Source organism: Amycolatopsis sp. WGS_07 (assembly GCF_045278895.1).
Taxonomy (GTDB): Bacteria; Actinomycetota; Actinomycetes; order Mycobacteriales; family Pseudonocardiaceae; genus Amycolatopsis.
On the sequence record NZ_CP136053.1, the window covers coordinates 230687 to 344311 of the forward strand.

Genomic DNA, 113625 nt, shown 5'->3' on the forward strand with positions numbered 1-113625 from the left:
TCGCCGAACTGGGCGCGCTGGACGACGTCGTCCAGATGCGCATGCGGCAGGCCCGGCTGCACTGGCTCGCGGGCGACAAGGACGCCAGCGCCGCCGCGGTGGCCGAGGCGGAAAGCCTCGCGGAAGGCGTCACCTGGCCCGGGACGCTGGCCTCGCTCGCTCTGGTCCGGGCGGAGCTGGCCCGGTGGAACGGCAACGCGCAGGAAGCCTTCGACCAGTTCGGCCACGCGATGAGCCTGCTGGGCGACGAAGCACAGCAACCGCATCTGCGGGCCGCGACCCACGACCTGCACGCCTGGTTCGCCGCCGATCTCGGCGAGGCGCGCGAACACCGTGCCGCCGCTTGCCGTGCGGCGGCGGAAACCGGACGCGCGCCGGAGATCGCGCAGGCGCTGGTCGGGGTCGCTGACCTGGCGTTACGACGGGAGCAGTACGACCACGCCGCGCGGCTGCTGGCGGCGAGCGCGCGGGTGCTCGGCCGGAAAGACCTGGCGAACCCGGACGTGCCGCGGATCGAGCAGCAGGCGCGCGACCACCTCGGCGACGAAGCGTTCGAGCAGGCCGCGCGGGAGGGCGCGGCGGGCGAATGGAACGAGCTGGTGACGCTCGCTCTCTGACACGGCTTCCGGCCCGTGTCAGGGCCGTGACAGTCCGGTGTCTGGCCTCCCGGCGATCGTGGTGACAACAAGCCACCACGAGAGGATTTCCGATGAGCCAGCAGGTTTCCCCGGTCCACGGCCTGCCGATGGACCGCGACGCCGGCCCGTTCGACCCGCCCGCCGCGATCACCGCGCTGCGCGAGACCCGCCCGGTCAGCCCGATGCTCTTCCCGGACGGCCACGAGGGCTGGCTGGTCACCGGGTACGACGCGGTCCGTCAGGTGATGTCCGACGCCCGGTTCAGCAGCCGCCAGGACCTCGGGGTCATCCACGTGCCGTACGAGACGCCGGGAATGCCGGTCGCCACCGAGCCCTCGCCGCAGATCCCCGGCCTGTTCATCAGCATGGACGCGCCCGACCACACCCGGCTGCGGCGCAAGCTGACCGGCGCGTTCACCGTCAAGCGGATGAAGCAGCTCGAGGACGGCATCATCGCGATCACCGAACAGCAGCTGGACGCGGTCGCGCAGCTCGCGCAGCCGGTGGACCTGGTGCGGGAGTTCGCGCTTCCGGTGCCGTCGCTGGTGATCTGCGAGCTGCTCGGCGTTCCGTACGCCGACCGCGAGACCTTCCAGGCGAACTCGTCGAAGTTCATGGAACGGGACGTGAACCTCGAGGACAAAATGGCCGCGTTCGGCGCGATGATGGGCTACCTCGGCCAGCTGTGCACGGACAAGCGCGCCGAGCCCGGCGACGACATCCTCTCCGACCTGGCCCGCGACGAGGACCTCAGCATCGAAGAACTGACCGGCATGGCGTTCCTGCTGTTGCTGGCCGGCCACGAGACCACTGCGAACATGTTGTCGCTCGGCGCTTTCGCGCTGCTGGAGAACCCCGCGCAGCTGGCCGAACTGCGCGCCGACCCGACGCTGTTCCCCAACGCGGTGGAAGAGCTGATGCGCTACCTGTCGGTGGCCGACATCTTCTACCGCTACGCGACGGAGGACATCGAACTCGGCGGCGAAACGATTCCGGCCGGTTCGACGGTCGTGGTTTCGCTGCTGGCAGCCAACCGCGATCCGGGGCGGTTCGAGAATCCGGACGTGCTGGACGTGCGTCGGAAGGTGCGCGGGCAGGTGGCGTTCGGGCATGGGATCCACCAGTGCCTTGGCCAGCAGCTGGCCCGGATCGAGATGCGGGCCGGGTTTGAGGGGCTGCTGCGCCGGTTCCCGAATCTGCGGCTGGCGGTGCCGGCTGGGGAGGTGCCGTTGCGGACCAATATGAACATTTACGGGGTGCATGAATTGCCGGTCGCTTGGGGCTGATTGCCGGCTGCGGTTTTCGCCGAACCATAACCGGACGAGCCAGCGTTCGACCTCGGATCGAAGCCGCGCTGAACCCCGAGCGCGGTCACGACGCGGGCGGGTCGGTGATCTCGGCCCGCATCGCGTCGGTGAGCGCGATGTGCAGGGGCGGGTCGTCGACGTACTCGCCCCGCCACACGTCCTTCCATCGCCGGTCGATGGATCTGCGGTGCATGACGTGCAGCTCGATGACCATCGGGCCAGCCAGCAAGAAAACGGCGTTGTGCGCCTCGCGCCATTCGCTGGTCGCGTCCGCTACGGCCGCCGTGAGGTTGGGGTCGCGTCGTTGCTGACGAAGCTGTTTGACGTGCTGCCAACGAAGTTCCCGAGTCGCGGACCTGGTTTGCCGCCGGTGGTTCATGCCGGCCGTCGCGAGCCCGACCGCGCTGGTAAGCACGGCGGCCTCCCGCATGCGCTGAGAGCAGGGTTTCCCTTGATGGCACGGCTTCATTGATCCGTCAACGTGTCCCCGGCCGATCGTCGTTACCAGGCGTCGCACGACGGGGTTCCGGCAGTCGGTGGGTCACTCGGACAGCCCAGTAACAGTGACCTTAAGTACGCTCGCCGAAATTCCTTCACCACGTTGCCGTACTGACGGTAATCGCCCACTATCGATAGACTTTCCGCGTCTGCGTTCGGGGGAAATATGGGAAGTGACAGACGTGATCAATCGTTTTCGGAAAGTCCTGGCGAGCGCCGCGATGGGCACAGCGGTGATCGGGACGCTCGCCGTCCCCGCCCAAGCCGCCTCGACGGTTGAAGGCGGCGGGTTCTGGGATTACGTGTGCCACGCCGGGCGGGCTTGCATCAGGCTGGCGCATCATGGTCCGTCGCAGCCGGAATGGTGGAACCTGGACGGCTGCGGCGGGCATCGCATCCGCGACTACTACGACGCCGCGATCGCGCACGGCAATGCGGTCCGGGTCATCTATTGGGACGACACCTGGGACGAGACCGCCGCGTGGTCCTCGCGGCTGCTGGATCCGAACAAAACGGTTCTCGCCGCATGGGTGTGGTGCTGAGCTTGCGCAAGCGAACGCGAGACGGCCGCTCGTGGTCATCGCCTATCAGACCGGATTAGCCTGACCCGCTTTCCGTGACATGCGGCCGGATTCGCTCACTCTCCCGACTCGACCGAGCAACCAGCCGAGCGATCAGCTCCGGACCGAGCCGAGACGTCTCCAGCTCGGAAAGATCCTCAAGCTGCAACCGCACCTCCGCCGCACCAAACCCGAACCCACCCCCGGAAACGACATCAGCAAACCCAGCAGAGTCATAACAACGGCTCGCGCAATGGAAGACCCACTCTCGATCGCCCGTCGCCCGGAATTTCAGCGCGTACCACAACGCCTGGATCGCGTCGGCCGTGAAAGCGAGTGCTCCCGAAGGCTCCTCTTCGGCGTTCAATTCCGCGAAACCGTCCAGCTGGTCACCCTCGGAGGGCGCGCCGGACAGGGCAGCCGCCCAGGTTTCCGCCAAAGCCGCTTGGAACACCGCCTGATCCTCGGCGCGACCGTGCCGGGCAAGAGTGTCCACAGCGGACTCACGGCGCTGGACGCACGAGGCCGCGAAGGCGACCAGCCGCGCGGGGTCCAGGCCGGCCAGCCGGTCTCGGGTTGCCTGCCGGTCGAAGGTCACCATATGAACGCCGTCTGTCCAGTGCCTCCGGTGGCTCCCCTGCGTTCCGGGCCCACCAGCGTGGCCTGGCCGTCGTTCCACAGCCTGGTGCCGCACGGAGTGCACACGGGCCTGCTCGCGCCGCCCGCCACCGGCTGCCAGTGCTGTGCTCTGATGTAGTCCAGCGCGTTCATTTCCGCGTGGCTCCCCGGAGCCCCCGCTGGCACCGGGATGTCGCCGATCCGGTTCGCCTCGCTGATCTGCTGCGGGGTCAGGCCGCGGTCGCCGCTGCTCGCCACGACGCTGTGGGTGTTTCCCTGTGCGTCGCGCGCCGCGATGACCGACGTCGTCCGGTATCCGCGGCCGCCGGGGTCGATCAGGTTGTGGTACAGCTCCGCCCGGTCGCTGAGTTCGTTCGCCATCTGTTCCTGGCACGGCGTCAGCCCGAGCGGGTCGCGCCAGGTGTGCGGGTTGGGGACGTACTGGTGCGGATTCGTCCCGCCGCGCATGCCGATCGGGTCGGAGCTGCCGTACCGGGCGGACACCGGGTCGTAGTGCCGGAGGAAGTTGTAGTGGAAGCCGGTCTCCGGGTCGTGGTACTGCCCGGGGAACCGCAGCGGGGTGCTGGCCCTGCCCTGGCCGGTCGTCGTGGCTCCCCAGAGGGTCGTCCGGTGGAACCAGGCCACGTCCCCCCGTTCGTCGACCAGTTCCGTCGGGGTGCCGACCAGGTCCGTGACGATCGCGTAGAACTGCTCGTCGATCCACCGCTGGGGCGCGCGGTTCAGCGGCGACCGTTCGGTTTGGGTCAGCGGCCTGCCGGTCGCCGGTTCGTGGTTCCAGACCGTGACCCGGGCGTCGCCGAGGCCGGGGCCGTTCGGGATTCCGTCGGTGTGCGCCTGTTCCGCCAGTACGAGACCGTCCCAGGCGAAGTCGATCTGTTCCACTGCCCGCGAGCGATCCGGGGCGAGCCGCTGTTTCGAGATCCGGCGGCCGAGCGCGTCGTAGCGGTATCGCCAGCAGGTGCCGTCCGGGGTGACGACCTCGGTGAGGCAGTCTTCGGCGTTCCACGAGTAGCGCCAGGTGTCGGGGCGCTGGGACAACCGTTTCCGTTGCCGCAGCACGAGACGTCCCTGTGCGTCGTGCTCGTAGCGGACCTTGCCCGCCCGGCGGATCAGCGTGCCGCGGTATTCCCGGTCGCCGAGTTCCTCGGCGTCCGCCCCGGGTGGGGTGGGCCAGGACGCGCTGGCGAGGTTTCCCGCGGCGTCGTAGGCGTAGCGTTCGGTCCAGCCTGCTCCGGTGACCGCGACGACCCGGCCGGCGCGGTCGAGGTCGAACGAGCGCGGACCGGCAAGCCGATCGTCGAGCGCGGCCAGGAAACCGTCCGCGCGATACCGGTACGAACGGTGCTGCACCTCGAGCCCGGCGGCACCGGTGAGCGACTGCGACAGCAGCCGGTTATTGGCGTCCCAGGACTGGGCCAGCACCGCGTGCTGACCGAGGTGCCGCCGGATCTCGTTGCCCGCGCTGTCGTAGTCGAACCGCAGCGTGCGCCCGGCGGTGTGGAGCGCGACGGGCCTGCTGTTCGCGTCGTAGTCCCACCGGCTTTCCGCGCCCGAAGGCGTGCGACGGCGGACCAGCCTGCCGAGCGGGTCGTAAGAGGAGGCGACGGTACGGCCGTTGATGGTCTCGGCGAGCACCCGCCCGTCCAAGTCCCGACGGAACGTCACCTGTGCGTCCGGGTTCGTCGCTTCGACCATGCGGCCCATCAGGTCGTAGGCGAACGTCGTGACGATCTCGCCGTGGCGGCGTTCCACGACCTTGCCGAGGACGTCGTAGCTGAACCGCGCGGTTTCGCCCGCGCCGTTGGTGCGTTCGACGAGCTGGCCCGCCGCGTCGTGCCGGTAGGTCAGCACGCGGCCGTTGAAGTCGGTTTCCCGCACCAGGTTGCCCGCGGCGTCGTACTCGTAGCGCCACACCAGGCCCTGCTCGTTGGTGACGCTGGTCAGCCGCAGTTCGGTGTCGTACCCGTATTCGAACCGGGTGCCGTCGGGGCGGGTTTCGGCCGAGGGCAGGTCGAAGTGGGTGATCTCGGTGAGGCTGGTCTGGCCGAGCGCGTCGACGTGCGTGCGCTGGTTTCCCTCGCCGTCGTAGACCCACCGCTGAGTGGTCCCGTCCGCCAAGGTCTGCCAGGCCGGCGAGCCGCTCACGGTCCACCCATACCGCGTGACGCGCCCGGCCGCGTCCGTCAGTGCCGAAATGCGGCCGAAGCCGTCCCGCTCGTACCGCGTGCTCGCCCCGGCCGGATCGGTGACCGACACCGGCAGGCCCGCGGCATTGTTCTCGATGGTGCGCACCGAGCCGAGCGCGTCCGTGATCGTCGTCAGGTGCCCGTGCTCGTCGTAGCCGTAGCTGGTCACCTGCCCCGTCGTGCCGATCATGCGCGTGAGGTTGCCGCGCTCGTCGTACTCCTGCCGCTCAACCGTCCCGTCCGGCGCGACCGCCGCGACCAGCAGGCCGAGATCGTTGTACTCGAACCGGGCCTGATGACCGTCCGGCCGGGTCACCGCCAGGACGTTCCCCGCGTCGTCGTACTCGTACCGCACCACCCGGCCCAGCGGATCGGTGCGCGTCAGCAGCCGATCGAACTCGTCCCACTCCGAGCGGATCTCGTGCCCGGCCGGATTGACCTCGCGCACCGTCTGGCCGCGGTCGTTGAGGTAGTAGGCGGTCTGCTGCCCGAGCGAGTTCGTCCACCGCGTCACCCCGTCCTCGTAGGACATGGTGCCGCTGAGGAATCCGCCGGAGCCTTCCGCGCGCACCACCCGGCCTTCCGGGTCGTAGGCGTAGCGGTACCAGGCTCCGTTGCGGTCGGTCCAGCTGGTCATCCGGCCCGCGCCGTCGTAGGCGAACCGCAGCGGAGCCCCGGAGGAGTCGGCGACCTCGGCGAGCCGTCCGTTCTGGTAGCCGTACCGCATCAGCGGCAGATCAGCGCCGCCGTCGGCCCCGCGCAGGTACAGCGCGCTGATCAACCCGCCCGCGGACTCGACCCGGACGCGGTAGCCGCCGTGGTGCCGGATCTCCGTCAGCTCCCCGGCGTCGTCCCGGGCGAACTCGATGCGGTGCCCGTTGCGGTCGGTGATCGCCCGCAGCGGCAGCACCCCGGAACCGCGGCCGAAATGCAGCGTCCGGCCGTCCTCCGGCACGGTGACCGTGTAGCCCTCGCCGGTGAGCGCGAGCGGCCGCCGCGGCCCGGCCTGCGGCAAGGACTCCGGCGCCGGGTGCGGATAGAACAGCAGCGTGCCGTCGTCGCCCGCGAACGCGACCCCTTCGCCGTCGACCTCCAGCCGTTGGTCCACAGTGGACGCCCAGTTCGGGCCGAAGGACCGCCCCACCCGGTACGACGACAGGTGCACCCTGCGCAGCACCAGCGGCAGTGCGCCGGCCAGCTCGACGTCGACCTGCGGCAGCACCACGTCGCCGCTGGCCACGTCGATCGGATCGCCGCAGGTGTTCTTGTCCTTGTCCGGCACCCGCTCCTGCTGCGGGCCGCGGTTGTTGCCCCGGATGTCCCGCGACCCGGAACCGCCCGGCGAGTTGTTCCCGCCGCGCGATCCGCCCCCGGACTGCCCGCCGCCTGGGGAGTTCACCGAGCCCGGACCGTCGTGGCCGCCTCCGCGCGTGCCCTCCGGCTCCGGTCCCCGTCCGCCCGAGCCGCCGCCTGAGCCGCCGCCGGAGTTCCCCGGCGAGTCCGCGCTGGAGGTCGTCGTGCTCTCGTCCTTGCCGCCACCCTTGCCCGGCGACCCCTTCGGCGTCTCGATGTCGTTCGGCTTGGGACTCGGCTTGGGCTTGCCGCCCTTGAGCCCCTTCAACGACTTCGCGGCGTCCTCGAACAGCGTCCCGGCCTTCTTCAGCAGCGGCATCAACGCCTTGAGCGCTTTGACCAGCTTCGTCGTGACCTGGGTGATCTTCGACGCGGTCTTGGCGACCGCGGAGATCACCTGCGGCACGACCCAGGTCATCCCGATCCCGAGCGTGAACACCACCTGCAGCGCCCAGGAGATCAGGTGCCCGACCAGGTCGGCGATGGTGTCCCGGACCAGGGACCGGACCGCCGCGACGATCTCCCCGGCGGTTTTCACCCCGCTGGCCGCGCCCTCGCTGCCCTTCTGGGCGCTGGCGATCAGGGCGGAGGTGTCCTCGGCTTTCTTGCGGTAAGTGTCGGCCGCTTCGCCCTGCCAGTCCTGCAGGTCCTTTTTGACCAGTTCGGTCAGCTCCGCCGCGACGCTCTCGAGTTCCTTGGCGACGTTCGTCCAGGTCGCGGCCTGGGACTTGACCTCGTCCGCGTTGCCGGTCAGCGCGTCGAGCGCCTCCTTGAGCGGGCCGACGTGCTCCATCAGCCAGCCGACCCCGGCCGCGAAGATCGCGCCGAACGGGTCCATGACCGCGGTGAGCACGTCCAGCGCGGTCCCCACCGCACCGATCGCGACTGCGGCCCAGTTCTTGCTCTCGATCGCCTCTTTCAGCCCCGTCGCGTCTTCCAGCAACGGGACCCCGGCCATCGCCGACGTCTCCTTGACCGGCGCGACCAGCGGATTGCTCACCTGCGTCCCCCTCCCCGACCGCCGCTTTCGCGGGCATCTTTCGATCATGCATCGGGGACCGGCCATAGTCGCGTCCGTGCGCGCGGATTAACCTCTTCAGGAAGGTTTTTACCCCGCTTTACCGCCGATCCGGCATCAACGGGCACCGCGGGTCGGCCAGATGGCCGATGTACCGCCGGGGTTGCCCGCCGACCGGCCTGAATGGACCGACTTTTCGGATGATCCGGCATTCCCTTTCGCCGCAATACCTTCGGCTCGCTCCCGCTTCGCCGAGGAAGCGGGTCGTCGCCGAAGGAGTTCGCGCCAATGAAGCTGCTCGTGGGGATCGCCGCACTTGTCGCCGCCGGAGGGCTGGTCGCCGCGATCGTCCTGGCCAGCGACTCCGGCGGCACCGACTGGCACGCCTCGTGCGAAACGAAACCAGCGCAGACTGCGGACAAACACCCGAACGCGGTCGCCGAGGCCAGGAAAGCCTTGCTGAGCAACGGAAACGATCCGCGGCTGGAAATCGAGGTCGTGGATCTCGACGCGTGCGCGGTGGAGGTGAGCTGGAAGGCCGATCAGCCGCAGCCCTCCGCGTCCGTGGTGAAACTGCTCATCGCACTCGATCTGATCGACCGTTCCGGAGTCCCCGACGACAGCGAAGCCAGCGCCGTCCAGACCATGCTTTCGGCCAGCGACGACCGCGTCGCCAGCCGGCTGTGGCAGCAGCTCGGCGGACCGGCGATAGTCCAGCGGCAGGCCGGGAAACTCGGGCTGAAGCACACCACTCCGCCGGACAAGCCCGGTCAATGGGGTTCCACCGCGATGTCGGCGGAAGACGTCACCGCCATCTATCGGCACATCGCCGCGGAACTGCCCGACGACGAACGCGAATTCATTACCGAGGCACTGGAAAGCGCGCCGCGCAATGCCGCTGACGGGTTCGACCAGCATTTCGGGATCCCGCGCGCGTTTCCCGGCACGGAATGGGCGATCAAACAGGGCTGGGGTACTTCGGACGGGCGGCGGGTGCTCAACACGACCGGGCTGGTCCGGGCCGGGTCCCGGACGTTCGCGGTCGCGGTGATGAGCACCTGGGACGACAGCGTCGGCCTGCCCGCCGCGACCAAGGCGCTCACCGACGCCACCGGAGCGCTGAAGAACTCCCTTGCTGGCACCGGCAGTTTGACCTGACCCACGAAAGTCGCGGCCGCGCCGGTTGTCCGGAAGGCAACGAATCCCGCTGGTGCGGGGAACCGCTTTCTGCTCGCCTCACCCTCGCCGGATTCCGTCGCTTTCCGGGCAGCTGACCAGGTTTTCGTTCTCTCCCTGCCTCCTTCGGGGTGATTCTCGCCGTTCCAGCGACCGTGCTCCGACCTTCGTAGGTAGTGCCCGCCGTTTCGCCGACCGAAGGTATCCGGCGTCCCGTTTCCGTTGATCCGGAGGACTATTCGATGAAAACTCTCCTCGCCGGTTTCACCGCGTTTTCGGCGGCGGCGCTGGCCGCTGGCGCATGCGTGAACGCCGCCTCGGCCAGTCCGCTCGCCTTCTCCCAGATGCAGGCCCAGTCGATTTCGCGGGCGGGCAGCGTCGCCGACAGTCTCGGCGCTGGCAATGGCGGCGTTTATCTGGCTCGCGGCAAAGCCGTGGTCACGGTGACCGACGTCGCCGCGCAAGAAAAGGCCAAGGCCGCTGGATTCGCCACGAAGCTCGTCAAGCACAGCTTCGCGGAGTTGACGAGCGTCAAGGAGGGCCTCGACTCCGTCAAGAACGTTCCGCAGACCTCGTGGGGCATCGACACCAGAAGCAACCAGGTCGTCGTGAAGGTCTACGACGCCGCCTCGCCGGCTACTGCGGCCAAGGTGCGCGCCGCCGCAGCGAAGTACGGCGATTCCGTTCGGGTGGAACGGCAATCGGGCAAGCTTTCTACCCACATCGCCGACGGCGACTCCATCACCAACGGCCAGTACACCTGCTCGCTCGGCTTCAACGTGACCCGCGGCGGCCAGCCGTTCATGCTCACCGCCGGACACTGCACCAACCTCGGCGGCACCTGGCGCGGCGGCAACGTCACCGGCGCGCAGATCGTCGAAAGCGACTGCCCCGGCGCGGATTCCGGCCTGCTGACCCGCCCGAACGGCACCGGCCCCGGCGCGATCAACACCGGGCAGCGGATCACCAGCGTCGGCACCCCGACCGTCGGCGAGCAGATCCGGAAAATGGGCCAGACGACCGGCGGCGGCAGCGGCGAGGTCACCTCGGTCGACGAGTCGGTGAACTTCGACGTCGGCGTGCTGAACCACGAATTCGGCACCACCGCGCACACCGACCACGGCGACTCCGGCGGCCCCGCGTACGACGGGTCGGCTGGGCTCGGCACGCTGTCCGGCGGCAACACGCAGACCAGCTACTTCTACCCGCTGTCCCGCGAAATGTCGTCCTACGGGCTGCGGCTCGCCTGAGCCCAACCACGCAGGCCCGCCGCTCTCGGGGAGGAGCGGCGGGCCCTCGCGGGTCAGGTGGTGATCGGCAGGAGCGTGCTGGCCGGGGCGACCGTCGAACCGTCTGAATAGGACAGACGCGCCAGGTAGCGGTGACCAGGGTCGAGACCGGTCCAGCGGGCGGTCAGATCGACCGGTTTCCCATTGGTCACCGAAACTTTCGCCGGGTCGACACTCAGGGTTCCGGTAGACGCGCCGAGCATCCAGGTCTCCACCCGAACGGTCTGATCACCCCCAGCGGACAGGTCGACGTACACGTCATAAGCCCCGGAAGGCGCGTCCTGCCCGACCCACTCGTTCGAGCCAGCCAGGGAGCTTTGCGCGACCAGATCGTCCGTTCCAGCACGGTAGACGTACAGGTCGACGTCGGTTTCGGGCAGCACGTCGGCGGCGAAGGTCGCGAAGCGCGCGTACCGCGTGCCCGGCGGCGTGGTGACGGTGAACTTTGCGACGTGCTCGTTGGCCGCGGGTGCGGTCAGCGGGAAAGTCGCGCCGGTGGCGTGCTTCAGCGGAGCGCTGTTCTCCGTCGCGGGAGCCGGGCCGTCGACGGTCGTGGTGAGGGTGCCGGAGTAGCCGGGACGCACGGAAACCGTTGCGGTGCTTGCGGTTCCGGTGCCCCGTACCTCGGCGGGTGCCGAGACTTGCGCTGGACGAACCGCGATCGGGCTCCGCACGTCCGGCCCCGGCGTCCACGGTCGCCAGGCGAGGCTGCCGAACACGAACTTGCCGTAGGAGGCGGTGGTCCGCGTGAACGTCACGGTGAATTTCTGCTTGGCACCCGGCGGCACCACCAGGATCGACGGCTGCACTCGCACGGTCACGCCCGGCGGCTCCTGCACGGACACGCGCCCGGCCCACGCCTGGCGGCCCAGGTTCGTCAGCGTGCGCGTCACGGTCTGGCTTCCGGCGAGCGAGCCGACGCCGAACGACGGCACGTTCAGGTCCGTGGCGGGCATCGACGCGGCGCACTTTCCCGAGGGCGGCACCGAACCCTGGCCGCACAGGAACGCGTCCCAGTCCTCGGCGGTGCTGTCGTACACCAGCCCGGACGCCAGCGCCGCGCCCGGCGTGACCTGACCGGCTCCCCGGTCGAACGGCGTCGCCTCGGCTCCGGAGTCCGTGCGGATCGGCTTGCCGTCCGTGCCCTGGGGGTTCGCGGTGGTCATCAGGGCGGACTTGATCGCCATCGGCGACCAGTCCGGATGCGCGCCGGCCAGCAGCGCGGCCAGACCGGCGACGTGCGGGGTGGCCATCGACGTGCCGGATTCGAAGTCGAACTGCCGGCCCTTGTGGTTCACCGGCGCGACCGCGGCGAGCAGGTCCACGCCGGGGGCGAGCAGGTCGGGTTTGAGCAGGTCCCCGCCGGTGGCCTGGGCCGGGCCGCGGCTGGAGAACGACGCCACGAGGGGCGCGGTGACCTGGTCGTCGCGGCTGGCTGACAGGGCCGCGGTCGGGTTCGCGGTGGCGGAGACGTAAGCCTTCACCGGGGTGCCGGCGGCCGGATCGAGGTGCACGGTCGGGATGGCGTGCAGATCGGCGTTGAGCGTGTTCGGCCCTGGGTTCACCAGCACCATGCCGACCCCTCCCGCTTCGGCGACCGCGCGGCTCTTGTCGACGCGGTCGTTGGCTCCGCGGTCGCAGACCACGATCTTGCCCTTGACCTTCGCCGGGTCCAGCACGCCGCCAGGCAGCGACGGGTCCCATTCCTTCGAGTAGCACTGCGCGAGTTTGACCGGGTCCGCGCCGGACAGGCCGACCTGCGCGGGCAGCGCGACCGGAGACGACGGGACCGCCGAGCCGAGGCCGACGCCGACGTAGGTCGCGCCGTTGCCGAGGGTCAGCGTGGTGTGGTGAGCGACGTTGTCCGTGCCCGCGGCGACGGTGGTCACCCAGGGGTAGTTGCTCTGGACGGTGCTCGGGCCGGCCCCGTTGTTGGAGGCAGCGGCCGAGACGAAGACGCCCGCTTTGGCCGCGTTGTAGAAGGCGTACGCGACCGGGTCGTCGACAGCGCCGGTCGAGGTAGTGATGGAGTAATTGATGACGTCCACGCCGTCGGCGACGGCTTCGTCGATGGCCTTGACGAGGTCGCTGGTGTTGCCGGACGTCGTGTTGTCGGCCTTGTGCCACAACGCCTTGTACATCGCGACCCGGGCGGCCGGGGCCATTCCGCTGAACTTGCCGAAGTCCTTGCCGTCCACGGTCATCCGCACGCCGTAGTCGCCCGCGGCGGTGCTGGCGGTGTGCGTGCCGTGGCCGTCGTAGTCGCGCGGCGAGCCGAAGTACTCGTCCGGCACCGCGTCGACCGTGCCGGGGCCGAAAACCTTCGCGCCGATGAGCTTGTTGTTGCAGACGATCGCCGGTCCGGTCTTGCCGGGGTCGCACGAACCGTGCCAGCGGCGGGCGACCGCGCGGTCGCTCGGCGACGGCGGCAGCGCGGCGAACGCCGGGTTCTCCGGGGTGATGCCGCTGTCGATGTCGCCGATGATCACGCCGTCGCCGGCACGGGCGGTGCCGCCGAGCCGGTTCCACACACCGTCGCGGCCGGTGAGGCCGAGGTACGACGGGGTTTCGTAGTCAGCACCTTGGCGTTCGGTGTCCGGGGCGACGAAGAGGACGTCCGGCCGCGCGGCGAGCGTCGAAGCCTGCGTCTGCGTCATCTTCGCCGCGAACCCGGCACCCGCGTAGCTGTAGTCCGCGATCCGCTGGGCACCGGGGACCTTCGCCAGCAGCGCTGCCTTGCGCGCGCTGAGCTGTCCGACGTAGTCGCGGACGGACGGCGCGGTCCGGTCGAGCCGGGTGCTGTGCGGCACCGCGGCGGCTGGCTGGTCCTTGAGCATGACGACGTAGACGCCGTCGCGCGCGGGCGGGACAGCGGTGGCGGGAGCGGCTCCGGCGACCACACCTCCGGCGACGACGAGGGCGGCCAGCGCGAGGGAAACCCGTCTCATGAACACCTTCCGGGGAACAAGTGCGGCACGACGGCCGGTCCGGTTAGGACGGACCACGGGAAAATACGGCATGAGCCGCCGCGGCGGCACCCGGCGGACGACGGGATCCGATCAACGGAAAAAGACCATACTGAGGTCGGCTTGACAATACCCGCGATATGCCGTCGCGCCTCGAATTCGGCCGGCATAAATTGGTCTCGACCATTCGACCGTCTCACATCGCGGACGCTAAAGGGCACTTCCGGATTTCCGCGCGCAGTATTTCGCCGCCCGGCCGGGGCGCGGAGCCGGAATCCGCCGCCAGGGGCGTGCCGGTATCCGGTGCGCGGCGCCGATCCCTCCGTTCGTCGGTAGTCGGCGCGAACTCGGCGCGCGGATCATTCCGGTCTGCCCACCTTTCCCCGCTGGCCCCGGGTCCCTTGTCCCGGGCCGGCCGCCCCGCTGGAGGACTCCGTGAAAGTTCCCGTTCAGGTTCGGCGCGCAGTCGCGGTGCTCGCCGCCGCCGCGTGCGCCGCGCTCGCCGTCCCGGCCGCGGCGGTCGCCGGCGAGACGAACATCTCGATGCAGGCACAGGAGAAGGACAACTGGTGCTGGGACGCCAGCGGCAACACCATCGCCGCGTTCTGGGGCCATTCCCTGACCCAGACCCGGTTCTGCCAGATCGCGCACAACGAGTCCGGCGACGACTGCGCCAACAACCAGGGCTATCTCAGCGACGAGCAAACCGTTTTCCGCTACCTCGGGTTCCGCAGTGTGGGAACCTACAATTCCAACGGCTACCGGCTCGCCTTCTCCGGCATCAAGAACCAGATCGACGCCGGGCAGCCCATCGGCACCCGGATCGGCTGGACCTCCGGCGGCGGGCACATGCACGTCCTCTACGGCTACGACGACGCCAGCGGCACCGTCGAATACGGCGATCCCTGGCCGTCGAACAACCGCTACAACTCGATGAACTACGACTCCTACCTCTCCAACAACCAATTCACCTGGACCCACACGGTCTACGGAATGGTGGGCTGACCCATGAAGCGAACTCTCGTCCTCGCCGGAGCGATCGCCGCCGCGGTGTTCGCCGCCTCGCCCGCCTCCGCCGCCACGCCGAACGGCCCGTCGCCGTCGGACACCGCCGCGATCTCCGGACTGCTCGCCAGCCCCGGCACCGCCGCCCGGCTCGCACACACGAAATTTCCCGGTGCCGGACCCGCGCACGCTACCCGCGCGGCCGCGGACGCCAACACACAAATCCCGGTCTACGAACCAACAGCCGCATTCATCAGCGGCAACTCCGATGTCCCTGCTGCCCTGGCCTATGTCGCGTCCCCAGCGCATCTGGCCGACGGACGGGCGGCGACGGTCTGGACACAGCCCAGCGCGTCGGGCTGGCAGGTCATCAACGTCGCGTCGGGCAACGACGAACAGGTCCACGCCGCAGCCGCGCACGGCGGGTATCTGCTGCACGAACCACAGGTCAATGCCTGGTACTCGGTGTCCGGCAACACGGTCACCGTTCTCGACGGCGCAGTCTCCGGCGTTCCCGCAGGCACCCGCGTCACCCTGGCCGCGTACCAGGCTGAACTGCAGAAACGCTACGGCGACAAGCTTCCCGGCTCGACCTACGACAAGACCGGCTCGGGCGGTGGCTACGCCGCGCCCGCACCCAACACCAGCCCCGACAGCCTCCCCGTGCTCGCGCTCGCCCTCGGCGGCGCGGCCGTGGTCGTCGGCGGCGGGGTGCTGTTCCTGCGCCGCCGGCTCAAACACGACAAGTGACCACTCCGGCAGGGGCGCGGCGCCGCGTCCCTGCCGTGGACCGGGACAACTCACTTGAGCACAGAATCGACGCTGACGACCGCCGATCTCACGCTGGTGCGCGCGCTGCAACGGGAACCGCGCGCAACCTGGACGCGCGTCGGAGCCGTAGTCGGCACCGACGCGACGACCGCGGCCCGTCGCTGGGACCGGCTGCACAAAGCCGGGCTCGCCTGGCTCACCGCCTACGTGACGCCGCCGACCTGGACCGTCGGCTACGTCGATCTCGCCTGCACTCCCGACCGGCTGCTGGCCGTCGGCGAGGAGGTGTGCCGGTGGCCGCCGGTGTTCAGCGTCGAACGGACCACGAGCGACCATCAGCTCTTTCTCGGCATCGCGGCCCGCTGCTACCACTCGATGGACACCCTGGTGACCAAACGGCTCGGCGTCATCCCCGGAGTCCGCTCGGTGCGGATGGCGGTGGCCACGCGCATCCACCGCGAGGGCGGCGGCTGGACGGTCGGGCCCGATCAGCACTCGGAACCTTCACGGGCCAGCCTCCCGCTACCCCAGTTCTGGCAGGACGGCAGCGTACGCACGATCGTCGACGCACTCGGCACCGACGGCAGGCTCAGCAGCGCCGAACTGGCCCGCCGCTGCGGGGTCGGCGAATCCGTGGTGCGGCGCGTGCTTGCCCGACTGCTGCGCAACGGCGACCTGGCGTTTCGCTGCGACCTGGCACACGTGGCCGCAGGCTGGCCGGTGATCGCTGGCTACCGGCTGGACGTCCCCGCCGACGTATTGGACCGCGTGGCCGCCGCCGTCGCGGCGTTGCCGGAAACGCGCCTTTCCGCTGCGGTGGTCGGCCGCGGGAACCTGGTGGTGTCGACGTGGCTGCGCAACCCCGCCGACACCACCGGGTACGAAGCCCGATTGCTGCGCACTGCTGCGGGGGTGCGGGTGCTTGATCGCGCGGTCACGCTCACGATGCCGAAGCGGATGGGTCGCCTGCTGGACCAGGCTGGGCGGGCGGTGGGGTATCAGCAGATCCTTCCTGCTGGGGGACATCCGGTTCCTGGCGGGTAGAGCGGCTGCTGAGTTCGGTCGATCCGATTGCCGTATCCCTCGGTCTCGGTGGCGCAAGCGCGGCAGTCAGCCGTTCCTCGTTTGACCAGCGCGCGGTAGCGCGGGCGAGCTGGTGCCGAACCAGCATCCCGGAAAAAGCACCCCCTTGACATACCGTTTCATCTGACAATACGTTCTTGTCACCAGATGAAACACCCCGCGTCAAGGGAGGCCGCTCGGATGGTTCTCGACACCGCCTACCTGCTCCGCCGGGCGGCGGCCGCGCATCGGGGCGTCACGGCGGTCGACGACGGGAGTACCGCGCGGACGTTCGGCGAACTCCTGGACCGTGCCGAGCGGCTGGCCAACGCCTTGGACGCGCTCGGCGTGCCAGAAGGGGCCAGCGTCGGGATTCTGTCCGACAACCGCACCGAGTTCGTCGAGGTCGACTGTGCGATCGCGCTCGGCCGGCGGGTCCGGGTGGCGCTCAACGCGCGGCTGCATCTCGAGGATTTCCGTTACGTAGCCGAGGATGCGGAGCTTCGGGTGCTCTTCTTCGAGCCCCGGTTCACCGCTGCCGCGCACTCGCTGGCCGAGGAGTTCGGGCTCATCGCGATTCCGTTCGAGAAGGACCCAAGCTTCAAGCATTCGTACGAAGCACTGGTCGCGGGAGCACGAGCGGAGCCGGTGTTGCGCGACAGTGATCCCGAAGGCGCGGCATGGATTTCCTACACCTCCGGGACGACCGGGCGGCCCAAGGGAGTCGTGCTGTCGCATCGGGCGTTGCGGGAAGTCGCGTTGAATCTGCTGCTGGAGCTTGCGCCAGTGCGCGAGGGTGAGCGGATTTTGCTTACCCAGGCCGTTTCGCACGCGTCGGGGTACTTCGTGTTGCCGTATCTGATCAGTGGCGCCGGCGTGCATGTCATGCCGAAGTTCGATCCCGACGAGGTGTGGCACCGGTCCCGCGAGCAGCATTTCCGTACGCTCAAGGCAGTTCCGGCGATGCTCGAACCGTTGCTGGACGCGGCGCGCGGCGAGTGGGGTTTCGAGACGATCGTTTACGGAGCCTCCAGCGTCGCGTTACCAGTGCTGGAGCGCGCGCTGGAGAGGTTCGGGCCGACGCTTGTGCAGGACTATGGGCAGTCCGAAGCGCCGATGACGATCACCTGTCTCAGCAAGAAAGATCACCTGGACGCACAGGCCCGCCAGTCTGCGGGGCGGCCTTGGCGGTCGGTGGCGGTCGAGGTCCGTAGAGAGGACGGAAGGGTCGCGCGGGCCGGTGAGATCGGGGAGGTCTTCGTGCGCGGCTCGCATTTGATGACCGGTTATCACCGAAAGCCGGAGGCTACCGCGAAAGTGCTGGTAGACGGATGGTTGCGTACCAAGGATCTTGCCCGGACCGACGAGCGCGGGTTCGTCCATCTCCAAGGGCGCAACGACGAGATGATCAACTCGGGCGGGTACAACATCGCGCCGCGCGAGGTGGAGAACGAACTGTCGGCGCACGCCGCGGTGAGTGAGGCGGTCGTGCTGGGGCTGCCGGATCCGCGGTGGGGCGACGCGGTCACGGCGGTCGTGCGGTTGCGGGATCCGCAGGCGTTGTCGAGTCAGGAGCTGATCGAGTTCGTCCGGCCCCGCTTGGGCATCCGGACGCCGCGAAGGCTGGAGATCTGGGACGCCATCCCGCGCACGCCGTACGGGAAGGTCGACCGGGCCCAACTGCGCGACAAGCTGATCGGAGGCCTCGAATGACCGACGACATCGAGATCATCGGCGTCGGCATGCATCCCTTCGGCCGCTACACCAACGCTTCGTTGAAGGACCTCAACCGCGTCGCGTGTGTTTCGGCGCTGGTCGACGCGGGGCTGGGGGTGCGCGACATCGACGCGGTCTACGCCGCCAACGCGATGGCCGGATTGCTGCAGGGCCAGGAGATGATCCGCGGCCAGTCAGTAATGCGGGAGATCGGCATCGAACGCGTCCCGGTCACGAACGTCGAGAACGCGTGCGCAAGCGGGTCGACCGCGTTGCGCCAGGCGGTGCTCGCGATCCGCGCTGGTTCGGCGGACGTCGTTCTGGTCGCGGGCGTGGAGAAGATGTTCGTGGAGGACCGGGCAAAGACGCTCGCAGCGTTGGAGTCAGCGGGCGACCTCGACGTGGTTTCCGGGATCGGGCTGCAGTTCACCGCGGTGTACGGGATGCGGCTGCGCAAGCTCATCGCGGCGGGCAGGCTGACCGTGGACGATCTGGTCGCCGTTTCCGTCAAGAGCCACGCCAACGGCGAGCGCAATCCGTATGCGCAGCACCGGAAAGTCGTCAGCCCGGAGGAAGTGCTCGGCTCGCGGCCGATCGCTGACCCGTTGACGCTGTTGATGTGCAGCTCGATCTGTGACGGTGCGGCTGCGGTCGTGCTGGCTCGTCGTGGGGCTGTCGCAACGGAGAAGCCGACCATCCGCATCCGGGCCTCGCAGGCAGCGACCGGGTACACGACCACAGGGAACGAGCCGTCGTTGACGGAATTGTGCGCGGCGGCCGCGTATGCGGAGGCGGGTTTCGGGCCCGAGGACGTCGACGTCGCCGAGGTGCACGACGCGATGGCTCCGGCCGAACTCATCGCGTACGAACAGCTCGGCTTCTGCAGTCCTGGCGACGCGGGCGCGTTGCTCGACAGCGGCACCACCCAGATCGACGGCTCCCGTCCGGTCAATCCGAGCGGCGGGCTGTCGTCGCGCGGGCACGCGGTGGGAGCGACGGGGCTGGCGCAGATCGCAGAGCTGACCTGGCAGTTGCGCGGCGAAGCCACTGGACGGCAGACGCGGCGGCCGCGCATCGGCCTCGCCCACAACAACGGCGGCTGGCTGGAGGGCGAGTCCGCCGTGTCCTGCGTCCATCTGCTGGAGAGGACCGACCCATGGGGCTGAACGCCGCGTTGAAAGTGCCGGGAACCGCCGAACGGCCGCGCGACGACGGGCAAGCGCTCGTCGGAAGCCGCTGCGGCGAGTGCGGCGCGGCCTCGTTCCCGGCCCGCGCCGTCTGCCATCGCTGCGGAACAGCCGCGCCCGCCGAACACACTTTCGCGGCGACCGGCGTGCTGCTCACCTACACGACCGTGCACGTACCCCGCCCCGGGCTGCCCGCGCCGTACACCCTCGGCCAGGTCGCGCTGGACGACGGGCCGATGGTGTTCGGCCAGGTCCGGACCGATGGAACCGAGCCCGTAGCGGGGATGACCGTGCGCGTGCGGATCGGCGGGGCGGACGAGACGCCGCGCTATTGGTTCGAGCCTGAGCGTTTCGCTGGTTGATACGGTGACCTCACCTGAGGAAAAGCAGAGGTGGCCAGTGACAGAATCCGCTGATGGCTCCACAGTCCGCGCGGTCAGCCGGGCGATCGACATCCTGTTCGCCCTCGGGCACAGCCCGCTGACGCTCGGCGACGTGGCCGAGGTCGTCTCGCTCTCGAAGCCGACGACCTACCGGCTGCTGAGCACGTTGCGCGCCAAGGGAATGGTCGTCCAGGACCAGGCGAGCGGGCACTACGGGCTCGGCCCCGGCTGCTTCCACCTGATGTCCTCGATCTCCAACGGCAACGCGGGCTTCATCTTCGAAGCAACCGACGCGCTGGAGGAACTGCGCGACGTCACCGCGGAGACGGTCGCGGTGCACGTACGGGCCGGCCGGTCCCGGATCTGCGTCAAGGAACTCCCGAGCCCGCACCTCATCCGCTACATCGCGGGCGTCGGCGTCTCGGAGGGCATCCACACCGGTTCAGCGGGCAAGACGCTGCTCGCGTTCATGCCCGAGACGGAGCGCGAACGCCTGCTCAAGGACCTCCCTCTCGCCCCCACGACCCCGAACACGATCACCGATCTCGACACCCTGCGCGCCGAGCTGACGCGCATCGCCGAAGCGGGCGTCGCGTACAGCCACGGCGAACGGGCGGTGGGCGCGGTCGGCGTGACCGCGCCGATCACCGACGCGAACGGCTTCGCGCTGGCCGCGTTGAGCGTCATCGGACCGGAAGGCCGCCTCGGCGAGGAGAAGATCGCCGAGGTCGAACGACAGGTACGGGAGGTCGCGGCCCGGATTTCGGCGACGGTGTCCGGAGCGTCCGAAGTGGACTGAACGAGGAGGTCCAGTGCGGCCCGAAAGCGACATCAGCAGGGCGAACGACGGCCGGGTCCCGGTCCGCGCGCGCTACGAGCCGACCACCGCCGAGCCCGCGCTGAAGGCGTGGAGCGACGCCAGAATCGCCGAGCCGGGGCCGTTCCGGCCGCGGTTCATGGTCTACTCCGGACTCGGCCCGCCCGCGATGACCGCGGAGCGGCTCGCCGTGCTGCAGGAGGTGGGCGCGGAGTCGTTCCTGCTGGCCGCCGACCTGCCCTCGCAGCTCGGCTTCGACCCCGACCACGAACTGGCGCACGCCCAGGTCGGCCGGGCCGGGGTGTCGTGCGCGACGCTGGACGACTTCGCCACGATCTGCTCCCGGCTCGACCTCGCGGCCGCCGACAGCGTCGGGATGCTGCAGAACTCACTCGGGCACGTCGCGCTGGGAATGGTGCACAGCGTCCTGTCCGATCGCGCCGCTCGGCACGTCAAGCTGGTGATGCAGAACGATCCGCTCAAGGAATTCACCGCGCGTGGCACCGAAATCCACTCTCCCGCGCAAGCGCTGCGGATCGCCGCCGACTGTGTCGCGTTCGCGATCGACGAGAACATGCCCGGCGCGGCGCTCACCGTCTGCTCCAACCATTACGACGTCGCGGGCGCAGGGCCGTTGCTGGCGGTGGCGTTCGCGCTCGGCAACGCCATCGCGTACGTGGACGAGCTGGTCGGCCGCGGCTACGAACCCGCGGATGTCGCCGGGAAGCTGATGTTCTTCCTCAACGAGCGCAGCGATTTGTTCGTGGAGGCTTCGGTTTTCCGCACTGCACGGATCCTGTGGAGCGAGATCCTGCGCGACCGGTACGGCATCCCGGTCGCCGACCAACCGGTCGCGAAGCTCATGGGCTACGCGCACGGCCTGGAATCCGCCGAGGAACCGCTGGTCAACATCCCGCGCGTGACGCTCAGCGTGCTCGGCTCGATGCTCGGCGGCGTCGACTACCTCTGTGCCACCGGCTACGACGAGGCGTTGCGCATCCCGTCCGCCGACGCCGCCGCGCTCGCCGTGCGCACGATGCAGGTCGTCGCGTACGAGCACGGCACGTTGACGACGATCGACCCGCTCGCCGGGAGCGCCAAACTGCGCGACGTGGACGAGCAGGTGATGCACAAAATCCGGCTCGAACTCGACCGGCTCACCGAGGCCGGCGGACCGCTGGAAGCCATCGAAAACGGCTACATCGCCGGTCGGATCGACGAAAACCGCGGTGCCCGCCAGGAGCAGCTACGCACTGGAGAGCGGGTTATGGTCGGCCACGGCGTGTTCGACGCGAAGGCGCGCGCCGAGTGGTTCGCGGGCAAGAGTTCCGGCGAGATCGATTTCGCGAAGGTCGAGCAGGACGCCGTCGAGCGGATCACCGAGCACAAACGCCGTCGGGACACCGCGCTGGTCGAGCGGGCGCTCAAAGCGGTCGAGGCCGCCGCTGCGAGCACTGAGAACCTCGTCCAGCCCAGCATCGAGGCGCTGCGGGCGGGCGCGACGTCCGCCGAGATCGTCGGGGCCACCAGGGAAGGGTTCGAGAGATGAAACGCGTCGTGCTGGCGAAACTCGGGCTCGACGGGCACGACGTCGGCGTCCGGCTCATCGGCAAGCATCTCGCCGACGCCGGGTTCGAGGTCGTCTACCTGGGCAAACGCGTCGCCACCGCGACGATCGTGCAGGTCGCGGTCCAGGAGGACGCCGACGCGGTCGGGCTCAGCTGTCTCAGCGGCGGGCTCGGGCACTTCGCCTCGCTGACCGTCGAGGGCTTGCGGCGCGAGGGCTCCGACGTCCCGGTTCTCGCCGGCGGGATCGACGAACCCGCCGAGATCGACCGCATGATGGCGGCGGGCGTCCACCGGCATTTCGGGCCCGGTGCGTCGATGACCGAGATCGTGACGGCCTTCGAGAAGGCGACCGCCGGGCGCTGACGCCTTTCGCGAGCTACCTCCCGCTGACCCGAGCGGGAAGTCTCGGTCCTGCCCTGGGAAGCCCGGCAAGACCCCTCTTGACCTGCGTGACCAGGGCGAGTAGACAAGCCATATCACGTAGTGGTTCGCACGTTTCACTGGACGAAACGTTTGAGGTTTCGTCCCCACGGCCGTCGAAGGTGGCGGAAGGAGCGGGCAATGGCGCCGGCACAGGAACCGACACAGGCACGACCCGAGACGAGACCGGCCAAGGTCGCGTTGACCGCGCTCTCGGCCTCGAGCATCGAGAACTACGACTTCTTCATCTACGGCACCGCCGCGGCGCTGGTCTTCCCCCAACTGTTCTTCCCGGAGCAGACCGCGCTGACCAGCGCGCTGCTCAGCTTCGCGACCTTCGCCGTCGGCTTCATCGCCCGTCCGCTCGGCGGCGTCCTCTTCGGACACATCGGCGACGTGCGCGGCCGCAAGACCGCGCTGATCGGCGCGCTGGCCGGGATGGGGCTCGCCTCGACCCTCATCGGGCTGATGCCGACGTACTCGGTGATCGGGACCGCCGCACCGATTCTGCTGGTACTGCTGCGTTTCCTGCAGGGCATCGCGGTCGGCGGACAGCTCGGCGGCGTCGTGCTGCTCGCGATGGAGAGCGCGCCGCCCCGCAAGCGCGGGTTCTTCTCCAGCTTCGCGCAGGCGGGCGGCCCGGGCGGCATCATCATCGGCAACCTCGCCTTCATCGCGGCCATCCGGTTCACCTCGCCCGCGGCCTTCGAGGCGTGGGGCTGGCGGGTTCCCTTCCTGGCCAGCGCCGTGCTGGTCTGGTTGGCCATCCATCTGCAGCTGCGTCTCGAGGACACCGACGCGTTCCGGCGGCTCAAGCAGGTGAAGAAGCCGGACGCCGGACGCTCCCCCGTGCTGCGCGCGTTTCGCGTGCACTACAAGCAGATCGCGCTGGTCGCGGCCGCTTACATCGGCATCAACGTCACCTACTACCTGTTCATGACCTTCGCGGTTTCCTACAGCACGAACTCGGCGATTCTGGGCTTGTCCAAGGACACCGTCCTGCTCGCCGTGCTCGTCGCGGCGGGCGTGCAGCTGGTGCTGCTCCCGGTCGCCGGCGCGATCTCGGACCGGATCGGCCGGCGCGCGATGCTGCTGGCGGGTTCGGGAATGCTGTGCGCGTTCTCGTTCGCGTTCTGGCCATTGCTGAACACGAAATCGACCTTCCTGATCATGGTGGCGTTCATTGTCGGCCTCGGGCTCATGCACACCACGATGTACGGACCGCAAGGCGCGTTCTTCGCCGAGGCGTTCACCACCGGGCTCCGGTATTCCGGCGTCTCGCTGGGCGTACAGCTGGGCGCGGTGATCGGCGGTGCGTTCGCCCCGTTGATCGCGACCTCGCTTTACGCGGCGACTGGGTCGTCGATTTCGGTGGCTCTTTACATGGCGGTCGTCTGCGCGATCACTTTCGGCGCGGTATTGCTCATGCCGGAGACCCATCTGAAAGACATCAACGAACCCGCGGCGACGGCCGAACCCGCTGCCGCGAACGATCCGGCCCACTAGAAAAGGAGAATCCGCATGGCGATGCCCACCCGGCATCTCGGCAAGCTCGACGTCGGCGCCCAGGGCCTCGGCTGCATGGGAATGAGCGATTTCTACGGCAGCGGCGACGAAACCGAATCGATCGCGACCGTGCACCGCGCGCTCGACCTCGGCGTGACGCTCCTGGACACCTCCGACATGTACGGCTACGGCGCCAACGAGGAACTCGTCGGGCGGGCGATCGCCGGCCGCCGTGAAAACGTCGTGCTGGCCACGAAATTCGGCATTGTCCGCGCCGAGGAAGACTCGATGGCGCGTTCGGTGCGCGGGGACGCGGAATACGTCCGGCAGGCGTGCGACGCGTCTTTGCGCCGCCTCGGCGTCGACCACATCGACCTTTACCAGCAGCACCGGGTCGACCCCGCGGTCGCCATCGAGGAGACGGTCGGAGCGCTGGCGGAACTGGTCAAGGCGGGGAAGGTGCGCCATATCGGGCTGTCGGAAGCTTCGCCGGAAACGATTCGCCGCGCGCACGCCGTGCATCCGATCACGTCGGTGCAGACCGAATGGTCGCTGTGGTCGCGCACGATTGAGGCCGAAGTCGTGCCGACCTGCCGCGAACTGGGCATCGGAATCGTGCCGTATTCGCCGTTGGGCCGGGGAATTCTCACCGGCCGCTATCGATCGACCAATGACTTCGAGGAAGACGACTTCCGGCGGACCTCCCAGCCACGCTTCGCCGAGGGAAACCTGGAACGCAACCTGGAGTTCGTGCGTGCGCTCGAAGAACTCGCCCGCGCACGAGGTGTCACGGCGGGTCAGCTCGCGCTCGCCTGGGTACACAGCCATGGCGACGACGTCGTGCCGATTCCGGGTACGAAGAAGCGGAGCAGGCTGGAGGAAAACGTTGGCGCAGTTGCCATCGAGCTGTCCGCCGCGGACGTGGCCGCGATCGAACGCGCGGTGCCCGCCGACCAGATCGCCGGCGAGCGGTACTCCCCCGACCGGATGTCCCTGCTGGAATGACCTTGATGGGTTGGTGAAATGCGTTTCGCAGACCGAGTGGTGATCGTGACCGGCGGCGGCGGTTCCGGGTTGGGCCGGACGCTGGTCCGCCGCTTCGCCGCCGAGGGGGCCGCCGTCGTGGTGGCCGACCGCGACGGAGCGGCTGCCGACCAGGCCGCCGCCGAGGTGGAAGAACAGGGCGGGCGAGCGTTGGCCGTAACGACCGACGTCCGCAGCGACGACGACGTCCGGGCAATGGCCGAAGCCGTCCGGTTCGCCTACGGCCGCATCGACGTCCTCGTCAACAACGCCTTCACGTCCAATCCGGCTTCGATCCTCGACACGCGCATCGAGGATTGGAACCGTGACCTCGACGTCGTGCTGACCGGCGCGTTCCGCTGCTCCCAGCAGGTCCTTCCCACGATGATCGACCAGCGGCGCGGCGTGATCATCAGCGTCTCGTCGGTGAACGCGCACACCCACGTCGGCGCGGCCGCCTACAGCGCGGCGAAAGCGGGCGTGGAGGCACTGACCCGCAACCTGGCGGTCGAGTTCGCGCCCTTCGGGATCCGGGCGAACGCGCTCGTGCCCGGCACCTTCCGCACCGACGTCTGGAAGGAACGGCAGAAGATCGACCCGGACCTCCTCGACCGCCTCGCGACCTGGTACCCGCTCGGCCAGGTCGGCCTGCCCGACGACATCGCGTCCGCGGCGCTGTTCCTGGCGTCGGACGAGGCGTCGTTCATCACCGGCAGCCTGCTTCCGGTCGACGGGGGCCTGCTGGCGGGCAATCCGCAGTTCGCGCGCGACGTGCATCCGGAGAACCACCGATGAAGGACGAGGTGCGCGTTTCGCTGGTGCAGTTCAGTTCGGCCCCGCTGGACTGCCCGGGCAACGCCAAACGGATGGCCGAGTTCGTCGAGCGCGAGGCGCAGGAACACGGTGTCGAGCTGGTGGTTTTCCCGGAGCTGAGCAACACCGGGTACGTCCGTTCCGCGCGCGACGACGCTTATGCCGAGAGCCTCTACGCCGCGTCGGAGCTGGTGCCAGGCCCGACCACGGAGGCGCTGAGCGAAGCGGCCCGCCGGGGCGGCACCCACGTCGTGGTCGGGCTGTCGCAACGGCATCCACACGTGCCCGAGGTGCTCTACAACAGTGCGGTGCTGATAGGCCCGTCGGGCGAAGTGGCCGGCGTGCAGCACAAGGTGCACCCGTGCCGCGACGAGAAGGAGTACTACGTCCCCGGCGACGAGATCTCCGTCTTCCGAACCGCGCTCGGCACGCTCGCGCTCAACGTGTGCTACGACGTCCGGTTCCCCGAAATGGCCCGGGTGCAGACCCTCGCGGGCGCCGAGATCGTCGTCTCGCTGTGGGCGTCGGCCGTGCAGCCGGGCAAAGTCCCGTCCGACAGCATCGTCTCGCGGTGTGCGACGAGGGCGATGGAGAACGCCGTGTTCTTCTTGGGCTGCAACCGAACCGGCACCGACGGCGACCAGCGCTTCTATGGCCGGAGCGCCGTCGCGGGCCCAAGCGGCGACGTACTGGCCTGCTCGGACGACGACCGGGAGGACGCCGTCCGAGCCGTGCTGCGCGGCGCGGATCTCAAGGCGCAGCGCCGGTATCTCACCATCTTCCGCGACCGCCGACCCGAGCTGTACGGCCGCGTCACCGAGCCGCTCTCCCGCCCTAGCCCGGAGCAGAAATGACCTCTGACCTCTGCCAATGGACGGCTGAACAACTCGGTGCCGCTTACGCGTCCGGTGATCTCTCGCCGGTGGAAGCGACGAAGGCGGCGCTGCAGGCTGTCGATACTCACGAAGGCTTGCGCGCCTTCTGCACACGTCGACCGCGAAGGCGCGCTCAACCAAGCTGCCGCGTCCGAACAGCGTTGGCTCAACGGACGCGCGCTGGGACCGTTCGACGGCGTTCCCGCGTCGATCAAGGACCTCTTCCTCACCCGAGGTCTGCCAACGCTGCGCGGTTCCCGACGTACCGACCCAGCGCAGCCGTGGGACATCGACAGCCCAGTCGCCGCAGCGCTTCGCTCGAACGGCCTCGTCCTGCTCGGCAAGACGACGACGTCCGAACTCGGCTGGAAAGGCGTCACCGACAACCTGATCGACGGCGTCACCCGCAACCCCTGGGATCCGACGCTCACCGCAGGCGGATCGAGCGGCGGCAGCGGGGTGGCGGTCCGGGCGGGCATGGGCGCGGTGTCGGTGGCGACCGACGCCGCCGGTTCGGTGCGCATCCCGGCCGCCTTCTGCGGAGTCGTGGGCTTCAAACCGACGCACGGACGCATTCCGATGTACCCGCCCAGCGTCCTGGGCACGCTGGCGCACGCCGGACCGATGGCCCGCTCGGTCGCCGACGTCGCCGCGCTGACCGACCTCCTCACCGCTCCAGACCCCCGCGATCCTTCTTGGACGCCCACAATGGACTGGACGGCAAAGCCCGGTCTGATCGCGTTCTCGCCGACGCTGGGCCGCGTAACCGTGGATCCGGAGATCGCCTCGATCGTCTCGGAAACCGTCACCGCGTTGGCTGGCACCGGCTTGGACATCTGCTCGGCGGACCCGGACTTCCCTGACCCAGCAAGCGCTTTCGACGTACTGTGGTCCGTCGGCGTCGCACAGATCGTCCGCCGCTATGGAGGCGAGGAAGCGCTCGATCCCGGCCTGCAAACCCTGATCGAACGGGGTGCCCGGCACTCGGCCGCAGACTACCTTGACGCGCAAAGCGAACTCGCCGCGCTCGGCGTCGCCATGGGCGAATTCCACACCCGGTTCGACCTCCTGCTCACCCCCACCGTGCCGATCGAACCGTTCGCCGCGGGCCACGACGTCCCGCAGGGCAGCGGCATGACCGACTGGCCACAGTGGACACCCTTCACCTACCCGTTCAACATGTCCCGGCAACCCGCGCTCAGTGTCCCGATTGGACTGACGGCGCGCGGTTTGCCAGTCGGCCTCCAGATCGTCGGGCCCCGGCACGCGGACTCGCTGGTTCTCGCCGTGGGCGCGTTGATCGAGCAAGTACGGCCCCCGCTTGCCTATCCGCAGGAGAACGCATGAAGTTCGGCGTCAACACTTTCGTGACCGACGAGAGCATCCGCCCGGACGCCCTCGGCCGCGCCCTGGAAGAACGCGGTTTCGAGACCCTGCTCGTCACCGAGCACTCGCACATCCCGGTCAACCGGGAAACGCCGTGGTCGGGCGGCGACGAACTGCCCCGCGAGTACTACCGCACTTACGACCCGTTCGTCGCCCTCGCCCTCGCTGCCGCCGCGACGACCACGCTGACCCTCGGCACGGGTGTCGCGCTCATGGCCCAGCGCGATGTTTTCCTAACCGCCAAGGAAGTCGCGACCCTCGATGTCCTGTCCGGCGGACGGGTCCTGTTCGGCGTCGGAGTCGGCTGGAACCGCGAGGAAATGCGCAATCACGGCGTCGAGCCGAGTCGCCGCGGACAGGTGCTGAACGAGAAAATCGCCGCGCTGAAGGAGATCTGGACCCACGACAAGGCCGAATTCCACGGCGAGCACGTCGACTTCGATCCGGTTTTCTCTTGGCCGAAACCCATACAGCGCCCGCATCCGCCGATCGCCATCGGCGGCGAAAGCCCAGCCGCCCTCGACCGGCTCGTCCGCTATGGCGACGAATGGCTGCCCCGCGCGAAAACTCCGGTGGAGGAACTGCGCCGTGTGGCGTCCTGGCTGTCCGAAAAGGACCGATCCGACGTCCGCATCACCTTGTGCGGCGCTGCCCAGGACTCCCCGCTCGCGGCCTACGCCGAGTCCGGAGTGGACCGGGTGACCTTCACGCTGCCGCCGGTGCCGGAAACGGAAACCCTGCACTACCTGGACAAACTCGCGAAACACGTTCGGACAGACTGAAACCGCGGCCACCGCCGGACGGTGGCCGCAGTTTCAGTACGGGAATCAGATACCCATGCTCGCGCCAAGGGTGTCGAGCGCCTTGGTGACCATGCCCTGAGCAGTGGCGTTCAGGTTGGCGTTGGTGCCGTTCACGACCCAGTCCGAACCGGAGAACATCACCACGGTCACGCCGTTGTCGACGCCGCCGTCAGTGCCGCTGCTGTTGATGCCGAGCAGCGAAGCCGCCTTCACCGACGCCTCGCCCAACTCGCGGGAGTCGTTGTCCGAAGTGTCCTGGTCGTTCGCGGTCTGCGTGTCGCCGAAGATCGCGCCGATGACCTTGCTCTTGTAGAACATCAGCGCGAACTGGCGGCCCTTGATGCCGTGTTCCTTGTAGAAGAAGTGCGGGCAGGGGCTCTTCTTGTCGTAACAGTCGTCGCCGAGCACGTAGAACGGGACGTGGTGCGCGCCGAGCGACTTTCCGTTGCTGTCCTTGAAAGTCGTCGAACCCTGATGGTCGGGATCGGGGTCGGGGTCGCTGCCGTCGGTGTCGACGGCCAGCCCGGAACCGTAGGCGTAGACGCCCTTGGCGACCTGGTAGACGTTGACGTTCTTGGCCCGCGTCATCGTGTTGATGTGCGGTTTCGAGTTGACCTTGTTCGCGTCCGTGCTGTTCTTCTTGACGCCGGCCAGCACCTGCTCGGGGGTGTAGGACTTGGCGGCGGTTTCGGTCGTGGCGGCATGCGCGGAGCTGACCGCGAGCGGCACGGCGAGCGCCAGAGCCGCGCCGACCACGGCGAAGCGCCTACGGGAGGATGACATGATCGGGCGACCTCCAGCACTATGTTAGGAAAATTTCCTAACATAGTGAACCATCCGTGACCGGACGTTGTCACGAGGTCATCAGGAGAAATCCGGAAAGGCTCCCGCTGACCGGAACCACGCCCGGCCCGGACCGTCCACACTGGACGCAATCACTGCCGAAATGCCCGATTGGCTACCCCGTGACTGCTTTCTCCCGGCCGGACACGCCACTGCGGTGTCAGAACGCGCAGTACGCCTTGATCGCCGCGTTGCCGAGCGTGGTCTGGCCGCGGGTCGCGGGCCCCGGGAGATGGTTCTCGTTGGCAGCGACGAGCACCTGCTTGCTGCCGTCGTCGCTGGTCATCCACACGTTGAAGTAGCCGAGCACTCCGCCGCTGTGGTTCCAGGCCATTCCGCAGGACGTCGGGGACAGGCCGATGCCGAGTCCGTACCGGTTGCCCGCGTCGTCGATCGGCACGGTCGTCTTCAGTTCGGTCTGCTGCTGCGGCGGCAGGAGTTTTCCGCTCAGCAGCGCGCGTTCAAACGTCGCCACATCGTCCTCAGTGGACACAATGGCGCCCGCGGCCCCGAACGCCTGGACATTGGAGACCGTGAAGTCGTTGTAGAACGTGCCGAACGAGATGTAGTAGCCGTTCAAGTAGTTGCCGGACAACGTCGGATCCTCAGTCGGGAACGACGTGTTGCTCAAGCCAAGCGGCTCGATGATGCGGCGCTGGACCTCGGTCGCCGGTTCGTTCCCGGTCACCGCCTTGATCACCATGCCCGCGAGGACGTAGTTGGTGTTCGAGTAGTGGAACGCCGCGCCCGGCGCGCCCAGCGACGGATGCGACGTCGCGATGTTCACCAGCGTCTGCGGCGGCCACGCCTGGCGGGGGTTGGTGTTCCCGACGTAGGAGTTGAGGAACCGCGAGTCACCGACGTAATCCGGCAGCCCGGAGGTCTGGTGCAGCAGCTGCCGGACGCTGATCTTGGTGCCGTCGTTGCCGTTCGCGTTCACCGCGCCGGGCAGCCAGCGGGCGACCGGGTCGTCGAGGGAGAGCTTGCCCTCGCCCTCCAGCTGCAGCAGGACCGTCGAGGTGAACGCCTTGGTGTCGCTGCCGATCCGGAACTTCGCTTTCGGGTCCGCCGGGGTCTTGGTGGTGAGGTTCCCGTACCCGGCATGGATGTACTGTGCGGTTTCCCCGTTCCGGACCAGGCCGATCACCCCGGGGTAGCCCACGCTGACCCCGGCCTGGGCGCCAGCCTGCAGGATCTCGGCCGGGGTCTCCGCCGAAGCCGGACTGGCCACACTGACCAAGGCGGCCACGGCCACCGCGACGGTTCCGAAAGCTCTGCGTCTCATCGCACTCCTCAGATCGACGGTCGCCGGCGTGCCGATTCCGGCGAAAGGAGAGCGCAACGTATCCGCCGCCGATCAAACTTCGATGAAGTGTCAGAGCTTCGCCGCGTCCACGATCGCCTGCGCGAACGGCCGAGGAGCCTCCTGCGGCACGTTGTGGCCGATCCCGTCGAGGATCCGGTGCTCGTACTTCCCGGTGAACTTGGCGCGGTAGGCCTTCCCGTCCTTGGCGGCGCCGTCGAAGTCGCTGGACAGCGTGATCGCCGGGACGCCGATCGTCGCCCCCGCGGCGAGTTTCTGCTCGTACGCGTCGTATTGCGGTTCGCCCGGCGCGAGGCTGAGCCGCCAGCGGTAGTTGTGGATGACGATCGCGACGTGGTCCGGATTGTCGAACGCGGCCGCGCTGCGGTCGTACGTCGCGTCGTCGAAGTTCCAGGTCGGGGACGCGGTCTTCCAGATCAGCTTGTTGAAGTCGTGCCGGTTGGCCGCGTAGCCCGCGCGGCCGCGCTCGGTCGCGAAGTAGTACTGATACCACCAGCCCAGCTCAGCGGCCGGGGGCAGCGGCTGCAGGTTGGCCTTGAGGTTCGCGACGATGTACCCGCTGACCGGGACAACCGCCTGGCACCGCTCCGGCCACAGCGCCGCGATGACGGCCGCGGTGCGCGAACCCCAGTCGTACCCGCCGAGGATGGCTTTGCCGATCTTCAACGTGTCCATCAACGCGACAACATCGAGCGCGATCGCCGTCTGCTGCCCGTTGCGAACGGTGCCGGCGGACTTGAACACCGTCGGCCCGAACCCGCGCAGGAACGGCACGATCACCCGGAATCCCTGCGCGGCAAGCAGCGGCGCGACGTCGGCGTAGCTGTACGGATCGTAGGGCCAGCCGTGCAACAGCAGCACCGGTTTCCCGTTGGCCGGGCCGAATTCGGCGTACGCCATGCTCACGGCACCGGCGTCGGCGTGCTTGATCGTGCCCAGCGAGGTGTGCTCGCCCGAGCCCGCGCGCAGGTCCGCGCCGGGCTGCTTCATGCCAGGCTGCGAGGAGGCAGGCGCGGAGCAGGCAGCGAGGGAGGTCGCCGCCAGACCGGCCGCGAACGCCTGGGTGAATCGTCTCCTGCTGATCATCTGAACTCCTGTGCGCAAGACCGTGGGACGGTCTCGACGCTAGGGAATCCGGTCGCACGCTCGCGCCCGTCGGATGACGCAGCCGGGGTAAGTCACTTGCGGTCGCTGCCCACGGCGAGGGCTGAAGCTTGCCAACCGTCCATAAAGGACCCCATCGCCGCCGGAATGCCCGACTTACATCCGTTTGACTGTTTCCTTCGGTCTGTGAGGGCCGGGCAAGTCAGCCCCCTTCGAGAGTCTTCACCGCGTCAGCCAGCTCGCTCCGTGAACTCACCCCGAGCTTCGGAAAGATCCGATGCAGATGCGTCCCCACCGTCCGATGCGAAAGATAAAGCCGCTGCCCGATCTCCCGGTTCGTCAACCCCTCAGCCGCCAGCTGCGCGATGCTCAACTCGTGCGGCGTCAACCGGTCCCGCGCATCCGGGCTCCGATTCGGGCTCGACTCCCCCGCGCTCCGCAGCTCACGCCGCGCCCGCTCAGCCCACGCCGCCAGGCCGAGTGCATCGAACGTCTCCCGCGCCGTCCGCAGGTGCGCCCGCGACTCGACCACCCGCCGCTGCCGTCGCAGCCACTCCCCGAATGCCAGGTGGACCCGCCCGCGTTCGGCGGGCCAGCCGCTCAAGTCCGCCCCCAGCGCCGCCGTGAACAGGTCTTCCGCGGTTTCCTTCGGCGCAAGCACGGCCCGCGCGTACCGCAAGCCGATGTGCAGCGCCGGGGCCGACGTCGTCGCGGCCAGAAGCTCCAGTTCGGCGAGGATGTCCCGCATCGCCTCCGTCTGTCCGGCCCGGACGGCGGCCTCGGTCAGCTCCGCGACGCAGTACGCGCGCAGCGCCAGCTGGTACGCCGGATCGGCGGGGTCGAGCAGCCGGCGCAGGTCGGCGAACGCGTCCTCGTACCGGCCTTCGCTCAACGCCACCAGTCCGCGCGCGAGCTGGACGGTGGCCAGCACCGGACGGGCACCCGCCGCGAGCCCGGCGCGTTCGGCCTCGTCGGCGAGTGCGTTCGCCTGTTTGTGCTCGCCGCGCAGGGCGGCGATCTCGGCCTGGACCGCCAGCGCCAGCCCGCCCATGAACGGCTGTCCGGTCTCGTGCGCGAGCCGGACCGCCTCCGCCGCCGACGGGGCGGCACCGGCCAGGTCGCCTAGCCGGACCCGGCTCCACGCCTGCACCGCCAGCGCTCGCGGCAGCAACCCGAGCTGGCCTTGCGCCCGCAGGCCCGGGACCGCGGCTGTCGAGAAGCGGGCGGCCAGGTCGAACGCGCCCACCTGCAAGGACGCGCTGCCCAGGTACCGGTCGGTTTCCGGGTCCGCCCCAGCCGCGCCGACCAGAACCTGGAGCCGCTCCAGGACCGCGGTGCCGCGTTCAAAGGGAGCAACGTACGCGGCGACCGCGATGAGGCGCGGATCGTCGGCGGGAAACCGGGCCGCGACGTCGAGCAGCGTCCGGCGGGCCGGGTCGCCCGGTTCAGCCCAGAAACAGCGCATCGCGGCACCCCACAGGATCCGCATCGCCGCGTCGTCCTGGCCGTCGGCAGCGACCGATCGCGCGAGCGCGGCCAGTTCCCCGATCCGGGCGGGATCCTCGCGGACGCCGTCCTCGAAACCGCTGAGCAGCTGGCTCGCGGTGGCCTTCCGGCGAGGGGAAAGCGGGCCGTTCCGAGCATCGCGGACCAGCCGTTCGGCGGTCTCGCGGCGGCCGGATTCGACGGCCAGCCCGGCGGCCCGCAGCAACCGGTCCGCCCGCGCGTCCGGGTCTTCGCTGAGCTGCGCCGCCTGCTCGAGCGCGGCGATCGCAGCGGCCGCCCCGCCCCTCCGGCGAGCCCGGTCGGCAGCCGATTCCAGGGCCGCGGCCACGGTTTCGTCCGGACCCGAGGCCGCGCGGGCTTGGTGCCAGGCTCGCCGATCCGGCTGGTCGCGCACTGTCTCGGCCAGCGCGAGCTGCGCCCGCCGCCGGTCGCCGAGCGTCGCGGCGGCCGGAATGGCCGAGCGCATCAGCGGATGCCGGAACGTCACGCAGCCGACCGCGAACTCGACCAGCCGGGCGTCGGCAGCGGGGCTCAGCACCTCGGCATCGACCGACGTACCGAGCACAATCCCGGTCGCGGCAAGGGTTTCGGCGATCGAGCCGGTTTCGTTGAGCGCCGCGACGAGCAGCGCGGCCCGGGTGGCTTCCGGCAGCGTCGCGACCCGGGAGGCGAACGTGCGCTCCAGCCGTTCGGTCAGCGGCAGGACCGGGTCGAGCACGTCGAGGTCGGCCACCGCGGAAGGAAGCTCGGTCAGCGCGAGCGGATGGCCCGCGGACTCGGCGAGCACCCGCGCCCGGACCATCGGGTCGAGCCGCGGCGCGACCGAGTCCAGGAGTTCCGCGGCCGCGTCGTCGGAAAGGCGGCCGAGCGGCATCAGGGGAAGACCGAGCAGCGGCTCCGAACCGTCTCGAAGCGTCGCGATCAGGGCGATCGGCTCGGTCTCGATCCGCCGGGCAACGAAGGCCAGGACGTCGGCGCTGGCGCGGTCGAGCCAGTGGACGTCCTCGGCGACGACCAGCACCGGCTTCGCGGCGGCGGTGTCGGCCAGCAGCGTCAACGCGGCGAGCCCGACCAGGTAGGCGCTGGGTTCCGGCCCCTCCGCGAGCCCGAGCGCGGTCTCCAGCGCGGCCCGTTGCGGCGCGGGCAATCCGGCCACCCCCGCGCGGATCGGGTGCAGCAGCTGGTGCAGCCCGGCGTAAGCGAGATCCTGCTCCGCCTCGGCGCCCGCAGTCCGCAAGACCCGCATCCCCGCGACCGAAGCGGCGGCGGCTGCCTCGGCGACGAGCGCGGACTTCCCGACGCCCGCCTCGCCCCGGATGACGACGCCGACGCGGCCTTCCGGGCCGCCCACCAGCTCGGTCAGCTCCTTGAGTTCAGCGTCCCGCCCGTGCAGCGTCATGATCCCCGACGATACCGGCAGACGACGTACGCCGACGACGTCGTCCGACGGGCGCGAAGGGCGTCACGACCGCCTTACCTTCAGGCGACAGCGACCCTCCACAAAGGAAAGCGATGAGACGCACCCGAAAACTCTTGTCGGCACTGCCGCTCGCGGCGCTGCTGGTGACCACCGTCACCCAGTTCGCGCCCAGCGCCGCGGCCGCCGAAACCACCGCCTGCACCGCGGTCCCGGTCACCGCGCCCGCTGGCGCGAAGATCGAATCGGTGCAGGCCGAAGCGAAGACCGGCTACTGCCAGATCACCGTCACGCTCACCCACCCCGGGGCGAATGACCACGTCAAGGTCGGGGTAGCGCTGCCGGACACCGGCTGGACCGGCCGGCTGCAGGCGGTCGGCGGGAGCGCGTACGCCGCCGGCGATTTCGGCGCACCGCTGGCCCAGGCCGCCAAGGACGGCTACGCCGGAGTGACGACCGATGCGGGCGTCTTGACCGGGCTCGACACCTCGTGGGCGCTGACCGCGCCCGGCAAGGTCAACCAGCCGCTGCTGACGAACTTCGCCACCCGTTCGGTGCACGAGGCCGCAGTCATCGGCAAGGACGTCACGCAGCGGTTCTACCACCGGCCGGTGACCTATTCGTACTGGAACGGCTGCTCGACCGGCGGCCGCCAGGGCTACTCCGAGGCGCAGAACTACCCCGCCGATTTCGACGGCATCCTGGCGAACGCGCCCGCGGTCCACTGGACCCAGTTCGCGGTGGCCACGCTCTGGCCGCAGATCGTGATGAACCAGGACCACGACTTCCCGAGCGCCTGTGTCTTCACCGCGTTCCGGCAGGCCGCGATCCAGGCGTGCGACGCGAACGACGGCGTCCGCAACGGCATCGTCGACCGGCCGGACGAATGCAGCTACGACCCGCGCGGCCTGATCGGCAAGAAGGTCGTCTGCGACGGCAAGGAGTTCACTGTCACGGCCAAGGACGCCGAGGTCATGCGCAAGATCTGGGCCGGGCCGACCGACGAACGCGGCCGGAAACTGTGGGACGGGCTCCCCAAGGGCGCCGACTTCACCTGGCTCGCCGGAACCGGCGACAGCCCGTACGCCACCGGCTTCCCGGTCGCGGTCAAGTGGGTGCAGTCGTTCCTGGCCAAACAGGCCGACTTCGACGTCTCGAAGCTCACCTACGCCCAATTCGCCCAGGTCTTCCGGCAGTCGGTGCGGGAGTACGACGACGTCATCGGCACCGCGGACCCGGACCTGTCGGCCTTCCGCCGGGCCGGCGGCAAGCTCGTGACCTTCGTCGGCTCGGACGACCAGCTCATCCCGCCCGGCGGCACGCTGCACTACCGCGCCGAGGTCGAACGGGCGATGGGCGGCTCTCACCGGGTGAACGACTTCTACCGGCTCTTCCTGGCCCCCGGCGTCGAACACTGCGGCGGCGGAACCGGCGCGGCGCCCACGAACCCGCTCGGCGCGCTGGTCGACTGGGTCGAGCACGGCAAGGCCCCGGCCACGCTGGCGGCCGCGACCGCGGACGGCAAGCAGACCCGCGACCTGTGCGCGTACCCGCGCGTCTCGCGGTACCAGGGCTACGGCGATCCGGCCGTCGCGTCCAGCTACCGCTGCCGCTGAACCTGTGCCGTGCGTGCCGACCCCAGCGGCACGCACGGCACTTCCCGGCGACGTACAGCAATGCGGTCATCCGACCGACGCGAAGATGATCAACCGCGACCTAGTTTTCTCGCTATGACTCATTTCTTCCGCACCGCAGTCCTCGGCTCGGTCGCTTTGCTGGCCACCGCCTGCTCCGCCGCAGCCGCTCCTGCCACGCCATCGCCCGCGCCGCCGCCTCCCGCCGCCGCTTCGGGGTGGTCGCCCGCGCCCGTCGTCCCGCTGCCGAGCCAGCCGCCGCCGTCGCTCGTCGTCGACGCGCCGCTGCCGGAACAGCTCGCGATGGGACTCGTCGTGCTGCGCTACCGGGCGGAAAACCTCCGGATCGTCCCGGTTTACGGCCCGGCCGCACTCGACGTTTCCCCGCGCATCGGCCACATCCACGTGACGGTCGACGACGCGCCGTGGCACTGGGCCGACGGCAGCGGCGAACCGCTGATCATCCAGGCGCTGCCGCCCGGACCGCACAAGGTGTGGATCGGGCTGGCCGATCCGACGCACAAGGTCCTGGACAGCAAGACCGTGAGCTTCGTCGTGCCGCCGGGCAATCACCACCACTGAGCGGACCGGCAGAATCGGGCGCATGACCGACCGCGCCGATCTCGTCGACGGCAGACTCAAGCTCCGGCATCTGCGTTACGCGGTGGCCATCGCCGAGCAGGGCTCGCTGGTCGCTGCCGGCGAGCGGATGCACGTCACCCAGCCGGTGCTCACCCGCGGGCTGCGCGAACTCGAGTCGATCCTCGGGGTCGAACTGTTCGAGCGCGGCCCGCGGGGGATGACGCCGACGCTGTTCGGCGAGGTGTTCGTCGACCACGCCAAAGCGGTGCTCGCCGAGCTTCGCCAGGCGGGGCGGCATCTCGAAGAACTGGTCGACGGGCACGCCGGCACCGTGACGATCGGCATCTTCCTCGCCGGGGCGAGCGTGCTGCTGCCCCGCGCGGTCGCGCGGGTGAAAGCCGTCGCGCCGGACCTGACCGTCATCATCCGGCACGGCAGCCCGGAAGCGCTGTACGAGGCGTTGCTCACGAACGACGTCGACCTCGTCGTCGGCACCCTCGAACCGGCGAACAACAACCGGCTGCGCCAGCACCACCTCTACTACGAGCCCGCCAGGGTGGTGGCGCGCAGCCAGCATCCCGCGCACCGCAAGCCCGGCCTCACGATCGCCGACCTGATCGACGAACTCTGGTCGCTGCCGCCCGTCGACAACCCGCAGCGGCGGCAACTGGAGGAGCACCTCCTCCGGCGCGGCCTCTCGACCCCGGCCAACCGCATCGAGTGCGGTTCGTTCCTCGCCGTGCGAGCGATCGCGCTGGAGACCGACACGCTCGTCGTGATGCCGCAGCTGGTCGCCGAAACCGAACCGGACCTCGCCGCGCTCCCGGTCGACCTCGGCATCGTGGAGTCGGTCGGCGTCACGCTGCCCGCGGGCAGGCAGCTCACCCCCACGATGCTGCTGATGATGCGAAAGCTGGACGAGGTGGCGGCCGAGATCAGGGCGACTGTCAGCAGCTATACCCAACCGACATAGCCACGCGCCAACGCGGCATTGGACGGGTATGGGCGACGCTTCTAGCGTTTGACCCATGGAAATGAATTCCTCCTGCTGCACCCCTCCCGGTTCCGGTTCGGCCGCCGTGGTGCATCGTCCGAGGCCGACGGTCGGCGGTGGTTTTCAGCTCGTCGACGATTCCGGCAATGCGGTCACCGAGCGTTCCTATTTCGGCAACCACCTCCTGGTCTTTTTCGGGTTCACGAATTGCCAGACCGTGTGCCCGCCCGCTTTGGCCCGGCTCGACCGCGTACTCGACGAACTCTGCGACCACGCGGATCAGGTGCGAGCACTTTACGTGACTGTCGATCCCGAACGGGATACTCCGGAAGTCCTGCACGCGTTTCTGTCCGCCCGGCACCCGCGAATCACCGGGCTCACCGGGCCCGCCAGTGAAATCGAGGCGATGAAGAAGGCGTATCACGTGCACGCCAGCCGGGTCGACACGCCGGACGGCTACCGCATGCCGCACAGCGCGTTCACCTACCTCATGGGCCCCGACGGCGAATACCTCACGCACTTCACCGATCTGGTGGACAGCAAGGACATCACTGCCGCGCTCACCGTTTTCCTGGCCGCCCGATGAGGTCCGCGGCTCCCGACATCTCGGGATATCCGGCGCTGGACGACAAACAGGCGGGACACGTCCAGCACGTGCGCAATCTGGTCGCCCAGCAGGACAATGAGTGGGCGAACATGGGCAGCATGCTGTGGGGCCAGGAATGGACCGACGCCTACCGCTACCAATTCACGCAGATGGCCTACACCCTCGGCTTCGCGCATTTCCATCATCTGCCCGCGGCACCGGGAGCGTTCCGGCCCGCGTTCGAGGAGATCATCCGGAAAATGCAGCTTCCGGAAGTGTGGGCGTACTGGCGGGAGACCAGCCGGGGCAGCCGCCGCAACAATCCGGACATCACCGAATTGCGCGAGGGCTGGCGCGATCCGGTAATGAAGGAAAACATCATGTACAGCGGCCGGTTTTTCGCGATGCTCGGCATGCACAGCATGCTGTTCGACAGCGACCAATACGACCGCGACGGCGCGCTTTCGTTCCGCTGGGACCCGCTGTTCCAGGGGCTCGGCACGGAGATCTACGAGTACTCGCTCAGCTCGCTCGCCGACAACCTGTACTGGCAGATGGCCGAACAGGGCTGGTACGGCATCGTCTGCGAGCCCAACTGCCTGTTCCTCGTCTGCAACCAGTTCCCCATTCTCGGCTTCCGCTTCCTCGACCTGCGCAAGGGCACCTCGGTCGCCGAGGAGGTCACCCAGGCCTACCAGGCGGCGTGGGACCAGCGGGGCATCCTCAACGAATACGGCGAGTACTGGCGGCTCTGGCTGGTCGAGCAGAACCGCCCGGAGATGCCGCTGGAGGGCGGCGGCAACGCCTGGACCGCGCTGAACCTGAACGCGTGGAGCCGCGACCTGGTGCACCGGCTGTACCCGAACCAGATCCGCGACGAGATCCGGCGCACCCCGGACGGCCTCGTCACCCTCGCCGAGCCGACGGTCGCGCTGGAAGCCCGGAAAGCCCGCCTGGCCGGCCGGGAACCGGAGTTCACCCGCGACCTGGACTTCACCTGGCGCGCCCCGGCTTTCGGCTACGTCGCGGCCTGCATGGCCGAGGTCGGCGACCACGAAAACCTGCGCGGCATGCTCGGCTACGCCGACAACTACCTGAACCCGACCTGGGAGAAGGGCGGCCTGTTCTACCCGAGAGAAGACCGTTCGTTCGACGAGAACGGCAACATGATCTTCATGGACCGGCTGACCGGAAACGCGATGCTCGGCTACGCCCGGCTGAATGTCACCGACGGGCTGTGGAAGATGTACCACCACCCCTGGACCGCGGAGCATTTCCGCGAACCGGCCGTGACCGGAATCGACGGCAACGCCGAGTTCCTCCGCGCCTGGTACGACCGGGAAAAGTCGTTGCTGGCACTGACTTTGCGGCCAGTGGCCGGGAAACCGGCCGACGTGACGCTGCGGATCGGCAACGTCGCCCCCGGGCAGCACTGGACGCTGTTCCGCGACGAGGTGCTCGCTGCCGATTCCGCCGGAACGGAATCCCCCAGTCTGCAGACCTGGCGCGAGGGCAACGACCTTCTCGTCACGCTTCCGCTGCCGGTGCGAACAAACCTGACGCTCTGCTTCTGACAGGAGAAACCGTGAAACTAGCCAATGTGGACGGTCGGGCGGTCCTGCTGACCGCCGAGGACGAGGGCATCGACGTCGCCAAGGCGTCCGGCGGCCTCTTCAGCCTCGGTTCCCTCTACCGGAACTGGGACGAATTCCAGACCTGGGCGAAGAAACTCACCGCCAAGCCCGACGTCGTCTTCACCCGTGCCCAGCTGGGTCCGCCTTCGCCCGCGCCGCGGCAGATCGTCGCGATCGGACTGAACTACGACGCCCACGCCGCCGAGTCCGGTTTCGCCGCACCGGACGGGCTTCCGCCGGTGTTCACCAAGTTCGTGTCCGCGCTGACCGGCCCCGACACCGAGGTCGTGCTGCCGCCCGGCGGCAATGTGGACTGGGAGGTGGAACTCGTCGCGATCATCGGCCGGACGGCCTCCCGCGTCGAGGAATCCGAGGCGTGGGACCACGTCGCCGGGGTGACGATCGGCCAGGATCTTTCCGAGCGGATCTCGCAGCTGGCCGGTCCGGCCCCGCAGTTCAGCCTCGGCAAGTCCTTCCCGGGCTTCGCCCCGGTCGGGCCGTGGCTGGTCACGCCGGACGAACTGGCGGACCGGGACGACCTCGCGCTGGGCTGCGCGGTCGACGGCGAGACCGTGCAGGACGGCCGCACCCGCGAGCTGATCTTCCCGGTGGCCAAGCTGATTTCCGAGCTGTCGCGGACGATCACCCTGTACCCGGGCGACCTCGTCCTGACCGGAACCCCGTCCGGAGTGGGCGTCGGCCGCTCCCCGCAACGATTCCTGCGCGCCGGGGAAGAGCTGGTCAGCTGGATCGAAGGGCTCGGCGACATGCGGCAGACCTTCGTCGCGGCGAAGGAAGCCTGACATGGGCATGCACCGGCTGACCCGGGTCACCATGGGCGTCCCGAACGTCGCGGAAACCATTGCCTACTACGCGGATTTCGGCCTCGGCCACGTCGGCGAGGGCAACTTCACCACCCTCGAAGGCGGCGAACAGTTACGCGTCCGGCACGCCCCTTACCGGCAACTGCTCGAACTCGGAGTAGGAGTCGACGACGCCGACGACATCGCGCGAACCGCCGCACGGCTGAACAGCCTCGGCGTGGTCGGCACCGAAACCCCCACGGCGGTCACCGCGATCGGGCCCGTCTCCGGATTCGCAGTCCGCGTCGAGATCGCGCCGCGGATCACGCAGGAACCCGTCCTGGCCACGCCGTACAACGGACCCGGCCGCATCGAACGGTTCGGCCGCGCCCCCGGCGTGCTCCGCACCGGCCCGATCCGGCCGAAGAAACTCGGCCACTGCGTGGTGGGCACCACCGATCTCGACGCCACCATGCGGTTTTTCACCGAGGCACTCGGCTTCAAGGTCAGCGACTACATCGGCGACAAGGGCGCGTTCATGCGCTGCTCCGCCGATCACCACAACGTGCTCGCGCTCGCGGCCCCGGTGAACTTCCTGCACCACACGTCCTGGCAGGTCGACGACATCGACGACGTCGGCCGCGGCGCGGCGGCGATGCTCAGCGGCCATCCCGACCGGCACGTCTGGGGACTCGGCCGCCACCACGCCGGCTCCAATTTCTTCTGGTACCTCAAAGACCCGGCGGGGAATTTCAGCGAGTACTACTCCGACATGGACTGCATCCCCGAGGACGAGATCTGGACGCCGGAGGTTTTCGAAGGCGCACAAGGCTTGTTCAGCTGGGGCCCGCCCCCGCCGCCGTCGTTCCTGGAACCGGACGACCTCGGCGCGCTCATGACCGGTCAGCATTCCCCGCACTGAAAAAGGAGAAAAACATGTCCGAAGAGTTGTATGTCCGGCAGATCCCGGACGACCTGAACATCCGGTTCGTCGAGAACCGCATCGTGATCAAGCGCCCGGCGCAGGAGGTGTACGACTGGGTGACCACCTGGTCGAACCTGCCGAAGTGGCTGCCGATGGCGACGGGCACCGAGGTGAAGCGCGGCACCGAAGGCGTCCCCGCCGAACTCGGCGACGTACTGCTCGAAACCATCCAGCCGGAACTGAACGAGAAGCCGAAGCTCTACACCGTCGTCGCGCGGGTGCCCGGCAAGCTGTGGACCGTCGTCGGCCGCGACGTCCTCGACGACGGCACGCCGGCACCGGCGATGCACGCGATCGCCACCTTCACCACCTTCGACCTCGGCGACGGAACCACGCTCTTCTGCCGCCTGTTCGAGCGCCTGATCCCGCCCACCGAACCGCCCGGCCCGCACCCGGTCGAGGACCCGGCCCGCATCCAGCCCGGCCTGGAACTGATCAAGGCACACGTCGAGGGCACCGCCGCGTAACAGCGGCCGGGCGGGGAACCCTGATTTCGTCAGGGTTCCCCGATCTCTACCGCGTGACGGTGATCGTCGGGCCGCTCAGCGTTTCGTACGAATAATTGTCTCCCACGAACTGGTGCTCGATGCCGTACTGTCCGAGTTGCGCGTTGGCGAACACCCCGATGGAGAAGGTGAAGGTTTTGGTTCCGTTGAGCGGGACATCGCCGATGTCGTAGCGAATGGTGTTGCCGGCCTGGTAGCAGTCCGCGCAGGTACTGACGTCCAGAAGCTGATTTATCGCACCGTTCGCCACGCCGAGGCCCAGCTTTCCGCCTTTCAGCGGATCGGCCTCCGCGTTCGACAGGGTCACCGAGAAGGTCACCGTCGCTCCTGGCGCGACCGTGCCGGGCGCGACGGTCACCGAACTGGACGGGGGCGGTTCCGCGGTCGTTTCGGCGGTGGCGGAAGTGCTCATCGCCACCAGTCCGAGAGCGCACATCGCCGCGACAATAAGTTTTCTCATGCCAGCTGCTCACCCACTCCGTACTTTGACTTCACCCACTCAACGGATCGGCCCGCCGTGGCCGTTCGGAGCATCGCTGTTCATTCTTTCGGCCGCACTGAATTGCGACACCGTGAAGCCGGATTGACCACAGGCGGGGAATACGACCTCCTTCTGGGTCAAACCCCCGACAGGTCGACGTTATCCCGGAAATAATAGCGGGAATCGCGGCACGGGAAAACCAGTCAACTCTGGCTGTCCGGGTCCCCCGCACCGAGCAGCCGCAACCCCTTGTCCAGCGCCGACAGTTCGGCCTCGCCCAGGAAATGCTCGCGGACCGCGCGGGCGTGGGCCGGCAGCGCGTCCTCGTACGCGCGCGAACCCGCTTCGGTCAGGGAAATCCGCATGAGCCGGCCGCGCCCGGCGGTCTCCCGGCCGACGAGACCGCGCCGGTGCATGCGAGCGAGCTGATGCGAAAGCCGGGTCGCGGTCCAGCCCGTCCGCTCGCCGAGCAGTTTCTGGCTCAGCTGCCCGTCCTCGGCCTCGTGCAGGCGCGCCAGGATCTGGAAGTCCGCGCCGGACAGGCCGGTCGCGGCAAACAGATCCCGTTCGACCGCGGCGACCACCGTGCCGCTGAACTGGACGAACGATCGCCACACCTGCTTCTCCCGCGCGGAAAGCGGCTCGCGGCTCATGATCTCCCTCACTGGACTCCGGCTCCTCAGGCAGTGTCGATGCTATGACTTGATACGTCAAGTTGACACATCAGGAGGACGTTATGCAGACAGTGGCGGTTCTCGGAACCGGCGGCGCGGGTGCCGCGATGGCGCGGCGGCTCCGCGAGCACGGCTTCGCCGTCCGCGCGTGGAACCGGACCGAGTCGCGCGCCCGGCCGTTGGCAGCGGACGGCGTCGAGGTCTTCCCGACGGCGGCAGAGGCGGTGCGGTCAGCCGAAGTCGTGCTCGTGACGGTGTTTGACGCGGCGGCGGTGCTGGCGGTGCTGAGCCAGATCGCGCCGGCCCTCGGCGCCGGGACGGTGGTGGCGCAGAGCGCGACCGTCGGCGCGGACATCGACGAGATCGCCGACTCCGCGGACCACCTCGGCGTGACTTTGCTCGACGCGCCGTTCCTCGGCAACCCCGGCACCGCCCTCACGTTCATGGTCGCGGGGGCTCCCGAAGCCAAACAGCTGGCGAATCCGGTCTTCACGGCGCTCGCGTACACCGTCATCGACGTCACGGACCACCCCGGCAGCGCGAGCCGGCTGAAGCTGGCCTGTAATACCTGGCTCTTGGGACTGAACGCGATGGCCGCGCAGGCCGCCGCGCTGACCGAATCGTTCGGCTTGGACGCCCGGCTCTTCCTCCGCGCCGTCGCCGACTCGAACGCCGACAGTGCGTACCTGCACTACCGCGCGGTGCATCTGACCGGCGACTCCGACGAGGTGCTGGTCCCGGTCCGCGCCGCGCTCAAGGACCTCGGCCACATCCGCTCCGCCGCGGCGTCGGCCGGAGTGCCCGATATGCTGCTGGACCCGCTCGCGCAGCTCTACACCCGCGCCACCGACACCGGACTCGGCGACCACGACCTGACCGCGGTCCGCGTCGTACTCGGCGAGAAGCCCGCCTGACGCGCCCGGATCATTCCACCGGAACCCAGTCGCCTCCGGCGGGACGATCGGAGTGGGTGGACGCGCTGGTCATGAATCGCCCCTGGACGACGCGCACCCAGGACCCGTCGAGCGGAAAGACGAGCACGAACTTCGCTCCGTCGTTTCCGCGCACCATCGCGCCCGTTCTCAGGTTTCCGAGGAATTCGATGATGTCTCGTTCGATTTCCGTCGCGAATTCCCGGTATTTCTCCTGGGACAGGTCGTACAGGTCGGTGTCGATGGCGTAGGTGGCACGTTTGCCGGTCACCGGGTCCCGCGCCGCGAACTCCAGCCCGAGCCACCGCCGCGGATCGACGGTCACGGTCGCCTGCCAGGTCTGCCCGGCCAGCTCCCACCTCGACGGGCTGCGGGAGACCACCGTCCACGCGGTGGTTTCCCGCAGCTCGTGAAGGAAAGCAAGCAACTCGGACGTCATGCCGCCGAGTCTAAGCCGCTCGGCTCAACGAACGGTGAACGGCAGGATCGAATAGGAATGCTGGCAGTCCAGCGCCACCCAGTAATTCCCGTTCCCGGCCGGGGTCACGTCCGGCAGCACGGTCGTCCGGACGCTGCCTTCATACGTGTGCGGGTACGGCTGGTACCCGGTCAGCACGTTCGACCACAGCTGGCGCAGCGGACCGTCGTCCCTGCTGCACAGCCAGCTCACCGTGACCGGATCGCCGGGCGCGCCCGAATTCGGGTCGAGAGTGAGCTGCGAAGTCCTCAGCGACGCGGCCGAGGCGGGTGCCACCGCCACGGTCCCGGCCAGCGCCAGTATGCCGAGCACGGCAATTGTTCGACGGATCATGAGCCCTCCCCAGAGTTCGAACCTCCTACGATAGAACCGCTTGTGGAGGTGTGTCCAATGCCAGGGCACCGGTCCGCGAAGTGTGCTCAGCCGACCGGAATCCTCGGCAGCACAAGGCACGGCCGCTGGTTTTCGTTGCTGCGCAAGGTGGTCCGGCCGCTAAAGACCGCGCGGTCGCCGGGCAGCTAGCGTCCGCGACTCAGTCAGCCGGGTCAGCGGGCAACGGCAGCGGGCCGCTCCGGAACAGCAGCGCGGCCAGCACCGCGCTGCCGAGGAAGACCGCCGCCGCGATCCAGAACACCAGGTGGTACCCGGCGAAGGTCGCTTCGGCGGTGGACCCCGGGTGCGCCGCCAGGTATCCGGCGATCGCGGACGTGGCGAGCGAGCTGAACACCGCGGTTCCGATGGACCCGCCGATCTGCTGGGCCGTCGTCACCAGCGCGGACGCCACCCCGGCGTCGTGGGGCCGGACACCGCTGGTCGCGGCGTTCTGCACCGGGCCGAAGATCAGCCCGAAGCCGGCTCCGGTGACGAGCAGGGCGGGCAGGATGTCGGCGGCGTAGCTCGAATCGGCGCCGATTCCGGTGAGCAGCACCATGCCGACGGCGGCGAGGAGGCAGCCGAGCGGAACGAGCGGCCGGGGTCCGGTGCGCGGCAGGAGCACCGCGCCGGAGAACACCGCTCCCGCCATGACCATGCCGATCATCGGAAGGAACGCGACGCCGGTCCGCACCGGGCTGAACCCCAGCGTGTTCGCGAGGTAGAAGGTGAGGAACAGGAAGACCGCGAACATCCCGGTCCCGCAGATGCCCAAGGTCAGATACGCCGCGCCCCGGACCCGGTCCAGGACCACCCGCAGCGGCAGCAGCGGATGCGCGACACGACGTTCGACGACCACGAAGGCGGCGACGAGCACGATGCCCGCCAGCACCGGACCGAACGTGCGGATGTCTTGCCAGCCATGGGTTTCCGCGGTTCCGAGGCCGAAGACGATGCCGATCAGGCCGAGTACGACGACGACCGTTCCCGCGACGTCAAGCCGGACCCGCTGCGGCCGGTCGCCGTCGTGGAGAAGCACCAGCCCGCCGACGAACGCGACCGCGGCGATGATGAGGTTGACGTAGAGGCACCACCGCCACGACAGGCCTTGTGTGAGCACACCGCCCAGCACCAAGCCCACCGCTCCGCCAGCACCGGAGATCGCGCCGAAGATCCCGAACGCGCGGCCGCGTTCCTTCGCGTCGTCGGCGAAAGTGATGGACAGCAACGACAATGCGGCCGGCGCGAGCATCGCGGCGAACGCGCCCTGCCCGATTCGCGCGGCCAGCAGCGTCGCGAAGTTCTCGGCGGCGCCACCCACCGCGGAGGCGAGCGCGAACCCGCCGATGCCGACGAGGAACAGCCGCTTCCGTCCAAAGTAGTCGGCCAGCCGGCCGCCGAGGAGCAGGAGACTGCCGAACGCGAGCGCGTAGCCGGTCAGCACCCATTGCCGGTAGTCGGCCGGGAAGCCGAGGTCGTGCTGCGCGGACGGAAGCGCGATGCTGACGATGGTGGAATCGAGGATGTCCATCAGCTGGGCGAGGCTCAGCACGACGAGGGCCAGCCAGCGATGCTTGTGGCGCACGGCGTTTCCGGGCGCGCTGGGAGGAGCCGACGGGGCGGTCCCGGTCGGCGAGAGGTCAGGATTCATGAAGTTCTCTCGAGTGAGTGAGGGGCTCGTCAGCCGGGCAGCAGCACGAGCTTTCCGCGCACGCGCCCCGATTCGCCGACGCGGTGCGCTTCCGCGACGTCGGCCAACGGGAACGTCTGTCCAACGGGGAGGGTGAACCGGCCGGCTTCGACCAGTTCGCTGAGCTGGGAGAGCACGTAAAGCGCGTGTCCCCCGTCGCCGCGGCTGAACCGCACGCCGTACTGCTGGGAACCGGCGAAATCGGCGAGGGTGATGACGTTTTCCGGGGCGCCCGCGAGCTGGATCAGCTCCGGCAGGACACCGCTCCCGGCGACGTCCAGGGCCAGGTCGACGCCGTCGGGCGCGAGTGCGCGGACCCGGTCCGGCATCCCCGGTCCATAAGCGACAGGTTCGGCACCGAGCGAGCGTAGAAAGTCATGTGTGGCAGGGCTTCCGGTGCCGATCACACGCGCTCCCCTGGCGACGGCGAGCTGCACCGCCGCGCTGCCGACGCTGCCCGAAGCACCGCTGACGAGCACTGTCACCCCGCCATCCACGCCGAGCTGATCAAGCGCCCGCGCGGCGGTCTCGGCGGCGGCCGGCAAGGCGGCCGCTTCGGCGAAACTGAGCGACGGCGGGATGGGCTCGTAGCGGAACAGCACGGTCAATTCCGCTTGTGCGCCACCGGAAACCGCGAAACCGAAGACGCGATCGCCGACGGCGACGTCCGTGACGCCCTCGCCGAGTTCGTCCACGATACCCGCCGCTTCGTGCCCCATGGTCTGCGGAAGTTCCTGGTCCATCAGGCCCTGGCGCTTCTTCCAGTCGCTGGCGTTGATCCCGGCGGCGCGCACCGCGATGCGCACCTCGCCGGGGCCGGGGTGCGGATCCGGCAGATCCACGATCTCGAGGACTTCCGGGCCGCCGAAGCTGCTGAACCGGACCGATTTCACGAGAGGCTCCCTTCCCGGAGAGGCAGGCACGGGAAATCGTGCCCCGCCCAGAGGTTCGCGGACGCCTGTTCGGGATAAGACCGCACGATCGGGTCGGCGTCGATCACCCAGGTCGTGCCGGTGTCGTCGAATTCGCCCCATCCGGGGCCGTCGCCGCGCGCGAAGGCGGTCCAGGCCGCCCGGATCGCCGCCGAGACCGCGACCAGTTCGGCATTGGGTTGCGGCCCCAGCATTTTCTCGACCAACGGACCGGTCAGGTTCCCGAAGGTCAGCGCGACGTCCGCGCCGTGACACGCGCCCAGCGCACCGCCGTTGCCGGGCGCTTCGAGGACGAATTCGTAGCAGAAGGTGCGACCGGCGTGGTTCCGGGCGAGGTTCGCGGAGGGCATCCGGAACAGCCAGTCGGAATGGACCAGTTCGTACAGCTTCTCCGGCGAGGCTTCCGGGAAGGCCGCGCGATACGCCTCGGCGTCCGGAGCCAAGGCGGCGAGCGCGTCCGCCGCCATCTCCGCGGTCACCCGGCCCCGCGCCGCCAGCATCTTCCGGAACTCGTCGCGGGTGTGCCCGACGATCAGTTCGACGTCGCGGGAAGCACCGTCGCGGAGAGCTTCCCAAGGCGTGGCAGGGAGAACGTCCCCGTCGACAACCGGTGCGTACGGCGACACTCCATAGGCGAAGCTGCCCCAGCGATCGACGTATTCGCGCAGATCAAGCTTGCCGACTGCCGCCGCGATCTCGGCCATGACGTCCGCTGCCAACTCGGGCGAGACAAAGGTGCCCAGCACGCTCTGCGCGATCGCCCGATGGAACAGCCTGGCCGCGCGCGGCATCGCAAGCAACGCGGCGACCGCGCCCGCCCCGGCGGACTGACCGAAGATCGTGACCCGCTCCGGGTCGCCCCCGAACGCGGCCGCGTTGTCCCGGACCCACTCCAGCGCCGCGACCTGATCCAGCAACCCGCGGTTCGCGGGCGCCCCGTCGATCTGCCCGAACCCCTCGGCCCCGACGCGGTAGTTGAAGGTCACCACGACGACCTCTTCGGCGAGCACCGCCCCGTCGTAGCCCGGATCGGCCGAGCTGCCAGCCAGGTAACCACCGCCGTAAACCCACACCATCACCGGGCGACGGCCGGACAAGTCGCTGGTCCAGACGTTCGCCGTGAGACAGCCGCGCCCGTCGTCAGGCGGACTCGGCGGCGGTGCCACCGCAGAAGACGGCACCTCCGCCTGCGCCGGAATCGGACCGAACGCCGAGGCGTCGAGCACGTCCGCCCACTCGCGCGGCGGCCGCGGCGCGGCGAAGCGCAGGTCGCCCACGGGCGGCGCGGCGAAGGGAATGCCGCGGAACACCACGCGGGCACCCTCGACGGTTCCGCGCACCCGGCCGTGCGAGGTCGCCACCACCGGGCGCAGGTCGGTCAGTTCGTCCACGAACACCGTTCTATCAACGAACAGTGTTCCTGTCAACGCGCAAGAAACCCCCGGAGACGCCTCCGGGGGTTTCTTTACCGCCTACCGGCGAGCGAGACCGTCGATCATCAGCGCGAGCGAGAAGTCGAACCGATCGTGCCCCTCACCGGCCGTAAGCTGGGCAGCATGGCTTGCGGTATAAGGAAATTCCGCCGCGGGCAACGACTCGAGCCGCCGCCGCATCTCGTCCCGACCCACGATCCACACCGCGTCCTTCTCCGCCACCCTCCGCCGCACGATCGACGCCTCGAGGCAGTACGCGGCCATGTAGAGCAGAAGCGTGTCGACCCCCCACGCCGCAGCCTGCGCCGGGACACCCCCGGTGCGCAGGATCGCCAGCATCCCCTCGTTGAGCCGCGCGGTGTCGAGGTCAGTGGGCGCCACCGCGAACGCGGCTCCGGAGATGCCGGGATAAGCCAGGTAGAGATCGCGGAGCTGGACACAAACGTCGCGAATCTGATCACGCCAGCCCGCCGGATCCGGCTCGGGCAGGACGATCCTCGAGCACAGCCGCGCGATGAGCAGCTCGTCGAGATCGGTCTTGTTGACCACGTGCGCATAGAGCGAGGCGGGCCCGGTGTTCAGCGCGTCGGCCACGCGGCGCATGGACAACGCCTCGTACCCCTCAGCGGCGACGATCTCCAGCGCGGCATCGACAACCTGCTCGACCGTGATCGGCACCGTCCGCCGCCGGGATTTGGAGCTGGCTCCGGAGGTCGGCGACTGATGTCGTGCGGCGCGTCGTTCTTTGGGATCCACCTGGGTACCTTATCGCGGAGTGTTCGTTTGCCGAACGCTGTTCGTCACTCACCCTGCCCGGGCGGGTTCTGCCCGGGGCGACCGGTGCGCCAGGCCACGTAGAGCCCGGTCAGCGCGATGGCGATCAAGGCGATGGACTCAGGCGTGACACCGAGAGCGGTCAGGAGCACGCCGGTCGCGAGCACAGCCACGAAGGCGATCAGGTCAAGGTGCCGTTGCATGCCATCAGCCTTGCGGCCGCCCTTGATCCTTTCAAGAAGCCTGGCAGCTTTCGCGAAAAACTCGCGCCGGCGTATCCGAACTGGCTCGAAATGCGTCTCGGCGAGCAATTCCGGAGACAATAGTTCCGCCCACCAGGCAATCGGTCCACTGTGTTCGGAGAACCATCGGAAAATGCGCGCGAAGCGGCGAGCTGGACCCTAGAACCGGTACCGCAGCACCCGAGTCCCCTGCCGGGACAACGCCGCACTCCACCCCATCACCCGAGTCACTCCACGCAGCGGCTGCGGGAAACAAGCCACCTCCGGAGCCCGCGTGAGCAACTGCTCCTCCGCCAGCGTCAACCCGGCCCGCCACTTCTCCGGCTCGTGCGCATCATCAAACCCCTGCGCCGCCGTGATCCCGATGGCCTTGATCGTCGGGTGATACTTCATCGACCAAGCGGCAAAGCGGGTATAACCGTTAAGCGCAAGTTCCCCAGCACCGAAATGCGCCGTCAACCCCTGCACCATCCGCTGAAACGTGTCCCCCGGCAGAAACGGCAGCACCCCCTCCGCCACGATCATCGCCGGTCGATCGCGCGGCAAGGAAGCGACCCAGCCAGACGAGGTCAAATCCGCGCCAATGCACTGAGATGGAAGAAACTGCGACCGCAAGGCAACAACGTCAGGAAAATCGACGTCATACCAATCAACGCCATCGGGCGGGTCGCAACGGAGCGCCCGAGGATCAAGCCCGCAGCCGAGGTCGACCACGACAGCATCGGGGTGAGCGGAAACGAAAGCCCGAACCGCATCGTCGAGTTTCTTGGCTCGCAAGGCGGTTCCGCAGACGAGGCTGGGTTTCACCTTGAGCCGCGCGAAGTCGTAGTCGATTTCCGCGGCGATCCTGGCGGAATGGACGTCGCCGAGGATCGGGTGCGGGGACTGGGAATCCAGCGCCTTGGCGTGGAGGGTGAGCAGCAGGGTTTCCCGGAGCGGGTCCAAGCGCACGAGAGGTCCTTTACGTTTTCAGGGGATGGCGCGCGGCGAGATCGCGCAGCCAGGTCAGCGACTGCCGCGCGGCGCGGATGCGTTCGGTGTTCGGTCCGCCGCCGGCGAGTTTCATGCCCTCGTCGGCGATGTCTCCGAAGGCGCCAAGGCTGTCGAGCTTGCGCTGGATGACCTTGTGCCAGGCGTCGTCCTCGATGCGGTAATACGTGGTGCGGTCGCCGGGGACGCGGACCTTGCGAATGAGCCCGATGGTGGTCAGGAAGCGCATGTTCGACGTCAGCGAGGCGCGGCTGGCCTGGATCGTGTCGGCGATCTGCCCCGCGGACTGCTCAGGCGGATCGCAGATCATCAACAGGCCGAGGATGCGCCCGGTGATCGGCGGGAGCGCCCATTCCTCGACACAGAACGTCGCCACCCGCTCGACCCACCGCAGCACCTCGTCCTGGTTGTCCTGCTCGGACATTCGCGTCCTCCTCGGCCGGCTCGTCGGATTCCGTCACTCTGTCATGACGGCCTCCCGGCCAGGCACCGGCGTGGCGGCGGGCAGCGGGGCCCGGCGCAGGTGCTGGTCGAACCAGTCGACGGCGAGCGCCATCGCCTCTTCCAGGCCAGGTCCGGTGTAGAGACCGAGCACGTCGTAGGGCAGCACCTCAAGCCGCTTCGGCTCGCCTGCCTTGGCGAACGCGCTCTGCGCCTCCTCCAGCACGTGGTACGGATCCCAGCCGCCGTTGGCGATCATCAGCAGCGGCGTCGGCGCCAGCCGGTGGATCAGGTGCTCCGGCGCGAACGTCAGCAGATGCTCGGTCGAATCGAGCGTTTTTTCGTTGCGGTAGGCGGGAAACATCTCCGCGGCCACGTCCGGCGCGTCCCGCACGCGGTCCCCCAGGCTCAGATGCGGGACCCGCGCGCTGGGCTCGCCCTCGTACCGGCGCTGCCAGTCCTCGTCCAGCTGATCCCGCACCGCGCGCACCCCGGCCCAGCCGGCCAGCCGTTCCAGGAACCGCCACCCGTCCCACACGCTGGGGCTCTGCACCACGACGCACTTCGCCCGCCGATCGAGCACGGCCGCCTGCACCGCGACCGATCCGCCGACGCTGACTCCCCACAGCCCGATCCGTTCCGCGTCGATCTCCGGCCTGCTCCGCAAATACGAGATCGCGCTGCGGAAATCCTCGACCTGCCGTTCGGGATAGTCCTGCCCGCGCGGCTCGCCCTCGCTGCCGCCGACCGTGCGGTAGTCGATCGCCAGCACGGCGAACCCGGCGCGCACGAAGTACGGCGCGAAAACCGCGAGGGCTTCCTTGACCATCACCCCGCTGTGCCCCAGCACCAGGCCGGGAACCGGCCCTTCGGCCTCCGGCAGGTACAGATCGCCCGCGCACCGGGTGCCGAGGCTGAGGAAGTGCACGTGTTCAGGGCTCATGGCCGTTCTCCCTTCTCGTTGCTAGTTATTTCAGTCTGCACTGAAACAACTAGCAACGTCAATCACTCGCCTGGTCGCACATATACAGTTCATCGGTATATGCTTCCCTCATGACAGATGGCGCTATGCGGGAGCCGACCTTCCTGGTCCTCACCGCGCTAGCCGCCCAGCCTCAGCACGGCTACGGCGTACTCCGCGACGTCGAAGCGATCTCCGGCGGCCAGGTCACGCTGCGGGCGGGCACGTTGTACGCCGCGCTGGACCGGCTGTGCGCGGAGGGCTGGGTGGAAGTGGACCGCGAGGAAGTGGTGGACAGCAGGCTCCGCCGCTATTACCGGCTCACCGAACCAGGAGCCGCGCGGCTGACCGCTGAAATCCAGCGACGGCAACGGCACACCACCGCCGCCGAGCAACGGCTTCAGCTGCGCAGCGAGGGAGGATTGGCGTGAAAGACCGTCCGGCGAGAGAGCGGCATTACCGGCGGCTGCTCGCGTTGTATCCGCGCGCGCACCGAGCCGTGCACGGCGAAGAAATGCTGGGAGTGCTGCTCGACGATGCCAAGCCAGGGCTGGCGGAAACCCTGGACCTGCTGCGGGGCGCGGTCCAGGTGCACTGGCGGCACGCGCTCAGCGGACCGGACCGCCGGGACACCCTGGCGATAGTGAGCCTGCTGGCACCGGTGCTCCTGCTGGCCGGATCCGCTGCGACAGTACGGGAAATCCGGGTCGCGGCCGGACTGGAGGCCTGGGCGCCGAGGGTGTGGTCCGGCGCGCTCGCCGACGTTCCCGTGTGGTCCGCGTGGCTGATTGCCTTGGTACTGGGGATATCCGGCCGGCGGCGAGCCTCGGTGACGCTCGCGTGGCTGGCCACCGCGGGCTTGATCGCGGTCGCGATTGTCGATCCGGCGCGGCATTGGCCGGTGGAACTCGTCGCGGGCTGGGTAATGCTGAGCATTTTCGCGGCGGTCGCGATGACCGCGTCGCCCGGTCCACGACGAGGTTTGGCTCAGCTGGGCCGATTGCGCCTGGTCTACCTCGGCGGCACGGTGGCCGTATTAGTCGCTCTCACCACGACCGCGCGAGGCAGGCATCTTCCGCTCGCCGAGCTGATCCAGCTGGCGGTGCTCGTGGTGGGCGTCGGCGCGGCCTGCCGGCTTAGTACGCGAAGCGGCCGTCGCGCGGCGATGATCCTTCTCGTACCGCTCATCGCAGTACCGATTGCCGCCCGGGTACCCGTGGGTGCTTACTCCGCCTTCATTTACGCCACACCGGTGGTCGTCGCGGTGGGGATTGCCGTTGCGCTTCACCGGTTCGACCGGTGCCTGCCACGGCGGATCCACAGCCCGGCACCGCCGAGTCCGGCGCCGCCCAGCCAGAACAGGGGCTGATGGCTCAGGCCGGTCATGATGCCGACCGCGATCAGTCCGGTCGCCAGCAGCATCGCGAGCGCGAGCAAGGCGTGCCGCCGGATGGCCGGATCGCGGACCCAGCCGTCGACCGCGCTCGCCCAGTCCTGGGCCGGTTCGCCGTTCTTCTTCGTGTCGGCACGGGGCATCGTCGCGGTCCCTCCGGGTCAGTGCGGTGTCAGCTACTGAACGCTCGGAGAAGCACGGATCTCATGGAACAGCACGGCCCCCGGGAGTTCCCCAACTCCCGGGGGCCGCACTCGCTCATCTCCTTTACCCCCTCATCAAGGGCTTCCTGCACCCGGATCAGCCGACCCTGGTTCCCTCGATACGAGGAGCCTTGCACTGTCCGCTACGCGGACCCGGTCAGCGAGTCAGGAAGCTCGAGGGCCGCGACATACCACTTCGCGTCCCGGTCTCCGGACACCGCCGCGCGGTGCCACCACACGGCCGCGTCCTTCGGTCGGTCTAGCAGTTCCAGCAACTCCGCGACTCGGCGAGCCGCATCGCCCCTCCCCTTCTCCGCCTCCTGCACGCAGCGAGCCAGTTCGGTGTGGGGCCATCCATCGTGATCAGCCGGGCAAGCTCCGGCGGGACAGCCCCCGCCGGCACCGCGCACCCGCGCGGCATCCGCGTCCGCCGCATCGAGTGCGACGCGAATGCCGCGCAGGTGCGCGTTCCTGGACAGCTGATCGTGCCGAGTCAGGGCGTCGACGTTGTCGTGACTGAGGCCTACGTCCACCGCACCGCCCTTTCTCTTCTCATGCCAGGGTGGATGCCAGCCTCCGCAACTGCTTCCTGGCGCTCGACAAATAATTGCTGACCGTGCCCGGAGCCAGCTTCAGCAGCGCGGCGATCTCCGCTGCCTTGAAGCCGCCGACCTCGCTCAGGAAAAAGATCTCCCGGTGCCGGTCGGGAAGGCGCCGCAAGAACTCCAGCACCACGGCACGGTCGCCATTCCGCTGTCCCGGATCCAGAATCGCGACCTCTGGCTGCGCGGCCCGGACGATGAGCTTGCGCTCCCGGGCCTGGCGCCGCCGGTGATCGAGAAACAGATTCCGGACCACGGTCACCACGTATCCGATGCTCCACGGTCCTTCCGCATTCCCGGCCAGGACAATCGTCCACATTTTGACGAAAGCGTCCTGGACCAGGTCCTGCGCGAGTGCCGTGTCCCCTTCCGTGAACCTCTTCGCCGCGCGCAGCGCCGCGTCGTAGGCCTCGTCAGCGAACGCATCGAATGCTTCGCGAACCTTCATCCGGTCGCCGCTGCCGCCGCAGGGGGCGGCCGGCACGCACGACCAGCCGCCCGGAGACCCGTGGCACGGGAATTCTCCGGGCTCACCACCGGCATTACTCATCACCGGCGAACTCCTCACTCGCGGAACTGGCCCACCCGCCCGGGTGACGGGCGGGGAGGCAATTAGCTCCTCACCCCTCTAACGTCCGGGCCGCCGAGAACTTCACCCTCGGCCCGACCGTCCGATCGGGTGATCGGGTGATCGTTGCCCTATCGGACAAACACCGCAAACCTCAAGGCGGACAACCAGTGCGGTGCCGGATCCGTCGATTCCGCCCCGCGCGACCGGGCCGCTGTGGTTCACTGACTGTCACGAAGCGATCGCGGGTCCGAGGGGGTACCGAGGCCATGACGCACTGGGTGAGCATGCCGGTCAGCGGCGGCGAAGCCATTCTTTTCGAGACCGATCCGCCGGACGGCGCACGCCGCGGCGCCGGCGGGAACCAGCCGGTCGGCCGCGGTCCGTCGATCGAGCAGGCGTCCGAGTCGGTCCAGGAAGCGCTCCAGCGCATCCGGCCGGCGGCCGAGGCCGTGCTCGCCGAATTCCGGGCGATGGAACAGCAACCGTCCAAGATCAGCCTGCAGTTCGGCATCAAGGTCACCGGCGAGGCGAACCTGGCGATCGCCAAAACCGCGGGGGAGGCGAATTTCACGGTCAGCATGGAGTGGACCGCGCCGTCGTCATGAGCGCGGACCCGCTCGCCGCGGCCGTCGTCCGGATCAGCGGGGCGGCCGGTGTGGCCGGGGCCGGTTTCCTGGTGGCGCCCGGCCGGGTCGCCACGTGCGCGCACGTGGTGGCGATGGCGCTCGGCACCGACGGCGAACCCGGGCCGGAGGACCTCGTCCAGATCGACTTTCCATTGCTGGCCCCGAATTCCCGGATCCCGGCACGGGTGCTCGACTGGCAGCCCGAGGACAGCGAGGGAACCGGCGACGTGGCGGTGCTCCAGCTGGAAGCGCCGTCCCCGCCGGGAGCGCTGCCCGCGCCGTCGCGGATCACCTCCGACGTCCGCGGGCATTCGTTTCGCACGCTCGGTTTCCCGTTCGACCAGGAAGCCGGAATCTGGATCGAGGGCAAGCTGATCGGCGCGCAGGGCACCGGCCGGATCCAGATCGAGACCACCGCGGGACAGTGGCGCATCGAACCCGGCTTCAGCGGCGCGCCGGTATGGGACGACGACGCGAACGGCGTGGTCGGCATGGTGGTCACCCGGACCACCCGCAACGACACCACCGCGCATCTCGTCCCCACCACCGCCCTCGGCGACGTCTGGACCGCGACGGCGGAAAACCCTTACCGCGGACTGAAACCACTCGAGGAAGGAGACGCCCGGCTCTTCCACGGCCGCGACGCCGAACTGGCCGGACTCGCCGAGCAGGTCGCCCGCGAAGACCTCGTCGTGGTGGCCGGTCCCTCCGGCTCGGGCAAATCGTCGCTGGTCCGCGCCGGCCTGCTGCCCCGGCTGCGCGGCGAGGGCGCGCGGGTGTTCGACCTGCGCCCGGACACCGGAACCGAACCGGTCGCCATGTTCGCCGCAGCCGTCGGCCAATCGGTCGAAGATCCGCAGGCCGCCGCGAACGCACTGGTCAAAGACGGCAACACGGTGCTCTTCGTCGACCAGTTCGAGGAAATCGTGGTCGCGGACCGCGACGGCGCGCGCCGGCTGCTCGAACTGCTCACCCGGATGATCGCTTCGCAACGGCGGGAATCAGGCAAACCGGCACCGCTGCGGGTCATGCTCACGTTGCGCGCGCGGTCCCTCGACACGCTCGTCACGCGGGAGACGGCGGACCGGCTGAACAAGGCCGTCCGCTTCCTGCAGCCAATGTCACGCGAAGAGCTTTCCGCGGCGATCACCGGACCGGCCGCCAAGGTCGGCGGGCTCGCCTTCGAATCCGGCCTGGTGCCACGCATCCTCGACGACGCGATGGACCAGCCCGGCACGCTCCCGTTGGTTTCCCTGGTGCTGGAACGCCTTTGGCAACAACGACACGGCGGCTGGCTCACCCACGCGGCCTACGAAAAACTCGGCCGGGTACCCGGCGCACTGGGCAAAGCGGCCGAAGAAGCACTCGAGGCCCTGCGTCCGTCCGAAAAGGACCGAGCACGCAGACTGCTGGTCCAGCTCGCCCGCCCAGACGGCGACGCGGGATTCGCCCGCCGCTCGGTCCGGCTCAGCGAACTCAGCCCGGAACTGCAGGAAATCGCCCACGAACTCGCCACCCGCCGCCTCGTGGTACTCGACGACGACCAGCGCGCGGACCTCGTCCACCAGGCACTGATCGACTACTGGCCCCAGCTGCGGGACTGGCTCGCCGAGGACCGGGATTTCCTGCTCTGGCAAGCAGACCTGCGCCAGGACATCGACCAGTGGGAACAGTCCGGCCGAGACCACGGCAGCCTGCTGCGCGGAGCCGCCCTCGCCACCGCCCGGCAATGGCTCACTCAGCGCGGCTCGGATATCACTGCGCCACAACGGGAATACGTCGAACGCAGCCATGCTGCTGAGCGACGCGGCATCCGCCGGTGGCGCATCGTCACGGCCGTCGCACTAACCCTGGCGCTCGCGGCGAGCGTGCTTACCGTCGTGGTACTGCGCAACCAGGCGACGATCAACGACAACCTGCATACGGCCAATGCTATTTTGCTTGCCCAGGAATCCTTGCGGGACGCGAACGGCCAGGACACCTCGGCTTTGCAGATGGCGCAGGCGGCTTGGCGGGAGAATCCGCGTGGCAGTGAGGCTTATGGGGCGTTGCTGCAGCAGGAGCTGTATTGGCGGGGGATTGACCGGATCCTTCCTCCGCAGCACATCGACTCGAACATCCCCATTCTGTCCAGTTCGGACGGTCAGCGGGTCGTTCTCCGGTCGACTGACCCCACGGCACCGGCAACCCTGTGGCAGGGCCTCGCCGGGCCCGCACCCCAGTCGCGGCCGCTCGGTGCCAAGCCCACAGCTTTCCTGGAACTGAGCCCGGACGGCAAACTGCTCGCCGAGTCCGGGTACGAGCCCGGCATCAAGATCTGGGAACTGGACAGCGCTGCCCCGCCAGTCGTCCTGCGTGCCGACGAGACGACGACCTTCCAGTTCGTCTCGTTCAGCGCGAACGGCCAGTATGTGCTGGGAGTGCCCTACGAGAGCACTGACCCGTCCCGGCACGTGCGGATCTGGGACCTGCGGACCCGCCGCCCGGTCCCCACTCCGCTGACCGTGGGCCCCGGCATCTTGACCGAGCCCACGGCTTACCCGTCCGATGACGGACGCCAGGTGATCATGGTCGCTCCGTCGGCCGACCCCAACGGCAAGAACGAGGCGGTCGTGCGCGATGCCGGAACCGGCGAGCGGATCCGGTCGCTCGGCCACGGCGTAGTGCTCGACCACGGCCGGAAGATCGCCGCGTGCGACGGCGGAACGATCACGCTCCTCGACAACTCCGGCTCCCGGCTGGGGCCGACGGATCCCGGCGTCGACTGTTCCGGCTTGAAGGCAGACGCCACCGGGCAGTTCTTGCTCGTGAACCGGCCGCAGGACAGTGCGCTGGGAGCGCTGCACTGGCCAGACCGGAAGTGGTACTTCTTCGCCGATCCCAGGACGACGGTGAACTGGGCGGCCAACACCTCGATAGCCCCGCTCCTGGTTGCCGATCCCGGCGGCCGGCTGACCGCGCTGACCATCCGGAACGGGTCCATGCAGCTCAGCAACGTGGCGACGGCCGAAACCAAGCCGGCCGGCACGACGAACTGGCGCCCGAACGCGCAGTCCCCGGACGGACAGCGCTGGGCCGCCCGCACAACGCACGGAGAACTCGCACTCGTCGACGCGCGCGAGCAAGTGCTCAAACAAGCCGCCGTGCCCTCGCCGAGCGCCCTTTCCTTCGACTCCAGCGGAAAGCACATCCTGTCCGTCAGTAACGGGGTACTGCGGACCTACCGGGCGGACGATCTCTCCCTCGAACACGAAACCCCATTGCCTGGTGTTCCGGATCCCAACGACAGCGGCACGATCGTCGCCGTCCCCGGCCAGCCCGTGGTCGTCGTGTACGCGAAGACAGCCACGTTCTGGGACCCGGCCACCGGGCAGCAGACCGAGCCACCGCTGCCGCTGCCGACTCAAGACGACTTCGCCGAGAAAGCAGAGCCAAGGCCGGGACACCCCGGGCAACTCTTCGTCTACGGCGGGAAAACAGCCGCCCTGTGGGATCTTCCGAGCCGGAAAGCGATCGAGACTTTCCACTCGGACTTCTACCCCGGCACCCCGGCCATCGACCCCACCGGCTCCTTCGCGGCCATGGTCAACGGAGTGGTCAGCGGGGTGGTCTTCCTCGACCTGAACGCGAACCGGATGCTGCCGACGATGCCCGCCGAGCTGAACACCCTGCACGGCATCGACGGCGACTACCTCTTCGGGGAAAGCACGCTGAACTTCCAGGTGTGGCACTGGCCCGACCACAAGCTGGTGACCAACACCAAGCTCGGCGACCAAACGCTCAACCGGGCCGTCGAGAACGGGAAGCTGATCCTCGACACCAGGCCGGGGCCCAGGCCGTCGATTCCGCTCGACGGCGCGGCCTGGATGCGACACCTGTGCGGGATCAACAACCGGGACTTCACTCCCGCGGAGAAGACCCGCCTCCCCGCCGGAGTGGAGCAGACGCGGCCCTGTCCGTGATCCCGCAGATCGTTCCGGGCAAAAGAATGCCCTTATCGCCACCCAGAAAGGTCCGCAGAGGAAGCACCCGTCAGAAGATCGCCACCGGATTGACCGGCACACCCGTCAACCCGTGGATCCGAGGCGGAGCAGCCACAAGCAAGAAGCTATACCGCCCCAGCTCAGCACAAACCGCGGCCAGTTCGTCGGCGTCCACCGCGTCGATCAACGGCATGCCCAGCCTCGGCAACGCGACCCCGTGCATCGCTGGCGGGATGCCTGGTTGCGCTGGCGGGTAAGCATCCGAGAGATCTCCGGCATACAACGAAACCCCGCGATCGTGCATCCACCGCGCCGCGTCGACGGTCATGCCGGGCATCGGGTTGCCGCGGTAGCGGGCCCGCACCCAGCCGAAGCGCGCGACGAGTGCGTCGCCGGATTCGACGTGGACACCGAAGCGTTCCTCCGCGGCGGTCAGGTCCCGCGCGGTGATCGTGTGGTCGGCGGGGACCGGGCCGTTGGCGCCGAAATCGAGCAGGACTCCCCTGGTCACGATGCCGTCAGCGAAGGCCGTGGTCGATCCGTGCACGACGCCGCCCATCGTGACGCTCTCGCTCGCCGGGCGGCCCGGGTACACCTGGCCGTCCTGCGGGATGTGCGCCAGCGCGTCCAGGTGCGTGGAGAGGACATGGTGGTTGGTGACCGTCATGGCGTCCGCGTACGCGAGCGCGGGGTTGCCGGTGTACAGCATGAGCTGCTGGACCGGCGACTCTTCGGCCGTCCGCGGCGGGAACGGGCCGCTGAGCACGGGCGACGGCTGGATCGGCACTGCCAGCGAGACTGAGCGGCCGGTGCGCACTTCCCGGCTGGCTCGTTCGCGGACCTCGTCGGTGATCAGGTTCAGCGTGCCGAGTTCGTCGTCAGCGCCCCACCGGCCCCAGTTGCTCGGCAGCTCGTCCTCGCTCATGGCGTCGAGCGTACTGATCATCAGCGAGCCGCCGGGATTTACCGATCGGGGTCGTGATCCGCCGCGTAGGAACGGCCCCACGCTGCCATCGCGTTCAGGACCTCCTGCGCGTTTTCGCCCAGTTCCGTCAGGCTGTACTCCACCTTCGGCGGCACTTGCGGGTACACCTCGCGGTGCAGCAGCCCGTCGGCTTCCAGTTCGCGGAGCTGGCGGGTCAGGACGCGGTCCGTGAGACCCGGCAGCAGGCGCGAGAGTTCGCCGAAGCGGAGCACGCCGTGATCGGCCAGTTCGTGCAGGATGCTCGGCTTCCACGCACCGCCCAGCACCATCGTCGTGATCTCGGCGGCGCAGGTTTTTCGCCAGGTGCGGACGGCTTTCTCGACCGGAGGGCGCATCTGGCCTCCTCACTATCCGTTCGGTTAGTACCGAACATTGAAGTCCGTACTTGTCCCGTGTGCAGGTGTCTGGACAAGATCGTCGCATGGCGCTGACCCGGGTGGAACCGCGACGCGGGCTGGTGTTGATTCCGCTTCTGGCCGGGGTGCTCGGCGGGAGCCTCGCGCTGAGCATGGTCAATACCGCGTTACCGCAGATCGCCGACGAACTGCGGGTGCCCGCGACGGCGCGAGCCTGGATCGTCGACGTCTACCCGCTCGCGCTCGCGGTCTCGATGGTCGGGGCGGCCCGAGCGGGCGACCGGTATGGGCGGCGACGCGTGCTGCTGATCGGGGTGAGCACTATGGCGGTGCTCAACGCGGTAGCTGCTGCCGCGACGAGCGCGACGTTGCTGATTGTGTGCCGTGGGCTGCTCGGGGTGGCCGGCGCGCTGATTCTGGCCGGGGTCGTCGGCACGATCGGTTCGCTTTTCTCCGGCCGCGGTCTCGCGTTCGCCAACGGGATGTGGGTCACCACGCTGGGCGCCGGGAACGCGCTCGGCCCGGTCGCGGGCGGGCTACTGACCGAAGGGCCGGGCTGGCGCTGGGTTTTCCTCGCGCTGGTGCCGCTCGCGGTGCTGACGATCGGGCTGGCGCTGTGGTTGCTCCCCGAATCGGTCGGCCAGGCCGCTGGCGGATGGGAGATCCCGAGCCTGCTGTGGTCGGCAGCGGCGATCGGCGGGATTGTGTATGGCCTGCAGGAAGCCACCGTCGCGCCGGTGCGCGGAATACCGTGCGCGGCGGCGGGTTTGGGCGCGGGGACGGTGTTCGTGCGGCGGCAGCTTCGGCTGCACGAACCGTTGCTGCAGGTCCGGTTGTTTCTGCGGCCGGGGTTCGCGTCGGCGTTCGCACGGATCGTGGTTTCCGCCGCGACGGCGGCGGCCTGTCTCTACCTCGTCAGCCTCGAACTCCAGCACGCGCAAGGACGTACGCCGATCGAGGCGGGGTTCGCGCTGGCTCCACAGGCCGTGGCCACCGCGGTCGGCGGGCTGGTCGCCCCGTTCAGTGTGAACTGGCTGCGCAGCCGGACGTCGACGTCCGTCGCGCTGGTGATCCAAGCGGCCGGGCTGATCGCGATTCCGTTGAGCCACACCGTTCTTCCGGTCGCGCTGGTCGGGTTCGGATACGGCGCGATCGGCACCTTGGCGACCACCGCGCTGTTCGAAGCCGCGACCGCCGAGCACGCCGGAGCGGCAGGCGCGACGCAGGAGGTCGGCTTCGCCATCGGCGCGGGCGGCGGAGTCGCCGTGTTCAGCACAATCGCCAACCTCGGCGGCGGAACAGGCTTCGCCGCCGCATTGGTCGCGGCGGGCGCGGTCACGCTGCTCACGGCGATTCGCTGACCTCCTCTCTTCCGGACGCGCTGGTCGGATACGGCGCGATCGGCACCCTGGCGACCACCGCACTGTTCGAAGCCGCCACCGCCAAACACGCCGGAGCAGCAGGCGCGACCCAGGAAGTCGGCTTCGCCATCGGCGCAGGCGGCGGAGTCGCCGTGTTCAGCACGATCGCCAACCTCGGCGGCGGAACAGGCTTCGCCGCCGCCCTACTCACGGCAGGCGCGGTCACCCTGCTCACAGCGATTCGCTGACCTCCTCCACTGTGGACTCGAGCCGCACCCACCGCGTCGCGCCGATCGAGTGCAGGAACGGTAGGTCGTGGCTGACCACGATCAGCGCGCCGGCGTAGGACTCCAGCGCCTGCGACAGCTGCCGGACGCTGGCCAGGTCCAGATTGTTCGTCGGCTCGTCCAGCAGCAGGAGCTGCGGTGCCGGTTCCGCCAGGAGCAGGGTCGCCAGCGTCGCGCGGAAACGTTCGCCGCCGGAGAGGCTTCCAGCGGGAAGGTCGGCTCGGCTGCCGCGCAACAGGAAGCGCGCGAGTTGAGCGCGGATCTCGTTGTTCGAGGCGGAAGGAGCCGCGCGCGCTACGTTCTGCGCGGCCGACAGCGTGTCGTCCAGCAGGTCGAGCCGTTGCGGCAGCCAGCGCACCGGGACCGGCACCCTGACCGTCCCGGACCGCGGCTGGATCGCTCCGGTGATCGTTTGCAGCAGCGTGGTTTTCCCCGATCCGTTCGGCCCGACGAGCGCGATCCGTTCCGGACCGCGCAGCTCCAGGTTCACCGCGAGCCCATTCCGAAGCTCCACATCGGACAGGGTGAGTACCTCTTTTCCGGACGGTACCGAGGTTTCCGGCAGGTCGATCCGGATCTCGTCGTCGGCGCGGACGATCTCCGCGGCCTCCCTCAGCCGGTCTTGCGCCTCCGCGACCTTGCCGAGGTGCATCGTGCGATGCTTTCCGGCGGCGATTTCCGCGTCCTCCTGCCGTTTCCGCATCCGGACCTTCGGCTCCCGCTTGTTCTCCCACTGTTTCCGGCCGTAACGGGCGCGCCGGTCCAGCTTCGTCCGCGCCTCGACCAGCTCGCGTTTCTGCCGCTTGAGATCCGACTCGGCCGCCCGCACCATCCGCTCGGCCGCCTCCTGCTCGACCGCGACCGCTGCCTCGTAATCCTCCAGATTTCCGCCGTAGAAGGTCACCGCGCCGGAGCGGAGGTCGCCGATCCGGTCGACGTGGCGCAGCAGCTCGCGATCGTGCGAAACCAGGACCAGCACGCCTTTCCACGCCCGCACCGCCTCGCCGACCAGCCGCCGGGCCCGCCGGTCCAGGTTGTTGGTCGGCTCGTCGAGCACCAGCACGTCCGGCTGCTTCAGGAACTGCGCGGCGAGCCCGAGCAGGATCAGCTCGCCGCCGGACAGCTCGCCCGCCCGCGCGTCGAGTGCGACGTGCTCAAGGCCGAGTTGATCGAGCGTGGCGCGGGTGCGTTCCTCGACGTCCCACTGATCGCCGACGGTCGCGAAGTGCCGTTCGTCGGCGTCCCCGCGTTCGATCGCGGCCAGCGCGGCCCGGATCTCGACCAGGCCGAGCACCTCGTCCACCCGGCGTTCCGACGCGAGGATCAGGTTTTGCGGCAGGTAGCCGAGTTCGCCGGACACGCTGACCGAGCCCGCGTCCGGCGCCAGCTCGCCGGAGATGAGCCGCAGCAGGGTGGATTTTCCAGACCCGTTGAGCCCGATGAGCCCGGTGCGGCCCTCGCTGATCGCGAGGGTGAACCGGTCGAAGACGACCTCGCCGTCCGGCCAGGCGAAGCTGAGGTCACTGCACACAATGGACGAAGACATAAAAGCTCCCTTGTTCGCGGTGGACGAGAACGTGAAGACACCGCGGCACAGGGTGCGGCAGAACAACCGGGATAGGCTGCTGCCCTCCGAGGCCAGACGCGCGACGGAGTCGCGGTGTCTGAAGAGCCTCAGAAGATCAATGTCCCTCATTTACTGAACGGCGGCAGCTGACATCAGTATACGAGAACGGCCGGGCCACGCGCGAGTGATTTAACCTGCCGCGGGCGCGGCACTGCCGGTGTACTCGCGGAGCCCGGCGACCAGCTCCGCGATGTCCGGCACGTTCTCGAACCTGCGCCGGTGGACGTCGGCGATCTTCGCGCCGATCTCCGGATCCGGATCGTCGGTGATGTCGAAGGACATGAACCTGTCCACCAGCGGCAGCCCGATCCGGTCCATTTCCAGGTGCAGCGGATGGTTCATGTACTCGGCGTAGCCCTCGATGTCCGCGACCACGGTGACCGCGCCGTACTCGTAGTCCCCGCCGAAATCCGGGCCGACGACGCGCGTCACGATGGCGGGGATCGCGGTCCCGTGCTCGCCCATTTTCGCGAGCGCGGCTGCCTTGTCCTCCGGCGTGACCTCGGGCTTAAGGCTGAACCTCGTGCAGTGGTAGATCATGGGATTTCCCTTTCAGACGGCGAAATCGGCGGCGTAGTCGCGGGCGAAGTCGGTGACGTCGCGGGCGGGATGCCCGGTGAGGTCGGCGACTGCGGTGTGCACTTCGGCAGCCTCACCGCGGGCGTAGTGGGCGTAGTCCTCGATGAGACCGTCGATCTGCCAGGGCGGAAGCAATCCGGTCAGGGCAGCGGCGAACTGGTCGGCGGGCGCGTCGTGGAAGGCGATGTCCCGCCCCGTGGCCGCGGAGAGCGCTTCGGCGATCTGGGCGTGAGTCACGGCGCGCGGGCCGGTCAGGGTGTACGTGCGGCCGGTGTGTCCGCCGCTGGTCAGCACGGCAGCGGCGGCGTCGGAGATGTCTCGGGTGTCGATGGCGCTGACGGCGGCGTCACCGATGGGCGCGGCGAAGAATCCCTGCGCGATAGTCGCGGAGAAGCTGCGCAACGCCTGCAGGTAGAGGTTCGGGCGGAGCACGGTGTAGTCGAGCCCGATTTTCTCGACGTGCGCTTCGACTTCGGCGTGCCAGCGCAGGAATCGCACCGGCGAGTCGGCGCGCGCCGCGTATTGGGAGAGCAGCACGAACCGGCTGACTCCCGCGTCGCGGGCCAGGTTGGCGAACTGGATCTGCAGTTCGGCGGCGTCCGGTGCCGAAGGGCTGTTGAGGAAGACCGCGTCGACCCCCTTGAGCGCGGCAGCGACCGAGGCCGCGTCCTGCAGGTCGGCGACAACGGTCTCGACGCCGTCGACGGAACGGCCCCGGGTCATCGCGCGGACCGCGGCACCGCGAGCTTGCAGGGCGGGAATCAGGGCGGAGCCGACGGTTCCGGTCGCGCCGGTGACGAGCACTGTGTCCATTGTGGAGTGTCCTTTCGGGATTCAGCGGGTGCCGCCGGCCTTGGCGGCCAGCGACAGGATCAAGGCGGCGAGGACGAACCCGGCCTCGCCGAGGAACGCGGTGGTAAACGAGATGTGGGTGCCGGTGAGGGCGATTCCGGCGAGGGCGGCGAGCCCGACCGCGCCGCCGAGCTGCTGTGCGGCGTTGACGAGTCCGCTGAGCAGGCCGGATTCGCCGTCCGCGCTGTCCCGGACCGCCATCGCGGTGGCGTTGACCGCGCCGAGTCCGAGCCCGGTGCCGATCAGCAGGAACGCGCCGAGCAGGCTGATCGAGAAGCCGCTGGCCGTCGCGTCCAGTGCCAGCCACAGGAAGCCGGCGAGCAGCACGACGAGGGCGATCGGCAGCGCCCGCGACGGCCCCGCGCGCTTGGCCAGCAACGGTGCGGCCGCGCTGCCCACGATGATCATGAGCGCGAGCGGGAGCTGAGCCAGGCCCGCCGCGAGCGGGCTCATCCCGAGCACCTCCTGCTGATACTGCGGCAGGAAGAAGAACAGGCTGGTCAAGGTACCGCCGATCAGCACCATCACCAGGTTCGCCGTGACCACCGGCTTCCGGCGGAACACGCCCAGCGGGACCAGCGGGCGGGCGGAACGCCGTTCGACGGACACGAACACCGCCAGCGCGACGACGCCGACGACGAGACCGAGGATCGTGCCGGGTGCGGTCCATCCGGCGTCGGCGGCGGTGACCATGCCCAGCGCGAGGCCGGAAATCCCGACGGTGATCGTGACCGCGCCCGCCCCGTCGAAGCGGCCGGGCCTGCCCGGAACCGGCGGCACCGAGCGCCACACGACGAGCACCCCGAGCACCCCGAACGGCACCGGCGTGACGAACACCGCCTGCCAGCCGAACACCTCGGTCAGCGTGCCGCCGAGAAAGACGCCGATGAGGCTGCCCGCCCCCGCGACCGCGCCCCAGATGCCCATCGCGCGGGTGCGTTCCGCGGGCGACGAGTAGAGCGCGAGCACGAGCGAGAGCGCGGCCGGCATCAGAAGCGCGGCCCCGATCCCCTGTCCGATCCGTCCGGCGATCAGCATTCCGCCGCTGGCCGCCAGCGCGCAGAACGCCGACGCCGCGAGGTAGACCGTCATCCCGGCCAGGAACACCTTCCGGGCGCCGAGCACGTCGGCGAGCCGTCCGCCGAGGAGCAGCAGCCCGGCGAACGTCACCAGGTAGGCATCGACGACGACCGCGAGTTCCGCGGCGCTGAGCCCCAGGCCGCGGCGGATCACGGACCCGGCGAGGTTGACCATCGCGGCGTCGAGAATGACCAGGAACATGGCAGTCGCCAGGCCCAGGAGCGCCACACTGCGCGGCAGCTGCCTGGCAAGCGTCGTGTCGTCGGTCTGCATGCCACCACGATCGCCTCGGCCCGCCGCCGCTCGCGTCGGTGACTTTCACCTACTTCGCCTACGCCTCTAAGGTTCAAACCATGTCCGCGACGTCCTCCCGCTCCCTCGTCGGCAGGCACGCCGAGGTCGATCGCCTGCTCGCCCTGATCCGGGCGGCGGAGCGCGGCGAGGGCGGCGCGCTCGTCCTGCGTGGCGAGCCGGGCATCGGCAAGAGCGCGCTGCTGGACCACGTCGAACAGGCGGCGGAGGGGTTCCAGCGGATCCGGGCGTCCGGGTCGGAGTTCGAGGGCGAGCTGCCGTTCGCGGCGTTGCACCAGCTGTGTGTCCCGGTACTGGCGCACCTCGACACGCTCTATCGCGACGCCCTCCTCGTCGCGTTCGGCCTGGCCGACGGCGCACCGGACCCGTTCCGCGTCAGTCTCGCCGCGCTGGACCTGCTGACGACCGCCGCGGCGGAACGTCCGCTGCTGTGCGTGATCGACGACGCGCACTGGCTGGACGCTGCCTCGGCACGTGCGTTGACGTTCCTGGCCAGGCGCATCTCGGCCGAGCCGATCGCGATGGTGTTCGCCGCCCGCGACCAGGAGCCGGTGCGCGGGCTGGACGAGCTGCCCGGGCTGACCGTCGGCGGCCTGAGCGACGCGGAGGCCCGCGTGTTGCTGGCCGAGGAGAAGACCGTGACGCTGGACGAGCGGGTGCGCGATCGCCTGCTCGCCGAGGCGCGCGGCAACCCGCTGGCGCTGATCGAGCTGCCGAAAGCGGGCGGTTTCGCGCTGCCGGCCCCGTCGCCGGTCGCGAGCCGGATCGAGCGGAGTTTCCGCGCGAGGATGGCGGAACTGCCCCCGGACGCGCGGCAGCTGCTGATCCTCGCGAGCGCCGAACCGACCGGCGACCCTGCCCTGCTGTGGACGGCCGCGCGGCAGCTTGGCCTCGACGTACCCGCCGCGAGCGCGGCCGCCGAAGCGTCCGGGCTGATCGTCTTCGACACCCGGGCGCGCTTCTGTCATCCGCTCGCGCGTTCCGCCGCTTACCGTGCCGCCGAGCCGCACCAGCGACAGACGGCGCATCGGGCGCTGGCCGACGCCACCGACCCAGCCACCGCTGGCGACCGGCGCGCTTGGCACCGCGCGCAGGCCACCGCCGGGCCGGACGAGGAGGTCGCGGCGGAGCTGGAACTGTCGGCGTCCCGCGCGGAAGCCCGTGGCGGTGTCGCGGCCGCTGCCGCCTTCCTCGAACGGGCCGCCGCGCTGTCACTGGACCCCGGCAAGCAGGTCGAACGCACCCTCGCCGCCGCGCGGGCGACGCTCGCGGCCGGCCGGACCGAAACCGCGGCTGACCTGGTGACCAGCATCGACACCTCGACGTTGGAAGTCGCTAAGCACGCCTCGGTCGACCTGCTGCGCGGGCAGATCGCCTTCGTGCAGGGCGCGGGCAAAGCCGGTCCGGAACTCATCCTGCAGGCCGCGCAGCGTCTAGCCGCCAACGATCCGGAACGGTCCCGGGAGTTCTTGGTGGCCGCGCTCGAGATGGGACTCGTCGTCGGACGGGCCGCGGGCGTGCTGGACCGGGTGCTCGCCGCCGCTCCCCCAGCCGGACCGCCGGATCTCCTCTCCGCCTTGGTGCGCCTCACCACCGAGGGGCATCGCGCCGGGGTGCCCGCCATCCGCGAGGTCCTGACCAGCGACGACGCAGGCTGGACGCGTACGCCCGCGCTGGCCACCGTGCTCGCGGGCGAACTGTGGGACCTCGACCTGCACCGGACGATCGTCGACTGGCTGGCGAAGACCGGACAGTCGACCGGATCGCCGATGACCCTGCGGCTCGGCCGGTCGCAGGAAGCGCTGTACGCGGTGTTCACCGGGAACTTCGGCCAGGCGATGGCCGCGATCGCCGAGGAAGAAGCGATCGCCGACGCCCTCGGCGACCCGCCACAGCTCTACCCGAGAGTGCACCTGGCAGCGATGCGCGGGCGTCGGCAGGAGGTCCTCGACCTGTTCGCCGAGGCGACAAGCCGCCAGACCGGCCAGCTGACCGCGAACGCTTACTGGGCGACTTCCGTGCTGTACAACGGACTCGGCGACTATCCAGCCGCCTTGACCGCCGCCACGCACGCAGTGGAGAGCGGCGACCTCTTCCTCACCGGCATCGCCTTGCCGGAACAGATCGAAGCCGCCGTCCGATGCGGGGAGGACACAGTCGCCCGGTCGGCTCTGACGTCCCTGCTCGAACGCACTGAAGCGGCTGGCACCGACTTCGCACTCGGGGTCGCGGCGGGCGCGCGGGCGATGGTCAACGGTACCGAGGAGGACTACGTCGCCGCGCTCTCTCACTTGACGGACAGCCCGCTTTCCGTGCAGATCGCGCGGGCCCATCTGCGGTACGGGGAGTGGCTGCGCCGCTCGGGCCGTCGCCGGGACGCGCGCGAGCAGCTGCGGGCCGCGCATGAGCTGTTGTCGAAGATCGGCATGGAGGCGTTCACCCGCCGAGCCGCCGACGAGCTGCGCGCAACCGGTGAGGTGGCGCGCAGCCGGTCGGAGCACACGTACGACCGGTTGACGATGCAGGAAATGCACATCGCCCGGGAGGTCGCGGCGGGGGCCACGTCGAAGGAGGTGGCCACGCGGCTGTTCCTCAGCCCGCGGACGGTGGACGCGCATTTGCGGAACATCTTCCGGAAGCTGGGGATTACTTCTCGGCGGCAGTTGCGGGGGATGCCTGATCTTCTCGAGGCGGGGTAGGTTCTCGGTCCACTGAGGACGGACTCCCCTGAGCTACCAACCGTCTCCCTCAGTTCGACGTTCCAACTGTTCCGCAGACGCAGCCCGCGACGCCAAAAGGCCACCGATTCCCGGGATCAGCGCCAGCAGCCACACCCGCCGACGGCCGCCCATCACGAGAACTGCGGCGATCACCGTCGCCGTATAAGCCAGCCCATGCACCGGCCCGAGTACCCGCGAAATCTCGGGTTGATGCACGGTGAACACATTCCCCAGCATCAACACCAGCGTCACCAACTCTACCGTACCAACGATTTCCAAAACACGCCGCGGACTCACAATCCAACCCCCGTCGTCGAGCCAGGGCGGTAGATCATCAAAACGACCACTGCCGCCCAGAGCAGGTTGAAGATTCCGGTCTGCATTGCCAGTCGAGCAGCTAGCTGACGGTCGGCTCCGCGCGCGTCGACAATTCGTTTCTGACCGGGTAGGATTAAAGTAATCAGAATTGCCGCGGCCACCACCGTCAGGATCAGCGAGACGATCAGCCACGGGTCGCCCAGCACGCCGATGCTTGCGCCGGTCGCCAGGCCGAAGACCGGGACCAGCACGCCGATCGCGGCGTAGACCCGGGTGGTGCGGTGGAGGATCCGCAGCGCGGCGACCTTCTCGGCCCGGGCAGCGCTCGGGAACATGCTCGCGGCGACGGCGACCGGGCCGATCGCCAGGATGGCCGCCAGAACGTGGATCGACAGCAGGAAAGCATTCACGCGCTGACTCGCTCCCCGGTCACGCTGGTACGCGGCAGCCGTCCGGCTCGGGATTCGCCGGAAAGGGTGTCTCCGTCGACCGTGACCGCGTAATCCAGATTCAAGCGCATCGGCCGGGTGATGCGTTGCCGCCAGGTGTACTGATCGCCGGAGGCGGAAATATCGGCGAGGGGTGTCGTTTCGCCGCCGCCCACCGCGCTGCCAGTGAGGGTGCCGTCGGTTTCCGAGAAGGTATAAGTGGCTTCCATGGTGCCGATGGGAGTTTTCATCCGCAGCAGCCAGGTGCCGACAATGGTGTGCAAGGTATTTCCTTTCAGGCGTGAGCAGCCAGGGCTTTCCAGGTGATACCGCGCCGCTCGTATTCGAAAAGCTCCTCCACGGCATGCGCGGTTTGCGAACCGAAGTCCCGCTCCAGCACGTAGAGGGCTACGTCGAGGCCCGAGGTAACGCCACCGCCGCTGATGAGGTCGCCGTCGTCCACGACGCGGGCTCGGACGGCGTTCACGCCGGTCGCGCCGAGCAGGTCGATGCCGAGCACGTGCGTGGTCGCGGTCCGGCCCTCGATCAGGCCCGCCATCGCCAGGGCTAGCGAGCCCCCGCAGATGGTGACGACCGTGGTGTCGGCGTTGTCGAACGCGCGACGCATCAACGGCATCGCGGAGCCCGAGGCGAAGCGCGACAAAAGGACCGGGATGGTCTCGTCGCCGGAGTCCGGGTCGCCCTCGACCGGACCCGCCGCGCCCGGGACGAGGACGTAGCCGGGGGCGTCCGGGTCGAGTGCGGCGGTCGCGGTCAGGGTGAGGCCGGGGTTGCCGGATCGCACGACGCCGGGGCCGTCGGCACTCACGAGTTCCACGGCGAGCGAACCGCCGAGGAAGCCGCTTCCGGCCGTCAGCACCTCGAACGGCGCGACGACGTCGAGCGGGTCGAACCCGTCGAAGAGTACGAACTGGGCCCGCAGCATGGGTGGTTCCTTTCGCTGGACGCTTTCGTCCATCGAAAGCCATCCGCGATCGTCAGCACAATGGCGATATAGCCACCTTGAGCCTGTATCTGGCCACGGCGAGATGTCGTACCCTAAAACGATGTACACCGCAGCGGTGCTGGCGCTCCCGGATGCGATCGCCTTCGATCTGGCCACGCCCATCGAGACCTTCGGACGCGTGCGGCTCCCGGACGGCCGCCCGGGGTACCGGACGCTCGTCGCCGGTCCGGAGCGTTCCGTCCAAGCCGGGCCGCTGCGGTTGGCCATCGACGAGGGACTCGACGCGCTCCAGCGGGCCGACCTCGTCGTGGTGCCCGGGAGGAACAATCCGCTGGAGCCAACACCGCCGGATGTCCTCGAAGCGTTGCGGGCCGCCGCGGAACGCGGGACTCGAATCGCGTCGATCTGTGTCGGGGCATTCACGCTCGCCGAAGCGGGATTGCTCGACGGCCGGGACGCGACGACGCATTGGCTCGCCGCCGACGAATTCGCACGGAGGTACCCCGCCGTTCGCGTGAATCCAGACGTGCTTTACACCGACAACGGGAAAATCCTCACTTCCGCGGGCGCGGTGGCCGGAATTGATCTGTGCTTGCACATCGTCCGAAATGATTACGGAACCGCGGTCGCGGCCGATGCCGCCCGCCTCGCCGTCGCGCCATTGCACCGGCCCGGCGGGCAGGCGCAGTACATCGTCCGGAATCGTCCGCCCAGCCGGCCGACCACGCTGCACCAGGTGCTGCCGTGGATCGAGGAAAACGCGTACCGGGACCTCTCGCTCGCGGACATCGCCGCCGCGGCCGGGCTGAGCGTGCGTACGCTGACCAGGCGGTTCAAGGACGAAACCGGGCAAAGCCCCATGCAGTGGGTGGCCGGGGTGCGCATCCGGCAGGCGCAGGAACTGCTCGAAACCACCGACCACACCGTCGACCGGATCGCCGCGCAGACCGGATTTCCCACGACGAGCAACTTCCGCGCGCAATTCGGGCAGGTCGTCGGCGTCACGCCCGGCGCTTACCGGAAAGTGTTCCGGCCCGCCCGGCCGGACCCGGCCCATTAGCCCATCTTATCGAATGCGATGCCGGTCTTCTTGCCGGAAAACCTGAACCTTCTCTAGTTTTTGCCGACAGGACGGCTAATCCGAGGGGGGTGGCCAGGTGTCCGAGTCCCATTCCGCGCCACCGGCCATCGCCGGCGCCCGATCAGAACCGGAGGGCGGCGGACCGTGGCGCAGCGGCCTCCGTGCGCTGTGCGGCAGTCCCCGGGTCGTGGCGTCGGCGGTGATCCTCGCCCTGATCGTCGTGCTGTGCCTGCTCGCGCCGCTGTACGCCAGTCACGTCTCCGGCACCGATCCGTTCGTAGCCGACCCCGTCGGCACCACCGTGCTCGACGACGGCAGCGTGGTCCCGCTGCTGCAACCCGCGGCGCAAGGCGTGGGCGTGCTGCCGATCGGGCCGACCGGCCAGGCGCATTTCCTGCTCGGCGCGGACGGCGACGGCCGGGACGTCGCCGCGCGGATCCTGTACGGCGGCCGGAACACTCTCGTGATCGGGGTGCTCGCCGGACTCGTCGCCTGCGCTGGCGGCCTCGTGGTCGGGCTGATCGCGGGGTACGCGGGAGGCGTCGTCGACGGCGTGCTGTCCCGGATTCTCGACGTCGTGTGGGCGTTTCCGGTGCTGATGCTGGCGATCTCGATTTCCGCGATCAGTTTCGCGTCCGGGATCAGCCTCGGTTTCGTCCGGGTCAGTTCCGGCAGCCTCGCGCTGCCCGTCCTGATTATCGGCGTGGTGTACGTGCCTTATGTCGCCCGGCCGGTGCGCGGCGCGGTGCTCTCCGTGCGCGCCGCGGACTACGTCGGCGCGGCGACGTCCTACGGTGCCGGGCACGGCCGGATCATCCGCCGGGAAATCCTGCCGAACGTGCTGTCTCGCGTGCTCGTGCTGTTCCCGCTGATGACGGCGACCGCGATGCTGCTGGAGTCCGGGCTGTCCTTCCTCGGCATCGGCGTGCATCCGCCCGCCGCGAGCTGGGGCACGATCATCGAGGACGGCACACAGCTGCTGCGCAACCGGCCGCTGATGGCGATCGTGCCCGGCGCGCTGCTCGCGATCACCGTGTGCGTGCTGAACATTCTCGGCGACGCGATCCGGGACGCCTTCGACCCGAAGGCCGAGCTGCGGATGCGTGCCCGGTGATCGGCTACGTGGTGCGCCGGCTGTTCTCCGCGGCCGGGGTGCTGATCGCGGTGAGCGTCCTGGTGTTCCTGATCTTCTTCAAGACCCCGGGCGTCGACCCGGCGCGGCAGATCGCGGGCAAACAGGCGACCCCGCAGGTGATCGCGCAGATCCGGGCCGACTTCGGCTTGGACAAACCGCTGCCCGCGCAGTACTTCGAGATGATGAAACGCCTGGTCATCGACCGGGACCTGGTTTCCTACACCGATCGCGGCCCGGTGCTTTCCCGGGTGGCCAAGACGATCCCGGTGACCCTGTCGCTGGTCGGCGGGGCCGCGGTGATCTGGCTGCTGCTCGCGCTCGGGGCGGGCACGCTCGCCGCGGTCTTCCGCGGCCGGGCGCTGGACCCGCTGCTGATGGGCCTCGGCCTGCTCGGCATGTCGCTGCCGGTGTACTGGCTCGGCGGCGTAATCAACCTGCTCACCCAGGGCACCCTGCACCACAGCGTGTTCAGCTGGCTGCCGGAACTCGGCTACACGCCGATCAACGTCAACCCGCTGAAGTGGTTCGGGCAGCTGCTGTTCCCGTGGATCACGCTGGCGATCGGCACCGCCGGGCTCTACGCGCGCGTGCTGCGGTCCGATCTGATCGACGTCGACCGGTCCGATTTCGTGCTCACCGCGCGGGCGAAGGGGCTTTCCGAATCCCGGGTGCTGCTGCGGCACGTGCTGCGGAATTCGCTGATCCCGTTCGTCAGCCTGTTCGGCCTCGACCTCGGGGCCATGCTCGGCGGGGCCGCCGTGCTCACCGAGCAGGTGTTCGGCCTGCCCGGGGTCGGCAACCTGACCTTCCATTCGCTCAGCCGCTTCGACCTGCCGGTGCTGATGGCGGTCACGCTCTACGGCGCGTTCGCCGTCGTGCTCGTGAACCTCCTGGTCGACCTCGGGTACGCGGCGCTCGACCCGAGGATCCGAGTGCGATGACCACCCTGACCGCGGACGGCCTCACCGTCGAGTTCCGCACGCCGAACGGCCTGGTGCGGGTGGTGGACGACGTGTCGTTCGAGCTGTCGGCGGGCGAAACCCTCGGCGTGGTCGGCGAATCCGGCTCCGGCAAGTCGGTCACCATGCTCGCCTTGCTCGGGCTGATCCGCGACGGCAACGCGGTCGTCCGCGGCCGCGTGTGGTTCGACGGCCAGGACCTCCTCGCGTTGCCGCCGAAGCGGATGCGCGCGTACCGGGGCGACCGGCTCGCGATGATCTTCCAGGATCCGATGACCTCGCTGAACCCGGTGTACCGGGTGGGCTGGCAGATCGCCGAGCAGATCCGGCAGCACCGCCGGACGACCGCGCGGGCCGCCCGCCGCCGCGCGGTCGAATTGCTGGACCTGGTCGGCATTCCGAGCCCGGAGTCCCGCGCGCGGGACTATCCGCACCAGTTCTCCGGCGGTATGCGGCAGCGGGTGATGATCGCGATGGCGCTGTCCTGCGATCCCGACATCCTGATCGCCGACGAGCCGACGACCGCGCTGGACGTCTCGGTGCAGGCGCAGATCCTGCGCATCATCCGCGACCTGAGCGCCCGGACCGGCACCAGCGTCCTCCTGATCACGCACGATCTCGGCGTGCTGGCCGGAATCGCGTCGCGGATACAGGTGATGTACGCCGGGCGGATCGTCGAGCAGGCGCCGGCCGCGCGGTTGTTCGACCGGCCGCAGCATCCCTACACCGCCGGGCTGCTCGGCTCGATCCCCCGGCTGGACGCGCCCCGGCCCGCCCGGCTGCCCTCGATCGAAGGACTGCCGCCGCTGGCCGCCGACGTCGGGCCGGGCTGTGCGTTCGCGCCGCGCTGCCCTTCCGCCGAGGCGATGTGCGTCCAGGAACGGCCGGTTCTCTTGCCGTCGGCCGCGGACCACTTCGACGCCTGTCTGGTGCGGCACGCGCAGCTGCCGGACGGAAAGAGGACGGCCTGATGCCTGACCTGCTCAGCACCACCGACCTGGTCAAATGGTTCCCCGTCCGCCGTGGCCGGCTGCGCGCGGTCGACGGGGTCTCGCTGTCCGTGCGCCACGGCGAAACCCTCGGCCTCGTCGGCGAATCCGGCTGCGGCAAATCGACCCTCGGCCGCTGCCTCGTCCGCCTGTACCAGCCGGACAGCGGGTCAATCACCTTCGACGGCACCGACATCACCCGCACCGGCCGCCGCGGATTGCGCCCGGTCCGCCGCTCGGTACAGATGATCTTCCAGGACCCGTACGCGAGCCTGAACCCGCGCCGCCGGATCGGCGATTCGGTCGCCGAGCCGCTGCGCGTGCACCGGCGGCCCGCGACCCGCGCGGACATCGCCGAACTCCTTGTCCTGACCGGTCTTTCCGCCGAACTCGCCGACCGGTTCCCGCACGAGCTGTCCGGCGGGCAGCGGCAGCGCGCGGTGATCGCGCGGGCGCTCGCGTTGCGGCCGCGCGTCGTCGTCGCCGACGAACCGGTGTCCGCGCTGGACGTTTCGGTGCAAGCGCAGATCCTGAACCTGTTCGACGATCTCAAGGAACGCCTCGGTCTCACCTACGTGTTCATCGCGCACGACCTCGGCGTCGTCCGGCACACGTCCGACCGGGTCGCGGTGATGTATCTCGGCCGGATCGTCGAACAGGCGCCGACCCGGGAGATCTTCGCCGCGCCGCGCCATCCCTACACCGCGGCGCTGCTGGCGTCGGTGCCGATCCCGGATCCGGCGGCGGGCGCGGACTGGCGGGACACCACGCTGGCCGGCGACGTGCCGAGCCCGCTCGACCCGCCGAGCGGCTGCCGGTTCCACCCGCGCTGCCCGCGTGCCACCAGCGTCTGCCGCACGACCGAACCAGTGCTGGACCGTGAACACGCGGGCCACGACGTCGCCTGCCACCACCCGCTCGAGCCGGCGGTCCCGCTGGCCACCGCCCAGTCCCTTGCCGAACCGAAGGCCGCTCGCGATGACTAGCGCCGACACCGACCAGTCCGCCCGCCCGACGCTGCCGCAGCTCGCCGCGCTGATCGCGATCTCCGCGACCGGTTCGTTCGCCGGGGCGGCCACCGCGCTCGGCTGCACCCAGTCCGCGGTGAGCCAGCGCGTCGCGAGCCTCGAACGCGGGCTCGGCGTCCTGCTGGTGCACCGATCCCGCCAGCAGCGCCGGGTTTCGCTCACCGAGGCCGGCGACACCCTGGTCGCCGCCGCGGAACAGGTCGGCGGAATCCTCTCGGCCGCGGTCAGCCAGGTCGAGACGATTCGCAAGGGCCTCAACGCGACCGTCCGGATCGGACTGTTCACCAGCGCGAGCGAACGGGTCATCCCGCCGATGATGGCGCTGCTGCGGCGGCAGCCGGTCGACTACCGGATCGAACTGATGGAACTGGACCAGCAGACCGAGGTGTCCCGGCTGGTGCGCAACGGGGACATCGACCTCGCCTTCGTGAAGCTGCCGATCACCGACCCGGCCCTGCACACCGCCGAACTCCTCACCGACCCGTTCGTGCTGCTCCTGCCGCCGGACGCCGAGCCGGTCTCCCCGGCCGGATCGCCGCGCTGCCGTTGATCGGCCTGCGCGGCCAGCGGGGTCCGATGGAAGCCTGGGCCGCGTCCGCGGGCGCCGAGCTGAACTGGGTGCTGGAGATGGAAACCAACCACGCCGTCGAGGCGATGGTCGCCGCCGGCCTCGGCTACGGCACCGTGCCCCGGCTCACCCTCGGCGGCCGGATCCCTGGCGTACGAAGGGTTTCCCTCGCCGGCATCGTCCCGGCGCGGACCGTCGGCATCGCCTGGCGGCGCTATCACCCGAGGCTGGCGTTCATTCGCGGCGTCATCGAAGTCATCCAGCGGGTGTGCGCGCGGCCGGCGGAGATCCTGCCGCCGGTCGACGGCGAGGGGACCCGCCGGTGAACCGCAAAGCCGTGCTCGCGTCCTTGGTGCTGCTGGCCGCGACCGGCTGCGCGGTGGACGACACGCTGGACCTGACGTCGGTCGCCCCCGGCGACACCGGGCACCAGGGCGGGATCGAGGTTTTGCTGTCGTCGGGCAACGTCGGCACGGCGGATCCGATGGTCAACTTCTCGACGTCGTCCTGGACGCTTTTCACCGCGACCTACGACGGCCTGACCGCCTTCACCAAATCCGGGCCGAACACCGGGCAGCACGTCGCCCCGGATCTCGTCACCGAAATCCCGAAGCCGGCCGACGACGGTCTCAAGTGGACATTCACGCTGCGCTCCGGCATCCGGTTCAGCGACGGCCGCGAACTCCGGCCGAAAGACGTCAAGGCGTCCTTCGAGCGGATGTTCAAGGTGCACGGCCCGACGACCTCCTCGCAGTTCGACGTCCTCGCCGGCGCGAAGGAATGCCTGGACACGCCGGAAACCTGCGATCTGTCGAAGGGCATCGCGATCGACGAGGCGACCAACAAGATCACCTTCACCCTCACCGAACCGGACCCCGAACTGCCCCAGCAGCTCGGCCAGCCGCTGGCGTCCATCCTGCCCGCGGACACGCCGCCCGCCGACGTCGGTTCGGACGTGTCGAAACTCCGCTCGACCGGCCCGTACTACTGGGCGAGCTACGATCCGACCGACCGCGTCGTCCTGAAACGCAATCCCTATTTCCGCTCGTGGTCGCCGCTTGCCGCGCCGGAGGGATATCCGGACCGGATCGTGCAGAAATTCGGCCTCGAACCGACCGACCAGATCACCGCGGTGATCAACGGGCAGGCCGATCTCGCGGTCGACCAGCCACCGCCGGACCGGTTGCCCGAGATCAGCGTCGACCATCCGAACCAATTGCATCTCGACCAGCTCGGGCACGTCTGGTACTGGGCGCTGAACACCCGGATTCCGCCGTTCGACAATCTCAAGGCGAGACAGGCGGTGAATTACGCGTTCGACCGGAATTCGGCGGTGCTGCAGGCGGGCGGACCGGGACTCGCGACCACGACGTGCCAGGTGCTGGTGCCGAACATCCCCGGCTACCGGCAGTATTGCCCGTGGACGGTCAACCCGGGTCCGAACGGGTTCGGCCCGTGGCGCGGGCCTGATCTCGCGAAAGCGAAACGGCTCGTCGCGGAATCCGGCACCGCTGGCGCCGCGGTTTCGGTGGTGCCCGGAAACAACCGGATGCACATCGCGATGGGCGAATACCTGCAGACGTTGCTGACCGATCTCGGCTACCATGCGACGTTGAAACCGATGGACGAAGGATTGCAGTATCCGTTCGTCCAGAATTCCGGAAACCGCGTCGAAGCCGCCCTGACCGACTGGTCCCAGGATTACCCGGCGCCGAGCGATTTCCTGAAAGTGCTCACCTCGTGCACCGCGTTCGTGCCGAATTCGGACGCGAGCCCGAACGTCGGCGGCTTCTGCGATCCGGCCGTCGACGCCCGGATGGCCGAGGCCGCGCGGCTGGCCACCACCGATCCGGAGGCGGCGAACGCGGTGTGGGCCGAGGTGGACCGCGCGGTCACCGACCAGGCCCCGTGGGTGTCCATGTACGTGCCGAAATGGATCGACTTCACCTCGGCGCGGCTCGGCAATTACCGGTTCAGCGCCCAGTTCGGGTTCCTGCCCGGGGTCGCCTGGCTGCGCTGACCCTCCCCGGAAACCCTTGTCCCGCAAAGGAGTGGCATGCCCAACCCCGACGGTTCTTCGCGCTACGCACCGGACGCCGACGTGCTGCGCAGGCGTCTCCTCCTGCTGCTCGCCGCGCGCGGGCCCTCCGGCTACGAGGACGAACCGGTGCGCGCCTGGACCGACCTGGCCGGGGAATTCGCGGACGTGCGCGTCGATCCGCTCGGCAGCGGGCACGCGGTGGTGAACCCGGGCGGCACGCCGCGGATCACGCTGATCGGGCACATCGACGAGATCGGGCTGAGCGTCAGCCACATCGACGACGCCGGACGGCTGTGGGCGGTCAGCATCGGCTGCTGGGACGCGGCCATCCTCTACGGCCAGCACGTCGTGGTCCTCACCGAGAACGGCCGGGTGCCCGGCGTGATCGGAACCGCGCCGCCACATCTCAACACGCAGGATTCGTCGCCGAAAATGGCCGACCTGTGGATCGACATCGGCGCCACCAGCCGGGCCGACGCGGAATCGGCGATCACGGTCGGCGACCCGGTGGTGTTCGGCGCGCCGCCGGTCCGGCTGCGCAACGGCCGGATCGCCGCGCCCGCACTCGACAACCGCCTCGGCGCGCTGGCCGTGCTCGAAGCGGCTCGCGCAGCCGCCGCGGCCCCGGTCACCGCGGAGATCTCTGTGGTGGCGAGCGTGCGCGAGGAAACGAGCTACCACGGCGCGATGGGCGCGGTGTACGCGACGAAACCGGACTTCGCGCTCGCGGTGGACACCACGTTCGCCAGCGACATCCCCGAGGACGGCATCGAGCGCCGGACCGGCGACCACCGGCTCGGCTCGGGCCCGGCGATCGGCCGCGGCGCCGTCACCGACGAACGCATGGCGCGCAGCTTGCGCACACTGGCCAAAAAACACGGAATCCCTTACACGATCGAAGCGTACGGCGACGAAAGCGGCTCCGACGCCGACGCGATGGCCGCCGTCGCGGCCGGAATCCGGTGCGGCGTCCTCAACATCCCCCTCCGGCACATGCACAGCTCCGGCGAGGTGGCCGATCTCGCCGACCTGGCCAGCACGATCGACCTGGCCACCGCGTTCTGCCTCGCCGGAGGCACGACCTGAACGCGTTTCCGCATACCCAGCAAGGAGGTCAGTCCGTGATCGGCGCGGAACGACGGAACCGGCTCGGCCGGGTTTCCCTGGACGCCATCTGGTCCGACGGCGGCCGTCTCACCCTGCTGCAGCTGAGAGCGCTCTACGCGGTCGCCAACGAGGGTTCGTTCGCGGCCGCCGCGGTGGCGCTCGGCTGCAGCCAGCCCGCGGTGAGCCAGCGCATCGCCTCGATCGAACGGCGGCTCGGCGTGGTGCTGGTCCGCCGGATGTCCGGGCAGCGGCAGGTGCGGCTCACCGAGGCCGGAGCCGCGCTGGTCAACGCCGCCGAACAGGTGCAGGTCATCCTGCGCACCGCGACGAGGCACATCCAGGACATGCGGGACGGCCGCGAACCGACCGTCCGGATCGGCGTGTTCTCCAGCGTCGCCGTGCGGGTGATGCCGCTGGTGCTGGCCGCGATGCGCACCCAGCAGATCCCGTGCCGCATCAAACCCATCGAGGTCGACGACGACGTCCGTCTGCAGGAGCTGCTGCGGTTCGGCGAAATCGACATCGCGTTCGTGATCTTCCCCCTGCAGACCGGCGAGGCACACGGCCTGGAACTGTTCAGCGACCCGTTCATCCTGCTCGCGCCGGCGCAGTCCCCGCTGGCCTCGGTCCCCCGGATCCGCCCGGCGGACCTGCGCGGCCTCCCGATGGTGTGCCTGACCAGCGAAGAGATCGAGGTCGCCGCCGAACTCCGCCGCCAGGGCATCGAACCGAACTGGGTCTTCGGCACCGACAAGATCCATGTCGTCGAACCCCTGGTCGCGGCCGACGTCGGCTACTCGATCGTGCCGCAATTGGCCCTGGGCCAGCGCTATCCCGGCGTCACGCGGTTCTCCCTCAGCGAGATCGTCTCGCCCCGGGAGATCGGCATCGCCTGGCCACCGCACCACCCCCGGCTCGGCCTGCTGCTGCGGGTCGCCGACGTGATCCGCGGCGTGTGCGCGGACCCATCGGAGATCCTGCCGCCAATCGACGAGCCCGGCCGCGCACCGGTCAACCACCGCATGCTCCGGCTTCAGTGACTGACCGGCGCCACCCCACGTCCGGAAAGATCCACCACCCGCGAACACCGCTCCACCACCGCCACGTCGTGCGTCGCCACCACGACCGTCTTGCCCACCTCGTTCAGCTTCTGCAGCAGGTCCAGGACACGATCACGGTTCCGCGCGTCAAGCGAGCCCGTCGGTTCATCCGCCAGGATCAGGTCGCACGGTTTCAGCAGAAGCCGCGCCACGGCGACGCGTTGTTGTTCCCCGCCGGAGAGCGAGTGGATCTTCCGATGCTCCGCGCGGCGCAGCCCGACCTGAGCGAGCGCCTCCTTGATGCGATCCTGCTTCGGTGTCCCGCGCTTCGCGTAGGTGAGCGCGACCTCCAGATTCGCCTCGACCGTCTCGCTGTCGATGAGCGCGAAGTTCTGGAACAGATACCCCAACCGGTTGCGGCGCAGCAGGTTCGCGGCCCGCGTGCGTGGCCCGGGTGCTTGCTCGCCGAAGAGGCGGACCTCACCGGCGTCCGGTGCCTCCAGCAGGCCAAGCAGGTTCAGCACTGTCGACTTCCCCGCTCCGCTCGCGCCGGTCAGCGCGGTGAACTCGCCTGCCTCGATGCGGAGGTCGAAGCCGTCCAGCACCTCGTGGCCGCCGTACTGTTTCCGGACTCCCCGGAGTTCGCACGAGAATTCCATGGGTCACAGCTCCTTCAAGCGCTTGACCGTGTTCCGGCGTTCGACGAGGCGCGCGGTCACGACCACGAACAGCACCTCGATCGCCAGCGACAGCACTGACACAGCGGCAAGTTCCGGTATTCGGTCCCACGGGCTCGCCTCGGCACCCGGCGGGGACAAGGTGTTCATCGCCAGTACGGCCAAGGCGATCCCGGCCAGCACCGTCTGGCCCAGCCACGTCCCGCCGAGGGCGAACAGCAGTTCCCGGTACGAGCGGGTGAAGCCGATGCCGTGCAGTCGCCGCACGGTGAGCCTGCGGCGCAGCCGGTCGGAGCCGACGACCACGATCGCCGCGGTCAAGGCGACCAGGACGAACAGCGCCGCGCCGGCGAACGCGGTGACCTGGGCGATGCCGCCGCGTACCTCGTCGATCTGCGTGGCCATCGCCTGGTGCACGGTGACCAGATGCCGCAGGTTGTCGTCGAGCTTGAGTTCCTTCAGTTTCGGGCCGAGCGCGGCCAGCGTCGCCGCCGGATCGTCGCCGACGCGGACCTTCAAGCCGGTGTCCAGGCCGCCGGTGATCGCGTTGAGCCGGTCGACGGTCAGGCTGTTCGCCGGGGTCATGATCTCGATGATCGGATCGGTGATCAGGTTGCCGTGCCCGGGATTGATCTGCGGGTTGTAGCTGAACACGCCTTGCCCGGAAGCCGTCCAGACGATCCGGACCGGCTGGGTCGCGAACCGCGGCTGATGCCCGGTGATGCGCTGCTCCGCCTGCACCGCGCCGGTAATTCCCGGGCCGCCGGTGCGCGTTTCCTGGAGAAGTTCCCGGATCTGCGCTTCCCTCGGCTTGAACTGCTCCGGCACCGCGACAACCCACGCCGGATCGCTGGCGGCGACCGTGATCGGCTTCCGGGAGGCGTCGAGAATCGGGTACTGCTCAAGGTAATGCGTGTTCACCCGGATCGGCGGCACCGGCCATCGCCCGGTCGGGTCCGGCGGCGTGTCCGGCTCGTAGTTGGCGGCGTCGACGAAGAGCGCGCCGGCCTGGTCGAGCACCGGATAGAGGTCCCGGGCCTCGGCGACCGACGAGGCGTTGCCGCCGGTTTCCATTTCCTGCTGGTCGTTTCCGGTCAGGCGCGGGTAAAAGACCGCGTAGCCCCGCACTTTCTCCCACGGCGCCAGCAGCTCCTGCTGCTTGGCCAGTTCGGAAAACTGCTGCCAGACCACCACGGCCAGCACCGCGAGGATCGCCCCGCACACAGCTTTCACGACGGCGGGCGCCGCGATCGCCAGGCCGAAAGGGGAACTGTGTCGCGTCCGGTGATTCACTGCAAACTTCCTTTGACGAGGTCGGAAATGCGCACCCGGTTGACGACGAACAGCCCGATGCCCGCCGTCGCCGCGAATCCGGCGACCGTCACCGGTACCACAGCGGCGACCAGGGTGTTCAGGAAAGACGAATCCGCGCCGGGCACGGCGAGGACGACCGCGGCGCACGCGCCCAGCCCGGCGAGAACGGTGATGATCTGCGTTCTCCCCACCACCTCGTACCAGATCCGCGGTGCCGGGTGCCCGATCAGACGCAGCACGCCGATCCGTTTTCCCTCGCGCAGCAAGCGAAACACGATGACCACCGTGGCCGCGGCGGCCAGCAGATAGGCCAGAATGCGCAGCCCCGGCCCGGATTCCGGCTTGGTGGCACCGTGGTCCGCCGTCAGGTCGTCGACGGTCAACCCGGTGACGCCCGCTTCGACCAGCCGCTGGCAGACGAGCGTGAGAAAGCGTTCGGTGGCTGGCCCTTCGACCACATAACGGCCGGAAGTGGGCAAGGCATCGAAAGCCCGGCGCAACGGCGCGAAGGTGAGTTCGTACCGGTCAGCGAAAACCTCTGGTACGCCTATCCCGGAGTGAGCTGTCGACACCGTCGCCGAGCTGCCGCGCGACTCCGCCGGGCTGAGCCAGCGGCCCCGCGCGAGACTGAATTCGTCGAACAGCGCCGTCCGGTCGCCGCCTATTAAGACGTAGTGCGTAATGCGTTGGGCGTTCACCGTGGTACGCATAACGGTGGCACCAGTCGCCTCAGCGGCCTCAGCTAGAATGCGCAGCGTCAGCTCAGGATCGGCTGCCTGCGGACGGTCCGGCCAGGCAAACGGTGTCCCGACACGCTCAGCGGCCGTCTCGCTTCGCGTTTCCTGCTCCAGGACGGCATCCACGAGAACCACTGCCGGAATGGAGAGCAGGATTCCCGCGAAAAGCAGAGAGAGGATCAATCGCACGATGGCTCGCTCTCGTCGCTGATGCGTGCGCGCTGGTGCGCTGTCGTGGAAATGCGGTGGAGATGCGGTGCCGGGACTTCGTCGGCCCGGCACCGCATCGTCGCGTTCACGGCCAGGTTTTCAGGCCGCTATCACGCGTTCGGGTTGTAGTAGGTGTAGCAGGTGTGTGCCCACCCGGCCTTGGCCCGAGCGTTGGACCAGGAACCGGCGTTGGCGTACCGCTTGTCGTTCGCGCCTCCGATGGCCGCCGTCGAGCTGTGGTAGTTCCGCGGGTGGTTGTAATTCGAGTAGCAGCCCTTCCAGATCCCGTCGGCTCCGGAACCGTGGCACCACGTTCCGCCGCCGGCGCTGCCGCAGCCCGCCGGAACCGCCGCGTGCGCCGGTGCGGCATTCGCTGCCGAAACAATCCCCGCGGACATCACGGCCGCGAGCGAAGCGACCGAAGCCGCCCTGGCGATCTTCAGAGACACAGACCCCATTGTCATGATTTCCCCATTCTTTTTCCCTATTTTCCCCTGCACGGACTGCCCGGTACCCCAACGAAAAACATTCGGGTTCGCCCGGCACGGCAAATGCCGGACGCGAACAGCCGTGTCCTGCCCCCCGGCCACGGATGCCGACGGGACGCATGCGCCGGACCATTCCGGCGGACGGGCCCTGACCAGCGCGAACGTCAGCGCGCACAGGCGTCGCGAGCCCGTTGACCTGCGATGGAAGCTACTCCGTCACGGAGTGCGGCGAGCACGCGTTCTCGTGCGCGGCTCGAAGACAAGCGGTGAAAACACCTGGATCCCCCTAGCGCTTCGACTCCCCATCTGACGCTGGGAAAACACTACCGAACGTACCCGCACTGGGCCAAACGTCCCAGTGCGATGTCACCGAGATGGCGTAATACCCGCCGGATCGCCCGGCACGCGGAGCAAGCGGCACCGCCGAATGCAGCCGCGCGCATTCCGTCCGGAATTCCGCCGATATCCCCGGTCGTTTCGGGATTATCGCGGCTCGCGGACTGGTAGAATCGCCGGATAACCGCGGACAGGAAGGACGCGCGGTGCCACGCGCTGCTGAGCCGGAAACGCTCGCCGAGCCGTCCGGCGCCTACCGAAGCCGCTTCACTCGCGCCCTGGAGTCGCTGCTGGCGGAGAAGCGGTTCCAGAAGATCACGATCGGCGACCTCGTCGGCCGGGCCCACACGTCCCGGCGCGGCTTCTACGAGCATTTCGACTCCAAAGAGGCCTGTCTGCTCGCCCTGCTCGAGGAGGCGGCCGAGACCGGAGCGGCGCAGATGTCGGCCGCGATCGACCGCACCGCGCCCTGGCAGACGCAAATCCGCCAGCTCGTCACGGCGTGGATCGCCGTCGTCGACGCCCGGCCCGCCGTCACGCTCAGCCGCATCCGCGACCTGCCGCTCGTGGACACCCCGTCCGCCGAGAGCCTGAACCACGACGCCTACCTCACCGTCGTCCGCGCCATCTCGGCCGGCAGCGAATTCCTGGCATCCGGCGGCGCCCCGCTGACCCGGGTGCGCGCGCTGGTCTTGGTGGGAGGCTTGGAAAAACTCGCGGAGGACGCGATACAGAGCGGCCGGACGCTGAGCACGCACACCGAGGAAGCGGTCCGGACCACCCTGCTCCTCACCGCGTCGTGACCGGCACGCCGGCGCGCGACCGAGCAAGCAGCGTAACCACTGCCGCCACCCCGATCACCGCCGCCGTAACGAGTGCGGTCAACGGCCATCCAGCCCGTTCGGCCGCCGCCGCGCCGAAAGCGGTGCCCAGGCTTCCTCCGGCGAAATACACCACCATATAAGCACTATTGAACCGCGCCGGGGCATTCGGCTCGATCGCGAGAACCGTGCTCTGGTTCGCGACCTGTGCGGCGAAGAGGCCCGCGTCGAACAGCGCCAGGCACGCCAGTGTCGAAACCGTGCTCGGCAATGCGACAGCAAGCACCACGCTCGCCAGACCAGCCAAGCTCAGCCCGCAGAGAATGACCCGGCGAGCGCCCACCCGGTCGGTCCACGCTCCGGCGATTCGCGTAGCGAAAATCCCCAATATGCCAGCGAAAGCGTACAACCCGATGCGTTCGGCGGAATACTCGAAGGGCGGCTTGGACAAAGCCACCGCGAGCCCGGACCACACCGCGCAGAACGCGAAGAACCACAACGTGCCCCGAACCGCCGCAAGCCGCAGCACCGGGCATTGCCGATATAGCCCGGGAATCGAGCGCAAAGTCGCGAGGTAGCCACGATTGTTCGCCCCTGCCACCGAGGGAAGCATCACCAGCACCGCCACCGCGACGACCGCGCATCCGGCCGCGAAGACGCCCAGCATCGCCCGCCAGCCGATCAGGTCAGCCAGCCAGCCGCCGACGATCCGGCCAGCCAGAATCCCCGCCGAAATCCCAGCGGTCACCACCCCCAGCGCGGTGGCCCGCCGATCCGGGCTCGCCAGCCGGGCGGTCACCGAACTCAGCCCGGCCCCGACCGACGAGCACGCCCCGATCACCCCGAGCACCAGGCCCAGCAACCACACCTGCCCGACGACCGCGTTGAGCCCCAACGCGGCGGCGAGCGCGCCGAACTGCGCGGAGAGAACGTAGCGCGGCGGAAACTGGTCAACGAGCGGCACCAGCAGGGCGAGCCCGCACAAGTAACCGACCGGCCCGCAAGCGAGCGCGACCCCGACCGAGCCGAGCGACGCGCCGAGCGCACCGCCGACCTCAGCGATCGCGGGCTGCAACGGGTAAACGACCGCGGTACCGAGTGCGGCCGCGAGCGAGATGAACCCGACGATCGGGGCGCGTAGCCGCGAATAATCTGTATGCACGAGGCGAGCGTAGGAAGCGCGGGACCGGTTGCGCTGGCGAGAAAACGCCATCACCCGTGCTGGGGCTCTAAGCTGCGTGACCTACGCCCGCCGAAAGGTCCGTGAGGGGCACCGTGGGGGAATCAGCGTCTGTGAGGGTTCCCCTCACAGACGGCCAACCCCGCCACTGGGCTGAGCAAGGCAAAGGACACCGACCCGAAGTTGTGGGATGATCGAGTTCCATGACCACGCGACCCGTGCGGGAGATCGACGTCAGCCGCCTTCCCGAGGACGTCGTCGCGCTCCTCGACGCCGGCGAAAACCTGGTCCTCACCCGGGACGGCGCCCCGGTCGCGACGGTGTCCAGCGTCCGGCCCGACCCCGGACCGCCGCGTGCGGACTACGACGACGTGACCGTGGTCGCCACCGCGATGAAGCTGTCCGCTTCGGCGCGGATGTCGCTGTCGGCCGAACTCGGTCCGGACTACGTCGTGCTGGACCTGCATTCGGCCCCGGCCACCGCGGACGTGCTGCTCGTGCCGCCGGTCAGCCCGCAGCTGATCGGGGGCCTCCGGGCGAAGTTCCCGAAGGCCAGGGTCGTCCTCGCCGAGGTCGAGGACGCGGAGCTGGGGGTCAGCTACCACGGGCCGGTCCGGCGGCTGCTCGACGCCGGCGCGGAGACGTACCTGACCTCGGCGAACGTCCCGCATCTGGCGAGGCAGCTCGACCACACCGTCACCCAGCGGCAGCAGCTCGGCGGCGGGGCCGCCGCGCCGCTGGAGATCAGTCCCCCGTCGTGACCGGCTACAACCCGACGCCACCGGACACGTCGACTTTCGTGCCGGTGATCCAGCGTGCGTCGTCGGACACCAGGAAGGCGACCGCGTCCGCGATGTCGTCTACCTCGCCGATCCGGCCCAGCGCGGTCCGGCTGACGTTGGCCGCCACGTTCTCCGGTACCTCGAGCAGTTCGGCAGTCATGTCGGTGCGGGTGTAGCCCACCCCGACGGAATTCACCGTGATACCGCGGGGAGCGAGGTGCTTCGCCAGGGTCTGGCTGAACACGTCGAGCGCGCCCTTGGTCATCGGGTAGGCGATCCCGTTCGGCGCGGTGACCCGGGTGGCGACCGACGAGATCGCGATAATCCGCCCGCCGTCGCGCAGGCGCGGCAGGAGGCGCTGGGTCAGGAAGAACGGGGCTTTGACGTTGACCGCGAACATCTTGTCGAATTCCTCGGGCGTGAGGACCTCGATCGGCCGCCGCAGGAAGTAGCGACCGGCGTTGTGCACCAGGATGTCGATGGGGGTGTCCAGGGCGGCGACGAGGGTATCCACGTCACCGGGGACGCCCAGCTCAGCACCGACTGGGAAGGCTCGGCCGCCGGCTGCGGCAATCGCCGCGACCGTCTCCCGCGCCGCTGCCTCGTTGCTGCCGTAGTGCACGGCGACCAGGGCACCGTCCCGCGCCAGACGTTCGGCGATGGCTCGGCCGATGCCCCGGCTGGCACGGGTGACCAAAGCGACCTTGCCGCGCAGGTCCCCCACCTCAGCGCTCCGCTACCTTGACGCACAGTTCGGTGCCGCCGTGCAACGGAAGCGCGACCGACACGAATCCGTTAGCCGGATCGCGGACATAGGCCAGGAAATCAGGTTCGGCGTTGTCGTTCAGCACATAGCCGCCGATCCGGATCTGCGGCGCGACGAACTCGATGACCTCCCGGGCGAGCGACGGTTCGGTGCCCAGCCACCCGTCGATCAGCGCGAAGTCGACCTCCCCGCCGAGGTCGCGCAGGGTGACCCGCGCATCGCCTTCACGGATTTCGGCGTAGCCGGCCAGCCCGGCGTCGGCGAGGTTGCGCCGGGCGGCGGCGATCTTGGCAGGGACAAGTTCCGCGCCGATCACCGTGCCTCCGCCGTTGTCCCGCACGGCGGCAGCGGCGTACAGCGTCGACATGCCCACCGACGTCGCGAACTCGACCGTCCGGGTGGCGCGGAGGCCCCGGCACAGCAGATAGATCAGGTCGCCCTGTTCTCGAGAGATGGAGAAGCCGTACTCGCTGTATTCGTGCGGGTCGCGTTCGAGGCCGGAACGTGGGTCGTCCGCTGGATATTGTTGTGCGGCAACGAGCTTGTCGATAACGGCGTTGACGGCTGGGTCGCGAAGCGGAGTCATGCGGAAGCTCCCGTCAACCAGGCGTGGCCTTCCTCGATGATCTCTTGTTCCCGTTTGCTGAAGCGGGTAGGACAGGTATCGGGCACCTGGTGTCCACTGTGCTCCAACAGATACGCCAAGGCCGCATACTCGCGCGGGTGCCGAAGTGGATCGAGGTCGTCGGTGCGTCGAACTCCGAAGGGATAGGTGAAGCCGCCCATGTCATAGACGGAATCCCGGCGCACGATCCGCCAACCGCTGTCACGACGCTCGACCCGGTCGAGGAATCTGTTGTGGACAGTCACGCCGATCTCCAATTCGAGGTGGTCGGCGACGAGCATCGCGTTGGTTTCCACGAAGGCACGATCCCCGACGACGTCCATCACCGGCGAGCCGATGAAGTGCTTGCTGCGCAACGGACCGCCGCTCATCCGGCGCGAGCCGTCGACAAAGTCCTTGGCTGCGCCGGAGAACCACAGGATGGTCAGGGTCGCGTCGTCGTGGAACAGGTTCGCCAGCGCGTCCCAGTCCTCGCGATCACGATGAATCCAGCCGGCCATCAACTCGGCGATTTCTTTCATAACAGGGAATCTCCTAGTCTCGAGTGGACACGAACGAGGCAGCGACCGCGGCGACCACCGCGAAGGCCGCCAGGATGAGGAAAGCGACAGTGAATCCGTCTTCCCCGGGAATTCCGGAGATCACCGCCGCGGCGACCTGGGTGCCGATCGCGCCGCCGATCATCCGGACCACGGTGTTCATCCCGGTGGTTTCCGCGACGTTCTCGGCCGGAACGGAATGCACGCACACGGTCATCAACGTCGGGAAGGCAATGCTGAAGCCGAGCCCCATGAGCCCGAGGCTGATCATCATGTCGTAGGGATACGCGTGCCAGGCGGCCATATAACCGAATCCGGCCGCGGTGATCAGGGTGCCGAGGACGAGCGTGACCGTCGGGCCGATCCGGTCGGCAAGCCGTCCGGCGAAGGGGCTGACGACAATCGAGGGGATCGACATGGGCAGGCAATACAGGCCGCAGGCCAGAATCGTCGCGTGGTAGCCGAATCCGGGAGACTGCGCGAAGATCGGATACACCGCGAAAGCGGCATACATGCCCGCGCCGAAAAGAAACGCGACGGCATTGGTCGTCCACACTCCGCGCAGCCGCATCAGCCGTACGTTGATCAACGGGTTGTCGCTGGCCGCCTCGGCAAACCCCCAGATCCCGCACACCACCGCCCCGCCGGCGAGCAGCCCGAGCGTGCCGCCGGAAGACCAGCCCCACGTCCCGCCCTCGCTGATGCCGAGCACCACCGCGGTGACCCCGGCGACCAGCAATATCGTGGTGAACCAGTTGATCCGGCCGCCCGGGCGCACCGGCGATTCGCGCACCAGCAGCCAGGTTCCGGCGAGTGTGATCAGGGTGATCACCAGCGGGAGCCAGAACAGCCAATGCCAGCTCAACCGCGGCAGCAGCCCGGGCAGGATGATCCCGACCGCGCCGATCCCGATGGTCGCGGTCACCGCCCCGATGCCCGCCGCGACGCGTGCGCGCGGGAATTCGTCCCGGATGATCCCGATCGCGAGCGGGAACAGCCCGCCCGCCACGCCTTGCAGCGCGCGTCCGGCGATCTCCGGCGCGAGCGAATCCGACACCGCGCAGACGAGCTGGCCCACCGCCATCACGCACAGGACGATCAGCAGCATCCGTCGTTTCCCGAACAGGTCCCCCAGCCGCCCGACCACCGCGGTCGCCGCCGCGGCGGCGAGGAAGTAGGCGGTCAGCAGCCAGGTCGCGCCGGTCTCGTTCGTGTGCAAATCCCGTTGCAGCAACGGCAATGCCGGCACGACGACGGACCCCAGCACGCCATAGGTCAGCGCGCCCAGCATCAACGGCGCCAGCACCAGGCCCACCTTGACGCCGCCGTCCGGCGGCCTTGTTTCCCTCGCCGTGATCGACATCCAACCCCCTTAGTTAGGCTTGCCTAACCAGGATCACCGGCGGGGGAACGACCCGCTACCGCCCGTCGGACAGCGGATACCGGTATCCCGCCAAGATCACCCCGCGACCGATCGGCGGTATCCTGGGACCCGATGCCGAAACGCCGCCACATCTGCTGGTCCGGCGACGATCCCGTCCAGGGCCGGTGGTCGCTGGTCCACGGCGAGGGGGTCGCCGCGCATCAGCACGCGCAAGGACAGCTGCTGTACGCGGCGAGCGGCCTGCTGGCCACCACCACCGAACGGGGCACCTGGGTCGCGCCCGCCGACCGCATCTCGTGGACCCCGCCCCGCTTCGCGCACGGGCACCGCGCCTACGGCGAGACCGAGATCAGCATCCTCGAAGTGCCCGTCGACCTGTGCGCCGGACTTCCTTCCACGCCAACCGTGTTCACCGTGTCCGCGCTGCTGCGGGCCGCGGTCCTGAAGCTGACCGGCGGCGCCACTCTCCCGTCGGAAGTCGGCGACCGGCTGCTCCGGGTGCTCGTCGACGAGCTGACCGAACTCCCGGAGCAGCCGATCTACCTGCCCGCACCCGCTGACGACCGGCTCCGTGCGATCACCGATCTCCTGCGCGAGAACCCGGCCGAGTCCGCCACCCTCGGCGAACTCGGCCGGGCCGTGGGTGCCAGCGAGCGGACGCTCAGCCGGCTGTTCCGCGCCGAGCTGGGGATGAGCTTCTCCCAATGGCGCTCTCAGCTGCGCATCCAGCACGCGTTGGTGTACCTCGGCCAAGGCCTCTCCGTCACCGACACCGCGCTGCGATGCGGATGGGCCAATCCGACCAGCTTCATCGAAACCTTCGCCGCGATCCTCGGACAGACCCCGGGGAGCTATCTGCGGCAGTTGAAAGGTTCAGCCGACGAACCGGTGCGGCTCGGACGCGGCCCAGCCCGGGTTTCCGGTCCGGGCGAACGCGACCCAAGCCGCATGGACCTCCGTCGCTAGACCAGCCGGAGCGGGATCCGGGCCGAGCAGACCGGTGTCGCCGTGCAGCCATGGCTCGTCGGCGAGGTCGAAGACGAATGGCAGCTCGACGGTGTGCGCGGCGCCGAGCCGACCGTCGAGGGCCGTCGAGCGGTAGCCGAACGAATAGCGGTAGGTGCGACCCGCGTGCGCCTGTGCCATCCGGGCGGTGCCCGCGCCGAACAGCCTCTCGCCCAGCTCGTCCGCGGTGTCGTCCGGTTTTCCTTGCGGCACCAGGTAAAGCCGCCCCTCCTCGGTGTTCGTGCCGATCAGCAGGTCGACGTCGCAGACCAGGCTGTCGGCCGGCTGCACGGGCAGCACCAGGCTGAACGGACTGAGTCCCGCCAGCGGGTCCGGCGCGGTGCTGGTCCGCAGGTCAAGCCCGGCTAGCGCGGGCAAAACCGCCAGGAACCGCGCGTCTGGGATCTCCCCGAACGCCGCCGCAGTCGGTTCGACTCCCAACGCCGCCGCAGCTGCCGAGGTAACGCGGTGCGCCTGCTCCGGCGTGAACGCGCCCGTGCCGCTTCCACTTTGGACAATCGCGCGGCGGAACAGTCCCTTGGCCTCCGGCGTCGCGAGCAGCGCGCCGGTGAGCGTGCCGCCCGCGGACTGCCCGAAAACCGTGACATTCGCCGGATCGCCCCCGAACGCGGCGATCGAATCGCGTACCCAGCGGAGTGCGGCGAGGACGTCGAGCAGCCCACGATTGTCCGGAACACCTTGCAGCGCAAGGAAACCGGGGATTCCGAGGCGGTAGTTCACCGTCACAAGGACAACGCCGTCGCGGGCGAAGGCGCTGCCGTCGTAGAGCGCGGCGCGAGTCGACCCGGTGACGAACCCGCCGCCGTGCACGAACACCATCACCGGGCGATTACCGGCGTCCGCGGCCGGGGTGCGGACGTCGACCGTCAGATACTCCTCGCCAGGTACCCATCCCGGCCCGAAGTACGGGGTCAGGTCGAGCCGCCCGAAGTCACGGGCGGGCTGCGGCGCGGTCGGCGACGGCTGTGTCCCGTCACGAACCCCGGACCAGCCCGGATGCGGTACCGGCGGAGCGAACCGGCCAGGACCGATCGGAGCCGCCGCGTAGGGAATGGCCCGGTACAGTTCGCCCGCTTCGTCCCGGCGGCCGCGGACAGCTCCCGCCGCGGTCTCGACGACGGGATTTTCCTGCTGATGCATGGGAAACCTTTCAGGAGATCCGGGAGAACCCGGCCCATTTCTTGATCGCGAACTTCGTCCCGTCCCGTTCGACCTCCGCCGCGCCGGAGCCGGGAAAGTGCGCCGGGAACACGAGCGCGTTGTCCTCGGCGGCCTGGCCGAGCAGCTTGTGCCGGGTGGCCCTGGCCTCGGCCGGGTCCTCGCAGAAACACGAGTTGGTCGCCGGTTCCGCGATCTGCAGCGGGGTGTGCACCAGATCGCCGACGAACAACGCCCGGTCGCCGCCGGACTCCAGCGTCAGCACCGACGAGCCGGGAGTGTGCCCCGGTGCGAGGTCGAGGCGCAGATTCCGGTCGATCCGATGCGTCCCGTCCCACAGTTCGACCTGCCCCGCCCGCTGAACCGGGACGACGCTGTCCTCGAAGACGTTCTGGTTCCCGCGGCCGAGCACCGTCTCGTTTTCGTTGGCCGGGTCCCAGAACTCGAAGTCCCGCAACGGCATCAGGTACGTCGCGTTCGGGAACGTCGGCACCCACGCGCGGCCGTCGAGGCGGGTGTTCCAGCCGACGTGGTCGATGTGCAGATGGGTGTTGATGACGAGGTCGACGTCCTCCGGCCGCACCCCGGCGGCCGCGAGATGGTCGAGGTAGCTGGTGTCGAGGCGGCTCCACACCGGCGCGTACGGCCGGTCCTTGTGGTTGCCGACGCCGGTGTCGACGAGGATCGTGCGCCCCTCGCTGCGCACCAGCCAGGACTGGATCGCCGACTGGCACTCGCCGGTCTCCGGATCCCAGAAATCGGGAGCCAGCCAGCCGCGGTGCTCGTCCCAGGCGCCCGCCGGGCTGTCCGGGAAGAACTGGCCGGGACTCATCTCGACCGAACCGTAGAACTCCTTGACGCGGGTGACCGTGACGTCGCCCAACTTGATCTCGTCCATGCGCTCGACCCTGCGCTGACCTGCGCGGCTGGACCACTCCCCGGTTTTCCTACCCCGCGCGGGGTGTGGCAGCGCGCGGACGCGCGGCGGATAGTGGACGCCATGACCGCTGGCCCGCTAGGAGACTTCCTGCACGCCCGACGAGCCCGGCTGCGCCCGTCGGACGTCGGCCTGCCAGACCTCGGCCCGCGCCGCCGGGTCGCCGGACTGCGCCGCGAGGAGCTGGCGCAACTGGCCGGCGTCAGCGTGTCCTACTACACGCGGCTGGAGCAGGGCCTTTCCCGCGGCGCCTCCGCCGAAGTCCTCGACGCGATCGCCCGCGCCTTACGCCTGGACACCCACGAACGCGCCCACCTGGACCGCCTAGCCGACGCGGCCCGGCGCACACCCCAGCCGCGCCGCCCACGCCCGGAGAAGCTCGCCGACGAAACCCGCGACCTCCTCCGCGCGGTCGACAACGTCCCGGCGCTCGTGCTCGGCCGCCGCACGGACGTACTGGCCTGGAACACCCTCGGACACGCGCTGCTCGCCGGCCACCTCGACCTCACGCAACGCCCCAACCTGAGCCGGATGCTGTTCCTGGACCCGCACTGCCGCGAGCTGTACGCGGACTGGAAACGCAAGGCCCGCGCGGTAGTCGGCAACCTGCGGATCACCGTCGGAAAGCATCCGGACGACCCGCTGCTGGCCGAGCTGATCGGCGAGCTGACGATGAAGAGCCCGGAGTTCGTCTCGCTGTGGCGCGACCATCGGGTCGGACCGTGCGACGCCGATTCCTACGAACTGCGGCATCCGGTGGTCGGCAAGGTGACGGTGACGCAGCAGACGCTGTCAGTCGCGCGGTCCCCGGAGCAGACGCTGATCGTGTGCACTACCCCGGCGGGATCGGCTTCGGAGGAGGCACTGACGCTGCTTCGGCAGGTCAGCGAGCGGGAGTCAGCTACGGACGCTCCGGTTCGGGTGCCTCGGTAGGCGGGGTTCGAAGCTCAGCCGCTCGGCGGCTCACCCTCGCGTCGGAGTCGTTCGCCAAGCGCGCCACGGCAATCGCCATCCGCTCCCGGTTGTCTTCGACCGCGGACAGCAGATCCAGCGCACCGAGCCGGACCATCGGCACCGGATCGTCGATCAGCGCGTAGAAGAGTGCCACGGCGCGGACTCGAACAGCCGGCCCTGGACGACCACTCCGTTGTCCAGCCGCCAGTACGCCCGGTCAGCGTCCTCCGCCGACCCAGCGTTCAACAAGTCCCGGATCGCCGCCGGAACGCATTCCGCCGTGCCGACGTCCATCCGCAGCCGATTCCACGGCACCGCGGCCGCGAGAGCGTCTTCGATCACAACGGCAGCTGCCGCCACAGCCGGTTCAGCCACCGCTCCACCGTGTCCTCCATCTGCCCAGGATCATTCGCCGGCGCGGCCTGCGCGACAGCCTCCTGAACCTGCTCCCCCACCGTCCCCGCGTACTGCGGCAGTACATAAACCAACTGCCAATACCCGTCCCGCATCTGCACGGAATTGGCCTTCACATACCCCGCCGTGCCGCGCGCCAAGTCGAAGCCGTACCGCCCCTCACTAGGCGATTCGACATACGCAGTCACCACAACCACCGTCGGCCGGGCCTTCACGACGACGTCGGTCGGCGCGGCTCCGTGAGCGATCTCGCGGTCGTTCAAGCCGATGTAGTCGATCGATTCCCACCCGCTGAAGTACGGAATGGCACCAGCGTCAGTCATCGCCACGCTGCGGTCCGCGGCAGGAACCGCAGCCCGCGCAAGGCCTTTCCCGATCGCGACGTGCGTGCGCTGCAGGTCAGGACCGTAGTTGCTCATCAGCCCCAAGTCCGGCGCAGTCGCACCCGCCCACGCCGACCACCCGACGGCGACCGCGCCCAGCACCGAGCCGACCGCGCGGTTGGCCAACGCCCCAACGGCCAGCGCGGCGCCCAAGCACAACACCGGTACCGCGTGGTCAGCGAAGCGGTCCAGGTAGTCCATAGTCGGCCCGGAAACCGCGTACGTCACGTACGTGACGCCGACAGTCACGACAAGCAGCACGCCAGCCGCGCGCGTCGCCCGGCGGAACACCAGCGAGAGCGTCAGCAGCAGCAACGGCAGCAGGACCAGCGTCGTGTGCTTCGTCCAGATCCAGCCGAGCGAGAGGTTGCCGAACTTCACGTAGAAGGTGTTGGGCAGCAGTTGGCCGTAGTACTGCCAGCGCCAGCCGAAATAACCAGCGCCGACGACGACCGCGGCCGCCGTCCACAGCCATTGCGCCCGGCCGCGCTGCCGCACCAGCCACCACACGACGACCGGCAACGCGGCCAGCGCGCCTTCCGGACGGATCATGCCGAGCAGGATCAGCAGGGCCGGCGGTTCCCACGCGCGCACCCGCGTCCCGTCGAGCACCCGGAGCCCGAGCACGACCAGCCGCAGCAGCACGGCGGCGAACGCGGCGGTTTCGAGGCCGCCGGTGATGTGGAAGTAGGTCGGGAGGAACACGACGTACGCGCCGGCCCCGACCAGCAGGCCCAGCATCCCGGCCCGGCGGTGCCCCTCCCGGATCAGCATCGCCAGCGTGGCGAGCCCGAGCACCAGCGACGTCACCTTGGTGAACAGCGGCAGCGCCAGGCCGAGCGCCGAGCCCAGCGCGCCCCACACGACCCAGGCGAAGTTCGTGAACCCCTCGACCGGCGGGCCCTGCAGATTCCACACCGGACCGTGCCCGGCCGCGAGGTTCGCGGAGTAGCGGTAGCTGATGAAGGCGTCGTCGACGGTGAAGAACCAGGCCGCCCACGCGCCGACCAGGAACACGACGAGCAGTCCGAGCGACGCGAGCACCACCGGGAGCGGCCACTTCCGGCGGTCCGCTTCCGGCATTGTCGAATCGATGTCGGCGTGGACAGCCGCCATACCCTGCTCCCTGGCTGTGGACAACGAGATCCACCTTACCGGGTGAACTTTTTAGCCCTGGTACGCACCAGCCACCCAGCTGAGTCCGGCATCGTCTACCGCCTCCGGACGCTACCCCTGACCCGGTGATACGGCGTCGATCTCAGCGAGCATCGCGGATTTGGCCGTCGCGTCCAGGAACGAAGCACACACCGCGTTCCTGGCCAACGCCGCCACTTCCGCCTCGCGCAGACCGAGCGTCGTGGCCACCGTGAGGTACTCGCCTTCCAGCGTCGCGCCGAACATCGGCGGATCGTCGGTGTTGAGGGTGACGACGACCCCGTGGTCAAGCATGCGCCGGACCGGATGCGCGGCGATCGAGTCCACCTGACGCGTCCGCACATTGGACGTCGGGCACACCTCGAGCGGGATCCGGTGTTCGGCGAGATACGCCAGCAACGCCGGATCCGCCGCGCAACTGGTGCCGTGCCCGATCCGTTCCGCGCCGAGGTCGTGCACGGCCGACCAGATCGTCGCCGGCCCGCTGGTCTCCCCGGCATGCGGCACACTGTGCAGGCCAGCCTCGCGCGCGGCGGTGAAGAACGGCGCGAACTGCGCCCGGCCGACGCCGACTTCGGGGCCGCCGAGCCCGAAACTGACCAGCCCGTCCGGACGTTCCCGCAACGCGAACACCACGGTCTCCCGCCCGGCCCGCACGCCCTTCTCGCCGGGAATGTCGAAGCACCAAGCCAATTCGACCCCGTGCTCGGCCTTCGCGGCGCTGCGGCCCTCGGTGAGCCCGGAGAGCAGTTCGTCGCCCGGCATGCCGTCGAGGAGGTGGTTGTACGGCGTGACCGTCACTTCGGCGTAGCGAACGTTCTGCCGCGCGAGTTCGGCGGCGAGGCCGACCACGAGCGTGCGGATGTCGTGGCGGTCTTTCAGCATCGACTGCACCGCCCAGTAGACCTTGAGGAAATGGTCGAAGTCGCGGAACACGAAGAACTGTTCCAGCTCCGCGCGATCAGCGGGCACCCCGGCCTCCGGATGACGGCGCGCGAGGGCGAGGACTGTGTCGACGCTCGCCGAACCGATCAGATGGACGTGCAGTTCGACCTTGGGCAGGGCATGAATGAAGGCACGCAGGCTTTCGCCAGGCATGAGAGGACTCCCTGAAGAGTAAAGAGGTGACGGAGCAACGAAAACGGGACGGCTCAGGGAGCGAGGTCGCCACGATCGAGGTCGGCTCCGTAGAGCGGCAGCTTGAACTCCGGCACGAGGCCACTGTAGCGGAATTCGCTGCCTGGACGGAACGAATCCGCCGGATCGAACCGGTTACCCTTGCCTCGACCGAGGGGGAAGACCCATGCCCGACACCGCCGCGGACAAGCCTTTTGCCCGGCAAGACAAATCCGACTGGACGCGGCAGTTCCACCTCAGCCTGTACCGGATGCTCGGTTGGCACTCGCGCGGGATCTTAGGCTCGTCCTTGACCGCGCTGACCCTGATGACCCTGCCGCCGACCCCGGAGGAAAGGCAGTTGCTCGCGGGCAACGGAGTGTCCCGCGCACAGCTGAAGCGCATCTCCTTGGCCGCGTTCCGCCAGGCAGGCGCGGTAACGCTCGGCGCGCTCGCGCTGATCGGCACCCTGCTGGCGTTCCAATTCCAATACCTGGCAAAGGTTCCCGTGCCGGTCGTTCGGCTCGTTCTCCCGTTCGCGCTGCTCGCCGCCGCGGGCAGCGCGGTTCTGGCCATGGCCAGTCTGTCCCCGCGCACCCGGCTGCTGGTGTCGGCGGCGCGGTGTGCTCGCCTGATTCTCCTCCTGGACCCGCGCGCCGCGCAGCAGCCGTTGTCGCTCGAGTTCGGCCCGCACTTCGCGAACCCGGTGTTCCGGCGACGCCGCGTCGCGGGCGTGGCCTGGGCGCTCACCCGGGACAGCGCCCGGCTGACCGGAAACCCGGCGACCGACGGGATGACCGTCGGCGAACTGCTGCTCTGGTTCGCCGAGACTCCCGCTGACCGGCGGCGCCGGCCCGTGCTCGTCGGGTACCTCGCCGAACTGACAGCCGCGGCCGCCAGCGGTGCGCCGATCCCCAGCGCGCAGTTCGCCCCCGCCGCCCGCTTCCGCACCCGGTCGCCTCGGGAGGCTGCGCTGCGTCGGCTCCGCACGCTCGTCGGCGGCGCGCTGACCACGGGAATCGTGCTCGCCGTCCTCACCGCATTGCTACGCCTGTGGATCAGGTAGCTACCGGCGATGACTGGGCCGAGCCGAACCGAACAGCACCGCGCTGCAAATCAGCACCAGTCCGGTCACCGCGACCCCGACCACCGGGCCGACCAGCAGCACCACCGTGCTGATCACGCTCGCGGCGAAGACGTACTGCAGACAGGTCCACAACACCGGCGTCAGCCACGACAACAGCCCCGACGCCGCGCACACCCAGCGGCCGCGTTCGACCGGTTTGCGGTGCCGGCCCGGGCCTCGGCGGGCGAAGACCTTCGTCGCGGCGGCCAGCATCTCCTCGCGGGTGGCGATGCGCCGTCCGCCGCGGGCCGGGGCGACCGCGGCCCCGAAATCGACGCGCCCCACCCTTCCGGCGCGGTCGTCGTCTAGCGGGTCCGTGTTCTCCAGCGGTAGAGTCATTTCGTCTGTTCCTTAGCCTCGAAGCGGGTTTCAGACATCTGCGTGGCCCCCTGTTCCAGCAGGGGGCCACGCCCTCTCTCTCCCCGGGCGCGCGACCCAGTTCGACAGTTCTTATCTTGGCCAGGAGCGCCCGCAGACCTCGATACCCACTTACGGTCGTCTCGCCGAGCGGTCTGCCCCCGTCGATTAACGGCTAAGTGACATGCCGAATTACCGTGCGCGATATCAGTCCGCCGGTTCAGTCGGACCGTCGCCGCACTTCGGCGAAACCGAACCCTCGGGCCCAACTCCGCTTCGCACGCGTCCAACCGCCTTCCGCGGCGCTCTCACCTGCGCGAAAAGCCGAATGCGCGGAGAAGTAACGCTGGGCGAGGTTCCCTGCACGACAGCCCTGAGCTGGCGGTTTCTAGCGCATCGCGGACAGCTTTTCATCACTCACAAGAGTGGTAGCATACGAGGGCTTGAAAAAGATCACGAAGAACTGCCGCGACAGCGTCGTCCCACCCCACCCGGAGTTCTGACCAGCGATTTTCTGACCGCGATCACTTCAAGGGGCAAGATTGACATTCGGCCAATCCCGGCGCGGAGTTCCCCGCTCATCGCGCACGCGGCGGCATCTGCCGACTGGAATATGCATGGCTGTCCAGTCGGTGCAGAATATTCTGGCATACCCGGCCGCCGCTGTTCCCGATACCTCGCGGCCTCGGAATCCGTCGGCCAGTCACGAAGAAACTGGACAGATCCCAGTCATGAATAGGACACCGCGTTCGCCGCCGATCACCGCGAGACAACCGCCCCAAAGCCAAACAGGTGAAGCTATCGGTCCATCTCGGGATCATGCAAGTCCGCGCCTTGCCATTGGCATATTCGATCCTCGATCCTGAGGTTGAATATTCCAGCGCACACAATCGGCTTGACAAGGACTAAACCATGCAATCTTACAACCCTGACACCGTCAGTTCTTCTCTCGACGACGCCGCTTGGCAGCGGCCGGAGGCGTGCGGCGGCAACGGCGGCGATTGCGTCGAAGTCAATCTCAGCGATCCCGACGTCGTCGCGGTGCGCGATTCCAAGATCACCCGCTCCCCCGCGCTCGTCTTCGACAACCGGGAATGGGCCGCGTTCGCCGGCGCGCTGCGCGAGGGGCAGTTCGACCGGTGACCGCGCACTGATCGTCATCCCCGGTCCCCCATCCGGAACCCGCCCGGACCAACCCGTCCGCCTTGGCCGGGCGTAATGCGAGGACTACTATGATTTCGTGTCCGGCACCGGTGTCGCCTCGTCCCCTGATCGGACGGCCTGTCCCTCGTGAGCAGGCTTTCCGTCGAGGCCCAGCTGGTCGAACTGGGCCGGATCCTCGTCGCGGCGCGCGTCGAACGCGGGCTGACCCAGGGCGAACTCGGCGACGTCCTCGGCTACACGCAGCCGAACATCAGCAAGATGGAGCGCGGCAAGACCCGCATCCACCCGCATCTGCTCGACAAATGGATCGACGTCCTCGCGATCGAATCCGCCGCGGCGGAGACGCTGCGGCACTACAACCAGGCCTCGCGTGCCGACCGCGTCTGGAACGCCCGCCGCCTCGCCGCCAGCCCGGCCTGGTTCCATCCGGTGTTCGAGGCCGAGCAGGAAGCCGCCATCATCCTGAAATGGACCGGGGAACGCATCAGCGGAATCCTCCAGACCGAGGATTACATGATGGAACAGTTCCAGGCCTACGGCCGCACGGACGTGACCAACGCCGTGCACGAACGAAAGCTGCGGGCCAAACTTCTCGAGGACTTCCCGGACCGCACCTACAAGTTCATTCTCAGCGAAAGCGCGGTGTGCCGGCTGACCAAGGCGCGCACCGACAATCCGTACGTCGCGCTCGGCCAGGTCCGGCATCTGCTCGACCTCGCGCGCAACCACCCCGGCGCGACGATCCGGTTCGTGCCGTTCGAGAAGGGGCCTTTGCACGTCGGCCCCGATTTCACCATCCTGCAGTTCGCCAACAACGCGCTCGACCGCTCGTTCGCCGAAACGTCCAACGGCGTCCAGGTTTTCAAGGCCGACACCGAAACCTACGAAACCGACCTGCAATCGTGGGAATCCCTTTCGAGTGTCGCCCTTTCGGCGGAGGAATCGGCAATTCTTCTGGAAGAAGCCGAAGCGGACCTGATCAGCATCGCCGCTTCCGCTGCCGGAAGGACCGGCGAACCGCTACGCTGACTCCGCGCCGTCGACCGCAAGGAGCATCTGGTGACTGGCCTTGACCAGGAGTCGTTTCCGCCGCCGGGGCTCGATCTCAGCCGTCCCAGCGTGGCCCGCGTCTACGATTATTACCTCGGCGGCACCGCCAACTGGGAAATCGACCGGCAGTTCGCCGAACGCATGATGCGCGATTATCCGATGGTGCGCCCGATCGCGCTGGCCAATCGCCGGTTCCTGCACCGCGTCGTCCGATATCTGGTGCGCACGGGAATCCGGCAAATCGTCGATCTCGGTTCCGGCGTTCCCACGATGGGCCACGCGCACGAAATCGCCGAGCAGATCGCGCCCGGCGAGGTGAAAGTGGCTTATGTGGACTGCGAGCCGGTCGCCGTCGCGCATTCCACCAGCCTCCTGCGGGAAAACGGCGATCTCGCCCGGCACGTCGCCATTCACGCCGACCTGCGCGACCCCCAGCGGCTGTGGTCCCGGATCGCTGGCACCGCCGTGATCGACCTTGACCAGCCGGTCGCGGTGCTGCTCATCTCGGTCCTGCACTTCCAGCAACCGCCCGCCCCCGGCAGCGGCAGCACCGAAGACCTCGGGCCCAGCCTGGTCGCCGCCTACCGCGATCTCCTCGCGCCCGGGTCGTACCTGGCGCTGTCCCACGCCACCGACCAGGGCGTTCCGCCGGAGTTCGCGCGGATGCTCGCCGACGCCAAGGAGCGGTACGCGGCCGCGGGCAACGACCTCATCTACCGCGACCGCGCGGAAATCACCGCGCTGTTCGGCGGCTTCACCCTGCTCGAACCCGGCGTCACCTGGACCCCGCTGTGGCACCCCGAGGAAGCGAGCGCGGACGACACCACCATCCGCGCCGACGCTCCCAACGAGTCGCTCCTGCTCGCCGGGGTGGCCCGCAAGGACGTCTGAGATGACGGAGATTTGCGTCATCTCAGTTATTACTGTAACTTGAGCCGCATGGACGAGGAACTCGAGTTCGCCGACGACGCCGGGCGCCATTTCGCGCGGCAGTACGGCATGGCGCCGATGACCGGGCGGGTGATCGGCTGGCTGCTGCTGTGCGAACCGCAGCAGCAGACGATCGCCGAACTCGCGGGCGCGCTGCGGGCCAGCCGCAGCGCGGTCACCAGCGCGATCAGCGAACTCGAAGAATGGTCCTGGATCCAGCGCACCCGCACCGCCGGGGAACGCGTCGACCGCGTGCGGCTCGCTCCGGAGGTGTGGCTGCGCGTGCTCGACAACCAGGCCGAGTACGCCTCGCTCGGCGCACTGGCGCGCCGCGGCCTTGACCTGATGGCCGGCCAGCCCGCTGAACGGCGGGCGCGGCTGGAGGAGCTGGCCGAGTTCACGAAATTCCTCGCCGAGCGGATGCCCGAACTCGCCGTCGAATGGCGGGCTCGGCGAGAAGCCTTGCACCGCAAGTAAATCCGGGCTTCACCACCCGCCGGGCGAGCCCGTCCGGCGATTTCCTCCTGCGCGCAGGATTTCACTGGGGAGAACTGATGTCCTTCAACCATGCCCACTGGCAGCAGCGGCTCGACACTCTGCGCGCCGCCCACGGCGTTCCCGGCGCCTCGCTGGCGGTGCTGGCCGACGGCCAGGTGCACGAACTCGCGAGCGGCGTCCTGCACTGCGGAACCGGCGTCGAGGTCACCACCGATTCGGTGTTCCTGTCCGGCTCGCTCGCGAAGGCCTACACCGCCACCGTCGTGCTGAGCCTGGTCGACGCGGGTTCCCTCGACCTCGACACCCCGGTCGTCCAGCTGCTGCCGGAATTCGCGACGCCGGACCCGGCCGCCACCGAGGCGATCACCGTCCGCCAGCTGTTGAGCCACACCAGCGGCCTGACCTGCGACTTCACCTACGACTCCGGTCGCGGCGACGACTGCCTCGCCCGCTACGTCGAGGCCGCCGCCGGGGTAGCGCTGGACTGCCCGCCGGGCACGGCGCTGTCCTACAGCAGCGTCGGGTACGCCGTGCTGGGCCGGATCATCGAGGTCGTGACCGGCAAGACCTGGGACCAAGCGGTGAAAGACCTGCTGTTCACGCCGCTCGGGCTGACGCACTCGATGACGCTGCCCGAGGAGGCGCTGCGCTTCCGAGTCGCGATGAGCCACCTCGGCGAGGAACTGGCCCCGGCCTGGGATCTGATGCCGCGTTCGGCCGGCCCGTACGGCCGCGTCATCATCTCCGCCGGCGACGTCGCGCGCTTCGCTCAGATGCACCTGGATGGCGGAGTCGCAGCGGATGGCACCCGGGTGCTGTCCAGCGAGGCGGTCGAGCTGATGCAGCGCCGAGTGATCGACAGCCCGGACAAGTGGACGGTTTCCGCCGACGGCTGGAGCCTCGGCTGGACGCTCTACGACTGGAACGGCGTCTCCGGTTTCGGACATGACGGCAGCTCCGTCGCCCAGCACTCGTTCCTGCGCATCGTGCCGCACGCCGGAGTCGCGATCGTGCTGCTCACCAACGGCGGCGACTACAACCGGCTCTACCACGACTTGTTCAGCGAACTCCTCGCCGAACTGGCCGACGTCCAACTGCCCGCGCCGTTCGGTCCGCCGGCCAACCCGCCCGAGGTGGACGTCACGCCGCTGCTCGGCACCTACACGCGGGAGGGCGTGATCACCACGATCAGCCGCGCGGATGACGGGTCGGCGCGGATCAGGTACGAGTTCGTGGACGGGATGAAGGACCTGTCGCCGCCGCTGGAGGCCGAGCTGGTGCCGGTGACGGACAAGGTGTTCGCCGCCTGCGGGGAGTCCTTCGGCGCGACCCCGGCCCCAGTGGTGTTCTCGGCGCTGGCCGACGGGAGCCCGTGCGTCTACATCGGGATGCAGGCCACGCCGAAGACCTCATGACCACTGGCCGTGGTCGCGGGTAGTGCCCGCGGAAGCCGGGTACGGCAGGTAGGCTTCACCAGTGTTTCGCCAGGTGATGTGCCCAGTTTGATGGCAAATACCTACCCCCCCGGACTTTCGTCACGGAGAGTACCCGTGGATCCTGGGTTTGACCGTTGGCTGACCATTGGTTTCGAGCGCCGGGTCCTGGTCGTGGTGCGGACCGTGACGACGCTCAACCGGTTGCTGGACGTGCTCACGCTCTTCAGCGGCGACCACCGCGTCCAGACGGTGTTCACCTTCGACCGGGAGCACCCGGCCATCCTCGGAGCGGGCGTTCCCGCACTGCTCGAACGGCTGGGCGCCGCGGTGATCCCGTGGCAGCAGGCGGTCGAGGCCGAGTTCGACCTCGCGCTCGCGGCCAGCGAGAACGACGATCTCCACCTGCTGCGCGCCCCGGTGGTCCTGCTGCCGCACGGGATCGGGCACCAGAAGTACTACCCCGAGAGCTCGGTCGTCGCCGGGCTCAACCCGCAGCGCCTGATGCACGACGGCCAGGTCGTCCCAGCGCTGATCGCGGTCGCGCACGCCGAACAGCGCGACCAGCTGCGGGAGGCGAGCCCGGAGGCGGCCGAGCGGGCGGAGGTAGTCGGCGATCCGTGCCTGGACCGGCTCGTCGCCGGCGCGCACCGGGCGGCCGAGTACCGCACCGCGCTGGCCGGACGGGGCAAACGGCTCGTGACGATCGCGTCCACCTGGGGTCAGTCGTCCGTGCTCGGGCAGCATCCTGACCTTCCGCTCCGGCTCGTCGCCGAACTCCCGGTCGACACCACCACGGTGTGCGCGATCCTGCATCCGGGGATCGCCGCGGCGCACAGCACGTGGCAGCTCGACGCGTGGCTCACCGAAGCAAAACAGGCTGGGCTGCTGGTGATTCCGCCCGAAACCGGCTGGCAGACCGCGGTCACCGCGTCCTCCTGCGTGATCGGAGACGAAAGCTCGGTCTCGCTCTACGCCGCGGCTTTGGACCTGCCGCTGCTGATGGCGGGAAGTCCTTCTCCCGCAACGGTTCCCGGTTCCCCAGCCGCGATGCTGGCCGCACGAGCCGGCTCGCTCGCCGCCGACCGTCCCTTGGCCGCACAGATCGACGACGCGATCGACCACCACGTGCCGGGAAGCTACGAACCCGTTGCCAAGCAAGCAGTCGCGGTCCCCGGACAGTCAGCTGAGCTGCTACGCGCCGCGTGCTACCGGTTGATGAAGCTGCCGGAACCGAGCACACCAGCCGAATTCACCAGCTATCCGGTCAACCCCGCTGTCCGCACGCAACCGGTCGCGTTCCTCGCTGGCATCCGCGAACAGGGCAACACGGACGTACTCGTGCGGCTGCCAGCGACCGAAGTGCCGCAGCAACTGCACCATCTCCACGTAGTCGCGCACCACACCCGCGCCTCGCTGCGCGAACTGTCAGCGGCGGCCATCGTATTCACCTACGACACCGACATCGACTTCGCCGACTGGGCCCCGGCTGTCCTGAAACAATGGCCAGACGCGCAATTCGCCGCGCTCCGCCTAGCGGATCGTTGCCTCGCCGCAGATCGAAGCGGACGGCACTACGAGCTGATCCCCGCCTCCCGTCAGGTCGATCCGCTGGCCGCGGTGTCAATGCTCCACTTAGGACGGACCTACTTGGAATTCGGGCGGAACCGAGTCAGCGTAACGATTCGAGTTCGGTAAGGTACTCGTTCGTCCGGGGATGACCGAGCCGCCACGCGTCCCAGATCAGGCTCCCCCACGCGGCGCGCGCGGATTCCGGCTGGCCTTCCGCCGCGAAGATCCGCGCCTCGATTTCGCGGATCTCCCACCGGTATTGGTCCGCACCAGTATCTTTCAACTCAGCTCGGGCGCGACTCCAGCATTCCCGAGCCCGCTCCGGATCGCCGAACGCGAGGAAAGCCCGCGCGGCCACCATGTCCAGCCTGCTCAGGTTCCGGCCAGTAGCGTGTCGCCGCCCCTGCTCGATCTCAGCCATCGCCTCCGCCGGACGACCTGCCTTGATCAACACCGACGCAAGCATCCGATGGTGAATACCGAGCGCATAACCGTGGTCGTGCTGCTCGTCGAGCGCGATGGATTTCCGCAGCCACGCCTCCGCATGAGTGAGCAAACTGGCCCGCTCTGCCGGGTCGGTGTCCGCTCGCTCCTCAAAGAACCGCGCACGAAACTCCGCCGCCGACGATTGCAGCCGATCCCGCCGCGCCGGACGGATGTCGACGACCTGGGCCAGCGCCCACGCCTGCCGGAGGTCCGCGTCCGCCTGCTCGAACGACCGGGCCAGGAACCAGACTTTGGCCCGCATCAACAACGTCCGCGCGTAAAGCGCCTGCGGCTCGCCATCAGCGAGCGCCGCGGCCGCGTGTACCGCCAGATCGCTGATTTCGGCGTACTCGCGCCACAACCAGCGCTTAGTGATCAGGACTTCCAACGCACCGGCGAGCTGGCACACCTCCATGTGCCTTCCCCGCCGAGCCGCTGCGCGCACCACCTCGGTAATGAGACCCAAATGCTGGTGCAGCCACTCGAACCGATTCTCGGCAAGCGTCCACGGCGCGATGGACGGCACCACGTACTCCCGCAACCGGGTGGGGTCTTCCGCGAGGTCAGCCGACACGACGAGGTCCCGAACATGGCTCAACAGCCGGAGAAACGCCGTGTCGCGATCAGCGGGAAGCTTCGCCGCGTACTGCGATACCAACGCGGTGAGCCGATACCAGCGCCCCACCTTCTCGGTCAGCATCGAGCTGACGACGGTGTCGAAAACCTTCTTACCTTCCGGCCCCAAGTAAGCGACCGCAGTCTCCTCAGTGAACCAGTGCCCGGGAAATCCGGCCAGCAACGCGACCGCTTCCCGAGTTTCCGGTGCCAGCGAAGAAAAAGTCTGCTCGAGCGCGTCCTTGATGACGCCCTCGACATCCACGATGCCATTCTCCTGGTAATACGCGACCATGCCGCGAACCGGATACGGTTCCCCGCTGTGTCGCGCAAGACTCAAGCCGACTTCCCGAATCGCGGACGGCATCCGCCCGGACATCTCCAGCAACGCGTCCGCCGCTTCAGGCTCCGCGTCGAGCCGAACCTTTGGGCAATAGTACGCCAGCATTTCCCGCGCACCCTGATTTTCGAGACCGCCCAGCAGAATCGGAGCCGGATCGAGCGCATCGAGATCCCGGGTACGAACGGAACCGGTAGCCAGCACGAGATTCATCCGGAACGGCCGGAAAATCTCGACCTCCCGCGCCGACGCGACGTTGTCGAGAATGACGGTGAACAACCGAGTCGCCAGGACCGACCCGAACTGCTGGTCCAGACCAGCATCGTCAGTGGCGATTTCCTGGCTGGGAATCCCCAGCTTCAGCAACGCCTGCCGCTTGACGAGTGCCAGATCGACGACCGCCCCCGTACGCAACTCGGCGACGTCGATCTCGATCCAGCCACCCGGAAACCGATCCCGCACCAGCCCGGCGATCTGCCGGGCAAGCTCAGTCTTCCCCGACCCGACCGGCCCGTAAATAAGACAAATCCCAGACTCGCGCGGCGCACGAAGATGCTCAGCATGATTGAAAAACGGCTCAACACCCTCAATCGCCGGCGCCCGCTGCCCAGCCGCGTTCAGCACCGCGACCGCTTCCATCAGCTCAGCCCGAAACGCCGGATCCTCCTGACAAGCGGTCAGCACCTGCTCGCGAAGATCAGCCACCGAGGCCCCACCGGAACCGAACTTGGCCCTCGCAAGGCTCGCCAGCCGCCCCAGCCCCTTGTCGACCCGCCCGACCAAGGCGGTGGCCAGCACTTTTGCCGCCTCAGTGGAAAACACCTCAACCGCGTCGATCAAGCCCCACCCCTAGTTCTGATACGCGCCACTCACGCTAGCAGCGCCCGCAATGCACGTCACCCCACGTCACACCCACCACCACAACCGCCACCGATGCACCCACTATCGAGGCACCCAGCCCCACCCCCACCACTGCCGCACCAGCGCACCCACTATCGAGGCACCCAGCCCCACCCCCGCACCCCGATACGAAGCCTCCCTGCGGGCGGTGGGTGCTTGTCAAGGCATCTTTCCCGCCTTGACAAGCACCCACCGCCCGTCAGCACAATCAAGCTTCGGGGTGCCCCACGCCAACACCGACCCGCAAAGTCGCCGCCAGGCGACGAGCCCCCTCAAGACAACAACCGCCGCTCCTTAGCCACCGCAACCGCCCCAGCCCGGGTATCCACCCCCAACTTCTCATAAATCCGCCCCAAATGCGTCTTAACCGTAGCCTCACTAATAAACAACCTTCGAGCAATCTCCCGATTCCCCACCCCCTCCGCCAACTGCTCGAGAATATCCCTCTCCCGAGCAGTCAACGAAGGCCGAGGAGCCCGCAACTGCGCCATCATCCGATCCGCCACCGGCGCCGACAACGCCGTCCTCCCCGCCGCAGCCGCCCGAATAGCCGCATACAACTCATCCGCAGACTCAGCCTTCAGCAAATACCCCGTAGCCCCAGCCTCAATAGACCGCGTAATATCCGCATCAGTATCATAGGTTGTCAACACCAAAACCCGAGGCGGCGATTCAAGAGCCAAAACCCGCCGAATAGCGGCAACCCCATCCATCCCATCGCCCAACTGCAAATCCATCAACACCACATCCGGCGCCAACGCGGCAGCGAGATCAACAGCCTCCTGCCCAGTAGCAGCCTCACCGACGACCTCGATCCCACCAGCCCCGCCCAGCAACGCCCGCAACCCAGCCCGAACCATCGCATGATCGTCACAAAGAACAACCCGAATAACCCGCTCTTCAGTCACGACGAACCCCCAACGGAATCGCGGCAGAGATAACCGTGCCCTCCCCAGGCGCGGATTCCACAGTCAACCGCCCACCCAACTGCGCCGCCCGCGCACGCATCGCGGGCAACCCGTGGCCGCGGCCTTCAACGCTCGGGGCAGCCGGGTCGAAACCACGGCCGTCGTCGGTAATATCCAGCACGACCTCATCGTCTAGGTAGGTGAGAGTAAGCGCCACTCCCGACGCATCCGCGTGTTCCCGCGCATTCGCCAGCGCACCTTGCGCGATCCGCACCAAAGTGGACTGCACCCGCCCCGGCAACGGCCGCGCGGGCCCATCGACCTGCACGCGCACCGGCCGCGGTTCGCGTTCGGCGACGTTACGCAAGGCTTCCTCGACCGAGTGCCCGTCGAGATCAGCTGGGGCCAGGTCCTGCACGAGACCGCGAGCCTCGGCCAGGTTCCGGGCCCCGATCTGTTGCGCCGCATGCAAATGCTCGCGTGCCAGATCCGGATCGTCCCACGCGCGGTCGGCCGCTTGCAGCAGCATTGCCTGGCTGGACAGGCCTTGCGCCAACGCGTCGTGGATCTCCCGCGAGAGCCGTTGCCGTTCGTCCAGCATGCCCGCGCGCCGCTCGGTTTCCCGCAGCCGCACCGCCTGGCGTCGCAGGTACGTGATCACCGCGGCGGTCACGGCGGCGACGGCCACCGGCACGATCGTCAGATTCGGGTCGAAGCCGGTCGAGAGCCGGTTCTGCGAGAGCACTACCAGCGCGGTCACGAGCGTCACCAGCACCAATGCGGGTCCGGTCGGCAGCGTGCGGAGGCCGGTGACGAACAGCGGGACCGCGCACCAGGCGAAGCTCGGCGCGAGCAGCACCAGCACCACCCACAGCACGGTCACGACGGTCAGCCAGGCCAGATACGGCACCGTCACCTGCTCCGGCCCGGTGATGCGCAGCAGCAGGCCGACCGCGTAGACCGCGGCGAGGCAACCGGTCAGGGCGATCACCCAGGGCGCGGCCGGTTCGCCGTGGTGGTGGTCGAGGAAGCGCACGATCGACGCGACCAGCAGCAGGAAGAACGCCGTGTGCATGGTCGCGGCCAGCCACCGCGCGTCCCGATCGGTCATCGCCGCCCTCCTGTTTTCGTTCCGTTGTGGAGCCTGACCGGTGCGCACCCGCTCGACATCAACCGATCGGATGACATGAGTGTCGGCCGTTCCTCTCCGCGAAGCGAGCCGAGACTCCGATCCGGTGAAGGGGGTCCCGGACGCACGATGAATTCATCAAGCCGGACAAGCCAAGGAGCCCCCGATGAAGACCTTCACCGCCAAGACCCGCATCGCCACCGTCGTCGGCGGACTCGCCGTGATCGGCGCCGCCACCACCGGCGCCCTGGTCGCCAATGCCGCCACGCCGACCGCTGCCCCCGCTGCCCCGACTCAGGCCGCGCCGAAGGGCTTGGTCCAGACCACGCACCTGTCGATCGCCGCCGCACAGAAGGCCGCGCAGGCCGCGCTGAGCGCCGCCGAGAAGGCAGGCCAGCACGTGTCGGTCGCAGTGGTCGACCGGAACGGCAACACGATCCTGACCCTGCGCGGCGACGGTGCGGGCCCGCAGTCGTACTCGTCGGCCGAGGAGAAGGCGTTCACCGCGGTTTCGTGGAACGCCAAGACCTCCGAGCTGGCCGGACGCCTCCAGCAGACGCCGACCTTGAAGGACATCAAGGGCACGCTGTTCCTCGCCGGCGCGGTCCCGGTGGACGCGAACAACGCCCCGATCGCGGCGGTCGGCGTGGCCGGAGCCCCGTCCGGAGCCCAGGACGAGAGCTTCGCCCAGGCCGGAGTGGACGCGCTCGCCAAGTAGCCCCTCCGTGAAGGACTCCTTGAGGGAATCAGATTCCCCCATGGAGTCCTTCACGGACCGGCAAGCCGAGCCCGGCCGTCCCTCCCAGCGCCGAACCGCAGCCCGTCCAGCAGGATCTCGGTGATCCGGACCGCTTCCTCCTCCCAACCCTCCGTGACCCGCATCCCGCAGATCCCGCCGAGCGCGCGCAGCACCGTTCGCCCGCTGACGTCAGCCCGGAGTTTCCCAGCGGCAGCACCGGCTTCGAGCAACTGGTCGAGGGCACCGGCCATCTGCGCGCGGGCGTCCTCGAAGACCGGCGAATCCGTCGCCATGATGCTCTCCAGCGCGATCGCCATTCCCTTGCCGACGGCCGAATGTTCCACCAGCAGCAACAGAAAACGCCGCAACGCCTCGTCGGGCGCGTGCTGCTGGAGGAGCTGCTCAGGCGCGGCGCACAGCTGGTCGACTTCCTGCCGGTAGACCTCCTCAACGAGAGCTTCGCGCGTCTCGAAATGCCGGTAGAGCGTGCCGACCGCGACCCCGGCCCGCTTGGCGATTTCGTCGACGTGCGCGTCGGCCTCCCCGGCGAGAAACGCTTCCCGCGCGGCGGCCAGGAGCGCATCCCGGTTGCGCCGCGCGTCGGCACGCAACGGACGTGGCACGAGCTACCTCCATAAAGTGAGTCCGGTTCAGCTTAGGTGTACAGTTTCCGGAGTCAGACTCACCTTAGTGCTGGGAGCAGTGTCATGACAGTTCCGGACGAGGGTCTCGCCGGTCTTCGGGTGCTGGTCACCGGGGGTAGCCGGGGTTTGGGGGCGGCGACAGTCCGCCGCTTCGCCGCCGCCGGCGCGACCGTGGTGGCGGCCTCGCGCAGCGCACCGCCGGACGATCTGCCCGCGACGTTCCTCCCCGCGGACCTCTCGACCGAAGCCG

108 protein-coding genes and 2 pseudogenes (2 of these 110 only partly in view) are annotated in these 113625 nt (G+C 68.9%); 57 read left to right on the forward strand and 53 right to left on the reverse strand.

From position 1 onward, the window contains the following. On the forward strand, positions 1 to 617 hold the end of the coding sequence (locus tag RPX00_RS00985; protein WP_406636500.1) for a BTAD domain-containing putative transcriptional regulator. 2443 nt of this gene lie to the left of the window's left edge; the window shows 617 of its 3060 coding nt (coding positions 2444-3060); its start codon lies beyond the left edge, outside the window; its stop codon occupies positions 615 to 617. Positions 618 to 709: 92 nt separating this feature from the next. Next, the gene (locus RPX00_RS00990) at positions 710 to 1924 is read left to right on the forward strand and encodes a cytochrome P450 (RefSeq protein ID WP_406636502.1); all 1215 of its coding nucleotides are present in this window, start codon (positions 710 to 712) and stop codon (positions 1922 to 1924) included. 85 nt (positions 1925 to 2009) lie between these two features. Here the strand turns inward: RPX00_RS00990 and RPX00_RS00995 are convergent, their stop codons facing one another. Next, positions 2010 to 2375, reverse strand: coding sequence for a hypothetical protein (locus RPX00_RS00995; RefSeq protein WP_406636503.1), 366 nt, complete (start codon positions 2373 to 2375; stop codon positions 2010 to 2012). Positions 2376 to 2625: 250 nt separating this feature from the next. Here RPX00_RS00995 and RPX00_RS01000 point away from each other — a divergent pair, with 250 nt between their 5' ends. Beyond that, the gene (locus RPX00_RS01000) at positions 2626 to 2985 is read left to right on the forward strand and encodes a hypothetical protein (protein ID WP_406636505.1); all 360 of its coding nucleotides are present in this window, start codon (positions 2626 to 2628) and stop codon (positions 2983 to 2985) included. 55 nt (positions 2986 to 3040) lie between these two features. Here the strand turns inward: RPX00_RS01000 and RPX00_RS01005 are convergent, their stop codons facing one another. After that, positions 3041 to 3604: a hypothetical protein gene (locus RPX00_RS01005; RefSeq protein ID WP_406636507.1), complete on the reverse strand. Its 564-nt coding sequence runs from the start codon at positions 3602 to 3604 to the stop codon at positions 3041 to 3043. After that, on the reverse strand, positions 3598 to 8181 hold the full coding sequence (locus RPX00_RS01010) for an RHS repeat-associated core domain-containing protein (protein WP_406636509.1): 4584 nt from the start codon (positions 8179 to 8181) through the stop codon (positions 3598 to 3600). The genes RPX00_RS01005 and RPX00_RS01010 overlap by 7 nt, the downstream gene beginning before the upstream one ends. 306 nt (positions 8182 to 8487) lie before the next feature. Between RPX00_RS01010 and RPX00_RS01015 the strand changes: the two genes are divergently transcribed. Beyond that, positions 8488 to 9357: a serine hydrolase gene (locus tag RPX00_RS01015; protein WP_406636511.1), complete on the forward strand. Its 870-nt coding sequence runs from the start codon at positions 8488 to 8490 to the stop codon at positions 9355 to 9357. Positions 9358 to 9617: 260 nt separating this feature from the next. After that, positions 9618 to 10625: a S1 family peptidase gene (locus RPX00_RS01020; protein WP_406636513.1), complete on the forward strand. Its 1008-nt coding sequence runs from the start codon at positions 9618 to 9620 to the stop codon at positions 10623 to 10625. A gap of 53 nt (positions 10626 to 10678) precedes the next feature. On the opposite strand, the gene RPX00_RS01025 is transcribed toward RPX00_RS01020, so the two are convergent. Continuing rightward, entirely contained in the window at positions 10679 to 13612 is a 2934-nt protein-coding gene (locus RPX00_RS01025) for a S8 family serine peptidase (RefSeq protein ID WP_406636515.1), read from the reverse strand. Between the two features lie 453 nt (positions 13613 to 14065). Between RPX00_RS01025 and RPX00_RS01030 the strand changes: the two genes are divergently transcribed. The 15 genes and pseudogenes from RPX00_RS01030 (at position 14066) to RPX00_RS01100 (ending at position 28945) form a co-directional block, all read left to right on the forward strand. Next, positions 14066 to 14635, forward strand: coding sequence for a papain-like cysteine protease family protein (locus RPX00_RS01030; protein ID WP_406636517.1), 570 nt, complete (start codon positions 14066 to 14068; stop codon positions 14633 to 14635). Between the two features lie 3 nt (positions 14636 to 14638). After that, the gene (locus tag RPX00_RS01035; RefSeq protein ID WP_406636519.1) at positions 14639 to 15385 is read left to right on the forward strand and encodes a hypothetical protein; all 747 of its coding nucleotides are present in this window, start codon (positions 14639 to 14641) and stop codon (positions 15383 to 15385) included. A gap of 54 nt (positions 15386 to 15439) precedes the next feature. Then, positions 15440 to 16450 carry an Lrp/AsnC family transcriptional regulator gene (locus tag RPX00_RS01040; protein ID WP_406636521.1) on the forward strand — a complete coding sequence of 337 codons (1011 nt, stop codon included), beginning with the start codon at positions 15440 to 15442 and terminating at the stop codon, positions 16448 to 16450. Positions 16451 to 16669: 219 nt separating this feature from the next. After that, positions 16670 to 18181, forward strand: a complete 1512-nt coding sequence (locus tag RPX00_RS01045) for an AMP-binding protein (protein WP_406636523.1) — start codon at positions 16670 to 16672, stop codon at positions 18179 to 18181. Continuing rightward, positions 18178 to 19350 (forward strand): thiolase C-terminal domain-containing protein, encoded by a 1173-nt coding sequence (locus tag RPX00_RS01050; protein WP_406636525.1) that lies wholly within the window; start codon positions 18178 to 18180, stop codon positions 19348 to 19350. The genes RPX00_RS01045 and RPX00_RS01050 overlap by 4 nt, the downstream gene beginning before the upstream one ends. Continuing rightward, on the forward strand, positions 19341 to 19733 hold the full coding sequence (locus RPX00_RS01055) for a Zn-ribbon domain-containing OB-fold protein (RefSeq protein WP_406636527.1): 393 nt from the start codon (positions 19341 to 19343) through the stop codon (positions 19731 to 19733). Before RPX00_RS01050 ends, RPX00_RS01055 begins: the two co-directional genes overlap by 10 nt. A 37-nt stretch (positions 19734 to 19770) precedes the next feature. Beyond that, entirely contained in the window at positions 19771 to 20553 is a 783-nt protein-coding gene (locus RPX00_RS01060) for an IclR family transcriptional regulator (RefSeq protein WP_406636529.1), read from the forward strand. 13 nt (positions 20554 to 20566) lie between these two features. Then, a complete protein-coding gene (locus tag RPX00_RS01065; protein ID WP_406636531.1) occupies positions 20567 to 22120 on the forward strand; it encodes a methylmalonyl-CoA mutase family protein in 1554 nt (517 codons plus the stop codon). Next, entirely contained in the window at positions 22117 to 22503 is a 387-nt protein-coding gene (locus RPX00_RS01070; protein WP_406636533.1) for a cobalamin B12-binding domain-containing protein, read from the forward strand. The genes RPX00_RS01065 and RPX00_RS01070 overlap by 4 nt, the downstream gene beginning before the upstream one ends. A 198-nt stretch (positions 22504 to 22701) precedes the next feature. Next, positions 22702 to 24066, forward strand: a complete 1365-nt coding sequence (locus RPX00_RS01075) for an MFS transporter (RefSeq protein WP_406636535.1) — start codon at positions 22702 to 22704, stop codon at positions 24064 to 24066. A 21-nt stretch (positions 24067 to 24087) separates the two neighbouring features. After that, a complete protein-coding gene (locus RPX00_RS01080; RefSeq protein ID WP_406642726.1) occupies positions 24088 to 25071 on the forward strand; it encodes an aldo/keto reductase in 984 nt (327 codons plus the stop codon). An 18-nt stretch (positions 25072 to 25089) separates the two neighbouring features. Continuing rightward, a complete protein-coding gene (locus tag RPX00_RS01085) occupies positions 25090 to 25884 on the forward strand; it encodes an SDR family NAD(P)-dependent oxidoreductase (RefSeq protein WP_406636537.1) in 795 nt (264 codons plus the stop codon). Next, positions 25881 to 26756, forward strand: coding sequence for a carbon-nitrogen hydrolase family protein (locus RPX00_RS01090; RefSeq protein WP_406636539.1), 876 nt, complete (start codon positions 25881 to 25883; stop codon positions 26754 to 26756). Before RPX00_RS01085 ends, RPX00_RS01090 begins: the two co-directional genes overlap by 4 nt. Beyond that, positions 26753 to 28124 (forward strand): annotated as a pseudogene (locus RPX00_RS01095) (amidase). Before RPX00_RS01090 ends, RPX00_RS01095 begins: the two are co-directional and overlap by 4 nt. Then, positions 28121 to 28945, forward strand: a complete 825-nt coding sequence (locus RPX00_RS01100) for an LLM class F420-dependent oxidoreductase (RefSeq protein WP_406636541.1) — start codon at positions 28121 to 28123, stop codon at positions 28943 to 28945. The pseudogene RPX00_RS01095 and the gene RPX00_RS01100 overlap by 4 nt, the downstream one beginning before the upstream one ends. 45 nt (positions 28946 to 28990) lie before the next feature. Here the strand turns inward: RPX00_RS01100 and RPX00_RS01105 are convergent, their stop codons facing one another. The 4 genes from RPX00_RS01105 to RPX00_RS01120 form a co-directional block, all read right to left on the reverse strand. Then, positions 28991 to 29749 (reverse strand): glycoside hydrolase family 75 protein, encoded by a 759-nt coding sequence (locus RPX00_RS01105; RefSeq protein WP_406636543.1) that lies wholly within the window; start codon positions 29747 to 29749, stop codon positions 28991 to 28993. A gap of 220 nt (positions 29750 to 29969) precedes the next feature. After that, on the reverse strand, positions 29970 to 31094 hold the full coding sequence (locus RPX00_RS01110) for a serine hydrolase domain-containing protein (RefSeq protein ID WP_406636545.1): 1125 nt from the start codon (positions 31092 to 31094) through the stop codon (positions 29970 to 29972). A gap of 90 nt (positions 31095 to 31184) precedes the next feature. Further along, the gene (locus tag RPX00_RS01115; RefSeq protein ID WP_406636547.1) at positions 31185 to 32219 is read right to left on the reverse strand and encodes an alpha/beta fold hydrolase; all 1035 of its coding nucleotides are present in this window, start codon (positions 32217 to 32219) and stop codon (positions 31185 to 31187) included. Between the two features lie 220 nt (positions 32220 to 32439). Continuing rightward, entirely contained in the window at positions 32440 to 35142 is a 2703-nt protein-coding gene (locus RPX00_RS01120) for an AAA family ATPase (RefSeq protein ID WP_406636549.1), read from the reverse strand. A 113-nt stretch (positions 35143 to 35255) separates the two neighbouring features. Here RPX00_RS01120 and RPX00_RS01125 point away from each other — a divergent pair, with 113 nt between their 5' ends. From RPX00_RS01125 to RPX00_RS01160, 8 genes are all read left to right on the forward strand, one after another. Continuing rightward, positions 35256 to 36776, forward strand: a complete 1521-nt coding sequence (locus tag RPX00_RS01125) for a tannase/feruloyl esterase family alpha/beta hydrolase (RefSeq protein ID WP_406636551.1) — start codon at positions 35256 to 35258, stop codon at positions 36774 to 36776. A 114-nt stretch (positions 36777 to 36890) separates the two neighbouring features. Next, a complete protein-coding gene (locus RPX00_RS01130) occupies positions 36891 to 37376 on the forward strand; it encodes a DUF6130 family protein (RefSeq protein ID WP_406636553.1) in 486 nt (161 codons plus the stop codon). A gap of 22 nt (positions 37377 to 37398) precedes the next feature. After that, entirely contained in the window at positions 37399 to 38349 is a 951-nt protein-coding gene (locus RPX00_RS01135) for a LysR substrate-binding domain-containing protein (RefSeq protein WP_406636555.1), read from the forward strand. A 55-nt stretch (positions 38350 to 38404) separates the two neighbouring features. Next, on the forward strand, positions 38405 to 38956 hold the full coding sequence (locus tag RPX00_RS01140; RefSeq protein ID WP_406636557.1) for an SCO family protein: 552 nt from the start codon (positions 38405 to 38407) through the stop codon (positions 38954 to 38956). Beyond that, positions 38953 to 40530 carry a hypothetical protein gene (locus RPX00_RS01145; RefSeq protein ID WP_406636559.1) on the forward strand — a complete coding sequence of 526 codons (1578 nt, stop codon included), beginning with the start codon at positions 38953 to 38955 and terminating at the stop codon, positions 40528 to 40530. Before RPX00_RS01140 ends, RPX00_RS01145 begins: the two co-directional genes overlap by 4 nt. An 11-nt stretch (positions 40531 to 40541) precedes the next feature. Then, positions 40542 to 41393, forward strand: coding sequence for a fumarylacetoacetate hydrolase family protein (locus RPX00_RS01150; RefSeq protein ID WP_406636561.1), 852 nt, complete (start codon positions 40542 to 40544; stop codon positions 41391 to 41393). Between the two features lies 1 nt (position 41394). Continuing rightward, positions 41395 to 42315, forward strand: coding sequence for a VOC family protein (locus RPX00_RS01155; protein ID WP_406636563.1), 921 nt, complete (start codon positions 41395 to 41397; stop codon positions 42313 to 42315). 14 nt (positions 42316 to 42329) lie between these two features. Next, on the forward strand, positions 42330 to 42845 hold the full coding sequence (locus RPX00_RS01160) for an SRPBCC family protein (RefSeq protein ID WP_406636565.1): 516 nt from the start codon (positions 42330 to 42332) through the stop codon (positions 42843 to 42845). Between the two features lie 46 nt (positions 42846 to 42891). On the opposite strand, the gene RPX00_RS01165 is transcribed toward RPX00_RS01160, so the two are convergent. Then, positions 42892 to 43344 carry a hypothetical protein gene (locus RPX00_RS01165; protein WP_406636567.1) on the reverse strand — a complete coding sequence of 151 codons (453 nt, stop codon included), beginning with the start codon at positions 43342 to 43344 and terminating at the stop codon, positions 42892 to 42894. Positions 43345 to 43568: 224 nt separating this feature from the next. Then, on the reverse strand, positions 43569 to 44030 hold the full coding sequence (locus RPX00_RS01170; RefSeq protein ID WP_406636569.1) for a MarR family winged helix-turn-helix transcriptional regulator: 462 nt from the start codon (positions 44028 to 44030) through the stop codon (positions 43569 to 43571). Positions 44031 to 44101: 71 nt separating this feature from the next. On the opposite strand from RPX00_RS01170, the gene RPX00_RS01175 reads away from it, so the two are divergent. Then, positions 44102 to 44953, forward strand: a complete 852-nt coding sequence (locus RPX00_RS01175; RefSeq protein WP_406636571.1) for an NAD(P)-dependent oxidoreductase — start codon at positions 44102 to 44104, stop codon at positions 44951 to 44953. A gap of 10 nt (positions 44954 to 44963) precedes the next feature. Here the strand turns inward: RPX00_RS01175 and RPX00_RS01180 are convergent, their stop codons facing one another. The 10 genes from RPX00_RS01180 to RPX00_RS01225 all read right to left on the reverse strand — a co-directional run bounded on the left by RPX00_RS01180 (position 44964) and on the right by RPX00_RS01225 (position 53266). Beyond that, the gene (locus RPX00_RS01180; RefSeq protein ID WP_406636573.1) at positions 44964 to 45410 is read right to left on the reverse strand and encodes a hypothetical protein; all 447 of its coding nucleotides are present in this window, start codon (positions 45408 to 45410) and stop codon (positions 44964 to 44966) included. Between the two features lie 24 nt (positions 45411 to 45434). Next, entirely contained in the window at positions 45435 to 45782 is a 348-nt protein-coding gene (locus RPX00_RS01185; protein ID WP_406636575.1) for a hypothetical protein, read from the reverse strand. Positions 45783 to 45981: 199 nt separating this feature from the next. Further along, complete coding sequence (locus tag RPX00_RS01190; protein WP_406636577.1) at positions 45982 to 47472, reverse strand: MFS transporter; 1491 nt, start codon at positions 47470 to 47472, stop codon at positions 45982 to 45984. 29 nt (positions 47473 to 47501) lie between these two features. Beyond that, positions 47502 to 48404: an NADP-dependent oxidoreductase gene (locus tag RPX00_RS01195; RefSeq protein ID WP_406636579.1), complete on the reverse strand. Its 903-nt coding sequence runs from the start codon at positions 48402 to 48404 to the stop codon at positions 47502 to 47504. Further along, positions 48401 to 49834, reverse strand: a complete 1434-nt coding sequence (locus tag RPX00_RS01200) for a carboxylesterase/lipase family protein (protein ID WP_406636580.1) — start codon at positions 49832 to 49834, stop codon at positions 48401 to 48403. The genes RPX00_RS01195 and RPX00_RS01200 overlap by 4 nt, the downstream gene beginning before the upstream one ends. An 81-nt stretch (positions 49835 to 49915) precedes the next feature. Next, positions 49916 to 50632 (reverse strand): TetR/AcrR family transcriptional regulator, encoded by a 717-nt coding sequence (locus RPX00_RS01205; RefSeq protein ID WP_406636582.1) that lies wholly within the window; start codon positions 50630 to 50632, stop codon positions 49916 to 49918. 44 nt (positions 50633 to 50676) lie between these two features. Beyond that, entirely contained in the window at positions 50677 to 50961 is a 285-nt protein-coding gene (locus RPX00_RS01210; RefSeq protein ID WP_406636584.1) for a hypothetical protein, read from the reverse strand. 90 nt (positions 50962 to 51051) lie between these two features. Further along, positions 51052 to 51843: a class I SAM-dependent methyltransferase gene (locus RPX00_RS01215; protein ID WP_406636586.1), complete on the reverse strand. Its 792-nt coding sequence runs from the start codon at positions 51841 to 51843 to the stop codon at positions 51052 to 51054. Between the two features lie 10 nt (positions 51844 to 51853). Further along, positions 51854 to 52306, reverse strand: coding sequence for a GbsR/MarR family transcriptional regulator (locus RPX00_RS01220; RefSeq protein WP_406636588.1), 453 nt, complete (start codon positions 52304 to 52306; stop codon positions 51854 to 51856). Positions 52307 to 52339: 33 nt separating this feature from the next. After that, positions 52340 to 53266 (reverse strand): alpha/beta hydrolase, encoded by a 927-nt coding sequence (locus RPX00_RS01225; protein ID WP_406636590.1) that lies wholly within the window; start codon positions 53264 to 53266, stop codon positions 52340 to 52342. 110 nt (positions 53267 to 53376) lie between these two features. Between RPX00_RS01225 and RPX00_RS01230 the strand changes: the two genes are divergently transcribed. Then, positions 53377 to 53715, forward strand: a complete 339-nt coding sequence (locus tag RPX00_RS01230) for a PadR family transcriptional regulator (protein ID WP_406636592.1) — start codon at positions 53377 to 53379, stop codon at positions 53713 to 53715. Then, complete coding sequence (locus tag RPX00_RS01235; RefSeq protein ID WP_406636594.1) at positions 53712 to 54653, forward strand: hypothetical protein; 942 nt, start codon at positions 53712 to 53714, stop codon at positions 54651 to 54653. Before RPX00_RS01230 ends, RPX00_RS01235 begins: the two co-directional genes overlap by 4 nt. Here RPX00_RS01235 and RPX00_RS01240 read toward each other — a convergent pair. The 3 genes from RPX00_RS01240 to RPX00_RS01250 all read right to left on the reverse strand — a co-directional run bounded on the left by RPX00_RS01240 (position 54569) and on the right by RPX00_RS01250 (position 55930). Further along, positions 54569 to 54820 carry a hypothetical protein gene (locus RPX00_RS01240; RefSeq protein ID WP_406636596.1) on the reverse strand — a complete coding sequence of 84 codons (252 nt, stop codon included), beginning with the start codon at positions 54818 to 54820 and terminating at the stop codon, positions 54569 to 54571. The genes RPX00_RS01235 and RPX00_RS01240 overlap by 85 nt on opposite strands. Before the next feature lie 203 nt (positions 54821 to 55023). Further along, entirely contained in the window at positions 55024 to 55413 is a 390-nt protein-coding gene (locus RPX00_RS01245; RefSeq protein WP_406636598.1) for a hypothetical protein, read from the reverse strand. 19 nt (positions 55414 to 55432) lie between these two features. Then, positions 55433 to 55930 carry an RNA polymerase sigma factor gene (locus tag RPX00_RS01250; RefSeq protein ID WP_406636600.1) on the reverse strand — a complete coding sequence of 166 codons (498 nt, stop codon included), beginning with the start codon at positions 55928 to 55930 and terminating at the stop codon, positions 55433 to 55435. 389 nt (positions 55931 to 56319) lie between these two features. Here RPX00_RS01250 and RPX00_RS01255 point away from each other — a divergent pair, with 389 nt between their 5' ends. Both RPX00_RS01255 and RPX00_RS01260 read left to right on the forward strand, forming a co-directional pair. Further along, positions 56320 to 56658: a CU044_2847 family protein gene (locus RPX00_RS01255; RefSeq protein ID WP_406636602.1), complete on the forward strand. Its 339-nt coding sequence runs from the start codon at positions 56320 to 56322 to the stop codon at positions 56656 to 56658. After that, complete coding sequence (locus RPX00_RS01260; protein ID WP_406636604.1) at positions 56637 to 60641, forward strand: trypsin-like peptidase domain-containing protein; 4005 nt, start codon at positions 56637 to 56639, stop codon at positions 60639 to 60641. The genes RPX00_RS01255 and RPX00_RS01260 overlap by 22 nt, the downstream gene beginning before the upstream one ends. Positions 60642 to 60711: 70 nt before the next feature. Here RPX00_RS01260 and RPX00_RS01265 read toward each other — a convergent pair whose 3' ends face one another. Together RPX00_RS01265 and RPX00_RS01270 are read right to left on the reverse strand one after the other, a co-directional pair. Next, a complete protein-coding gene (locus RPX00_RS01265) occupies positions 60712 to 61587 on the reverse strand; it encodes a cyclase family protein (protein ID WP_406636606.1) in 876 nt (291 codons plus the stop codon). A gap of 38 nt (positions 61588 to 61625) precedes the next feature. After that, positions 61626 to 61982, reverse strand: coding sequence for a winged helix-turn-helix transcriptional regulator (locus RPX00_RS01270; RefSeq protein ID WP_406636607.1), 357 nt, complete (start codon positions 61980 to 61982; stop codon positions 61626 to 61628). A gap of 86 nt (positions 61983 to 62068) precedes the next feature. Between RPX00_RS01270 and RPX00_RS01275 the strand changes: the two genes are divergently transcribed. After that, entirely contained in the window at positions 62069 to 63364 is a 1296-nt protein-coding gene (locus tag RPX00_RS01275; protein ID WP_406636609.1) for an MFS transporter, read from the forward strand. A gap of 231 nt (positions 63365 to 63595) precedes the next feature. Here RPX00_RS01275 and RPX00_RS01280 read toward each other — a convergent pair whose 3' ends face one another. The 4 genes from RPX00_RS01280 to RPX00_RS01295 form a co-directional block, all read right to left on the reverse strand. Beyond that, positions 63596 to 65197, reverse strand: a complete 1602-nt coding sequence (locus tag RPX00_RS01280) for an ABC-F family ATP-binding cassette domain-containing protein (protein ID WP_406636611.1) — start codon at positions 65195 to 65197, stop codon at positions 63596 to 63598. Between the two features lie 210 nt (positions 65198 to 65407). Next, entirely contained in the window at positions 65408 to 65818 is a 411-nt protein-coding gene (locus RPX00_RS01285; RefSeq protein ID WP_406636613.1) for a Dabb family protein, read from the reverse strand. 12 nt (positions 65819 to 65830) lie between these two features. Next, on the reverse strand, positions 65831 to 66670 hold the full coding sequence (locus RPX00_RS01290; RefSeq protein ID WP_406636615.1) for an SDR family oxidoreductase: 840 nt from the start codon (positions 66668 to 66670) through the stop codon (positions 65831 to 65833). Positions 66671 to 66691: 21 nt separating this feature from the next. Then, a complete protein-coding gene (locus RPX00_RS01295; protein ID WP_406636617.1) occupies positions 66692 to 68062 on the reverse strand; it encodes an MFS transporter in 1371 nt (456 codons plus the stop codon). An 80-nt stretch (positions 68063 to 68142) separates the two neighbouring features. Between RPX00_RS01295 and RPX00_RS01300 the strand changes: the two genes are divergently transcribed. After that, positions 68143 to 70800, forward strand: a complete 2658-nt coding sequence (locus tag RPX00_RS01300; RefSeq protein ID WP_406636619.1) for an AAA family ATPase — start codon at positions 68143 to 68145, stop codon at positions 70798 to 70800. A gap of 33 nt (positions 70801 to 70833) precedes the next feature. On the opposite strand, the gene RPX00_RS01305 is transcribed toward RPX00_RS01300, so the two are convergent. Genes RPX00_RS01305 through RPX00_RS01320 form a run of 4 tightly spaced genes read right to left on the reverse strand, consistent with a single transcriptional unit; the run spans position 70834 to position 72513 of the window. Then, the gene (locus RPX00_RS01305; RefSeq protein WP_406636621.1) at positions 70834 to 71073 is read right to left on the reverse strand and encodes a hypothetical protein; all 240 of its coding nucleotides are present in this window, start codon (positions 71071 to 71073) and stop codon (positions 70834 to 70836) included. A 41-nt stretch (positions 71074 to 71114) separates the two neighbouring features. Continuing rightward, positions 71115 to 71549: a hypothetical protein gene (locus RPX00_RS01310; RefSeq protein WP_406636623.1), complete on the reverse strand. Its 435-nt coding sequence runs from the start codon at positions 71547 to 71549 to the stop codon at positions 71115 to 71117. Further along, complete coding sequence (locus RPX00_RS01315; protein WP_406636625.1) at positions 71546 to 71851, reverse strand: hypothetical protein; 306 nt, start codon at positions 71849 to 71851, stop codon at positions 71546 to 71548. The genes RPX00_RS01310 and RPX00_RS01315 overlap by 4 nt, the downstream gene beginning before the upstream one ends. An 11-nt stretch (positions 71852 to 71862) precedes the next feature. Continuing rightward, on the reverse strand, positions 71863 to 72513 hold the full coding sequence (locus RPX00_RS01320) for a DJ-1/PfpI family protein (protein WP_406636627.1): 651 nt from the start codon (positions 72511 to 72513) through the stop codon (positions 71863 to 71865). 121 nt (positions 72514 to 72634) lie between these two features. Here RPX00_RS01320 and RPX00_RS01325 point away from each other — a divergent pair, with 121 nt between their 5' ends. From RPX00_RS01325 to RPX00_RS01365, 9 genes and pseudogenes are all read left to right on the forward strand, one after another. Further along, entirely contained in the window at positions 72635 to 73594 is a 960-nt protein-coding gene (locus RPX00_RS01325) for a GlxA family transcriptional regulator (protein ID WP_406636628.1), read from the forward strand. Between the two features lie 97 nt (positions 73595 to 73691). Next, a complete protein-coding gene (locus tag RPX00_RS01330) occupies positions 73692 to 74729 on the forward strand; it encodes an ABC transporter permease (protein ID WP_406636630.1) in 1038 nt (345 codons plus the stop codon). Beyond that, on the forward strand, positions 74726 to 75691 hold the full coding sequence (locus RPX00_RS01335; protein WP_406636632.1) for an ABC transporter permease: 966 nt from the start codon (positions 74726 to 74728) through the stop codon (positions 75689 to 75691). The genes RPX00_RS01330 and RPX00_RS01335 overlap by 4 nt, the downstream gene beginning before the upstream one ends. Further along, a complete protein-coding gene (locus tag RPX00_RS01340; protein ID WP_406636634.1) occupies positions 75688 to 76680 on the forward strand; it encodes an ABC transporter ATP-binding protein in 993 nt (330 codons plus the stop codon). The genes RPX00_RS01335 and RPX00_RS01340 overlap by 4 nt, the downstream gene beginning before the upstream one ends. Next, the gene (locus RPX00_RS01345; RefSeq protein ID WP_406636636.1) at positions 76680 to 77684 is read left to right on the forward strand and encodes an ABC transporter ATP-binding protein; all 1005 of its coding nucleotides are present in this window, start codon (positions 76680 to 76682) and stop codon (positions 77682 to 77684) included. The genes RPX00_RS01340 and RPX00_RS01345 overlap by 1 nt, the downstream gene beginning before the upstream one ends. Beyond that, a pseudogene (locus tag RPX00_RS01350) lies at positions 77677 to 78620 on the forward strand (LysR family transcriptional regulator). The gene RPX00_RS01345 and the pseudogene RPX00_RS01350 overlap by 8 nt, the downstream one beginning before the upstream one ends. Next, complete coding sequence (locus RPX00_RS01355; protein WP_406636638.1) at positions 78617 to 80314, forward strand: ABC transporter substrate-binding protein; 1698 nt, start codon at positions 78617 to 78619, stop codon at positions 80312 to 80314. The pseudogene RPX00_RS01350 and the gene RPX00_RS01355 overlap by 4 nt, the downstream one beginning before the upstream one ends. Positions 80315 to 80350: 36 nt before the next feature. Then, positions 80351 to 81421: a hypothetical protein gene (locus RPX00_RS01360; protein WP_406636640.1), complete on the forward strand. Its 1071-nt coding sequence runs from the start codon at positions 80351 to 80353 to the stop codon at positions 81419 to 81421. Positions 81422 to 81456: 35 nt separating this feature from the next. Then, entirely contained in the window at positions 81457 to 82482 is a 1026-nt protein-coding gene (locus RPX00_RS01365) for a LysR family transcriptional regulator (RefSeq protein ID WP_406636642.1), read from the forward strand. Here RPX00_RS01365 and RPX00_RS01370 read toward each other — a convergent pair. From RPX00_RS01370 to RPX00_RS01385, 4 genes are all read right to left on the reverse strand, one after another. Further along, positions 82476 to 83141 (reverse strand): ABC transporter ATP-binding protein, encoded by a 666-nt coding sequence (locus RPX00_RS01370; RefSeq protein WP_406636644.1) that lies wholly within the window; start codon positions 83139 to 83141, stop codon positions 82476 to 82478. The two genes, RPX00_RS01365 and RPX00_RS01370, sit on opposite strands and share 7 nt — an antisense overlap. 3 nt (positions 83142 to 83144) lie before the next feature. Further along, the gene (locus RPX00_RS01375; protein WP_406636646.1) at positions 83145 to 84452 is read right to left on the reverse strand and encodes a hypothetical protein; all 1308 of its coding nucleotides are present in this window, start codon (positions 84450 to 84452) and stop codon (positions 83145 to 83147) included. After that, on the reverse strand, positions 84449 to 85183 hold the full coding sequence (locus RPX00_RS01380) for a hypothetical protein (protein WP_406636648.1): 735 nt from the start codon (positions 85181 to 85183) through the stop codon (positions 84449 to 84451). Before RPX00_RS01380 ends, RPX00_RS01375 begins: the two co-directional genes overlap by 4 nt. A 347-nt stretch (positions 85184 to 85530) precedes the next feature. Beyond that, positions 85531 to 85869, reverse strand: coding sequence for a lactococcin 972 family bacteriocin (locus RPX00_RS01385; protein WP_406636650.1), 339 nt, complete (start codon positions 85867 to 85869; stop codon positions 85531 to 85533). Positions 85870 to 86450: 581 nt separating this feature from the next. Here RPX00_RS01385 and RPX00_RS01390 point away from each other — a divergent pair. Next, on the forward strand, positions 86451 to 87047 hold the full coding sequence (locus tag RPX00_RS01390) for a TetR/AcrR family transcriptional regulator (RefSeq protein ID WP_406636652.1): 597 nt from the start codon (positions 86451 to 86453) through the stop codon (positions 87045 to 87047). Here the strand turns inward: RPX00_RS01390 and RPX00_RS01395 are convergent. Beyond that, positions 87034 to 88227 (reverse strand): MFS transporter, encoded by a 1194-nt coding sequence (locus RPX00_RS01395; RefSeq protein ID WP_406636654.1) that lies wholly within the window; start codon positions 88225 to 88227, stop codon positions 87034 to 87036. The two genes, RPX00_RS01390 and RPX00_RS01395, sit on opposite strands and share 14 nt — an antisense overlap. Before the next feature lie 221 nt (positions 88228 to 88448). Here RPX00_RS01395 and RPX00_RS01400 point away from each other — a divergent pair, with 221 nt between their 5' ends. Next, on the forward strand, positions 88449 to 89006 hold the full coding sequence (locus RPX00_RS01400; protein ID WP_406636656.1) for a hypothetical protein: 558 nt from the start codon (positions 88449 to 88451) through the stop codon (positions 89004 to 89006). A 4-nt stretch (positions 89007 to 89010) separates the two neighbouring features. On the opposite strand, the gene RPX00_RS01405 is transcribed toward RPX00_RS01400, so the two are convergent. The 4 genes from RPX00_RS01405 to RPX00_RS01420 are packed head-to-tail and all read right to left on the reverse strand — an operon-like array spanning position 89011 to position 92320. Further along, positions 89011 to 89751: an SDR family oxidoreductase gene (locus tag RPX00_RS01405; RefSeq protein ID WP_406636658.1), complete on the reverse strand. Its 741-nt coding sequence runs from the start codon at positions 89749 to 89751 to the stop codon at positions 89011 to 89013. A gap of 1 nt (position 89752) precedes the next feature. Next, positions 89753 to 90379 carry an O-methyltransferase gene (locus RPX00_RS01410; RefSeq protein WP_406636660.1) on the reverse strand — a complete coding sequence of 209 codons (627 nt, stop codon included), beginning with the start codon at positions 90377 to 90379 and terminating at the stop codon, positions 89753 to 89755. After that, positions 90376 to 90939 carry a nuclear transport factor 2 family protein gene (locus tag RPX00_RS01415; protein WP_406636662.1) on the reverse strand — a complete coding sequence of 188 codons (564 nt, stop codon included), beginning with the start codon at positions 90937 to 90939 and terminating at the stop codon, positions 90376 to 90378. The genes RPX00_RS01410 and RPX00_RS01415 overlap by 4 nt, the downstream gene beginning before the upstream one ends. Before the next feature lie 13 nt (positions 90940 to 90952). Further along, positions 90953 to 92320: an MFS transporter gene (locus RPX00_RS01420; protein WP_406636664.1), complete on the reverse strand. Its 1368-nt coding sequence runs from the start codon at positions 92318 to 92320 to the stop codon at positions 90953 to 90955. Positions 92321 to 92452: 132 nt separating this feature from the next. Between RPX00_RS01420 and RPX00_RS01425 the strand changes: the two genes are divergently transcribed. Next, a complete protein-coding gene (locus RPX00_RS01425; RefSeq protein ID WP_406636666.1) occupies positions 92453 to 93307 on the forward strand; it encodes a helix-turn-helix domain-containing protein in 855 nt (284 codons plus the stop codon). Here RPX00_RS01425 and RPX00_RS01430 read toward each other — a convergent pair. After that, the gene (locus RPX00_RS01430) at positions 93215 to 94507 is read right to left on the reverse strand and encodes a carboxylesterase/lipase family protein (protein WP_406636668.1); all 1293 of its coding nucleotides are present in this window, start codon (positions 94505 to 94507) and stop codon (positions 93215 to 93217) included. The genes RPX00_RS01425 and RPX00_RS01430 overlap by 93 nt on opposite strands. 10 nt (positions 94508 to 94517) lie before the next feature. Continuing rightward, entirely contained in the window at positions 94518 to 95423 is a 906-nt protein-coding gene (locus RPX00_RS01435; protein ID WP_406636670.1) for an MBL fold metallo-hydrolase, read from the reverse strand. A gap of 102 nt (positions 95424 to 95525) precedes the next feature. Between RPX00_RS01435 and RPX00_RS01440 the strand changes: the two genes are divergently transcribed. Next, the gene (locus RPX00_RS01440; protein ID WP_406636672.1) at positions 95526 to 96395 is read left to right on the forward strand and encodes a helix-turn-helix domain-containing protein; all 870 of its coding nucleotides are present in this window, start codon (positions 95526 to 95528) and stop codon (positions 96393 to 96395) included. On the opposite strand, the gene RPX00_RS01445 is transcribed toward RPX00_RS01440, so the two are convergent. The 4 genes from RPX00_RS01445 to add form a co-directional block, all read right to left on the reverse strand. Next, entirely contained in the window at positions 96364 to 96570 is a 207-nt protein-coding gene (locus RPX00_RS01445) for a hypothetical protein (RefSeq protein WP_406636674.1), read from the reverse strand. The genes RPX00_RS01440 and RPX00_RS01445 overlap by 32 nt on opposite strands. Continuing rightward, positions 96549 to 96758 carry a hypothetical protein gene (locus tag RPX00_RS01450; RefSeq protein WP_406636676.1) on the reverse strand — a complete coding sequence of 70 codons (210 nt, stop codon included), beginning with the start codon at positions 96756 to 96758 and terminating at the stop codon, positions 96549 to 96551. The genes RPX00_RS01445 and RPX00_RS01450 overlap by 22 nt, the downstream gene beginning before the upstream one ends. Then, entirely contained in the window at positions 96755 to 98329 is a 1575-nt protein-coding gene (locus tag RPX00_RS01455; RefSeq protein ID WP_406636678.1) for a hypothetical protein, read from the reverse strand. The genes RPX00_RS01450 and RPX00_RS01455 overlap by 4 nt, the downstream gene beginning before the upstream one ends. Before the next feature lie 111 nt (positions 98330 to 98440). Further along, positions 98441 to 99466: an adenosine deaminase gene (gene add / locus RPX00_RS01460; protein ID WP_406636680.1), complete on the reverse strand. Its 1026-nt coding sequence runs from the start codon at positions 99464 to 99466 to the stop codon at positions 98441 to 98443. 205 nt (positions 99467 to 99671) lie between these two features. On the opposite strand from add, the gene RPX00_RS01465 reads away from it, so the two are divergent. Beyond that, entirely contained in the window at positions 99672 to 100550 is an 879-nt protein-coding gene (locus tag RPX00_RS01465; protein WP_406636682.1) for a hypothetical protein, read from the forward strand. Here RPX00_RS01465 and RPX00_RS01470 read toward each other — a convergent pair whose 3' ends face one another. Continuing rightward, positions 100551 to 100949, reverse strand: coding sequence for a hypothetical protein (locus RPX00_RS01470; RefSeq protein ID WP_406636684.1), 399 nt, complete (start codon positions 100947 to 100949; stop codon positions 100551 to 100553). A 930-nt stretch (positions 100950 to 101879) separates the two neighbouring features. Here RPX00_RS01470 and RPX00_RS01475 point away from each other — a divergent pair. The 6 genes from RPX00_RS01475 to RPX00_RS01500 all read left to right on the forward strand — a co-directional run bounded on the left by RPX00_RS01475 (position 101880) and on the right by RPX00_RS01500 (position 107740). Next, the gene (locus RPX00_RS01475; RefSeq protein WP_378307018.1) at positions 101880 to 102110 is read left to right on the forward strand and encodes a DUF397 domain-containing protein; all 231 of its coding nucleotides are present in this window, start codon (positions 101880 to 101882) and stop codon (positions 102108 to 102110) included. 147 nt (positions 102111 to 102257) lie between these two features. After that, entirely contained in the window at positions 102258 to 103160 is a 903-nt protein-coding gene (locus tag RPX00_RS01480) for a Scr1 family TA system antitoxin-like transcriptional regulator (protein ID WP_406636687.1), read from the forward strand. Positions 103161 to 103190: 30 nt separating this feature from the next. Further along, entirely contained in the window at positions 103191 to 104072 is an 882-nt protein-coding gene (locus tag RPX00_RS01485; protein ID WP_406636689.1) for an SAM-dependent methyltransferase, read from the forward strand. A 48-nt stretch (positions 104073 to 104120) separates the two neighbouring features. Then, positions 104121 to 104588, forward strand: coding sequence for a GbsR/MarR family transcriptional regulator (locus tag RPX00_RS01490; RefSeq protein ID WP_406636691.1), 468 nt, complete (start codon positions 104121 to 104123; stop codon positions 104586 to 104588). Between the two features lie 77 nt (positions 104589 to 104665). Next, on the forward strand, positions 104666 to 106024 hold the full coding sequence (locus RPX00_RS01495) for a serine hydrolase domain-containing protein (RefSeq protein ID WP_406636693.1): 1359 nt from the start codon (positions 104666 to 104668) through the stop codon (positions 106022 to 106024). A gap of 135 nt (positions 106025 to 106159) precedes the next feature. Then, positions 106160 to 107740, forward strand: a complete 1581-nt coding sequence (locus tag RPX00_RS01500; protein WP_406636695.1) for a hypothetical protein — start codon at positions 106160 to 106162, stop codon at positions 107738 to 107740. On the opposite strand, the gene RPX00_RS01505 is transcribed toward RPX00_RS01500, so the two are convergent. The 3 genes from RPX00_RS01505 to RPX00_RS01515 all read right to left on the reverse strand — a co-directional run bounded on the left by RPX00_RS01505 (position 107715) and on the right by RPX00_RS01515 (position 111974). Further along, complete coding sequence (locus RPX00_RS01505; protein WP_406636697.1) at positions 107715 to 109895, reverse strand: hypothetical protein; 2181 nt, start codon at positions 109893 to 109895, stop codon at positions 107715 to 107717. The genes RPX00_RS01500 and RPX00_RS01505 overlap by 26 nt on opposite strands. Positions 109896 to 110227: 332 nt before the next feature. Beyond that, a complete protein-coding gene (locus tag RPX00_RS01510; protein ID WP_406636698.1) occupies positions 110228 to 110863 on the reverse strand; it encodes a response regulator in 636 nt (211 codons plus the stop codon). Further along, on the reverse strand, positions 110856 to 111974 hold the full coding sequence (locus RPX00_RS01515; protein ID WP_406636700.1) for a sensor histidine kinase: 1119 nt from the start codon (positions 111972 to 111974) through the stop codon (positions 110856 to 110858). The genes RPX00_RS01510 and RPX00_RS01515 overlap by 8 nt, the downstream gene beginning before the upstream one ends. 184 nt (positions 111975 to 112158) lie before the next feature. On the opposite strand from RPX00_RS01515, the gene RPX00_RS01520 reads away from it, so the two are divergent. After that, positions 112159 to 112710 (forward strand): GlcG/HbpS family heme-binding protein, encoded by a 552-nt coding sequence (locus RPX00_RS01520; protein ID WP_406636702.1) that lies wholly within the window; start codon positions 112159 to 112161, stop codon positions 112708 to 112710. Positions 112711 to 112760: 50 nt separating this feature from the next. Here the strand turns inward: RPX00_RS01520 and RPX00_RS01525 are convergent, their stop codons facing one another. Next, a complete protein-coding gene (locus tag RPX00_RS01525) occupies positions 112761 to 113354 on the reverse strand; it encodes a TetR/AcrR family transcriptional regulator (protein WP_406636704.1) in 594 nt (197 codons plus the stop codon). Between the two features lie 84 nt (positions 113355 to 113438). On the opposite strand from RPX00_RS01525, the gene RPX00_RS01530 reads away from it, so the two are divergent. Beyond that, positions 113439 to 113625 carry the 5' portion of an oxidoreductase gene (locus RPX00_RS01530; protein WP_406636706.1) on the forward strand. The gene runs 587 nt beyond the window's last position, so 187 of the gene's 774 nt are visible here — the first part of the coding sequence; it begins with the start codon at positions 113439 to 113441; the stop codon falls past the right edge of the window.

Excerpts from the sequence above, each read along its gene's own strand:
- RPX00_RS00990 (WP_406636502.1), top strand. The coding sequence starts at position 710 with ATGAGCCAGCAGGTTTCCCCGGTCCACGGCCTGCCGATGGACCGCGAC.
- RPX00_RS00995 (WP_406636503.1), bottom strand. The coding sequence starts at position 2,375 with ATGCGGGAGGCCGCCGTGCTTACCAGCGCGGTCGGGCTCGCGACGGCC.
- RPX00_RS01005 (WP_406636507.1), bottom strand. The coding sequence starts at position 3,604 with ATGGTGACCTTCGACCGGCAGGCAACCCGAGACCGGCTGGCCGGCCTG.
- RPX00_RS01015 (WP_406636511.1), top strand. The coding sequence starts at position 8,488 with ATGAAGCTGCTCGTGGGGATCGCCGCACTTGTCGCCGCCGGAGGGCTG.
- RPX00_RS01020 (WP_406636513.1), top strand. The coding sequence starts at position 9,618 with ATGAAAACTCTCCTCGCCGGTTTCACCGCGTTTTCGGCGGCGGCGCTG.
- RPX00_RS01025 (WP_406636515.1), bottom strand. The coding sequence starts at position 13,612 with ATGAGACGGGTTTCCCTCGCGCTGGCCGCCCTCGTCGTCGCCGGAGGT.
- RPX00_RS01035 (WP_406636519.1), top strand. The coding sequence starts at position 14,639 with ATGAAGCGAACTCTCGTCCTCGCCGGAGCGATCGCCGCCGCGGTGTTC.
- RPX00_RS01045 (WP_406636523.1), top strand. The coding sequence starts at position 16,670 with ATGGTTCTCGACACCGCCTACCTGCTCCGCCGGGCGGCGGCCGCGCAT.
- RPX00_RS01050 (WP_406636525.1), top strand. The coding sequence starts at position 18,178 with ATGACCGACGACATCGAGATCATCGGCGTCGGCATGCATCCCTTCGGC.
- RPX00_RS01055 (WP_406636527.1), top strand. The coding sequence starts at position 19,341 with ATGGGGCTGAACGCCGCGTTGAAAGTGCCGGGAACCGCCGAACGGCCG.
- RPX00_RS01070 (WP_406636533.1), top strand. The coding sequence starts at position 22,117 with ATGAAACGCGTCGTGCTGGCGAAACTCGGGCTCGACGGGCACGACGTC.
- RPX00_RS01075 (WP_406636535.1), top strand. The coding sequence starts at position 22,702 with ATGGCGCCGGCACAGGAACCGACACAGGCACGACCCGAGACGAGACCG.
- RPX00_RS01080 (WP_406642726.1), top strand. The coding sequence starts at position 24,088 with ATGCCCACCCGGCATCTCGGCAAGCTCGACGTCGGCGCCCAGGGCCTC.
- RPX00_RS01085 (WP_406636537.1), top strand. The coding sequence starts at position 25,090 with ATGCGTTTCGCAGACCGAGTGGTGATCGTGACCGGCGGCGGCGGTTCC.
- RPX00_RS01090 (WP_406636539.1), top strand. The coding sequence starts at position 25,881 with ATGAAGGACGAGGTGCGCGTTTCGCTGGTGCAGTTCAGTTCGGCCCCG.
- RPX00_RS01100 (WP_406636541.1), top strand. The coding sequence starts at position 28,121 with ATGAAGTTCGGCGTCAACACTTTCGTGACCGACGAGAGCATCCGCCCG.
- RPX00_RS01105 (WP_406636543.1), bottom strand. The coding sequence starts at position 29,749 with ATGTCATCCTCCCGTAGGCGCTTCGCCGTGGTCGGCGCGGCTCTGGCG.
- RPX00_RS01110 (WP_406636545.1), bottom strand. The coding sequence starts at position 31,094 with ATGAGACGCAGAGCTTTCGGAACCGTCGCGGTGGCCGTGGCCGCCTTG.
- RPX00_RS01115 (WP_406636547.1), bottom strand. The coding sequence starts at position 32,219 with ATGATCAGCAGGAGACGATTCACCCAGGCGTTCGCGGCCGGTCTGGCG.
- RPX00_RS01120 (WP_406636549.1), bottom strand. The coding sequence starts at position 35,142 with ATGACGCTGCACGGGCGGGACGCTGAACTCAAGGAGCTGACCGAGCTG.
- RPX00_RS01125 (WP_406636551.1), top strand. The coding sequence starts at position 35,256 with ATGAGACGCACCCGAAAACTCTTGTCGGCACTGCCGCTCGCGGCGCTG.
- RPX00_RS01130 (WP_406636553.1), top strand. The coding sequence starts at position 36,891 with ATGACTCATTTCTTCCGCACCGCAGTCCTCGGCTCGGTCGCTTTGCTG.
- RPX00_RS01135 (WP_406636555.1), top strand. The coding sequence starts at position 37,399 with ATGACCGACCGCGCCGATCTCGTCGACGGCAGACTCAAGCTCCGGCAT.
- RPX00_RS01140 (WP_406636557.1), top strand. The coding sequence starts at position 38,405 with ATGGAAATGAATTCCTCCTGCTGCACCCCTCCCGGTTCCGGTTCGGCC.
- RPX00_RS01145 (WP_406636559.1), top strand. The coding sequence starts at position 38,953 with ATGAGGTCCGCGGCTCCCGACATCTCGGGATATCCGGCGCTGGACGAC.
- RPX00_RS01155 (WP_406636563.1), top strand. The coding sequence starts at position 41,395 with ATGGGCATGCACCGGCTGACCCGGGTCACCATGGGCGTCCCGAACGTC.
- RPX00_RS01160 (WP_406636565.1), top strand. The coding sequence starts at position 42,330 with ATGTCCGAAGAGTTGTATGTCCGGCAGATCCCGGACGACCTGAACATC.
- RPX00_RS01165 (WP_406636567.1), bottom strand. The coding sequence starts at position 43,344 with ATGAGAAAACTTATTGTCGCGGCGATGTGCGCTCTCGGACTGGTGGCG.
- RPX00_RS01175 (WP_406636571.1), top strand. The coding sequence starts at position 44,102 with ATGCAGACAGTGGCGGTTCTCGGAACCGGCGGCGCGGGTGCCGCGATG.
- RPX00_RS01180 (WP_406636573.1), bottom strand. The coding sequence starts at position 45,410 with ATGACGTCCGAGTTGCTTGCTTTCCTTCACGAGCTGCGGGAAACCACC.
- RPX00_RS01185 (WP_406636575.1), bottom strand. The coding sequence starts at position 45,782 with ATGATCCGTCGAACAATTGCCGTGCTCGGCATACTGGCGCTGGCCGGG.
- RPX00_RS01190 (WP_406636577.1), bottom strand. The coding sequence starts at position 47,472 with ATGAATCCTGACCTCTCGCCGACCGGGACCGCCCCGTCGGCTCCTCCC.
- RPX00_RS01220 (WP_406636588.1), bottom strand. The coding sequence starts at position 52,306 with ATGTCCGAGCAGGACAACCAGGACGAGGTGCTGCGGTGGGTCGAGCGG.
- RPX00_RS01225 (WP_406636590.1), bottom strand. The coding sequence starts at position 53,266 with ATGAGCCCTGAACACGTGCACTTCCTCAGCCTCGGCACCCGGTGCGCG.
- RPX00_RS01230 (WP_406636592.1), top strand. The coding sequence starts at position 53,377 with ATGACAGATGGCGCTATGCGGGAGCCGACCTTCCTGGTCCTCACCGCG.
- RPX00_RS01240 (WP_406636596.1), bottom strand. The coding sequence starts at position 54,820 with ATGCCCCGTGCCGACACGAAGAAGAACGGCGAACCGGCCCAGGACTGG.
- RPX00_RS01250 (WP_406636600.1), bottom strand. The coding sequence starts at position 55,930 with ATGAAGGTTCGCGAAGCATTCGATGCGTTCGCTGACGAGGCCTACGAC.
- RPX00_RS01255 (WP_406636602.1), top strand. The coding sequence starts at position 56,320 with ATGACGCACTGGGTGAGCATGCCGGTCAGCGGCGGCGAAGCCATTCTT.
- RPX00_RS01265 (WP_406636606.1), bottom strand. The coding sequence starts at position 61,587 with ATGAGCGAGGACGAGCTGCCGAGCAACTGGGGCCGGTGGGGCGCTGAC.
- RPX00_RS01270 (WP_406636607.1), bottom strand. The coding sequence starts at position 61,982 with ATGCGCCCTCCGGTCGAGAAAGCCGTCCGCACCTGGCGAAAAACCTGC.
- RPX00_RS01275 (WP_406636609.1), top strand. The coding sequence starts at position 62,069 with ATGGCGCTGACCCGGGTGGAACCGCGACGCGGGCTGGTGTTGATTCCG.
- RPX00_RS01280 (WP_406636611.1), bottom strand. The coding sequence starts at position 65,197 with ATGTCTTCGTCCATTGTGTGCAGTGACCTCAGCTTCGCCTGGCCGGAC.
- RPX00_RS01285 (WP_406636613.1), bottom strand. The coding sequence starts at position 65,818 with ATGATCTACCACTGCACGAGGTTCAGCCTTAAGCCCGAGGTCACGCCG.
- RPX00_RS01290 (WP_406636615.1), bottom strand. The coding sequence starts at position 66,670 with ATGGACACAGTGCTCGTCACCGGCGCGACCGGAACCGTCGGCTCCGCC.
- RPX00_RS01295 (WP_406636617.1), bottom strand. The coding sequence starts at position 68,062 with ATGCAGACCGACGACACGACGCTTGCCAGGCAGCTGCCGCGCAGTGTG.
- RPX00_RS01300 (WP_406636619.1), top strand. The coding sequence starts at position 68,143 with ATGTCCGCGACGTCCTCCCGCTCCCTCGTCGGCAGGCACGCCGAGGTC.
- RPX00_RS01320 (WP_406636627.1), bottom strand. The coding sequence starts at position 72,513 with ATGCTGCGGGCCCAGTTCGTACTCTTCGACGGGTTCGACCCGCTCGAC.
- RPX00_RS01325 (WP_406636628.1), top strand. The coding sequence starts at position 72,635 with ATGTACACCGCAGCGGTGCTGGCGCTCCCGGATGCGATCGCCTTCGAT.
- RPX00_RS01340 (WP_406636634.1), top strand. The coding sequence starts at position 75,688 with ATGACCACCCTGACCGCGGACGGCCTCACCGTCGAGTTCCGCACGCCG.
- RPX00_RS01345 (WP_406636636.1), top strand. The coding sequence starts at position 76,680 with ATGCCTGACCTGCTCAGCACCACCGACCTGGTCAAATGGTTCCCCGTC.
- RPX00_RS01360 (WP_406636640.1), top strand. The coding sequence starts at position 80,351 with ATGCCCAACCCCGACGGTTCTTCGCGCTACGCACCGGACGCCGACGTG.
- RPX00_RS01370 (WP_406636644.1), bottom strand. The coding sequence starts at position 83,141 with ATGGAATTCTCGTGCGAACTCCGGGGAGTCCGGAAACAGTACGGCGGC.
- RPX00_RS01380 (WP_406636648.1), bottom strand. The coding sequence starts at position 85,183 with ATGCGTACCACGGTGAACGCCCAACGCATTACGCACTACGTCTTAATA.
- RPX00_RS01400 (WP_406636656.1), top strand. The coding sequence starts at position 88,449 with ATGACCACGCGACCCGTGCGGGAGATCGACGTCAGCCGCCTTCCCGAG.
- RPX00_RS01410 (WP_406636660.1), bottom strand. The coding sequence starts at position 90,379 with ATGACTCCGCTTCGCGACCCAGCCGTCAACGCCGTTATCGACAAGCTC.
- RPX00_RS01415 (WP_406636662.1), bottom strand. The coding sequence starts at position 90,939 with ATGAAAGAAATCGCCGAGTTGATGGCCGGCTGGATTCATCGTGATCGC.
- RPX00_RS01420 (WP_406636664.1), bottom strand. The coding sequence starts at position 92,320 with ATGTCGATCACGGCGAGGGAAACAAGGCCGCCGGACGGCGGCGTCAAG.
- RPX00_RS01425 (WP_406636666.1), top strand. The coding sequence starts at position 92,453 with ATGCCGAAACGCCGCCACATCTGCTGGTCCGGCGACGATCCCGTCCAG.
- RPX00_RS01430 (WP_406636668.1), bottom strand. The coding sequence starts at position 94,507 with ATGCATCAGCAGGAAAATCCCGTCGTCGAGACCGCGGCGGGAGCTGTC.
- RPX00_RS01435 (WP_406636670.1), bottom strand. The coding sequence starts at position 95,423 with ATGGACGAGATCAAGTTGGGCGACGTCACGGTCACCCGCGTCAAGGAG.
- RPX00_RS01440 (WP_406636672.1), top strand. The coding sequence starts at position 95,526 with ATGACCGCTGGCCCGCTAGGAGACTTCCTGCACGCCCGACGAGCCCGG.
- RPX00_RS01455 (WP_406636678.1), bottom strand. The coding sequence starts at position 98,329 with ATGGCGGCTGTCCACGCCGACATCGATTCGACAATGCCGGAAGCGGAC.
- add (WP_406636680.1), bottom strand. The coding sequence starts at position 99,466 with ATGCCTGGCGAAAGCCTGCGTGCCTTCATTCATGCCCTGCCCAAGGTC.
- RPX00_RS01465 (WP_406636682.1), top strand. The coding sequence starts at position 99,672 with ATGCCCGACACCGCCGCGGACAAGCCTTTTGCCCGGCAAGACAAATCC.
- RPX00_RS01470 (WP_406636684.1), bottom strand. The coding sequence starts at position 100,949 with ATGACTCTACCGCTGGAGAACACGGACCCGCTAGACGACGACCGCGCC.
- RPX00_RS01475 (WP_378307018.1), top strand. The coding sequence starts at position 101,880 with ATGCAATCTTACAACCCTGACACCGTCAGTTCTTCTCTCGACGACGCC.
- RPX00_RS01490 (WP_406636691.1), top strand. The coding sequence starts at position 104,121 with ATGGACGAGGAACTCGAGTTCGCCGACGACGCCGGGCGCCATTTCGCG.
- RPX00_RS01495 (WP_406636693.1), top strand. The coding sequence starts at position 104,666 with ATGTCCTTCAACCATGCCCACTGGCAGCAGCGGCTCGACACTCTGCGC.
- RPX00_RS01515 (WP_406636700.1), bottom strand. The coding sequence starts at position 111,974 with ATGACCGATCGGGACGCGCGGTGGCTGGCCGCGACCATGCACACGGCG.
- RPX00_RS01520 (WP_406636702.1), top strand. The coding sequence starts at position 112,159 with ATGAAGACCTTCACCGCCAAGACCCGCATCGCCACCGTCGTCGGCGGA.